Genomic DNA, 115,343 nt, shown 5'->3' on the forward strand with positions numbered 1-115,343 from the left:
AACATCTTCTTTGAGTGTATATGCCTTGGTGATGCTCGTTTCTGTAGTGCTTATTTTGATTGGGCGATCGTTGCGGAACAGTAAAAGCTCGCGCGGTATTTCTGCGTCCAGTAATGATACCTCTACAGGCACTGCTTTTATGGTGGTAGGTGCGCTGCTATTTCTGAGCTATTTATACAAATTTGTCCAAGGGTTATTGTAAACGCCAGCGAAAAACCACTAAGCCTTTGCTTACACAAAGGCTTAGGTTAATTGTTACTTAAGCTTGATAACTTGGGTAATCGCTTAAGCCCTGCTCGCCGCCACCAAATAGCGTGTTTGGATCGTGAGCAGCCAGCGGATATCCATGCTGCAAACGCGCAGGTAAATCGGGATTGGCCACAAACGGGCGGCCAAAACCAATCATGTCGGCTAAACCGTCTTTGATCGCTTGTTGAGCATTGTCCCCTTTATAACGGCCAGCATAAATTAATACGCCTTGGTAGGCTTCACGCAAAGCACGTTTAAAGCTTATTGGCGTATCTGGCGCATCATCCCAGTCCACTTCGGCAATGTGCAAATAAACAATATTGTGTTTGTTTAACAACACAGCCGCAGCGGTGTAAGTCTCGATAGGGTTAGCGTCTACGGTACCATTTAAGGTTGTTAGTGGCGCTAAACGCACCCCTACTCGCTCTGCGCCAATGGCATCCACCATGGCTGCAACTACTTCATCTAAAAAGCGTAAACGGTTTTCCAAGCTACCACCGTATTGGTCTTGGCGTTGGTTAGATTCTGAATCGATAAACTGGTTTATTAAATAGCCGTTAGCAGCATGCAGCTCAATACCATCAAAACCGGCTTCTATGGCATTTAAAGCTGCTTGGCGAAACTGTTGAACCACTTCGCTAATGTCATGTTGGCTCATTTCTCGCGGGGTGCTTACGTCAACAAAACCCGGTTCGTCGCTACCGTTATCAATAAATACTTTTACATTTTCGGCGGCAATAGCAGACGATGAAATAGGCTGTTCATCGTTAATGTTATCTGAGTGAGTCACTCGACCTACGTGCCATAACTGAGAAAACATAGTACCGCCCTTGGCATGCACTGCGTCGGTTACTGTCTTCCAACCTGCAATTTGCTCTTGGCTATAAATACCTGGTGTCCACGCATATCCTTTGCCCATTGGCGAGATTTGAGTCCCTTCAGATACAATTAAACCTGCACTCGCTCGCTGAGCGTAATACGTGGCCATCATTTCATTAGCCACATCACCCGGTTGGCTGGCGCGCGAACGTGTCATTGGCGGCATTACAATGCGGTTATTTAGGGTCAATTGGCCCAATTTGATTGAGTCGAACAAAGAAGTTGTCATGCTTGGGTTCCTATTATTTAGCTGTTGCCAGTTTACCAACTCTCTAGCCAGCAATTTAGCTCAAAAATCACAAATGATTTTTGTTATAACTACAACAAACCTCAAGCGGGCTCTCTCGTTCCTGCAAAGTTTGCTAATCACTGGTCGACTAGCGCATACTCATTACACAAAATTAAGAGGGTTTGTTTATGGCTGCTGGTATTTCCTTACGCATCGATATTGTGTCTGATGTGGTGTGTCCTTGGTGCATTGTGGGTTACCTGCGTTTGCAAGAGGCTTTAAGCCAGCTAGATGACAATATTAGGCCACATATTCAATGGCACCCTTTTGAGCTAAACCCGAAAATGCCCGCAGAAGGACAAAACCTTCGCGAACATATTCAAGAAAAGTATGGTAGCACTACAGAGCAAAGCGAGGCCGTGAGAGAGCAGCTAAAAGGCATTGGCAAAGAGCTTGGGTTTAGCTTCAATTTTAATCAAGACTCTAGAATTTATAACACCTTTGAGGCCCACCAATTACTGCATTGGAGCGAGCCGTACGGTAAGCAAACCGAGCTCAAGCTAGCATTGTTTGAGGCTTACTTTAGCCAAGGGAAAAATCCCTCGGACCGCGATACCTTATTAGCAATAGTGGAGCAAGTGGGCTTAAGCAGTGAACTAGCGCAGCGAGTATTAAAAGACCAACTCTACGTTGAAGAAGTGCGCAATAGCCAGCAGACCTGGCAAAATCACGGCATTCAAGCGGTGCCCGCGTTTATCATTAACAATCGTTATTTGTTGTCAGGCGCTCAGCCTAGTAAAAACTTACTGGATGCAATAAACGAGAGTTTAAGTAAGGGCTAGTTTGCCCCGGTTAACGAGCGCTGCTGTTTTGGGAAGCGGCTGTTTTCCGAGAGCCAAATATCTAAAAAGTGCTGACTAAATAGGTTGTCATCTAATGAGCCCAAATGTTCACCATTGAGATAAAAGCGCCCTTGGTTGGCCGAGTCGGCCACTAACTGTAGCTGATCACCTTTTTTTAAATCTGGCCAAATCGATGAGAGCTTGTTGAGCCATTGCTGACACGGCGATTGCTCACACACTCCTAAGCGCTGCCACTCATCTTTAGTGGCATCTACCAATTTACTGCGGTTAATTTTTCGCAGGTAATCAATTGTCAGCACCATTGGGTAGCGATGTTGCTGATACTGCCCGTCTGGACTGTGTAAACTCACATTGTAAATAGACCAAAACAACACCTTTAATCTGGCGTCGCCTACCAGTTTCATATCGCTTGCTTGGCTAAAGCTTGAGAATAATGCAATGGCTATTATTAGGGTTTTAAACATAGCGTTTCTCCAATAACGAATTAGCTAAGTAAGCAAACACACTCCATAACGGTAGCAGTATAAGCAGCCCTAACCAAAGGCCTGGCTCTAGGGTAAATACGTTGGCTAAGCTGGCTAAGTAGTAAGAAACTGGCCCCATTATCGCAACAAAAATTGGCATAAAAGGTTTAGGTAAACTGGCCAAGGTGGGCAGTAAAAGGGCAAAGCTTGCCCACAACAGCATCATAAACACAGGTAAGTTAGGCGAGCTAAAACTCAGCACGCCAAACTCTACTAGCGCGATATCGATGATAACGCCGACGACGCTTAACATGGCACAAGGCAAAAGTACCGCCCACTGATAGTTGCGTACTTGCAATAAGGCTAAGGCCACTAACCCCAGCAACATAAACCACACCGCTTGCTCGCCCCAAAAAAAGGCGGCAAACCAGTTCAGTTTAAATACAAGCAATACAGGCCATTGCATAAGCCAATTACCCTTTCACCATGGTGAGCTGTTCGGTACCAATATTGTGGCTACGGAAACCCGCTTCGCAATAAGCGAAATAGAAGTGCCACAGACGGTAAAACTGCTCATCAAAGCCAAAGCTTTGGCTGTTGTTTTGGTGTTGTTGCTGCACTCTATGATGCCAATGCTGTAGGGTTTCGGCATAATCAATGCCTATTTCTAGGCGCTGTAGAGGCTGCATTCCCTGCTTGGAAAATAGTTGCTTAAGCAGCGAAGGTGAAGGTAAAAAACCGCCTGGAAATACATATTGCTGAATAAAATCAACGCTTTTTCTGTATGCGGTAAAACGACGGTCGTCGATAGTAATCGCCTGCAGTAGCATTAAGCCACCCGCTTTTAAGCGCTTAGAGCATAACTCAGCAAAACCAGGTAAATAACGCTCACCCACTGCTTCAATCATCTCAATCGATACTAGCTTGTCGTATTCGCCTTCTAGTTCGCGATAATCTTGATTAAGCACCGTAATCAAATGGCCTAAATTACGTTGTTCGACTAACTGGCAAACATGGGCATGCTGTTTATCTGAAATAGTAGTGGTAGTGACTTTGCAGCCATAATGACTGGCCGCATACATGGCTAAGCCGCCCCAACCTGTACCAATTTCTAGCAAGTGATCATTTGATTGCAGCTTTAGCTGCTCGCAAATACGTTTGAGTTTATTGTCTTGCGCCTGTGCCAGCGTAATATCTTGGCCGCCGAAAATAGCCGAAGAATATTGCATTTGCGGATCGAGAAACGACTGGTAAAAATCATTACCCAAGTCGTAGTGAGCTAAGATGTTTTTCTTGGCTTGACGCCTGTGGTTGCGACGAAAAAAATGCTGCACTTTAAACCACGCGCTGGTAAACCAATGTAACTTTCTGTCTAAGCTGTCTAGATGATCTTGGTTGTCTGCTAGAAGCTGTAACAAGCGATGTAAATCAGAACAGCGCCACAAACCTTCCATGTAGGTTTCGCCTGCAGCAATGCTACCGCCCTTCAAAATGCGAGAAAAAACCTGAGCATCAAGAATGTGTACTTCTACTACATGAGGATAGTCTTTCTCTCCAAGGTGAACAGACTCGTAGCCCGCTTGGCTCAATAAAATTGCCCCGCCGGTTAAACCGTCAAAGGTTTTCATTACAAGATGGCGAGTAATGTCCAAGCTGCTATTTAACGATGCAGTAGCGAGCGATTTTGCAGTGGTCATAAGTTTTCCTTAACAGCAAATATCAGTGAGTTTTGTCGCTGGCTGGATGACCATAAAATGGAACTTTTTTCATCCATAACTTCAATGCCTGCCAATAAATTCCCCCTACTACTTTAAGAGTGAGCAAAGGATATGACTTAATAACGCGACTAAGGCTAGAAGAGTTTAATGGCTGCTTAATTAAATTTACTCCAGCGCTAAATTCTTTCTGTTGCCGCCAGCAGTTAATCACCACAGTAACCTGTTGTTCTACTAGCTTTACTTGCCAGTTGTAGCGCATATCCATTGGGTTGAACGGAGATACGTGAAAGGCTTTATCATGGTCTTCTAGAGTGTTTAAATCTAACCAATATTGGTGTTTTTCTTTCCATGGGGTATTGGTAACTTCGGCCAGCATGTAATCAAACTTGTCGCCATCACCATAAAGCACAAAATTAACCGGGCTAAAATACCAACCAAGGCAACGAAACTGCCCCATTAGCACTACTTGTTTAGCGCTATAATCTGGCTGAAAACGCTGCTGAGCGGCCAAGGCTTTATCGCGAATGCTGCCCGGTTGCTTGCCTAAATAGTCGCCTTCACGGAGCCGAAACCACGGCAGGAAGCGGCTGAAGTTTTTTAGCTGATTACGAACGGCTTGCTCCTCAGCTAAATCTATCCATGCATAATAGAGCTTGTAGTTAAAGCCATGCTTACGTGGCACAAAACGCTGATGAAAGGTATCGCCAAAGGCAATAGAAGAGTGTTTTACGTCCATCGTTTACTCCTCACAAATCGATGCCAAACTTACGACATACTTCCACCGCTGAACGCACACCATCTTCATGAAAACCGTTATGCCAATAAGCGCCACAAAAGTAACTGTTATGCTGGCCATTAATCAGTTCACGTTGCTGCTGCGCGCCAAACCCTTCAACCGAAAACACCGGGTGCATATAGTTAAAGCGCTTAATCACTTTATCTTCAGCAATCGGCTCCAGTGGATTCAAGGTGACACAAAACTGCGGCGCATCCTCTAAACCCTGCAAACGATTCATATCGTAGGTAACACTGGCCAGTCGGTCATTCCTATCGCCGCTAGGCGGTAGTAGGTAGTTCCAACTAGCACGAGCACGATGAATGCTTGGCAGCAGACGCTCGTCGGTATGTAGGATGACTTCATTACTTTGATATTTGAGTTTACCTAATACCTCTCGCTCATCAGTACTGGCTTCTGCGCCTAATACCGACAATGCTTGGTCACTATGGCAGGCAAACACTACGGCATCGCCCTGCCATGTCCACCCATCGCTGGTTTCAATGCTTACCCCTTCGTCGCCTCGTTGAATACTGGTGACTTGGCTGTTCAAGCGAATGTTATCTTCTAAGCCCGCAAGTAGCGGTTTTATATATTGCTTGGAACCACCTGGAACAACATGCCATTGCGGGCGATTAGCAACATCTAACAAGCCGTGGTTTACAAAAAAACGAGCAAAAAACTGCATTGGAAATTGGTTAATACCGTTTAGTGAAGACGACCAAATCGCCGCCCCCATGGGCAGCAAATAGTTTTCTTGAAACATTCTGGAAAAGCGGTGCTCTTGTAAAAACTGCCCCAAGCTTACCGAGGTATCTATGTCTACCGCTGCTTTAGCTAGCTTGTTAAAACGCAAAATTTCGTTAATGAATTTATAGAAGCTAGGTTTAAGCAAGTTGCTACGTTGGGCAAACATAGTGTTTAGATCGTGCCCATTGTATTGTAAGTTAAGCTCTGGATTAACCACGCTAAAGCTCATTTCAGTAGGCTGAGCGTGAATACCTAACTTGTCCAGCAACTTATTAAACAAGGGGTAGGTACGGTCGTTAAACACAATAAAACCGGTATCTACCGCGTACTCTTTACCTTCTATTTCAATTTGATTGGTCGCGGTATGCCCGCCAAGATAATCATTTTGTTCCAGTAAGGTGACATCGTGTTGTTCTTTTAATAAGTGGGCGCAGGTCATGCCTGATATGCCCGCTCCAATAACTGCTATTTTCATCTATCTATGCTCCTTCCTTGTGAGCTAAACGGCGACAGAGAGATTGTTGCCAAGATACTGGCAAACAATTCAAAAAGTGTAATATTCCGCTGAATACACCAGGGAAATTAATACTTGTTTTACCCTTTGCTAAACCCTTCATAATGTATTGGCTAGCCTGCTCTGAACTAATCATATTGGGCATGGCAAAGGCATTTTTATCGGTGAGAGGGGTTTTAACAAAACCTGGTTGCACACAATGCACACTCACCTGTTTGGCGGCTAAATCGGTACCAAGCGCCTGAGATAAGTAGTGTATTGCCGCTTTGCTGCTACCATAGGCGCCAGCTTGGCTAAACGGCAGTAAATGCGCCAAACTGCCTACCAAGGCTAGTTGGGAGCCAGGTTTTAGCTGCCCCCACACACCATCTAAACAGTTGGCAACGGTAAGCACATTGGCTTGCCATACGCGGCTAAACAATTCAGCGTCAAAGCACTCTGGGTCTAGGTATTCGCAGTTACCGGCACACAAAACAATTAAGTCCATGGCTGGTAACTCACTCAAGCTGGCTCTCACTTTCGCTAAATCAGCTAACTCTAGCGGCAAAGCTGTGATGCCTTTGTCTGTTAATTCTTGCAAGCGCTCTTTATTTCGCCCTTGCCCCCATACTTGGTGACCTTTGGCGGCATAATCTAACGCCAACTGTTTACCAATGCCCGAGCTAGCCCCAGTGATAAGAATATTCATTGGGCTAGACCATTTTTTAACTTTTTAGACAACCAGCCAATCACCGGAATATGGTCATGCAACATGGCGCTCACATCGTAGTAATCGCGATGGTAATAGATTTTTTCATCAAACTTGAGGTGGCTTATTCCGTCTAGCGCAATTAAGCGACCGTTTCCGAGTTTAGGATGAGCAAACTGCATTTGCCAAGTAAGGCTGAATTCGCCATCTGCAATCAAACGCGAGGAAAAAATAAACTCGCATTTATCGGTATTCACTAATAGATGCTCGAAATACTGACTTAAGTCTGCAATGCCGTGTAGATGATGCAGAGGGTCAATAAACTCCACATTGTCGGTGTAAATCTCGGATAAACGCGCCACTTGGGCCATGCCAAGCTCAGAGTAAAACTGTTCTAGCTGCTGGACGATTGGGGGCATCGACGCTGAAGTTTTCATGAAAAATCCTTTTAGCTAAAAAAATCTAAGCATTTGTTTCTATTGTTGTTAATCATAGTACGTGAAAGATAATAAGAAAGATCATTCATCTTTTTTTGCACTCTATACGTAATACAAAACAACTAAGTAGTTTTTAGGAGCTGATCCGCTTATGCCTCAGTTGTACCCATTGATGATTTGCAGTGAACACTACATGCCCGAGCGATACGCAAGAATACGTGGCCAGGGGTCTGTGTTCATTGCCAGTTTACGGGCAGCAGAGAAAGCCGGTGGAATGTGGTTAGCCTTTCAAGACAGCAATGGAAACAGCGCAGTTAAGCAAGGTGATATTGTAAGTTTTGCGCAAATTAGCCATATAGATTGGTTGAGCCAAGCGGAGATTGTGGTTGAATGTAAAGTGCTAAATTGGGGTCAGGTTTGCGCGAATGCTCTAGCGTTTAGTAATGAATGGATGGCCCCTTGTATAAGGGCTGAATCTTTAGAGCTTTGGCCAAATCTCTATAAACAAAGAAATACCCATGCATTACAACTCGCCCTAGAAAAAATCAACTTACAGTATCCAGAACTCAAAGCCTCTGACCTGCAGGAAAATATAAGTAGCGAATGTGTAAAGCAGCTTTGTTGGCGCTGGTTAGAGCTACTTCCCCTGCCTATTAATACCAAGCAGCGCTTGCTTAAGTCCCCTTCTGCATCTTTGTGTATACGTTATTTAGGTTTTATTTTGAGACAAAGTGATCGTTTTAATCATCTACCCCGTTAATCAGTTATCAATCCGACAACGATTTTGGCAATATGGAAATACAACGCTCAGTATCGACAATCGGTGGAACAACAACACGCATGGCTACTCAGGTTTCCCAGCCCAATAAAGACGATGGTATCGCCCTGTTATTGGCAAACATTGCAAGTAAGCAGTGTAAGCGCAGTTACGACACCTTGTTCCGCGAAGTTGCTCCACGCTTACTTAATTTGGCGCGTAAGCAGTTTGTAGATGAATCCTTGGCACTTGAAATGGTGCAAGAAACCATGCTCAAACTATGGCTAAAAGCGGGTTTATACGACGCCTCCAAAGGCAATGCGATGACGTGGATATTTTCGGTGTCGCGGAACGTGAAGTTTGACTTAATGCGCAAAGGCAAGCACCAGCAAAGCTGGGTGCAAGGCGACGACCTTTGGCCAATTCTCACTGAAGAAGAAGACTCAGACAAAATATCTTCTGAGGATCAAGAGTTAGTGAGTAATGAACTCAAAGAGCTAATAGAACGTTTGCCAGAAGAACAAGCTGATATTGTTCGGCGGGTCTACCTACATGGTGAGTCTCAACAACAAGTATCGGAAATATTGAATTTACCGCTTGGCACTGTGAAAAGTCGCCTTAGATTAGCGCTGAAAAAAATGAAGGAGGTTTTAGATGACTAGCATTCAATTTCATCCAGTTGAGGAGACTCTCAACCTATATGCCGCTGGCCAATTAGACCCCGCTATGAGCATTATGGTAAGTGCCCATTTGGAATACTGCACCGAGTGTAGACAACGGGTGCACGCCATTGAACAAAAAATGGCCGCTCAGTTAGAAGATACCCAACCTGCAGCCATGAGCAATGATCTGGATTCGATGCTGCAAATGATTATGCAGCAAAGTGCTGAAACAGTGATTGAGCCTAGCCAGCCAAGGCTGCAAGAAGAAATCAGTTTAGGGGATAAACGTTTTCCATTGCCACGTGCATTGCAGGCTCATCCGCAACACATTGGCCCCTGGGGACGCTTACCGGGTAAAATTCAACGAGCCCGTGTAGATGCTGTTAGTGACAGTAAAATGAACTTTATTTACATGGATCAAGATAGTGCCTTGCCAGAGCATACTCATCAAGGTCAAGAGATAACCTTGGTACTAGCTGGCACCTTTATTGATGATGCAGGTAGCTATGTTCCGGGTGATTTTATTATTCAAAATACTGAGAATAAACACACCCCGCGCACTGCAGCTAACCAAGATTGCCTATGTTTAACCTTGTTAGATGCGCCACTGCATTTTACTTCGGGACTGGCATCTTTACTTAACCCATTTAGCCAGTTGTTTTTTAAGTAAAACTCAAGCCAAGCACTGGCAAACGTAAATCTTTATAAAGGCCCTTATCTAAGGGCCTTTTTTATTGGCTGTTTGCCACTTACCACTCAAACCAAGCATCTTCGTGTATTACAGCAACGGTAAACCACAATGCCGGCGTTCCTCATCGAATGCTGACTTACTCCTCCCCCTCAATTTAGTTGATAGATACGCGTTCGCTTAACTATCTGTATTTTTTAAATAAAAGAATACTAATGTTGAGTTGCTCTCTATTTAGATCCAAATGTGGTTGACTAAATCAACCAATATAAATATAGTAGATAAAATCAACCATATGCAAATAGGTACAAATTGAACAACGAAATGAGCACACCAATAACAGCAGCCGTAACGGCAGACGCTAAATCCAACCCACTGTTCTACAAAATTTTAGTCGTGCTCGCCATGATGTCTGTTATCGCGGGTACCCTGACTGGCGTGATGACTTATATACAGGTGGGATACAGCGACTCCTTTGTAGTGATTTGGTTAGAGGCATTTCTTACTACCGCCGTTATTTTGATGCCGGTTGGTCTAGTAATGATGAGCCTAGTGAGCAAGTTAATCGCCAAGCTACTGCCACATATAGCAGAGTCTGCACGTAACCCGATTGTTGGAGTGATCATGGCAGTCATCATGGAATCGATTATGGCTTTTACTACCACCGCTAAAAATATCGGCTTTGCTAATAGATCAGAATTTGCCAGCGCGTGGCTAGAGGTTTTTTTAGTCGCACTGCCGGTAGGTTTAAGCCTTATGCTGATTATTTCAATGACAGTCAAACCTAAAATTGAAAAATTCTTAAAAAGCTAAACAACCTTAGAGTGAGAAAAGTATGACGACACGTACCAGAAAAGAAAATGGCTACCGTATCACTATTGAAGAACTCGATACTGAAGCGCCTAAAACCATGGTATTCGAATACCAAGACAGAGAAGACTTGTTTACGGTTGTAGAAAAACTAAAGCAAGGCAGTGGCTTAGAAGAAAACATCGCCACCAAAGTGGGTGTAGCCTTGCGTTTATTAGGGCCGGTTATGATGCAAAATCGTAAACACGATTTGTTCATCGATTTTATGCCACACTTCAAAGCATTTATGCATAAACTGAAAGCAACGGTAAAAGCCAGTTAAGTAGGGCTAAAGTAAACTTCGCTGAGCCGCCCTTTAACTAACGCTGGCAAGCATTATTATTTACCTTGCACGCGGTAAGGTAAACAAGCTTATTCGACATGGATAGAGGATATATACTTTATGAAAAACAAGTGTGCACTTGCCTTAGCGATGCTGTTGTCTGTGGTATCGATTCAGACCAATGCAAAAGAGTGTGGCAGCGTAAGCATTGCCGATATGAACTGGAATTCAGCAAGCCTGATGGCGCATATTGACCAGTTTATATTAGAACATGGCTTTGGCTGTGAAGCCGAATTGATACCTGGAGATAGCGTTCCAACAGGGATATCAATGATAGAAAAAGGCTACCCAGATATCGCGCCGGAGCTTTGGACCAATGGTATTAAGGAAGCCTTAGACAAAGGTGTTGCCGATAAGCGTTTACGCTACGCCGGTAACTCCTTAACAGACGGCGGTGAAGAAGGTTTTTGGGTTGCCGACTTCTTGGTAGAGAAGCACCCAGAGCTTGCCACCATTGAGGGGGTGATTAAACACGCAAACTTATTCAAACATCCGGAAGATGATGAAAAATCTGCGTTTTATGGCTGTCCGGCAGGATGGACCTGTCAAATAACCTCAGAGCATTTGTTCAATGCATTAGCGCTTGAGAAGCATGGTTTTGAGATGATAGATCCTGGTTCAGGTGCCGCTTTAGCTGGTGAACTGGCTAAAGCCTATGAACGCAAAAAGCCATGGTTTGGTTATTACTGGTCACCCACCCCAGTGTTGGGTAAATACACCATGGTAAAAGTTGATTTTGGCAGTGGCACAGACCTAGATGAATACCGCAACTGTACTACCCAGCCAGACTGTGAGTCACCTAAAGTCACTATGTACCCGCCCTCGCCAGTGCATTCGGTTACCACGGAATCATTTGCTAAAAGTGAACCTTTAGCCTTTGAATATCTGGGTCAGCGAGGTTTTAGCAACCAACAAATGAGCCTTTTACTGGCTTGGATGGAAGACAACCAGGCTGACGCAGAAGAGGCGATGTATTACTTTTTTGAACATCATCCTGAGCTTTGGCAAGTTTGGCTCTCAGAAGACGTAGCAAACAAAGTAGCAGCGGCTTTATAGCATTAATCAAAAAGGCCGAAGCACATGTAAGCCTTCGGGCCTTTTTCTAGAGTACTTGAGCCTTAAACGCTCTGTTTGAGGCTGCTAATAGGTTTTAAGAAATTAACCAGAAATAAATTCACGCATTCTCTGCTGTACAACATCTACCAGCAAATCCGGTTGAAACTTAGAGATAAAGCGATCACAGCCTACCTTTTCTACCATGGCTTCATTAAAGCTGCCACTTAAAGACGTATTCAAGGCAATGAACAAATCACTCATACGCTCATCCCCCCGCACTTCTGCGGTTAAACGGTAACCATCCATTTCGGGCATTTCGGCATCGGTAATCATTAACAAAATTTCGTCGTACACCGATTTACCTTCATCGGCCCAGCCCTTAAGCATGTTTAGCGCTTGAAGGCCATTTTCGGCTTCAATAATTTCCATGCCCAATTGGCCTAGGGTGGCTTTCACTTGACCACGTGCCGTAGAGGAATCATCAACCACCAACACCCGTTTTCCACTTAATAGATGAGAGACATCTTTATCTAAGGCTTCTTCAGAAATGGCGATGTTGTAAGAAACAATTTCAGCGAGTACTTTCTCAACATCAATAATTTCTACAATGCGACTGGCATCTTCATGATCGATTCGAGTGATGGCCGTGAGGTAATTACTGCGCCCTACCGAGGTAGGCGGCGGTAAAATATCCTTCCACGAGGTATTCACAATATGCATAACCTCGCCCACCATAAAGCCCTGCACCGAGCGGTTATATTCGGTAATAATTAAGTTACAGTCGACCTTGGCTTCTTCTTTAGCCGGTGGCATTTTAACTGCGGCACGTAAATCGATAACCGGAATAGAATGACCGCGTAAGTTAACCACGCCTGAAACATGAGCATGAGATCCTGGTAAGCGGTTCATATTCGGTAGTTTAACTACCTCTTTCACCTTAAAAACATTAATTGCAAACAACTGCATTGAGTTGAGTTTAAAAATTAATAATTCTAAACGGTTTTCGCCCACGAGCTGGGTTCGTTGATCCACTGAGGCTAAAACACTAGACATACTACTCAACCTATTCCATGTTAGTTAATTACTTCATTATAGACCTGTCATGCTATGCAGCAAAAACACAACAGTCCGTAACACTTTGTTTTAGCGGGCTAGCACACAGAACTGTACTTATACATCGTTAAACCACTCCAACAAGCCTACAACAAAAAGCCACATTACTGCTGCAATTAGTAGCATTTTCATTACAATGAGCCTCTTTTAACCATGCTTCGGGATTACGCCCCGGTAGGCACAAGGAAGTTAACATGAGCCAAATTACCATTTGCGCCCTATACAAATTTGTTCGATTAAACAATTACCTAGAGCTACAAACTCCACTGCTAGCCTTGATGAAACAACACCAAGTACGCGGTACCTTACTGCTGGCCGAAGAAGGCATTAACGGCACCATCGCAGGGCCAGACCAATCCATAGAAACTGTATTACAGTGGCTAAAGTCTGATCCTCGTCTGAGCCAAATCGTGGATAAGCGCTCGTTTAGCTCCGAGCAACCCTTTAATCGTTCACGAGTAAAGCTCAAAAAAGAAATTGTTACCATGGGTGTGGAAGGCATTGACCCTAACCATGTAGTGGGCTCTTACGTTAAACCCAGCGATTGGAATCAACTGATTGCCGACCCAGAAGTATTGGTGGTAGATACTCGCAACGACTACGAAGTACAACTGGGCAGTTTTAAGCATGCGGTTAACCCAAATACTGAAACCTTTCGTGAATTTCCGGCTTACGTAGCCGAAGAGATGGATCCACAAAAACACAAAAAAGTAGCGATGTTTTGTACTGGTGGGATCCGTTGTGAAAAATCAACCGCCTACTTAAAAGAACAAGGTTTTGATGAGGTTTATCATTTAGAAGGCGGCATTCTTAAATACTTAGAAGAAGTGCCACAACAAGAGTCGTTATGGGAAGGTGACTGCTTTGTATTTGATGAGCGTGTCACCGTAGACCACCAACTACAACCGGGTGAATACCAATTGTGTAGCGGCTGTCGTATGCCTATATCTCCGGCCGACATGCAAAGCGAAAAATTTGAGCAAGGTGTGAGCTGCCCACATTGTTACGATAGCTTAAGTGACGAGCAAAAAAGCCGCTTTAGAGAGCGAGAAAAACAAGTACAGTTAGCTAAGCAACGTGGGGAACAACATGTTGGAATGGAAGCAGCTCAACATAGTGAGCAGCGTCGCCAGCAAAAGCAGAAGTTACGCGAAGATCAACGCGCGACGAAGAACCCCAAATAATATGATGGGGCGGTTAAACGCCCCCAATCAACTAATTGACTTTTAAGCGGTTATTAACATCGCGGCTTTGACGAATTAACTCATCTCCACTCTTAAACACATCAGATTTAGCAAGGCGGTCGTAGAGCACCACATTCACGGTTGCTGCCAAATTCAAACAACCTTGAGTGGGGACATACACCACGTCATCAGCTTTATCCACCAGATCTTGGCTAATAGAGCCGTCTTCGGGGCCAAAGATATATAAAGCCTGTTCAGGATGAGTGAAGTCTGGCAAGGGTGTTGCCCCTTCGGCCAATTCAATACAGACTATTTTTAGCCCTGCGGCTTGCTCTGCAAGGTCATCAACTCCTCTTAGTGGAATATTCAAACTTTGGTTTTTGGTATCGGTATTAAAACGCGCGGCGCGCGCGTAGCGCTGCCCTGTATAAAACACCTCAGACGTACCAAAACAACCTGCTGCACGCATTACTGAACCAACATTACTGGGGCTTTTGGGGTTAACCAAACCAATTTTAACTGTATCTTGAGACATAACTAGAACCGAAATAAGCACTAAGCGCCTTGCATACCATTAACACTACAAGGCTAACAATTACCGAGAATTGTACTCGATATTTTCTATTTTCCTACTGCTGTTAAGGCAGTTTACTTAGGTGAATCTGCCCAAGGGTTTAGCGGTTTGCCCTCATCTTGAACATCGCTCTCTTGTGGCTTAGGCCATGTTGCTTTGGGTTTGGCCTTAAAACTTCTCTTAGGCTTAGGTTTTGGCTTGTTTTGCACCTGCTTCTCTGCGGTAATATCAATCACTACTGGAGCACGAGGCTTTTGGTCTAAGGGCACTAAGCGGTCACGCGGAGGTAAAGCATATTGCTTGTCATCTGGCCGCGGAAGATGTTTAAAGCGGTACATATAAAACGCTTCAACTTTCTCTCTCGCCCAAGTGGTTTTACGTAAAAACTTAAGGCAAGACTGAGGGGTAGGATTGTTTTTAAAACAGTTCATATTCATGGCATAGGCCAGTGTTTCCCAGCCATAATGTTCAACTATCTCATCCAGCAGCACTTCAAGCTTGAGGCCATGCAAGGGGTTATTTTGCTGTATTTCTTTCATACGTAGATCCTAAAGCCTAAACAGAAACGGTTTGCTGGTTTCGATTATAAAGGCAAATCGTTCAAAAAGGTGCATCAAACTTTAAACTCTCACAAGCTTGTTTTTTGCAGGCGTTCGTTTAACGCTAAGGCCGCAATAATAATTGCGGCGCCAATACTTAATCGCAATACGTCAGCGTCATGATTCCAAATCAGCAAATTTACCGCTATTCCAGCAGGGATAAGTAAGTTGTTCGCCACCGCTAAAGCGCCGATGTTCACCAAGGTAGCGCCTTTGTTCCAAGCAAAATAACCGAAGCCAGAAGCTATAATGCCAAGGTAAACAAGTACCCCCCACTGAATATTAGTCGAGGGTAACTTATTGGTATTACCCAACATAACAAAAGCGATGATGGCCACAATCAAGGCTCCAATAAAGAACCAAGCAAACACGGTTTGTTGCGCAAGCTGCTGAGATTGCCTAGCCATTAAACGTTTGTATGCCACTTGCCCAGATGCAAAACACAGGTTGGCCCCTTGAACCAACAAGAAACCAGTGACAAAACCTTGGTCGATGCCTTCATACCTAATCGCCACCGCGCCTAGGGTGGCAATAAAAGCACTTAATAAGAATTGAGAGTTAAAGCGGCGCTCAAAGGCATCATTGACCAAAGTAACGTAAATCGGCGTCATAACAGTAAATAACAGCACTTCCGGTACCGACAAGTACAAAAATGACTGATAGTAAAACCCGTACATGCAGCCCAATTGGATAGCTCCAATCAGCATCAATTTAATCGCGAGCGAAGGACTTACTTGCGAGGGTTTAAGAAAGGGTATGAAGACCAAGGTCGCCAAGCCCACTCGCATTAGAACTGAAAACCAAGCGTCGACTTGCCCCGCTAAGTACACTCCTATCAAACTAAAAGAAAAGGCCCACAACAAGGTAATAGACAAAAGATATGACATAACAACTCAAGCAGATAATCAAAAACTAGAGTGTAATGTTTATCGTCAGGAAGCCAAGATAATTTAAAGAGGATGAAAGTACCAAAACTTCATATATTAAATGGGCCTATGTAAGTACGCTAAAAAAGTCCTTGTACAAAGCGTACTCAAAAGCTCACGAACTAGAAGCGATAGTCAAAAGATATTGTGTAAGCATTACTATGTGGCAATGAGAAACTGGTTTTTTCGCCGTTCTCCCAATGAATATCATTGGAGTAACTCTTAAACATATGCCTGTACTGAATATCCACCGACAAGTTATCCACTATCTTATATTGCATACCAATTTGTAAACCGTAGGTGAAATCGGTTTGACTCGCTTGATGTGAGTAACTTGAAACACCGCCACCCAGAGGTTTTTCTTCTAACCAAAACTTCCCTTTATTATGAACAGCACCAACGGTGGCGCCTCCAAATACAGAAAACTTATCACTGATTGACTGAATATAATCATAAGACAATAGATACTCGTTTTGGGCCAACTCTAGCTGTGTATCGATTCGACTAGGGTGTTGACCTAAGTGGCTGCGATAAACATTTGCATCGCTCATATAATTGATCGTAGCCGTTAAACGATGGTTTTCGTTTAGATATACACCACCTCTTAGGTGCATTGCTGCACGACCAGCGTTAGCAGAGCGATTACCAAATTCAGAGTCTGATGCTTCCACCTTAACATTTTGGTAGCCCCCACCCGCTCCAACAAAAAATTCAGCAGCAAAAGCGGATGGAATAGATAAGGTAGATAGGCTGAATGCCAATAGTGTTTTTTTCATAGTAATGCTCGAAGTCTCAGTAAATTCGAAGCGCATTATTGTTATTACTGACACCTTGATCTAATAAGTAAAACAAATTTCAATAATAAGCTAAGCTTATCAAGGTAGAATCAACAATAAGAAAACAAGGTGGCAATGGCGCCCAGATGAATAGAGATTTACGATCAATGAGTGTAATGAATAAAAATTCCTATCAACAGCTAGACCTAAACCTACTAAAAACGTTTTTAGTGCTGTTTGATGAACAGAATATGCGTAAAGCTTCGGAACGCTTATTTGTCTCTCAGCCAGCGATCAGTCAAGCCTTGTCTAAGCTACGAAACCACTTTGGCGATGAGCTGTTTGTTAAAGTGCATGGAGGTTTAAAGGCTACCGCGTTTTCTGAAGAGCTAATACAGCTTATTCAGCCCCACATGTCGGGTTTAGAAAATGCCTTAAATCGAAACAATGAGCTAGACCTATCGACACTAGACCAAACTATCAATATTGCTCTATCTCCTGTGGTAATGACTTGCTTATCTGGCGCTTTATATAGAGCCGTTTCAAAACAAGCGCCAAACTCAAGATTAGTACTTACAAGTTGGTCAAGCTCAACCCTAGAGGATATACAAAAAGGTCGAATTTTGGCTGGGGTAAATTATGATGTAAGCCACCCCAAAGAAGTGTATAGCCAACACATGATCGAACTAGAAGGGAGAGTGATAGTTAGGCAGGATCATCCATTGAAAAAATCGCTAGCAACACTTAAAGACATATCGGAATACGAAATTGCTTCCTTGTTTATTCCTGGCTGGAATGATGATTTTAGCTTAGCCGCCGAAGCTATGAAAAGAGAGGGCTTACCTGCGAAGATAGGCTTTCGCTCCGAAGTGGTAATGGCACTTATTGATGTCGTATTACATACCAATATGTTTATGCCTCACTCTAACCTTTTTCCTCAGCATCTATATCCAAGTTTGAGAACCATTAACGTATTGATTAACGGCGAGACATTTAAAGAACCGGTACTAAGCTACAGCCATGTAAAAAACCGAAACAGCCCAATGATGACTTGGCTACAAGGCTTGATAAAAAATGCGCTTGAAGCTCAAGTATCATTAAACACTAGGAAAAATAATTTTTAGTTAAAGCCTAACTTTCATCTTGGGATGGGTTCATATTCTGCTAATTATCTGCCACAGTAACGCTCTAATTTTTGCTGAGGTTAATCACCATGTTTTACAGCCCATCAGAGGCATTTTCGGCCTATCTTGCGATGCCAGAGCGACTGCCTGAAAGTGTTCCTGTTTCACATACCCAACAACTCGATAGCATTACGGATTTAGTCGACGATATTGATGTATTTTTGTTTGATGCTTACGGCGTGCTAAATGTGGGTGGAACCGCCATTGAAGGGGCTAAAGAGCAAATAGCTAAACTGCGAAGGGCTGGCAAGAAAGTGATGGTAGTAACCAATGCTGCCACTCAAAACAAACAGCAATTGTTCGATAAGTTTGTCGGCTTGGGTTTCGACTTTAGTGACCAAGAAATTGTAAATAGCCGTGAAGTACTGTTGCAGTACATGGACTTACAGAGCTCAACAAGCTTAGGTGTTATAACACTGCCTGAGTTTCGTTTAGATACCCAGCGACCTTGTGTTTACCCAGAAGACGATAACTTTTGGCAAGCGGACGAGTTTTTGTTTTTAAGCGGCCAAGCTTGGAATGAGGAGCGTCACCAGCGGTTTATAGCAGAACTACAAAACAAGCCACGTACAGTTTGGGTAGGAAATTCAGACCTGATCGCACCGCTAGAAAATGGGGTATCTCAAGAGCCAGGTAGTTACACCTTAACCCTACCGGATGAGATCTATCCTCAGATACGTTGCTTTGGTAAACCCTACGCGCCGATTTTTGAAGAAGCACTGAGTCGAATTAAACACCAACTTGGAGATGTTGCACCACAGCGCATTGCGATGATTGGTGATACCTTGCACACCGACATACTTGGTGGCAACGCGATGGGATTTAAAAGTGTACTTGTCACTCAGTATGGGTTCTTACGCGGTTTAGATGTGGAACAGCATATCCAGCGCAGCAAAATACGGCCTCATTACCAACTGGCTTCTATCTAATATGTTGCAGGTTTCTCTGGCTTTGATTGCGTAAGAAAAGCCTGCAAATCTTGGCATTTTTGCTGGCGTTGAGAACTATCCATTTGTCCCCACTCTTGCTCGGCAACATGCACTAAATCAGACACAACTGAGTCCATGGTTTTATCCATGGTGGCGGCAAGGTCGGCAACTTCGATACGGCCTTGTTTAATACTATCTTGATAACTTACTCGCCACTTTTGATAATCAGAACTCAAGCTTTTATTCCCCGCCACATTGGCGCAAAACCCACTCAAAGAATGGTAAATAATAGACTGGGCAAATAAATGCTGAGACTCACTCACTTTTGACTTGGGAAATGCCGCAAGTGACGCACTAATAAGCAAGCTAAAACTACATACCGTAGCAATAACAAAATGTTTGTTCATAAAGTTTTCCTTACTTATGCTGAAAAAACACACTTCATCTACACTAGGTGATTCAGAGTAATCTTGCTGCACTATGTGTTGTTAAGATGATGTAAATCAACTCAAACTTTGTTGCAGAGCCGCTAACTTAACGGCAGCCTCTTCAAAGTCATATTCAGCCGCCGCTCGATTAATACTCACTAACTGTTTTTTTATCTGTTCGGGGAACGCTAACTCTACCAATTCATCAATCCGCTCAACCGCATCGGCGTCGCACTCTTCTAACTGAAAACTGAGCTGAGCAAACTCAGATTTAAGTTGTGCGATATTTTTATCGAACAATGAGCTATCGTCAGTGGCTGAAGGGCGGTTTGCATTAGGCAACAATAGAGCTATCTCCCCCAAAGCCAAATGCAGTTGGGTAGCAAGGTTAGCGAGCAATGTTTGAATGCGCTCAACGCTGTTTTCAAAACTATCCCCTAATTCGCCTTGCTTAATCGAGTTAGCTACAGCTTCCAACTCTGCGGCTGCATCTTGTAAGGCTAACGCACCAATATTCCCAGAGTTCCCCTTTAAGGTATGAACAAGTCGAGTGGCGAGCTCCCAATCTAACTCGCCAACGGCGACTTCAAATTCTTCGACAAATTGCTGCTGACTATTGCTAAATTTTGTTAGCAGCTTCAGATATAAGCCGCTATTACCATTACAGGTAGCTAGACCAGCGACTTGATTAATCAGTTCAGGGTTCAGGCTTTGGGCTACCGCCATGTCACTGGTTACAAGCTGATCACCGGAAACACCTGCCCCTTTAATACCAGACGCTTGAATCCACTGAGCCATAGTAGTGATCATGGTTTCTACATCAATCGGTTTACTAATGTAATCATTCATACCAGCGCTAATCACTTTTTCTCGGTCACCACTCATGGCGTTGGCGGTCATGGCAATCACCACTATTTCCAAATCAAATTCGCGGATCTTTTGAGTCGCAGAGTAACCATCCATTACTGGCATTTGAATATCCATCAATACCCCGTCGTAGCGATTAACACGCAGTTTATCTATCGCTATTTGGCCATTTTCAGCTAAGTCACAACTCACATCAATACTGTTAAGTAGCTCTAGGGCTAAGTCTTGATTCAGCTCGTTGTCTTCAACCAGTAACACATGGGCTCCACGCAGTTTACGCTTGGCGTCACTCAACTTATCACTGAGTTTTGCAACCGGTCTATACAACTCGATGTCTCGTCCGCTAATTCGCGCAATGGCGTTAAATACTTCCGAGGCGGTAATCGGTTTGGATAAATAAGCACTGACCCCGGCGTTTTCACTTTGTTGCTTGAACCGAGCGTGGTCATAGGCTGAAACAATAATGAAACCAATAGGATGGCTACCTGCTTCTTGGCGAATTGCTTCGCAAGTTGCGACTCCGTCCATATCAGGCATATTCCAATCAACAATCGCCACATCAAACAGCTCTGGTTGCTTCGCGACCAACTGTTGAGCTTCGGCTCCTGAGTGCACAACGCTGACAATTGGGCCAAAAGAAGAAACAATTGAAGCCATGATATCGGCGGCACTTTCATTATCATCTACCACCAATATTTGCATATCGCCTAATCTGCTAGCACCCAAGGCATTACGTAAACTAGGGCGACTATGGTTGAGCTGAAACCATGCGGTAAACACAAACTCAGTGCCCTCGCCTAACACGCTATTTATCCATATTTCGCCTTCCATTAGCTCAACCAAACGCTTGCAAATGGTTAAACCTAATCCGGTGCCACCATATTCTCGGGTGGTAGACGTATCCGCCTGAGTGAAAGATTGAAACAGCTTTAGTTGCTGCTCGGGTGAAATACCAATACCACTGTCTTTTACTGAAAACTGCAATTTGGCTTGGTCGCTTGCTTGCTCCAGTAATTTCACTGTAAATACAATCTCACCCTGATCAGTGAACTTAATCGCATTGCTGGCCAAGTTAGTAAAAATTTGCCCTAAACGAAGCGGGTCACCCATCAAATTATTAGGCACTTGGGGCTCAACCATAGTGACAACTTCAATGCCCTTTTCTTGCGCTTTAAGCTCAATTAAATTCAGTTGGTTTTGCAGAATATCTTGAATACAAATATCCAAGCTTTCCATGTCTAACTTGCCCGCTTCAATTTTTGAAAAATCGAGAATGTCATTGATAATGCCAAGTAACGAAGCCGCAGCATGTGATACTTTGTTTAAGTAACTGCGCGTTTTTCGGTCCAAGTCAGCATTTAGCGCGAGATGCGTCATGCCAATAATGGCGTTCATCGGCGTACGAATTTCGTGGCTCATATTGGCTAAAAAGTCAGACTTAGCGCGATTAGCATGATCAGCTTGGTCAATGGCGAGGGTTAGCTGAGTATTAAGCTCTTTAAGTTCACTAATGTCGTAACACCAAAATAATACCGCTTTGTGTTCTTTAAATTCGGTATTGAGATAATTGGCTAAGCCGGTAAAACGTGAACCATCGGTACGTTTAAAATCAATCTCCTGATTAACCACCGGTTCGCCTTTACTCAGCTGTTCATAACAAGCCTCTCGCTGAGACTTGTCATTGTAGATATCGCCAACATTAAAATTGTCTAAGTCTTCGGCTTCTACGCCAAACATGTCGCGAGCGGTTTTGTTGGAGAAAAAGGTCTGGTCATTGGCAACAATAGCCACGCCTATCGGTGCGGAGTTGAGCATGTCAAACAACAGTTGCTCGCGAGCTTGTAGTTTTAACTCAGCCTGCTCGCGCGCCTTAATATGGGTTGCTAGTCGGCGGTTCCAAAATAGCGTTAGTACCACCAATACTAACGCTCCTAACCCCACCTGCCACACCAAGCTATAGTCGATTTTCTCAACCACTTTATGCGGCGCCCATTTAGATACAACAGTGTCTTTTTGCTGCTGGGTGACTGCAGCAATGGCTTTACTCACAATGGACTGTAATAAAGGCTGGGTTTTAAGCACATATAAGGTAGAAGAGACATTTTTGTCAAAATCTCCTGCCACCGATAAATTGGCGTACCCACGGTGATGGATAATATAGTTAAGCACCAACACGGTATCTACCATGCCGTCAATTTCACCTTGCTCAACCAACTCAATGCCTTGCTCGGTATTATTGGGAAATATCCAATCTACATCTAAGTGGCGCTCCACAATCTCGTCGGTTTGTGAGGCGCCTTTAATTATGCCAATGGTTTTCCCTTCTAATTGGTTGAAGGAATCAATTAAATTTCCACCTTTACGCCCTACGTAACTCACCTCACTTTTGGTTATAGGTAAGGTAGCGGTGTAATCCAACTCTAAATGGGTATTGCCAAAAGCTGCCGAAGCCAGCAACACCTCGCGTTGATGAATCAAGTCTAACGACTGCTCCCAAGATTCAACCTCCACCGGCTCAAACACAATCCCGGTACTGGCAGAAATAAGCTGTAGGTAATCAGCAACAATACCAATGTACTGGCCGTCACTATCAAATGCTTCGTAAGGCAACGCTGCTGGGTCAACCGCTACTTTTACCAATGGATTTTCAAGTATCCATTGCTGCTCTGCTGCAGTTAAGTTAAGCAGTTGCCCAGATAAACCATGCCGTTCGTAGGCCAACCTCATATCGGCCAACTCCGATTCACTTAACATGGTGAATTGGCTTAAGTCTGGCACGCTGGCAGAGATAATCGCTTCTGGGGTATTGGTTTCGGTATAAAACGTAATATTACCCACTTTATCGGTGCTGCCGTTTTGTACCAAAAAGCTCTCTTTTGACAGGCGGCTAAGATTACTCACCTGCATAAAATCTACGCTTTGTAATTCACCATCTCGCTCTTGAAGCTGCAAGATGACCTGATTCGGTGAATCAGAACTGACGGTCACTCCTTGAATGTTTGAGTTTTTATAAAACACTCTAAGAATGTTTCTTAGCTGTTTGATATCGTTATTAAAAATGTAAGGTGCAACAACATCGGCGATGAGGTTACCCCGCTTTATCTGGTTGATGAAGCTAGACGCCATGTAAAGCTCAACCAGTTGCGCATAACTGTCGCTTTGTTTTAACCCACCAAGCGCTTGATTAAAAAAATCTCGTATACGCTCATCTCTAAACGCTACTTTATAGCCCACTTCAGACTGAACAAAAATATCGTGAAATTGGTAATCAACCACTAAGCCATTGGTAGATTCACCGTAACTAACCGCCCACTTAACCAACGCTTCATCGGCCACCAGAATATCGGCCTCTCCAGCAAAAAACTCAGCTAACGACTGCTCTTGAACCACATGTTCTCGATAACTAGAGGACGGCTTTTCTGAGTTATTGATTTGCGAGGAATACAAACGTTTTGAACCATCAAACCCCGTTACACTATATTCGCTAAGCTGGCTGGGGCGAGTCAGTTCCAAGTCATCGATAGCGCGGCTTACTGCCACATTGTTAAACACCACAATGTCATCGGAATAAAACAGCCCTTCAACTTCTTCAAGCACCCCTGCTGAAAAATCTAATGCTTGGTCTTCATTGAGGATTTCTTCGCCACGAAAGGTAGGCAACTGTTCAATATTACCTAACTGGTAACCCATTGAAGAAAACACCCGCCGAACTATTTCATACTCTAAGCCAGCTTCCGAGCTTTGGTCATACATGTACGGAGCACGCCCATAACCAAAGGCGCCATTCATAATATTTTGCGATGAGCTGTCCTTAAGCCATTGCCCTGAAATGCGATTGCGGGTTTTTATATCGATAGACTTAAGGGTTTTATCAATTACAGACAACAAAATAGGAGATTGCTTTGCTAAGCCTAGAGATATTGGGATGTTTTTACGCCCAGTGACCACGATGTTCTTTTTGATCTTGTTTAAACGCAGTTTATTTTTTAGATATAGCGAAGAACTCAGCTCGCCAATGGTAGCATCAACCTCCCCCTTCTCCACCGCTCGCAAACAATGTGACAACTCGGTATAAGATTTAAGTGTAATGGTGGGGTAACGCTGTTTTAACCAGGCGGTTTGCTCAAAACCTTCTACTACCGCTAAGGTTTTTCCCGATAACTCGTCCAAGGAGCCAAGCACCGGCGTATTGCTTTGGGTAAACAGATACTCGGTATGTAATAGGTAGGGTTCAGAAAAATTTACATAACTGGTTTTTTCTTGGTCAAAAAACATCATTGGAATAATGTCGAACCGCTGCTGCTTAAAGCCTTGCAACATCTCCAACCACGGTAAGCCGATTTGGTAGGTAAAGGTTAAGCCGCTTAGCTTGGCAATTTCGTTTAGGTAGTCACGTGAAATACCCTCATATTCACCCGCATCATTAACAAAGGCATAAGGGTAAAAGTTAACATCGGCCACCACAGAAATAGCCGATTGCTGGTCAATCCATTGCTGCTCTTCTTGACTAAAATTGAGCTCGTTTGCACTTGCCTGACCAAGCGCTAAAACAAACAAGGTAAGTGCAATCCTTAGCACTAAAATGCGGGTCCACATAAATAGCATCGTTCACCAATGTATATGTTTTATCACTAAATTAAACAGCCTAGATATCTGCTAGTAGGCAAAAAGAAAAGACTCATTTGCTATTAATGATAGTAGACCATGAAGTGAAAGCAGGTGATTTATGAGTGAGGGTTTTGACTTAGCTCCAGCTTTAAACACACTGAGGCATTTTGTCGTAAACAACCATAAAACTGTCATTTATGACTAAAGATATCCTCTGCTCTGCTCTGCTCATTATACTAAATCAAACTAATAACACGGCGAGCCAAACCATGAACATGTGCGCAGAGATAACACTTTTAGACGAAATATTAGCGCCCTATAAGACACAAATAGGCGAAGACTATTTGGCTTATAAAAACCATGTATTACGTATGCTTAACATTTGCTTTTACTTAGCCAATCCGGATCAACAACAGACCCAAAAACTGATTATTGCTGCGGCTTTTCACGATATAGGTTTGTGGACCAATAACACGGTGGATTATTTGCCGCCTTCTTTGATTCATGCAGAGCGTTACCTACAACAGCAAAACCTAGGCGAATGGTCGGAAGAGATTGCACTTATCATCGATCAGCACCATAAAGTGAGAGCGTTTACTGATCCTCGTTACCCGTTGGTAGAATACTTTCGACAGGCCGATTTAGTGGATTTTTCTTTAGGTCTTGTCAAACATGGGGTGCCAGTGAATTTTATAAAGCAACTTAAGCAAACATTGCCTAATCACGGCTTTCATAAAATGTTATTAAGACGCACTTGGCAGCGAATTAAACAACAACCATTTAGCCCTGCACCAATGATGAAGTGGTAAAAAAAGCATGGCTATACAGCTGCCATGCTTAACATCTAAAGCCTAAGGTTAAGGCTTAATTCACTGGAGTAAACTTAATCCAATTAAGGTTAAAGTTACCTTGAAGAATATTAATACGCAGAGTTTGGCTGCCACCGCTAATCACAACGTTATTGGTGGTTTGGCTTTGCCAGTTTTGCCACCCTCCCGTTGCGCTTACGCTGGTAATACCAACAATTTGCTGACCAGCCAACTCAAGGTTATAGCTACCGCCACCAGGGCTTGAAGCAACTCGAACATCAACAGTATAAGTGCCAGCGGCTAAATCTACGCTGTACTCTAACCATTCGCCCGCTGCCGTCCAACCTACGTTGTAACCGCCACCTACATCAGAGGTCATTTGCAAATCAACATCGTCACTACGGTAGCTGCCACCCGCATTGCCACTAGTGGTATCGTAGAACTGGGTGTAGTCCTCAGCTTGTACAAGCACTTCGCTTGGCGTGCTAGGATTACCGCCGCCAGTATCACCACCGGTGCTGCTACCGCTGTATAGCTTGTACCAATCAAGCAAGGTATCGTTTTGGCCTACATCGCTTTCCAATACAAACTTCAACGCGCTAGCATTGCTGGCTAAGCTGAAGGTGACTGTTTGCACTGTACGAGTAATACCACTAAAGGTAGCTGTAGCCACTTTTTGCGCGTCAGCATAAATGCTGATACCTGCAGCAGTGTTATTGCTTGAAGAGCCGTTGATCACCAAGCTATAGTCGCCAGCAGATAAATTACTGCTGTTTACCGTTACCGATTCAGAGTTTCCATAAAGGATTACGCCTGCATACGGCGAGGTAATAGGCTGACGATAAGAAGGTGAAATAACACCATCTTCAAATTGCGCCTGTTCAAGCAACTCACCATCAACCGGTGGATTAGTTGGGTTACCGCCACCATCGTTAGCGCTAACCGTAACGGTTACCGTGCCGTTAGCACTAGCTTGACCATCACTAATGGTGTAACCAAAGCTGTCGCTGCCAACAAAACCACCATTAGGCGTGTAACTCAGTGCATTGCCAACTTGGCTAACACTGCCGTTACCCGCTTGGGTATAGCTAGTCAGTGATAATGCATCACCATCGGCATCACTGTCGTTTTGCAATACTGAAATACTTACCGCAGTATCTTGAGTTGTTGAAGCACTATCGTTGTTGGCTGTTGGTGGGTTATTGCCACCAGATGGTGGAGGCGTCACCACGTCACATTCACCCGCAGGACAAATAATTCGGTAGTTACCACTTAACGCTAAGAAACCAAACATGTACAAGGTACCGTCGTAATAGCGGTATTTACCACTTGGTACCGGGGTATCCCAAAGCGCTTGAACAAATTCCCAAGAACGCTGATTGTCTGAGGCCAAACTCGCCACAGCATTCATCGATACTAAACCAGGAGAATGATCAGAGTTGTTTTCGTATGGTGTGCCATTTAGCTCATACAAGCTTGAGTAGGAGTCTATACCTTCACCCTTGAAGAAGCTCTGTAAAGCATTTACATAGGTGGTTTGCCATGGGTCATTCTGCCACCAAGCAAAGTCCATTGCGGCATTACCTACAGTGCGCCAAGCGTCGTATTGGAAAGTATCTTTCCAATGTTGAAAATCGCCATGTGGTGTGCCGTCAAAGTAAGCGTAATCAGGACTTAAGCCATTTGCCGGATTAACGGTAGACTTTAAGAAAGCTCGGCTGGTCACAGCTAAATCAGCCCAAAAACTGTTGTTGTTATCGGCCCAACGTGCCCATAGCTCATAAAAAGCGGGCAGGTGATAAGACGGATCAGTCCAGTTTCTGTCGGTAGGCGTGGCAGGAGAGAATACAATTTGTTTTTCAGCATGGTTAAACAAGCTGAACTCTTCTAACTGGCCTTGGTTGTTATAACGCGTCTCACCATTGCCATACATGTCTTTCAAGATCTGGTTAGCTTGTTCACGATAGTTAAAAATACCACTACCGTCACCCCATAAGTTTGAAGCAAAGAACAGCGCAGTTACAAAGTATTCTTCACCATCTGGCGCAGGGTTAGCATCTTGAATGTTTCCTGAAGTACTCACCTTCCAGGCAAAATAACCTTTGTTATTACCTGATTTATTGAGCGAGTAAGTGTGGGCCCACTTCCATAGTTTATTGAAATCATCTTGGCGACCCATTTGCACCGCCATCATCATCCCGTAAGACATACCTTCACTGCGTACGTCGTTATTACCCACATCCCAGATGTAAGCCATATCGTTACCTACTGGGATGAAAATGGCTTTATCGGCAGTATCACTACTATGGAATAGTTGGTCGTAAACAGCTTGAACTTTGGCATCTACTTCGGCAGCAGAGTATCCTAATTCTTGGAACATATTACGATACACGCCAGTGTCGTAGGCACCGGCACTTGGTAGCGCTGGCGCACCAGGAAGTGCCGCTATGTCACCCACTCGGTGTAACTCGTACCAATCTAAAAAGGTATCGTTACTGCCATTATCGGTTTCAAGCTTAAATTGTAAGGTTGAGTTAGTAGGTTGGCTATCAAGCTTAAAGGTAATGCTGTTAACTGATGCACTGGTTCCTGAAAACTCAGTCGCCCCTAGCTTTTTCCCATCCAAGTAAACACTGATGCCAGCGGCATTATTCGCACTGCTGGCTCCGCGAATATCTAGCCTAAACTGCCCAGGTACATTACTCAGTTGGGCTTGGGCTTCTACTCCATCGTTATTAGCATAAGCCGCAACGCCGTTAAATGGGCTGTCGATAGTTCCGGAGTAACCCGGCAATAAGCTGCCATTTTCTAACTCAAATTTTTGCAATAACTCGGCTGAGCAAAGCGGCGACAATAGCCCTAAGCTCAGCACCGTTAGCACTGTTTTGTTAAAGATCATTCCTTTTATCCTCATATCTTGTGTCTGCATAGTGAGCAAGTGCCAAAATATTATTTGGCTAAACCTGCTATTTAGCTCATCAGTTGGAAGAGCTAGCTGTTATTAGTTTTATATGCCGCACAGACCATAGCAGCGACTAAGAAACCGCCAAGAGAAAATGGCAACTAACGTTAGACACAAAAGAAAGATCGTACAAAAAACATCCGAAAGTGTGACCGACATTAACAAATTGTTAACGCTAACAATTAGCATTCCAAATCTAGAAGTAAGGATTTTAAGGTATTTTAAAGCGGTATTGTGTTAAATAAAAATAACAAGGGAGGCCGCGGCCTCCCTTTGTTTAATAACATAGTTGTTACAGCTTTATGTTAGTTACATACCGTACCATTCACGGTAACTAACTCTGCTGGCGTATTCACTACACCTTTGTTACCTTGCATTCCAAAGCTCACCGTTTGACCCGGTTGAATAGTAGAATTCCAAGATAATGAGCTAGCGGTGTACGCGTCAGTACCAACAAGTTGGGTATTCCAACTGTTGGTCACTGTTGAGCCGTTTGCATAAGCCCAGTTCACTTCCCAGCCATTAATTGCCGCGCTGCCATTGTTAGCAATTGTAATACTGGCAACAAAGCCACTATTCCATTCATTATCAATGCTATAGCTACAACTAGCGCCACTACCTGCACTCGTCACAGTAATGCTAGAGGTGAAACTATCGCTGCCACCATTAGCATCAGTTACCGTTAACTTTGCTTGGTAAGTTCCTGCGCTGGCGTAACTATGGCTAGCAGCTGCACCGGTTGAGCCATTGGTATCGCCAAAGTCCCAGCTAAAACTTAAGCTGTCATTGTCTACATCGTTAGAGCATGCAGCATCAAAACTCACAGTTTGGCCAACAGTTGCTGCTTCACTACTAACACTAAAACATGCGCTTGGCGGATTATTTACGCTAGAATCTTGCACCACAATTGTCACATTAGCGCTGGCGATTTCTTCGCCATCAGTAATAGTGTAACTAAAGCTATCTTCGCCAAAAAATTCACTATTAGGCGTGTAATTTAAGGTATCACCCACTTGGCTTACTGCACCATTATTTGGCTGAGTAAAGCTAGCAATGCTTAGGCTATCGCCGTCTAGGTCTCTATCATTGTTTAGCACCGCTACCGTTACTGGCGTATCCTGCTGGGTGCTTGCGCTATCGTTAACAGCCACTGGTGGGCGGTTACCCACTGGCGGAGGAGTTACCGCATCACACTCTCCTGCTGGGCAGATAATTTGGTAATTACCACTCAGTGCCAACATACCAAACATATACAAAGTGCCATCGTAATAACGCCATTTACCACTTGGTACTGGCGTATCCCATAGCGCTTGTACAAACTCCCAAGAGCGTTGGTTATCTGATGCCAAACTGGCCATCGCATTCATTGCCACCAAACCCGGTGAATGGTCAGAGTTGCCTTGATAAGGTGTGCCATTTAACTCATACAAGCTTGAGTAGGAATCAATACCTTCACCTTTAAAAAAGGTTTGTAAACTATTCACATAAGTGGTTTGCCATGGGTCATTGTTCCACCAAGCAAAGTCCATGGCCGCATTACCCACGGTGCGCCATGCATCGTATTGGAAGGTCACTTTATGCGCTTGAAACTCGCCATGTGGGCGACCATCAAAATAAGCATAATCAGGACTCAAGCCATTCTCTGCATTCACTGTGGTTTTTAGAAACGCGCGGCTAGTAAGCGCTAAGTCAGCCCAAAAGCTGTTGTTGTTATCCGCCCAACGCGCCCATAACTCGTAAAACGCAGGCAAGTGGTAAGAAGGGTCTGTCCAATTTCTATCGCTTGGCGTGGCAGGAGAAAATACAATTTGTTTGTCTTCATGGCTAAACAAACTGAACTCTTCTAACTGGCCTTGGTTGTTGTAGCGAGTTTGGCCGTTACCGTACATATCTTTTAAGATTTGGTTGGCTTGCTCACGGTAGTTGTAAATACCGCTTCCATCGCCCCAGCGATTAGAGGCAAAAAACAGCGCGGTAGCGAAGTATTCTTCACCATCTGGTGCAGGGTTGGCATCTTGCACATTACCCGCAGTACTCACTTTCCAGGCAAAGTAACCTTTGTTATTGCCTGATTTATTGAGTGAATAGGTATGGGCCCACTTCCATAATTTGTTGAAGTCTTCTTGACGGCCCATTTGTACCGCCATCATCATGCCGTAAGACATTCCTTCACTGCGCACATCGTTATTACCGACATCCCAGATATAGGCCATATCATTGCCAACTGGGATGAAAATAGCTTGATTGGTCGTATCGGTGCTGTGGAATAACTGGTCGTAAACCGCTTGTACTTTGGCATCCACTTCGGCTTTAGAATAGCCGAGTTCTTGGAACAAATTTCGGTAAATACCGCTCTCATAAGCGCCAGTATTTGGTAATACAGGAGCAGCAGGAAGCGACGCTATATCTCCAACACGGTGCAATTCAAACCAATCTAAATAGGTGTCATTGCTACCGTTATCGCTTTCTAACTTAAACTGTAAGGTTGATGAGCTGGTTTGTGCATCTAACTTGAAGTTGATACTGCTTACCGATGCGGCCGTACCCGAAAACTCGGTAGAGCCGAGTTTTTTGTCGCCCAAATACACACTAATACCTGCGGCATTATTGGCACTACTCGCCCCGCGAATATCGAGCCTAAACTGCCCTGGAACATTACTTAATTGAGCTTGAACCTCTACGCCATCGTTATTAGCATAAGCAGCAATACCATTAAATGGGCTATCGATGGCACTTGAGTAACCTGGCAGTAAGCTGCCATTTTCTAACTCAAATTTTTGTAAGACTTCAGCTGAGCTTAGTGGCGATATTAATGCAGCGCTCAACACAGCAAGTCCGTAAGGTTTAAAGATCATTCCTTTATCCTCAAAATAGTGGTTAACATGAGCGGTAAAAGCCTGCTAAAACGCGATAAGCGCCCCCACAAATACCCTCTCAAAAATGTAAGTAATTTTGCTGTTGTTAGATTTTTATGCAGCCAGAACCATAGCAGCTGAGCGACAAAGCCCAAGTTAAAATGTAATTTATCATTAGAGAGTGTGGGAAATTGTACACATTTGGATTGAAACTGTGAGCAAGCTTTCAAAAATGTGAGCGCTAACAAACCTCCGTAAACAACACTCCAAAGAGGTTTATGTGCATCGAATTACTATCGTCATGCTAACTAGCGTTAGCAAACTCATTCAGAGTGAGTGTTTATGCACTCGGCAAATCAAACCAAAGCGCTTCTAAAGAATAATTTTCTGTCGTGATAGTTAGCGCTTGCTCTCCTGATACCCCTACTCCATCACCAGGTCGAACCGTGTGGGCAGAACCAGAAAGCTGCTGCAAATTTGCCGCGCCACTTATTACCTGCAAATAACCACAGGCTTTCATCACTTCAAGCTCAAAAGATTGATCTGGTGCTAGCACCAAACGATAAAGGGCTGCGTCTTGCTGCATCACCAATGAGCCATCGCGGCCGTCTGGTGTCACTAACGCGGTAAGCATTGAATCTTGCTGGATAGTAGCCTGCTGATAACGGGGGGCTAATCCATTGTGTTGTGGCTTTATCCAAATTTGTAGAAACTCCAAGGCATCAGAGCTACTGGCATTGTATTCGGAGTGACTGACACCAGTGCCTGCGCTCATCACTTGAATGTCTCCAGCTGGCACCTGGTACTTATTACCCATACTATCGATATGCTCAACCGCACCTTTGGTAACGTAAGAGATAATTTCCATATCGCGATGTTGGTGAGTATCAAATCCTTTACCAGGCGCGACTTGGTCCTGGTTTATCACCCGTAGCACTGAATATCCCATATGCTGAGGATCATGATAATTAGCAAATGAAAAGCTGTGTTGGCTTTTAAGCCATCCCAAGTCTGCAGATCCACGCTCATGCGCAGCTCGAAAATAATGCATAGTTAACGCTACTCCTCTTTTGCCCGCAATATTCGCTAAGGCTTTGCTATTTATACGCATTTACCAACAAAAACGTTTTAAACAGCCTAAGTATTTTTGGTTCCTCTTTGCCTAGACCAGATTTATCTCAATCACTATTCAAGTAATTATGGGTGTAGCACTCATTTTTTGATATTATTTAAGCGATTTTTAGTCAATAGCGAGGATACAAAATGATTGTAATCAACACTCCACGGGCTCAGGAACAAGCGTAATAACTCTCTCCTGCTCAGCCCGGTAATCACCGGGGCGTAATAACGACCCCTATATTATTTTTACATAGCACCAGTGTGCTTGGGGTAATCTCAATGGGTAATTCTTTTTCTCTATCTCAACTTGGATGGAAACCCTTTTTTCAACAACAACTTACTTTAGACGAACTTGATTCGTGTATACCTGCTCGCGTATTTGAGCAACACCGCAGTGAATACGTGGTAGCAACTGAAACTGCCATGCAACGTATTAGCATTACACCTAACATGCCTAAGATGGCAGTGGGTGACTGGCTACTGTTAGATGAAAACAATGGCGAGCCTAGGTTTTGTAAACACTTAGATCCGGCGACCTTATTTAGTCGAAAGGCAGTAGGTACACGCGCTGAATTGCAGCTAATTGCCGCTAACGTAGATACGGTGTTTATTGTTTGTTCCTTAAACAACAACTTTAACCTAAGTCGTATAGAACGCTATTTAGCAATGGCTAACGACGCTAACGTTGACCCAGTAGTAGTGTTAAGTAAAGCCGATACTTGCAACGACGTACCGCACTATGTTCAACAGGTACAACTGTTAGACCCCATGTTACTGGTTGAAGCAGTAAATGCGCTTGATACTCAAGACGTTGCCAAACTAGAGCCCTGGTGTAAACAAGGCCAAACAGTGGCGTTTATGGGATCTTCTGGTGTTGGTAAATCAACCTTAATCAATACCCTGTTAGGTGAGCAAAGCAGTGAAACCGCAGCCATTAGAGAAGCTGATAGTAAAGGTCGTCACACCACTACTGCTCGCGCTATGCATTTAATGACCAAAGGCGGATTATTGCTAGATACACCGGGCATGCGAGAGTTACAACTTAGCGATTGTGAAGAGGGGGTAAACGCCACCTTTAATGACATCACTGAATTAGCTCAACAGTGCAAGTTTGGTGATTGCCAACACAACAGCGAACCTGGCTGCCAAGTTAGGCTGGCGATTAACAAGGGTGAATTAGAAGAGCGCCGACTGATTAATTATCAAAAGCTAATGCGCGAACAGCAGTTTAACGCCGCTAGCATTGCTGAAAGGCGATTTGCCGATAAAGAACTAGGAAAGTTCTACCGACGAGTTCAAAACAGTAGCAAGCAGTTTAAACAGGGCGGTTAACCCAACCAAAGCGATAGCAGCTTGCTATCGCTTTTTCTTGATACAAATATAAATAACCCTATTAAAACTGTGCTTTAACGCTGATTTTTTCTTTTTGCTGTTAGCTAAAATTAGCTAATATTCAATGCGCTAAAGGGGTTAGCCTATGAAACGAGTATTACTCAGTGTCTGTTTGTTGGCGGGAGGAAATGCCCAAGCAGCGAATAACGCCATTCCTTCGCCGCAACGTTGGTTAGACAGTGTTGAAAACGAACTTGCACCCTTTTGGCTTCATCAAGATGCTGCTGGTGAGCCCATGGGCAACTTCCCTACCTTTCGCTGTAACGACGGATCTTTGTATCAAGCTGTAGATCCTTGCAACGATTTAGCCTTTGCACCCGATTGGATGAAACCTCATCTCGCTGAAAGCTACACGCGAATGCAAGCGCGACATACTTTTGTATATGGCGTTATTTTTCACTTAACCGGCGATAAACAAGCCTTAGAGCTGGCTAAAGCAGGCGTAGATTATTTACGCAATCATTTACTCGAAGAGCAAGGCTCGGTGGTTAGCGTAACTGAAAACGGCCAATCTAAATTCTCTGCCAAGCAGCGTACCACCCAAGATTTAGCCTATGCCCAGCTTGGTATGGCCTTTTATTATTACTTAAGTGGCGACACACAGGTGCTTGCCGATTTACTTAAAGTTAAGGATTATATTTTTAAACAATACTGGGATGAGCAAGCTCAACGACTTCGCTGGGTAAACGCGCCGTCTAATAATGGCAGTGGTGAAGAGATAGAGTTAGTGGCTCAATTGGATCAAATCAATGCGTATATGTTGCTGATTGCTCCACTGTTACCAGAGCCACACAAAAGCCAATGGGATGCTGATTTAGGTAAACTGTTAGACACCATAATGAGTCAGTTTTTACGCCCTCAAGATCATCGATTTTGGGGGACTAAACACGGTGCAGATTACCAACTCGACTCCTCTCGCCATAACGATTATGGGCACACCGCTAAATCGTGGTGGATGAGTTGGCTAGCCGCTGAGTATTTAGGTAAACAGCAACTTGCCAAACTAAGCCAACAAGGCTTACAAGACACCTTAGCCGCAGCGTTTATTGAGCAAGGCGACGGCGGTTGGCGGCGGCTCCCTAATGGCGCGCCCGCTATCTGGTGGGAATATGCTGAACTCGACCAATCGGCAGCCAGTTTAGCCTTGGTAGACCCCAATGCTCAGCAGTATTTAGTTAGCACTTATCCGCAATGGTTTGACCGTTTTGTTGCCAAAGATGGTGGCACCTACCCGGTGGCTAATCAAGGGCTGAAAATACATCTTTGGAAAAGTGATTATCACGCGTTGGAGCACGCATTAGTCGCCTACCTCACCAGCGCCCAACTGAGCGGAGAAAGTGCTCGTTTATACTTTGCCATGCCCGCCGACCAAGCTGTATTGCGCCAGCCTTATTTCTATTATGCCAAAGAGAGTAAAGCTGAAGCGTTAAAGAGCTGGCAAGGCTTAGCCATTAGCCAAGTCACGTATAAAAATATAGGAATTAAACAGGCTAAATAGCCAATAAATCAAAAGCCGAGCAAATTCTGCTCGGCGAATACTGTCTGAACTTAGGCATTTAAGTGGCCACTTAGACACTCATGTTTTTTCACTCCCAATTATGCAAAACCTTCATTAAACACATTATTATCACTAAAGTGAAAAATTGTTAATCCATGCGAAATTTTGCACATTATTTTCTCTCTCTATTGCCCTTCACTTTTAATATTGATTAGCTAAAGCCCCGATATGAGCGGTCAATGAATCAAAACTTCATCTTTAAAACATCATAACTCAATAATAGTAATCCTCGCTTTTTCGTGAAGCAGATCGAAGTTTAATCCCGCCCTACCCGCTTTGTTCAAGTTAAAGCTCCACCCATAGGCTTGACCCATTCAAGTCTCAGGGCTTTAATCTGCAAGCGTTTAAAAATCACTCACATCAAGAGTGAGCTTGGACTTTAATTACCTAAACCAAAATATTTGGGCCTAAAATCAAGCAAAAATGTTAGCGCTAACAAAACACATGAAGTGAATAGTGTAAACAATGACTAAATAATGTCTCACCGCAAACGGTGAGCTGGACAGCCACAAGTAGCGTAACTACGAAATAAAGCGGTGTTCGCAGCTGTATTACTTCACCTAAAGGGGGAGGAGGCTCAATCCAATTTAGTTAAACACTAAATCGAAGCGTTGTAGATAAACCAGCGCCTCTAAAAACATGGATGAGCGAAGCCTTGTAGTTCTTCGATTCATTTGGGCAATCCCAAGAGGAATAACAATGAATACAACCATAGCGTCAACCTTGCACCACGCCGCAAAAGAAGTGCTAAGTATAAAAGGCCTAGTAACAACAATTGCTTGCGCCGCCATCATTTCAGTGTCACCGGTTCAAGCACAAACACTAACGAGCAACCAAACCGGTTACCACAATGGTTACTTCTATTCATTTTGGTCAGAAAACAATGGCAGTAATGAAGCCTCGTTCACTCTAGGTAACGGCGGTAATTATTCATCACGCTGGTCGAATGTAAAAAACTGGGTTGGCGGAAAAGGTTGGAAGCCAGGCGGTCGCAAAAATGTGACTTATTCGGGCAGCTACCAAGCCAATGGCACCAGTTACTTAGCATTATATGGCTGGACGCGTAACCCACTAGTTGAATACTACGTAGTGGAAAACTGGATTGGTTATAACCCTAGCACTGGCGCTCAAAATCTAGGCACCGTAACCACCGATGGTGGCACCTACGATTTATATCGCACTCAGCGAGTTAATAAACCCTCTATTGTTGGCAATGCAACCTTCTATCAGTACTGGAGTATTCGCCGTAACAAACGCTCAAGCGGAACCATTACCACCGGCAATCACTTTGATGCCTGGGGTCGTAGTGGCCTCCAGCTAGGCAGCTTTGACTACATGGTAATGGGTACCGAGGGTTACCAAAGCAGCGGTAGTTCAAATATCACCGTTGGCGAAAGCGGCAGCGGTGATAACGGTGGTGGTGACAATGGCGGTGGCAACGGTTCTACTGTTACCCCTCCTAATTACGCAGTTAAGTTACAAGCTAAACACAGTAAAAAATGTTTAGACGTGGCGGGTGTAAGTAACAACAACGGCGCGAATATTCAGCAATATGATTGTGGCGGCGGCAACAACCAAAAATGGCGTTTCTTCAGTCAAGGTGGTGGTTGGTACACTGTTCAAGCCCAGCATAGCAGCAAGTGTTTAGACGTGGCGGGACCTTCTACTAACAATGGAGCCAACATTCATCAATATGCCTGTCATAACGGCGGTAACCAACAATTCAAACTGTACGATCAGGGCGGTGGTTGGTTCACTATGCAAGCTAAACACAGCAGCAAATGCATTGAAGTAGGTAGCTCCAACCAAAACAATGGCGCTAACGTAAACCAGTACAATTGTCACAATGCCAGTAATCAGCAGTTTAAATTCAACTAAACTCGGCGAGTTAGCATGACTCAAAGAAACGGCCTATGGCCGTTTCTTTATTAATGTTTATTAAGCATTTCACAAACAAGCAAAATAATAAGGCGTGCTGAATGCGCTTACTAAAAACAGCAGTATTAATCATCCCTAGCACTGTTCTCACCTTGGTACTTTTTTTAAGTCCCGCAAAACACACCGGCTGTAACAGAGAGGTCGAACAAGACATCAGCGAACTGGAAGATGACCTAAAACAGCTGCGTCAAAAACTACACCTAGCGGAAGTCCAATTACAACAAGTTAGCCATTCACCGCAGCAAGCAGAGCTTTTACTTACCCACTGTGAGCCAACTACTGGCAATATTACCGTCCAGGCAAACCTACCAAGCAATGCCCAACCAAACGCTGCACAAACAGATAAGGCCGCTATTGGTATAAAGACTAATGCCACAAGCAACCAAGCGGCCAGCGATACGGTTGCTGCCTTACGCCAGCTCGCAAGTAATAGCCCGTTTGACGTAGAAGAGCAAATAAACACCTTGCTGCTTAGCGAACATCCCAATGATCAGGCTGCGCTCTCTCGCATCATTTATGAATGGCGCCAAGAGCCACAAAGCTTGCCTGACTATTTAGTTTCTGCCATTTACGACAACGGACATGACGATAATCTTCGTAGAATAAGTGCTCAAGTATTAGCCCAACGTGGTGACTATAGTTTGCTTGAAGACTACGTAGCCGAGCAATCAGAAGCCATTAACAGCAACCAAGATCAACAGCGAAGCCAAGCCTTATATGCCCTTTCACAAACCAATAATTATTTGGCTGTACCGTTAATCCACCCCTTACTTAACGATCCTAACGCATCGATTAGAGCCGATGCCTTAATGGCCTTACGAGCTACGGGTAATGGTTCTCATGTGGCGTTTGCCCAAGAGTTGGTGGGTGATAGTAATCAACAAATAAGCGCGTTAGCCAAAGAAGTGGTGAACCTACTTAATCAGCTACCAGAAGATGCAAGACAACGAGTCAGCCAAGATGATATTAAACAAAACACTCCGGACTTATAGTGCACAAAGCGCACACTTTGCGTCACTTTTAACGGTTAGTTAATTCAACTAGCCAAGATGAGTTCTTTATCTCGTCGGCTACTATATATTGCGCCACCTTTTGCCAACGTGACTACATTTGCCGCCATGAATGCCCCCTTATACCTTGCTCTCTTTGCTTGCTTTACTTTATGGGCCTGCACACTAAATGCTGAAGAGCGCCAAAGCGCTAGCGAAAAACATATTGAAGATCCCACTCAAATTGTAACGCGCGCAGGCGTGGGTTATGACGGAGAGCTTACCGTTAATGCCTCAATAGGTTTAGACGATAGCCGCATGTTACGCGGTAAAGTGAATGCTAGCGGTGACGATTGGTACTTAGGAGGATCGTGGTTATTTGAAAAAGGCATTGTTAATTTATATGTAGACGGCAATACCGATCGCATTAGTTACAATTTGGGCACCTATGTGCCGTTATCAGAGTTTGGTGTGAATACCGGAAAATGGATGGTTTTTCCAACGGGCGGAGTGTCGGTGATTGATCCTAAAAACACCAGTGAGCTCAACTATGGTGGTTATCTTGGTGGTTTTGCCATTCGTCCCTTTAATGAACAATGGTCGCTAGTATCGTGGTTAGGTACAACGGTCGCATCTAATAATTATCAATCAATTTGGGGTGGCATTGGTGCAAGCTATCGCATCAACCGAGAACAAAGTATTCGTGGAAATGTCAATTTATCCAACGACGATTATGGCCATAACACCACTTCAAGCATTTCTTATACTTATCAGTTTTAAGCCACAAAAAAGCCAAGCGAGGTTGCTTGGCTTTTTGTTTCAAAGTGTTGTGTTTAGTCTTACTTGGCCTTCATAGCTCTAGCGATACAAAAAGCCGCCCCACCCCAAGTAAACCCTAAACCAACAACCATCATAATAATTGCACTTAGTTCCATGTTATTACTCCTGTGTTGCTGGTGCAGTAGGTAGTTTTCTTACTATGATAGATAGCACTACCATAATCGCAACGAGCCCCCAACCAAAGGTCATTAAATCAAATTGATTGTAGCCACCATAGCCTTCTGATATCAAAGAGATAAAGTTGGTCACTAAAATAACCAACAAAATGGCCGGGCTAACAAAACGTAAACACACATTAAACCAAGCCCCAATACGGAACTCTGAGCGTTGATTACTGTATTCACGTAAATCGGGTAACCCTTTCAGCATCCAACCCACTATGATGAGCTCAAGGAAACAACTACCAAGAATACCCACGTTATTCATGAAGTAGTCAACCACATCTAATAACAATAAGCCGCCATTGGTAGTAAAGGCTAAAGAAACAAATAGGGCTACGCCGCATACTGCTGTAGCCGCCTTTTTACGGCCACAACCAAACTTGTCAATTACCGACGATGTTACCGCTTCAATAATAGAAATCATTGAGCTTAAACCCGCTACCGTTAGGGCTAAGAAAAATAATGGCCCTAAGATATAAGGAGCAGGCAAGAGATTAATAGCAGTAGGAATAGTAACAAAAGCTAAGCCTACGCCAGCTTTTACCACTTCGGTAATAGCAACACCTTGCTGATCAGCCATGTAACCCAAAATACCGAAAATCATGATGCCAGCCATAATCGAGAAACCGCAGTTAATTAACACGGTCATGAAGGCGTTATTGGCAATATCGGAATCTTTTGGCAGGTAACTAGAGTAAGCCAGCATAATGGCAAACCCGACACTTAGGGTGAAAAAGATTTGCCCGTAAGCGGCAGACCACACCGATGCGTCTAAGATTTTGCTAAAATCAGGTTTAAATAGGTAGTTCAAACCTTCTACCGCTCCAGGTAAAAAGGCCATTCGAACAATTAATCCCAACACCATAACAAATAGCAAAGGCATCATTATTTTGCTGGCGCGCTCAATACCACCTTTAACCCCGGTAAATACCGCTGAATAGGTAATTAGCCAAGCAATCACTACCGGGACTAAAATATGCAGCTGAACACTCCCCAAATTGCTAGGGCTGTTGTCGCCCAACTTTAGGTATTCGCTAAAGAAGAAGGTATTGGGATCTGCACCCCAGCTTTGGGTAAATGAAAATCCAAGATAAGAAATAGACCAACCAATTACGGCAACGTAATACACCGCAATCGCAAACGCGATAAATACTTGAAACCAACCCAACCACTCTAATCTTCGCCCTAGTTTTGCAAACACTTGAGGGGCTGCACCACGCATTTTATGGCCAAGGCTGAACTCCATGATCATAAATGGAATGCCCGCCGATAACATAGCGAACAGATAAGGAATAAAAAATGCCCCACCGCCGTTCTCATACGCCATATAAGGGAAGCGCCAAATGTTGCCTAATCCAATTGCTGAACCCACGGCGGCCATAATAAAGCCAACCCGGGAGCCCCACTGCTCTCTTTGCATAATTATCTCCTCAATACCTTCAGGGGAGAGTAAAACTTAGGCACTCAACATACCGCTCTACTTTCCTTGTACAAAATACTCTTTACATCTAGCTATTCGGAATTTAACAGCACCGATAACTAATAGAGAACAATGCTACAAAACAAAGAACTAACAAAATAGAGCAACCCACAGGCACATTGATTTAAATCATTAATTTTATTTGGTTTTTTCACTAACAAGTCAAACAAAAAACAGCATTTAACTTTGCCAAAAACGAATACAAAAGAGTTAATAACCACGTATAAACCAAAGAGCAAACACTACCTCTACCAAGAAAATAAAATACAAACAAATACTCTACCCGCCCATCCGTATTTAGCTTAATCCTCCAAACTGATTTCACATCCTCATGTAAATCCAAAACAAACAACTTTTAAGCGATACATTCAGCGATGAAGATAATGTTGCTTTGTCTGTAACGCTAACCATAAACAAACCAGCACGGTCTCCTTCCTTAGAAATGCTCTTTACGCCCAACTCTAACTCGCAAAAATGTAGAAAACTGATGAAACAAATCATCCCCTAATTAAGAAGTGTTACCATCGCTAACAAACGACTTGAATGAGAAAATGCTCGCTTATAAGGGCATTTAGTATAGGACATAACGATGAACAGTAACCCCAAGGTAGAATGTATCTGGCCAGCTCAAGCCCGTTTAGGTGAAGGGGTTATCTGGATTGAGCAAGAACAAGCCTTGTATTGGGTCGACATATTAAAAGAAAGCCTACACCGTTTTCATCCAGCCAGCGGCCAACAGCAAACCTGGTCACAAAAACCGATGATTAGCGCTATTTTGCCCACTCAAATACCGGGTGAACAGAGTACTTTTGTCGCCACTTATGCCGACGGCATAAAGCTGCTAAGCAATAACATCAGCTACCCGTTAATCGACCCAGAACCTCAGCTACCTAATAATCGCCTTAATGATGCTTGGGTAGCGCCAAACGGCGACCTTTGGTTAGGTTCAATGGATTGCCAACTCAAACAAGATTCAGGCTCGTTTTACCGCTTAAGTCCAGATCTCAAACTAAGCTCGCTGGCTGGCAAGTATTGGGTGACCAATGGTCCAACGTTTAGCCCTTCTCAAGCTTATGGCTACTTTGTAGACACTGAAAATTTCTGCATCTTACGCAGTAAACTGGCTGAAGATGGTAGTCTCATTAAATTGGAAAACTGGCTAGAAATAGATCGCAGCTTTGGTAACCCCGATGGCATCACCATCGATGCCGAACAGCATATTTGGGTGGCTCACTACAATGGCGCACAAGTAAGCCGTTATACGCCAGAAGGAAAACTCGAACGACAAATAGCGATTCCAGCACTTAATGTGACCAAGTGTGCTTTTGGCGGCCCCGATTTAAGCACACTCTATATAGTAACCGCTAGCGAAGGCATGAGTGAGCAACAACTCCGAGACTACCCGCTAAGTGGCGGTGTATTTGCTGTTGAGCTTGAAGATGTAAGCGGAGTGGCTACGCCGACCTTTGCCATGACAAGTTGGCCTAGCGATCTATAAATTATAAGGCTGAGGCAAAGGCGTCAGCCCATTTAATAAGGTAAAGAATAATTAGATATTTTCGCAATCTTTATAATTTTTTAGTTTACCCACGAAACCGTTTTTCCCTTCGAGATTAACTAACAAGCCAAATCCGTATTTAAGTGCCTCGTTTTCATCTTCACAGACTTCTCTAAGAGCCAATTTTGTAATAGTTGAAGCTGCTTGTGGGCTCCACTCAATACGGTTATTAGTTATATTAAACTCGTAAACTATTACATCGCTCGATAGATAGCAGCCACCCTCTAGATCGTTATCCTTATAACGAACCAAAGAACAGCTATCAACAATCTTCTGACGGATAGTTTCTTTATGTGGAGCATTCAATTCCGTGTGGTAAGTAGCAACAACTTCTTCCACTGTAGGCCCTGTCATTGCACAACCGTTCAAACCAAGTACCGCAACAACACAAAAAATTACATTTTTCATACTTCATCCCTGAAAACCACTAAGCCGGGATTTAAGCATTTAGTATTATAAAAATCAATAAGATGTGAAACTACATATCAAATTAGAAAAAATCGTAAATAAAACAAATATTAGCGCTTAGCTCACAACATCTATCAACAAGAATTGCCAATATCCTCATTAGTTTATCTTGTTTGAGTTGACGATGACCAAGTTGTTTAACGTCCCTTATTTACTGTTATTGCCCTTTATTGTCACTGCTTGCCAAAGCAGTGACACATCTCAATCCGCTGCATTCAAAAACAACGTAGGCCTTAGCACCAATATAAATACATCGACTTACTATAACGAGTTTATCAACGGCGTAGATATCTCCTCATTATTAGAAATTGAAGCTAAAGGTGTGACGTTTTACAACCAACAAGGTCAAGCCGAGGATATTTTCAAGATCCTCAGTAATCATCAAATTAACTGGGTGCGGATCCGGCTGTGGAATAAGCCCACTAACGTTTATTGGTCTGAACAAGTTAGCCCCAACGGCAAAAAGATAGTTGGCGCTATTGGTGGTGGAAACAATGATTTAACCACCGCTATTACTTTGGCTAAGCGGGCCAAAGCCCACAATATGAAAGTACTAGTCAATTTTCATTACAGTGATTTTTGGGCCGATCCGGGTAATCAAAAGATGCCCGGCGAATGGCTACAGCTAACTCCCTTAGAGCGTGAACAAGCCCTTTACACATTTACTCACCAAAGCTTGCTCAACATGCAGCAGCACGCCGTTTTTCCCGACATGGTGCAAATTGGCAACGAAATTGATAACGGTTTAGTGTGGCCACAAGGTAAAAACATCACTAGCCCAGCGGCGATTAGCTTGCTTAAGCAAGGTATTCAAGCAAGCAGAGATGCAGCACTACAAGCCCAAACTTCACTGCCCATCATGCTGCATTTGGCCGACGGCACTAACCTCAATAAATACCTCACTACTGTTGATGCCTTTACGCAAGCCAAGCTCGATTACGATATTATCGGCGTATCTTATTACCCATACTGGCACGGCAGCATTGAGGATTTGCAAGTCAACCTAAATACTATCAGCCAGCGCTACAATAAAAGAGTATTAGTTGCCGAAACAGCTTACGCCTATACCTTAGAAAATTTTGATAGCACCGATAATATTTTTGGTGAGCAGCAACAAATTGATGGCGGCTTCTTAGCCACAGAAAAAGGACAAGCCAACGCATTAAACGCGGTAATAAATAGTGTTGCAAATGTCCCTGAACAAAAAGGCGTAGGCGTATTTTACTGGGAGCCAGCTTGGTTACGGGGGGGGTGGATAAGTGATGCCGGCAATGCGTGGGAAAACCAAGCACTTTTTAACATCAATGGTCAGGTACTCCCATCTATTGACGCTTTTTCTAGCGAGAGCAAACCCCAAGCAGCCCTCGCTAAGCTAGTCAAAACTGAAGATCTTGAGTTGAGCTTCTTCCGCAATCAACACATCCAATTACCGACTACTGTTATGGCTATTTTTAGCGATGATTCTGTTAAACAGGTGAACGTAACTTGGCCATTTGAGCAGCAGCCCAAATCCTTAGCGCCAGGAATACATCAGTTAACAGGCAGCACTCTTAATGGCCAACCCGTTCACGCTCGAGTGCTTGTTTCTGAGAATGAAAATTTCCTGGCTAACCCCAGCTTTGAAAGTGGCAATTTATTGCCTTGGCATACACCTTCCCCCATAGCCATTAAGGTCAGTGACAAGCAGGCTTTTAACGGTGATTATGCGCTTAACTACTGGGCCGAGTCAGACCTTAACACCACAATAGCGCTAAAACTTACCAACCTTCCTCCCGGCCTCTATGAATTAAGTGTTCAAGTTATGGGAAGCCCACTAAAACAAGACACTATTGCTCTACGGGCGGTAACGCCAAAAGCCGAACGCAGCGTACAAATAGAGCCTAAAGGATGGAACAATTGGCAACGCTATAGCACCCAGCCCATCAAAGTAGAAAATGGAGAGTTAAACTTAAATCTAGATCTAGATTTAGCGGCAGACAGCTGGGGCTGGATAGATGATTTCCAGTTAATTAGAGTAATCGACTAGTTAACATAAACCCCTTTAATTATTAACTTTATTAGTAATTGAAGTGCCGGGTTATCAATGATTTAATAAGCGCCATTTACCTCTTCCTAAAGTTGAAGCATGAGCGTTTCAGCTACAGGTAATCAACGATTAATACATGGAGTTTTAGATGAAGAACGTTCTTATCGCCGGTGGTTTACTGGCTATTGGTGCTGGAGCCGGCGGATATTGGTATTCACAACAGGCAGACCAAACAACAGCCGACAGCGGCGTATTGGCTTATGTGCCTGCCGATACGGCTATATTCTCAGCCAGCCTTAAGCCGTTTCCGGTGAAAAACTACATCAACTCTTTATCTGGATCTTACCAAAGCTTGCCAGTAGACGCCTTTGACGATGCTGACATTAGCGATCCTCGTGGTAAGTTCTTTGTCGCGTTATTCAAAAGCTACAGCGAGGCACTTAAAGACGGCCAAGCCTTTGTAGATACCTTTGGTTTAGCCGATGAAATACGCAGCTACATGTATACCCTTGGCGCCGTGCCAGTGATTAAAGTTGAAGTGGCTAAGCCAGACGCCATTTGGGCGTGGTTAGACAATGCCGAGCAACAAAGTGGCTTCAGCCATAAAGCTGCAAACTTAAAAGGGCTAGATTACCGCACTTACCCATTAAGTGATGAAGGTGACCAAGACAGCGCTGAGCTAGTGGTAGCGGTAAATAATGGCTTGTTAACCATTACCCTTAATACTTCACTTAACGATAGTGAACTGTTAGAAATGGCCTTAGGAATGACTCCGGCTAGCCAATCAATTGCCGATACGACACTGATTCAAGACAGCTTAACTAAACACAACTTTATCGACGACGGCATTGGTTTTATAAACCACCAAGTAATTGCTAAAGCGTTAACCACCAGCGACGGCAATTTATTGGCCAAACACCTGACTAAAATTACCCAAGCCAGCGGTGATGAGAATGCCTTAGCAGATTTACGCACTCCTGCCTGTGACCAAGAATTTAGTGCCATTGTTAGCAACTGGCCTAAAACCGTTATGGGTTTTGACAACTTGAGCATTACCGAGCAAGAAAGCAGTTTTGGCGCGCGCATGGTTGTTGAGAGTAATAACAACGTATTGCTTAAGGCTTATCAATCGATGAGTGGTTTTATTCCTTCTTACGCTTCAAACACCGAAGATGCTGTTTTCAGTATGGCCTACGGGATTGATGTAAACCAACTAGTCCCCTCGCTACTGTCGGTATGGGAAGAAATGCTCCAGCCAAGTTACCAATGTGCGCCTCTACAAGAGATGCAAATGGCCATGGAACAGCAAAACCCTGGCATGGTGGGCATGATGACGGGCATGGCAAACGGCTTAAAAGGCGTTGGCATGGCAGTATTTAGTTACAAACTAGCCGATATAAGCCGCCCAGAAGATCTGGAAAGCCTAGACGCGATTTTAAGTGTATCGGCAGATAACCCAGCAGTGTTGTTTGAAATGGCTAAGCAATTCTCACCACAATTGGCCAGCATCACCTTACCTGCAGACGGAACCCCGGTTGATCTAACAGGCCTATTACCCATTCCGCCAAGCATGAACATTCAGCCTCAACTCGCCCTTAAAGGTAACCACCTTGTATTGTTTAACGGCGAACGTGCAGCCGAAGTTAGTGAACAACTTGCAGCAGAGCCGGTGGCTAACAATGGCTTAATCAGCATGTACATTGATTACCAGCAAATGTTTGAACCGATCATAAGCGGCATTGAAATGAGCGGTGAAGAAGTACCAGAAGAGTTATTAGACTTAAAGGACTACCGCATTAAAGCGCAAATGAATATGGCTGTGAATGACCAAGGTATTATCTTTGGCTCAAGCATGACTAGCCAAGCAGATAGCGCAACTAACTAATTAAAAAAGAAACTAAAAAGGCTCGCCACGGCGAGCCTTTCCGAACAAAAATATACAAATAAAAACAATTAATTGTGTAACCACCCCAACAAATTGATAATACCCTCATTAGAGTAATAGCACTAATAAATGGACTTAGTATGATAACAAATCTACTTTTCTCTGTTCTTTCTGGGCAGTTTGAACTTTTTGCTGGGTATGAGCTGCGCCGTGGTGATAACGATAAGAAAAAAATATGGGGAGGTTCTTCACACCCTGATACTTATAGTCACGTTGAAGAGCTACAACTTATACTTAAGAAAGTAGGTACATATGTAGCCAAAGTTGATGGTGATTTTGGGGGCAAAACGGATCTTGCTCTTAAGCTATTTCAAAGCAATGCGAAAACTATTCCTTACCGCATTAAAAACGGCTCTACCGTTACAGTTAAACCAACATTTCATGAAGCTGTATCGGGTAAAACAACGAAAGCTACTAGGCGAGAATTAGCTATTTGGAGTAGCAATACTTATCAAGCTACGGGTGATTTGATTCGCCTAAAAGCGACTACTTACTCAAATATTGAGCTAAACCCTAGTTTTAAATTATTAAGAAATCAACATGTTACAAAAGGTGAGTTTGTTGTATCTGTTTCATTACTGCCTTATATAAAGACTATGAACATCGAAGCTAAAAAGTTAGGGTTAAAGATCGTCATAAACCAATCATTAAGACAGTTAGGAATTCCACCTAAAGGTGCTGTTGTTACACCCGCAAAGCGTAGCCAACATTACATTGGTCACGCTGTAGATGTTAACATTGTGGATGGCAGCAATTGGAACACTAGTGCCACTTTTAAAGCCCAAAAAGCTACTAATTCAGCGAAGCTTTTTATTGCAGCCATGAAAAAAGCAGGCTTACGTTGGGGAGGAGATTTCTCAAAAATGGACTCTCCACATTTTGACAGAAAACTTGATGCCTCAACATTTGAGTACGAAGCAAAGCACTTTTTTAACCAAACCTCTAACTCAAACAATCATATATTACCGTTAGTGATATAAATTAAGGATGACTAAATGAATAAGGCAACGTTGATTGGGTTAATTCTGGCATGTGTGGCGTGCAGTGGACAAGCCGTAACCACTATCAAAACAACAGAACAAAACCTATGTGATGACTATAGGCAAGGATTTGCAATTGCAATCATAGGTAACTCCACAGCAGATGGTTCAGAATGGTATGCAGATTGGTCAGCGTACCTAAATGACTTCATCACAAATAATAAAGAGACCTTTAAAGTTTATCGAGAAAGCCAATTAGATAACATTGAGTTACCCATCTACAGTGTGGCATTCAGTAAACAATCGAGAACCAGTTATTTACTTCATGAAACTATCGAACCCCAGTATTATGAGTATGTCGCAGCAGACTACCTAAGAGCCTCTATCGCTGATCATGTGGCACCTTTTAAGCCATTAACGCATGAAATTGATTTAGTTAAACAGTTATGTGATTCGTTAAAATAGACAGCACAAAATAGCTAAGTCACTTTAGCCGATGATACACCCGCTCTGGTCTGCCTACTGCACCGTAAGCCACTTCTGGGCTTAACTCATTACAACTCACTAAGTATTCCAAATATCGCCTTGCCGTAGTTCGACTACTGCCAATTTCTTTACCCGCTAGCTCAGCGGTTAACGCCGGATGCTCGGTAAATAAGCCGCGTACTTTATCTAAGGTGACCGCGTCTACCCCCTTAGGTAAACGCTTCTTACTTTCTGCCGTGGCGCCTTCGCTCATCGGCATTAACTTATCTACGTCTTGCTGCTCAAAAGAGCTATTTTGGTCAAGCCTACGCAGATAGTTTTTGTAGTTATTCAGTGATTCCTGCAGCCGCGGAAAAACCACCGGTTTAAGAATGTAATCAAACACGCCATTGCGCAGGGCTTCTTGCAAAGTGGATGCTTCTTTGGCGGCGGTAAGTAGCATGACATCAATCGCCAAATCTTGGCTGCGAATATATTTAAGTAACTCTAAACCAGTACCATCTGGCATGTAGACATCCAGTAACAATAATTGTGGAGGCTTGGCATTAATGTGAATCATTGCGTCAGCAATACTCAAGGCGATACCCGAGACGTCAAAGTCACTAACTCGCTGCAAATACTGGCGATGAATTTCAGCAATACCCGCGTCGTCTTCAACAATAAGAACCTGAATCAAATTGCTACTCCTGCTTTAACTGCTTGGGAATATATACGGTAAAACGTGTTCCCGATTGATCACTACTAAACTCTACATTTCCCCGTAAAATCTGCACCGTTTCTTTCACCAAATATAATCCAATACCGTGGTCGCCTTGGGTTTTGGTGGTAACGCCCTGCTTGTAAATATTGGGCTGTAAAGCATCTTGAATACCACCGGCAAAATCTTCCACTTCAATGATGATATCGTTACCTAAATCAGTCATTGATAATGTTACGGCTTGTTGATTCTCACTATGCCGAGTGGCCTCAAAGGCGTTATCCAGCAAATTAGCTACTATGGTAACGATTTGCTCTGAACCACAATGTTCGGGTAAATCTCGTAAACTGCTATCAGGGTCAATGCTTAAGGCTAGCCCCAGCTCTCTCGCCCGATGAAACTTACCTAAAATACAACCCGCAATCACCGAATCATCTACCGCTTCAATTAAAAAGTGAATCAATTCTTGGAATTGATCATTGGCTTGGCCAATAAACGCTAGGGCTTTGTCACCTTCTCCCAACTGGATTAAACCCGCAATGGTATTGAGCTGATTAGCATGCTCGTGGTTTTGCACCCGCAAGGCTTCGGAATGGGCTTTAATTTGCGAGAGTTGTTTGGTCAGCAGGGTAATTTCATCCTTACGACGAAAACTCGATACCATGCCAATAAAGCGTTGATTGTGATCATTCATTGGCACCCGGTTAGCAATCACCAAGTGGCCATTGAGTAGCAGCTCTACATCGCTTTGCGCCTGTGGTTGATCAAGCAACTCCACCATATCGCTATCGGGCAACCAATCACGCAAGGCCATGCCTACGGGGTTGGTTGGCTGGCCGAGTTCATCTTTACCCAATAAGCGCATCGCATTGGCATTTACGTTAGTAATAATGCCTTCACGGTTAATCGCTATAACGCCTTCGCGAATGGTATTCAAGGTCGCTTGCAACTCGGCATATAGGCGGGTCATTTGTTCAGGTTCAAAACCTAACAATGTATCTTTAATCCGTTGAGCCAGCCACCAGCCAATTAACATATTTAGCGATAATACCCCCATCACTAACAGCGCCATAAAGTGTAAATAAGGTTGTAGCTGCACATCTATTTTTTCTAGCAAGTAACCCACAGAGACAATGCCAATAATCTCATTTTGGCTATTGCGCACCGGTACTTTTCCGCGCACCGATACCCCTAAAGATCCTTTGGCTTGAGACACATATTCTTGGCCAAGTACCAAAGCAGCGTGGTTGTCTCCCCCAACCATGGGTTTGCCTATCCGTTCACTTTTAGGGTGGGCTAAGCGAATACCCTTGGCGTCTCCCACCACAATAAAGCTGGCGCCCATGGTGCGGCGCAATTCTTCGGCTAAGGTTTGCAGGCTAGCGCTATCTTTGCGTGCAACCGCGCTCACTACATCGGGCAGTTTAGCCACCACTCTAGCAACATCTAGCGCTCGCTCACCCTTGTCTTGGTATTCAGAATCACTGACATACCAATAGCTAGTCACCACCACAATGCTCAGCTGAATCAAGCTGTAGATCAGCATTATCAACAGTAATCTTGCGCGGTAGCTGGGTAAGCGAGCTTGTTGATACATCGAAACATTTCCTTGTTAACTCAATCCAGCTTAGCACGAGCACACTCGCCTATTCCCGTGAACAATATGAACTTAATCACCAATATGGACTTTAAAGCCATTACTTGGCTTTCATTCCCAAATGGCAGCGATTGATTAACATTAATTCAACATTATTTGCCAGCAAGCCGTTTTCAGTTTTGGCAACTATCACTTCCAGCAACGCTGGAAACCCTATGCAACAAGGAGAGCAAGCATGTTAGCCAAGATTAAGTTGGTAAAAACATTAATAGGGGCCGCTGTATTGGCCACCGGCCTAAGTGGTGCCGTACAAGCAGATGAAGTTCACTTTCTTATTCCCGGCGGTGCCGGTGGTGGCTGGGATGGCACAGCACGTGGTACCGGTGAAGCTTTAATGAAATCTGGCATTATCGATAAAGTGTCTTATCAAAACATGAGCGGCGGCGGTGGCGGCAAAGCGATTGCCCATTTAATCGAAACCGCTAAAACCCAAGAACATACCTTAATGGTGAATTCCACGCCGATCGTGGTGCGCTCACTAACCGGGGTATTCCCACAATCATTTCGCGATTTAACCCCCATTGCTGCCACCATTGCAGATTACGGTGCGCTGATTGTTCGCAAAGATTCAAAATATACTCACTGGGACCAAATTGTTGCCGACTTCAAAGAGAACCCCAACAAAGTAAAAGTAGCAGGTGGTAGCGCCCGAGGTAGCTTAGACCACCTAATAGCAGCTGCAGCCATTAAAAACGAAGGCTTAGATCCCATGAAGCTTCGCTACGTTGCTTACGACGCTGGCGGTAAAGCTATGGCAGGTTTGCTCTCTGGTGAAACGGCGCTGTTATCAACCGGTTTGGGCGAAGCGCTTGATATGGCCAAAAATGACCAAGTACGCATTCTAGCCATTACCGCTGAGAAACGGGTAAAAGACGCGCCAGAAGTGCCTACCCTAAAAGAAATGGGCAACGATACGGTATTTGCTAACTGGCGTGGCTTCTTTGCCGCTCCTGGCACCAGTGAAGCGCAAGCTGAAAAGTTTTCCGACATGCTAAAAGAGATGTACGCCACTGGCGAATGGGAAACCGTGCGCTCACGTAATGGTTGGGTAAACAACTTTGTGCCTTACGGCCAGTTCTTCGGTTTCTTAGAACAACAAGAGAAAACCGTAGGCAGCCTGATGAAAGAACTTGGTTTCTTATAATTTCATAAGCCAGCAACTCCCTTGCTGCTTTCTTTGCTTACCGCAGTAATAGGCTAAGCACCGGTGTCGAGTTCGGCACCGGTATTTTTCAAACTTGGAGCTAACAATGCAAATTAGCAATCAACGAATTGGCGGCCTCATTTTTCTGCTGTTCTCTTTGTTTTATGGCTACTTTAGCTACGACATAGCGCTATTCCCCGGCGCTGAGTATGAGCCCTTCACCCCGCGTACTTTGCCTCAGTTTTTAGCGCTGAGCGGGGTGATATGTTCGGTAATTTTGGTAATCACTGGTGGGGCAGATTTTCGAGCCAGTATTAAGCATTTAGTTTGGCAACCTGTGGCTAAGCTGCTGGCGGCCATGTTCGCTTATGGACTACTGGTGAATTGGTTGGGTTTTGTATTAGCCACCATTATTTTTCTGGTGGTCAGCTTTCGCATTATGGGCGAAACCAAACACAAGAAGGCTGCCGCAATAGCCGTGATCTTCACCCTAGTGTTTTGGGCGCTATTAACCCAAATATTAGATATTTATTTAGAACCTGGGCAGCTATGGCACTGGTTTAATGGCTGAGCGTAAGCGAATCAAGGAGTAAACGATGTTAGACGGAATTTTAGCAGGGCTTGGCACCGCAGTAATGCCAATGAATCTGATGATGGTAGTGGTGGGTTGCTTAGTCGGCACCTTTATTGGCATGTTGCCAGGCCTCGGCCCCATTACAGCTATTGCCTTGATGATCCCGCTCACTTATAGCTTAGAGCCTTCTTCGGGTTTAATTTTGATGGCGGGTGTCTACTACGGGGCCATTTTTGGCGCTTCTTCGTCTTCCATTTTAATCAATGCGCCGGGTTGTAGCGCAACTGTGGTCACCGCTTTTGATGGCAACCCATTGGCTAAAAAAGGCCAAGCAGGTAAAGCGCTAGCGGTGGCGGCTTACGCTTCGTTCACGGGCGGTACTCTAGGCGCAATAATGCTGCTGATTGCCGCGCCTGCGTTAGCCTCAGTATCTTTAAGTTTTCAAAGCGCAGACTACTTCGCACTCATGGTATTGGGCTTGTCGGCGGTGGCTGCATTCTCGGGCAAAGGCCAAGTGCTTAAAGCGATTATGATGACGATTCTCGGTTTAATGCTCGCTACAGTAGGTACCGATAGAAGTGAGGGCGTAGAGCGCTTCACCTTTGGTCAGCTAGATCTCATCGACGGTTTCAGCTTCTTGCTACTGGCCATGGCAACTTTTGCCTTAGCCGAAACGTTAATGTCGGTGCTTAAACCTGAAAACCCAAACAACAGTGCCACTGAGCAAAAAATGATGTCGGAGCTGGGTAGCCTTAAGCTCACTAAAGAAGAAGTAAAAAGCGTGGCCGCGCCTACTTTACGCTCCTCTTTCTTAGGCTTTTTTGTGGGCGTATTGCCCGGTGCTGGCGCAACTATCGCGTCGTTTCTAGCCTATGGTGTAGAGCGTAACTTAGCCAAACCAGAAGATAAAAAACAATTTGGCGAAGGTTCACTCAAAGGGCTCGCCGCGCCAGAGTCGGCTAATAACGCAGCCTCAACGGGCTCGTTTGTGCCACTGTTAACACTGGGTATTCCAGGTTCGGGCACAACTGCAGTATTACTCGGTGCGCTGATTGCTTACGGGATTCAGCCAGGGCCTAGAATGTACATTGAGCACCCAGATTTATTCTGGTCAATCATCATCTCTATGTACTTTGGTAACGTGATACTGCTTATTCTTAACTTGCCACTCATCCCCTACTTAGCCAAGTTATTGAATATACCGAGACCTTACCTCATACCGATGATTTTGCTGTTTTCTATCACCGGCGTGTACTTAGTATCTTTCAACAGCATGGACATCATGATAATGGTGGCGGTGTGTATGGCGGCCTTGGGTTTGCGCTTACTTAGCTTCCCTATGGCGCCCATGTTGCTGGGCTTTATTCTTGGCGGAATGTTAGAAGACAACCTGCGCCGAGCACTGCTGATTGGCGATGGCGAACTGAGCTTTTTGTGGGAACGACCGCTCACTCTAACCTTTATTAGCATCGCCGCGCTTGTATTATTTAGTCCTTTACTACGACCAATTTGGGAGCGCAGTAAAGCAAGAGCCGAATACGAACAAGCGAAACGTAAAGCGGCAACAAAAATATAGCTCAATGATGTTAAGTAATATTGGGATGCCCACTCCCCTCGATATCAGGGCATCCCAATTCCCTGATTAATTCCAGCATATTCAGCAAATAAAAAAGGATGGCCTAAGCCATCCTTTTTACTAAACAATTAACTGACGATGTTAGCCTTTACGCATAAATAGCGCTTAAGCTTTTTCCTCTGCAGCCTTACAGCATGCAGCAGTAAACAATACATCGGTAGAGCTGTTTAATGCCGTTTCGGCAGAGTCTTGCAATACGCCGATAATAAAGCCTACAGCAACCACTTGCATGGCCACATCGTTAGATACTCCAAATAAGCTACACGCTAATGGAATAAGCAATAACGACCCACCAGCAACACCCGAGGCACCACAAGCAGACACCGCCGCTACTACGCTCAGTAACAATGCCGTAGCAAAATCGACTTGAATACCTAAGGTATGCACAGCCGCTAGCGATAACACGGTAATGGTAATTGCAGCACCAGCCATGTTAATAGTGGCACCAAGTGGGATAGACACCGAGTAAGTATCTTCATCCAATTTTAAGCGTCGAGCTAGATCCATGTTTACAGGAATATTAGCCGCTGAGCTGCGAGTGAAGAAGGCGGTAACGCCACTTTCACGTAAACACTTAAATACCAACGGGTAAGGGTTACGACGGATTTTGTAGAACACCAAAATTGGGTTCATCACCAAGGCAATTAATAACATAGAGCCAATGAGTACCAACAATAGTTGGCTGTAGCCTAGCAATACCGAGAAGCCGGTTTGCGCAATAGTGTTTGCCACCAAGCCAAAAATACCAATTGGGGCTAAACGAATAACAAAACGCACAATGCTTGATACGCCCGCAGCCACGTCATTAAACAAGGTTTTGGTGGTGTCAGATGCGCTATGCATGGCAATACCTAAACCAATTGCCCACGCTAAAATGCCAATGTAGTTGCCATTCATAATGGCGCTAATCGGGTTATCTACCACTTTAAACAACAGAGTATGTAATACCTCGCCAATGCCTTGCGGAGGATTAGCCGAGGTTTCGGTGCTCACTAGCACTAACTCAGTAGGGAACATAAAGCTCATGGCTACCGCCGTTAACGACGCGGCAAAAGTACCAAATAAATATAAATAGATAATCGGACGAAGCTGAGTATTTTGGCCACGTTTATGGCTAGCTACCGAAGCCGCCACCAACACAAAAACCAATACCGGTGCTACGGCTTTTAAAGCGCCAACAAAAAGGCTACCTAACATGCCAATAGACGTAGCCGCACTAGGTGCTAAAACGGCCAAAATGCTACCGGCGATAATACCGATAAGGATCTGCAGCACTAAACTGCCTTGGGTAATAAATTGTAATATGCTGTTGTTTGATTGTTGTTTCATGCTTCTTATGGTCCTTTAGTGAAGCTATATAATTGGCGAAGGCGTAACCTTATAGGATGAAACACCATAATCACAGACAATAACCACATTAAATTGACACATCGCAAAAACTTTTCACTCACCTAGGTTGTACAAGCAATATACAAGTAAGGTTTACACCTAAAAGCCCAACATTTTTAGCTATTGCTCAACTGACTTAGTGTTGCAACTTGTCCTTAAGCTCAGTATTTACTTACACTTTGATCAGCTGTTCAGGTTTTTGTGGCAATTTTGCAAGCCGTCATTGGCTAAACAAACAGGCGCTTAAGCTAAATTAAGCACCAAAAGAGAAATATCAAATACAAATAAAACTTGAACAATTTTTTATCAAGGCGTATAACTTGACGAATCGTCACATTGTGACGAAGTGTCAATAACGAGAACAAATGAATACCAAAACCAGAAAAGCCCAAGAAATTGCTAACCGTGAAGAGTTGTTGCTCGATATTGCCTTAGAGCTGATGGCTGAAACCGGCTTTGCTGGCCTAACAATGGATAAAATCACCCAGCGTTCGCAGTATTCAAAAGGCACCGTGTATAACCACTTTGCCTGTAAAGAAGATGTATTGTGTGCTTTATGCTGTCGCTCTATGCGTTTACAAATAGAGCTATACCAACGGATTAATGATTTTGCTGGTAGCACTCGAGAGAAGATGATTGCAATGGCCTATGGCTACCGTTTGTTTAATCGTCTTTACCCCACTCTGTCGATGGTAGTGTTAAGTATGAAAACACCTAACATCATGGAGAAAACCTCGAGTATTCGCAGTACCAGCGTAAGTGAACACGAAAACAAAATTGTCGGTATTGCGGTTAAGTTGATTGAAGAAGCTGTTGCTTTAGGTGACATACCAGCCAGCCAAAATGTAGATGCCAATGCCGCTACATTTGCCGCTTGGTCGATGGCCTTTGGCACCAATGCGCTAAGCAGCGCAGTGGTACATAAATCCAGCAAGTTTTGCTCTGCTGGCTTCGACAGCCAATACGCATTGCTATACAACGTAAATTTGTTGTGTGACGGGTTAAATTGGAAACCCTTGTCTAATCAACAAGATTACTTAGCCACTTGGCAGCGAATAGGCCAAGAGCTATATGCCAAAGAGTTGGCCATGCTGGAGCAAAACGAAACGCTGTATTAAGCGCTTTACGCAAACCAGCAATTAGCGAATAAAGATTTGTAAGTTCTAAGAGTAAAAGTGCCAAGTTGTTCTACTGTTGTTAAGTGGAATAATAAACGCACGCATTTAGATTCAATTAAAGCCGCCGATTACTGCGGTTTTTTTAAGCAAAGGAAGTGACGATTCGTCAATTTTAGACAAATCGTCATAATTCACTCTAACCAATTGAATGGTGCAATTGGTAAAGGACAGGGCTATGGAAAAGAAATTTTTTAATCAAGTGATTGCCAGACCTTGGCTAACACTCATGTTATTAATGTTAGCCGTTGTAGCAATGAGCTCTGGCGGACGCTTTCTTACCTTTGTAGGCGATTACCGCATTTTCTTTGGTGAGGACAACCCTCAGCTGCAAGAATTTGAAAGCATGCAAAAGGTGTTTAATAAAACCGATTCGGTCACCTTTGTTATCTCTCCCAACGAAGGCGATGTATTCAACCCGCAATCTCTCACTCTCATTAAAGAGCTTACCGACGACTCTTGGCTTATTCCCAACTCTACACGGGTCGACTCCATCACCAACTTTCAACATACCGAAGCCGTAGAAGATGACCTTTGGGTAGAAGACTTATTGCTAGAGCTAGATATGTTAGATGCTGAAAAAGTATCTAAAATTGAGCAAGTTAGCCTAAGTGAACAACTACTAGAAAACCGTTTAATTAGCCTAGATGGTCGCGTAGCAGTAGTGGCTGCAACCATCACCATCTCTGAAGATGATATGCAGGCCGAGGTACCTAAAACCTCGCAATTTGTACGTGAGCTACAAGCCAAGTATCAGCAAGCCTACCCAGAACATAAAATCTTGCTCTCTGGCATGATCATGATGAACAACAGCTTCATTGAGCAAAGCCAAAAAGACATGTCCACTTTAGTGCCGCTAATGTTCTTGCTAATTTTAGTAATGCTAGCCATTTTGCTGCGCTCGGTATTAGGCATGCTAGCTACCCTAGTGGTGATTGTAGTGACTATTGCCAGCACCATGGGCATGGCCGGTTGGATGGGTTTTGCACTCAATACCGTTACGGTAAATGTGCCCACCATGGTGATGACCTTAGCAGTGGCCGATTGTGTGCACGTTATCGCCTCAATGCTCTACGAGATGCGCCAAGGTAAATCTAAAAAAGAAGCCCTCGCCTTTAGTTTAAAAATAAACAACCGCGCTATCTTCCTTACTAGTGCCACCACCGCGATTGGTTTCTTAACCTTAAACTTCTCAGATTCACCGCCGTTTCAAGCCTTAGGCACCATTGTGGCGGTGGGTGTAATGCTGGCCTATGTGTATGCACTTACCATATTGCCTGCTCTGCTTAACATTCTGCCCATTAAACAAACGCCGAGCATTAGCAGCCGCTCAAACTACGACCGCTTAGCAAACTTCGTGATTGATTCTCGCAAGTGGTTAATGCCGGTTACGGTAGTTATGATTATTGGCTTCTTGGCCATGATCCCGCGCAACCAGCTAAACGACGTGGCTACGGAGTACTTCAGCAAGCAGGTGGACTTTCGTCAATCCACAGACTTTATGGAGGAAAATATATCCGGGATTACCACCATTTCTTATGAAATAAGAAGTGGCGAAAGCAGCGGCATTAACCAGCCTCACTACATGCAAAAAGTGGCTGACTTTAGCGCTTGGTTACGCCAACAACCAGAGATCGACAACGTAAATAGCATCTCCGACATTATGCGTCGTTTAAACAAAAACATGCATGGCGACGACCCAAGCTATTACCTAGTGCCCGAAGAGCGCGAACTCTCTGCCCAGTATTTATTAATGTATGAAATGAGTTTGCCCTACGGCTTAGATTTAAATAACCAAATCAATGTAGATAAATCGGCAACACGCTTAACCATTACCACCAAAAATATGGGCTCTATCGGCATGATAGCGCTAGAGCAACGCTCCTTAGATTGGTGGCAACAAAATGCGCCCGAGTACCGAGTAATCGCCGCCAGCCCTAACTTAATGTTTGCTCACATTGGCGAGCGCAATATGCCGCAAGCCCTCAAAGGTGCATTTTGGGCACTGGTGCTTATCTCGGTGTTAATTGGTATTTCGCTACGTTCACTGCGGCTCACCTTTATTAGCTTGCTACCTAACCTAGTACCAGCAGGCATTGGCTTTGGTATTTGGGCACTAATCGATGGCAACATAAACCTTGGTTTGTCGATTGTTATTAGCGTTACCTTAGGCATTGTGGTCGACGACACCGTACACTTCCTTACCAAGTACCAATATGCCCGCAAGCAAGGTAAATCTGCCGAAGACGCAGTGCGCTACGCCTTTGTAACCGTAGGCAAAGCACTGGCTATTACCACCGCGGTATTGGTAGTTGGCTTCTCAGTATTAATTGGTTCAACCTTTACTATTAACTCCAATATGGGGCTACTTACTTCTATTATTATTGCCGTAGCCTTAATCATCGATTTCTTACTACTACCATTACTCTTGATTAGTTTTGACCGTGCAAAGGGAGCAGAAAATGCAGCAGCACTTCAACAAAAAACCGCTTAGTATGTGGCTTAATCGTGCCGCAGTTATCTGTATTAGCCTGTTGTTTAGCCAACAAGCATTAGCAGAAACCGCAGAAGAAAAAGGCTTACGCATCGCTCAAGAGCGCAAAGCCTTTGATTTAGGTTGGGTAGACTCTAAAGCCGATACAGAAATGGTGCTGTACAACGCGCAAGGCGATAAAAGCACCCGCTCTATTCGCATTCAATCTTTAGAAGTGGAAGGCGACGGCGACAAAGCCTTAAGTGTGTTTGACCACCCAGCCGACGTAAAAGGCACCGCCTTTTTAAGCTTTTCTCACGCCCTAGAGCCAGACGAGCAATGGTTATACCTACCTGCGTTAAAACGGGTAAAACGCATTGGTTCACGCAACAAATCGGGCCCTTACATGGGCAGTGAGTTTGCCTTTGAAGATCTAAGCTCATTTGAAGTAGAAAAATATACCTACACCTACCTGCGCGACGAAACCATTGCCGGCTTCGACAGCTATGTAGTGCAAAACGTTCCGGTAGATAAGTACTCAGGTTATACCAAGCAAATTACTTGGATGGACAAAGAAGCCTACCGCGTACACAAAGTAGAGTTTTACGACCGTAAAGGTCAGCTACTTAAAAGTCTCACCATGAGTGATTACCAAGTGTATGCCGACAAACATTGGCGTCCTTCTAAAATGCTGATGGTGAACCACCAAACCGATAAAAAGACCGAGATGTTTTGGAATAATTATCAGTTTAAAACCGGCGTAAAAGAATCAGACTTCAACAAGAACAAGCTTAAGCGAGCCCGCTAATGAGAGCGACTAACTCTGCGCTTGCAACAGCGCTAAGCCTAGCCTTATTAAGCACAAACAGCGCAGCTATGGAGCTGCGCGGCAATGTGGCTGTGCAATATCGTGGCTTTTTCGAGCAAGGTGCTTTTCCGGGCCAAGACCAGCAACACCAAGGCTCGATAAGTGCCGAGCCCGAGCTTTACTGGGAGTGGAACGATGGCATCGACAGCATCACCTTTACGCCCTTTGCACGGGCCGATTCCATGGACTCTGAGCGCACTCACGCCGACATTCGCGAGCTTAAATGGCTACACCTAGCCGACGAATACGAGCTCGAAATTGGCATCGCCAAAGTGTTTTGGGGCGTAACCGAAACCCAACACTTGGTAGATGTGATAAACCAAACCGACTTTATCGAATCGCCCGATGGTGACGAAAAGCTTGGCCAACCCATGCTGCACTTTAATACCTATCAAGACTCCGGCATTTGGGATGTATTCATTTTACCGGGCTTTAGAGAGCGAACCTTTGCCGGCGTAGATGGCCGCTTTCGCCCGCCATTACCGGTAGACCAAGATAACGCTCAGTATGAATCGGGCGCTAAAGACAAACATGTTGATCTAGCCCTGCGCTGGGCGCAAACCTTTGGCGACTGGGACGTAGGCACCGCCTACTTTCGTGGCACCAACCGCGACCCACTGCTTATTGCTAGCGCCGACGGCACTAAACTTACCCCTTACTATGAGCAAATGGACCAACTTGGCGTAGATCTACAAGCCACCATTGGCGATTGGTTATGGAAGTTTGAAGGCTTATATCGCAATACCAGCAGTAACAGTTACACCGCAGCCGTAGGTGGTTACGAATATACCCTAGTAGGTTTATTCGACAGCATTGCCGATTTAGGGCTACTTACCGAATACAACTGGAATAGTGACGGCAAAGAGGCCACCTCAACCTTTCAAAACGATCTCTACCTAGGCGCTCGCTTAGTATTAAACGACGCACAAAGTACCGAGTTTTTGTTAGGTGGCGCGATAGACCTCGACTACAACACCAACGTAGTCACCCTAGAAGCCAGCCGCCGCTTTGGCGAAAACTGGAAAGGCGAGCTAGATCTTTGGTACATCGACGCTGATGACCTTGAAGACCCAACCTACGCCTTTAGCAAAGACAGCTTTGTACAAGTAAACATGGCCTACTTTTTCTAAAAGCTAAACAAGAAAGGGATTGCAAAAAGCCCTCATTGTTGAGGGCTTTTTGTTCGTGTTAGCAAACAAGTTAGTCGAAAAGTAGCGCAGCCTTAAGCGGACAAAAATTGTTGGCTAGAATTTGTGAGGAACGAATAAAAGCCAACGTTTTTCGTTCCGCTTAAAGGCCTTAATAGCTTTCTTGTGCAACAACCTCTACAAATCCGTACTGTTCCATCTCTTGATGAACATCTAGCAGTTCACCATTTAATTGCTCAAGATATTCTTTTGCCACATGATAAAACAGATCTTTGTCAGTATCTTTTAAACTGATTGAAAACACTCCTTTTTTCAATCGTTCGATTAAACAGTTAAATGCAGATTTGACAGCATTAGGATCATCACTTGATATAGGGATAGATATTTTAGGTTCTTCTAGAATATCAATGGAGTACTCATCTTCATTCTTAACCAGTTCTGCTTCAATTATTTCCATAAATCTTCCCTCTTTCACCAAATGCATCCTGCCCACCTTCAAGAGTTTTCATGCTAATTTTTTTCCAATCTAAAGTTTTTTCGGTATTTTCTAAACATATCAAACTATTTGAAAATGGATTTCCAGTATACGTAGCGTATCCATCTTTATCATGACATCTATAGATAGAGTTGTAAGGCAATGTCCTGACTGCGACGTTAGCATCATGAGTCGATATAAAAACCATTTTCCCTTGTATTGCCTTGTCATTTATTAATGGGATGATGACATCATTAATATACTCATTACCAAGACTTCTCTCAGGTTCATCTAGTAGATAGATTTCTTTATCCTCTGCTAATTCACTATGTAAATTAAGCATCGAACATTCACCATTTGAAGGCGAGTAATCTTCGCCCGATAAGGTGAACCGCCTCCAAAATAGTAACAAATCAGAAAGACTTGATATTTTATCAATATCTACAATTGCATTTAACTCAGTAACCGAGTCAAATAAATCATCTGATGTAGCTTTATCATTTATGGAACGCATAACTCGAACAAATTCTTTTTGGTCTTGTTTTCGCATGCTTCTCATTGATAAGTATTTAGACTCATGTATGTTACCATTCTGAAACTGAAAGCTAGTTGCACATTTTAGCAGGCCTTTGTCAGGGCCAAGAACACCAACGTTTTCTACCTTGTCCTGAATGCTTTTATTGATATTTTCAATAATTTTTTCCGCATCCCGACCGATGTTCAATCTATTAGTAGCAAATGTTTTAAAACCTGTATCACTTGGCTTACTTCTTTCCCCTGTTTTACGTGTAACTTCGTTTCGAAAACATTGCGATGCGCTATCAGTTAGTTTTGCACTCTTCCATTCAGAAAATAGCTCCCAAGAGCCGCTTTTTAATTTTGATGAAAGTGAATTCAAATTAGATATTAGGCTTTTGCGCTCTTCATCTGTCGTCACTTCATCTACTGGAGAATTAGTTTTTAAAAAGCTCACCATATCTTGCACTTGACTATGTGCTTTTATGTACTCATTAAACTTGCTGTCGGAATTTTCTGAAAGAAGCTTGGGAAGATCTTTAATCTTCATTTTTTTCGCGTTTTTGTTTTTGTTTTCTGAATTAAAAAATTCACGGTATTTATAAAGGCTTGTAATGTCTGACTCTTTAGCTTTTCTAATGCGGATAATTTCATCGAGACAGGTATCTATAACTTGTAAATTTACAGATTCCTCAATGTTCTTTCCTTTAATATCGAATCTGTCAGCTAACTTGTCCGGTGCAGATTCGAATACAGAAGCCTTTATTCCACGATTAGAATATTGTTTAGCGATAGCTTCAAGAATTTTGGTTTTGCCAGTTCCTTTAGGGCCAAAGATAATATTAATATCATTAAAGGCTCGAATTTTAACCTTTGTTTCATCTTCGAAAGGTTGAAGCGTTAAAACCTCAGAATGCTTACGTTCTATAGCTGTATCTATAGCCGGTACATCTTTTTCGAGGAGCAAGCAAAAATGTTCAAAACTATCTACCGATAATCTCAATTCAGGTAGTTTGACTACTTCTTCAGTGTACTTATCCCAATCTTGAATATCAGAGCCATAAATAGATGTGTGCCCGTGGGATATAAATATTCCTGCTGATATACTATTTGTAGCTTCTTTAATCACTCGTTTAGTGTTTACCCCCAAGGATAAGAGTTTCTCAATACTTTCTTCACTCATGTCTGGCTTTTTGCCCAAATAATGCGCCACATATAATGGCTCAAGATTTTCAAAAAACTCTACTGTTTGCTCAAGAGAAATCGTAAATTCATCCGCGGACTTCCCTTTTGTAAGGTCATTTATTATTCCTGAAAATTCAACTTTCTTTTTAGGTGAAACAATCACAATAAGGTGGGATCTTTTCTCTTCATCAACAACGTCTAACTCGATACCGGGCCAAATTTGAACAGCACCATCAAGACCTTCTTCCATTTGATTGAACTGTTCTAAATCAAAAACATTGTGATTCGTGATAGCTATGATCTTCACATCTGTTGATTGAACGATCTTAGAAAACTTTTCAGCGGATACCTCTCTAGTTGGTGCATCTCCCTGTTTAGTTTTTCTAGTATGAACGTGTATATCTATCTTCACGAAATTCCTTACTATGATTGAAAGCTAACAACTTATTAAAAGGAAAACTTCCTTGTTCAAACAAGGAACCTTTCCTCTTTCACGTATTTATAATACAAAGGCTATCACCTTTCTTAAGTTACATCAGTTGCCTAGCTCCGAAATTAACAAAAATATCAACATGAAAGAATATAATCCTTTGGGGAAAGAGGGAATCACCTTGCTTTTTTTGGCTTTAGCTAACTGCTCTTTCTACCGTAGTACTCGCGCCAAATGTAGATGTAAGGCTTAAACTCAGCAGCGCTAAACACTACTGAACTTAAGCCATACTCATCACTAAAAATACATACTGGCTTGCAACCACGTTACGGTATCTTTTTTAGACACTTTACTGTCTGCGGTATGCTCTACTTTAAACCCTACCGATACGTTGTCTAACACCATGTAACCGCCACCCACTTCAATTTGCGGAACATAGTCTTTAGCACGAGTAATGTACGTAGCTTTAGGGTTTGCATATAACCAGTGGCCGTCGTCAAACGCATACATTGCATACAAACCTGCTTGTACCAAGGTAGAGTCTTTAAACTTTTCTTTACCGTCGTCGGTTTGCATTTCTACTTTGCTGCTCATATAACCACCGTACAGCATAGGAAATAGCGAAATGTTGTTAGTAACATCAAACTTGTACATTCCCCCTGCCATGGCGGTAGTGGTGTTTCTGTCACCCATTACATCTACCGAGTACCCTAAACCGTCGTTCACTTTGAAGTAACGAAGACGGTAGTCATAATCGATTTTACCTTCAGCATCTTTTTTGTCGCCCGCTCCAAGGTCAGCAAAAATCATGTTGCCAGCCCCCCAACCAAAGGTGCTGTTTAACTGGGTACGGTCGCTAGAGCGAGACACACCTACCGAACTAAACGTGGCTGTTGGGTCTCCGTAGTTAACATCGCCATTGGCTACGTTGTCTTCGGCCATAGCCACCGTTGAAAGGCTTACAATGCTTAGGGCTAACAGTGTTTTTTTCATAATATGTCCTGTAGATGTCTTTAAGTTGATGGACACACTTTAAACAGCCTTTAGAAAAACCTTAAACTCGCAGCTTAAAGCCTAGCTAATAGGTGAATAGCTAAACAGCCTCTTATTAGACGCTTAAATACCTAGAAATAACTCAAGCTTACTTTGCAGCTAACACTTGAATTGGTGAGAAATGTTGTTAGGCTGCAGCTAGTTTGTATCTAATTTGGAGACAATGAGATTATGCGTGTTGAAGACTTGTCGTTATTTATCAAAGTGGTTGAATCAGGTAGTTTTAGCGCCGCTGCTCACTCATTAGACTTGCCTCGCGCCAACGTAAGCCGACGCATCAACGAATTAGAACAAGGCCTTAATACCCGCTTATTTGTTCGGACTACGCGTAAGTTAAATTTAACCAACCAAGGCCAGCAATACTACGAAAGTGTGCAAGATATAATGCGCCGCTTAATCGACGCAAACAGCGCCTTGCAAAGCCATACGTCTACACCTACAGGTCAGGTTAAAGTAGGGGTAAACGTGGGGAGCGATTATTATCTTATCGACATTACAAAGTCGTTTAAAAAACGCTACCCCGATATTGATATTGAAGTACGTTACTCTAACGAAAGTTACCAAGGGTTATTTGAACACGGCCTTGATATGGCGATGTACATTGGAGATTTAACCGACTCAAGTTTTGTGGCAAGAAAGCTTGGTGGTTTTACTAAAATAGTGGTGGCTAGCCCTGCTTACTTAAAAGCCCACAATACCCCCAAAACACCGCAAGACTTATTACAGCACAGTTGTATTGTGTATCGCCGTCACGATCAAAAATTGGAAAACCGCTGGCAATTTTCTAACCAAGACATAGAAGTAAACCATCATCACATTAGTAATAACTATACCCATATTGCTCAAGCGGTAGAAGCCGATTTAGGAGTTGCCTTACTGCCCTATATTTTGGCTTACCCGATGCTCGAAAATGGTAGCGTATGTCACTTAATGCCAGAGTACTTATCACCCGCCGAAGACGCTTGGATGGTTTATCCAAGCCGTAATGGTTTAACGCATGCTGCGCGTTTACTTCTAGAGCATATTATTTCGCGGATCCCAACCTACATCTAATTGTCACGAAATTCGTGACACACATGTTCTCTATTGCTAGCAGATAGCCACAATTAAAGTGTTTACTATGCACGCTCTAAATTTATCTTTCGGGGCAAGCTATGAAACACTCCTATATCGCTATAGCGTTAAGCGCAACATTACTTAGCGCTTGTAGTAACGAACAACCAGCAGAAACCATTCACACCAAGTTGCGTCCGGTTAAAGTTATTAACCTTAGCGCAGCTACCCTGCTGGAAAATCAACACTACAGTGGAGTGTTAAGCTCTAGCACCAGTTCAAAACTGGCCTTTCGTGTGCCGGGCACAATAGAAGAAGTGCTGGTTTCTAGCGGCGAATCGGTAACTAAAGGCCAGCTACTCGCCCGCCTAGACCCACATGACTATCAAGTAAGCTTACTGGAGCTACAGGCAAAACTCGCCGAAGCGACTGCCGCGCAAACCTTGGCACACAATGAGTACCAGCGTGTAGAACGAGCCACCAGAGACAACGCCATTGCTCCGGTAAACTTAAACCGAGCTTTAAGCGGTAAGCAACGTGCCGACGCCATGGTAGAAGTGGTAAATCAAAATATTCAACGCGCTAAAGATGCCCTGCGTTATACCGAGCTTCGCGCCCCGTTTGATGGTGTAATTGCTCAACGTTTTGTAGAAAACTTTGAACAAGCGGTACCGGCGCTACGTGTATTTACCTTACATAAACCTGAGCAGTTAGAAGCGGTTATTGATGTACCAGAGAATCAAATTGCCAACTTTAAACTTGGTCAGAATGCCCAAATCACTTGGCATAACCAAGATCAAAGCTTGCCAGCTGAGTTAACAGAAATTGCCACGGTGCCAGATTTAGTCAAGCAAACCTACACCGTAACCTTCACACTTAATCAAGCCACTAAAGACATCTACCCAGGTAAGTCTATTCAGTTGGCGCTGGCTCAAGATGCCTCTCAGCAAACTCGCTTCTGCCTGCCTCATTCAGCTTTATTGCTAGATGGTTCTAGAGCCAAAATTTACCGTGTCGAGCAGCAGCAAGTTAAAAGTGTTGCCATCGACATTGTTAACCAAACTCAACAGCAAGTGTGTGTATCGGGCGACTTACGCCAACAAGACAAAATTATTGTGGCTGGAAGCCATTACCTTAAAGAAGGACAACAGGTAGGTGAATTGCTAGAAGTGAAGGGAGGTTAATATGAACTTAGCTGAATTTGCTATTAGGCAGCGCACCTTTGTGTGCTTTTTTACCGTGCTATGCATAATCGCCGGTATTGGTTCATACATTGGTTTAGGCAAACTAGAAGACCCGTCGTTCACCGTAAAAAGTGCGGTTGTGGTAACGCTATACCCTGGTGCCTCGGCGCAAGAGGTAGAGCAACAAGTTACCGACAAAATTGAAACCCGTTTACAAGAAATGGGCGCAGTGTGGAAGCTTCGCAGCTTATCTCGCCCTGGTAGCTCGATGATTTTTGTTGATCTAAAAGAAAACACCGCATCAGAAGAGCTGCCCCAGCAATGGGACTTACTGCGCCGTAAAGTAAACGACGTAAAATTAGATCTCCCTGCCACTGCGCAAATTAGCATAGTGCAAGACGAGTTCTCAGAAGTGTACGGTATGTTGTTTGCGGTATATGGCGAAGGGGTAGAACCCGCCGAACTCAAACAACAAGCGAAAGAACTACAACGCCGACTAAAAGCTGTCGACGGCATTAAAAAAGTTGAGCTACACGGTCTGCCACAACAAATCGTTACTATCGACTTACCTAATGAACGTTTAGCTGAAAACAACCTTTCTAGCCTACAGGTGTTTAACCAGCTTACTACCCAAAATATGGTGCTTGATTCAGGCAGTTTTAAAGTGGGTGAAGAACGCATTCGAGTGAGCCAAAACGGTACATTCAGCAATGTTAATGACATTAAAAACTTACTGATTAAATCTGGTGTTGCCAATGTAGGTAGCGGCTTAATCCGCTTGGGCGACATCGCCGACATTTACTTGGACTACCAAACACCCGCGCTATCGCAAAGCCGCTTTAACGGACAACCAGCGGTTACCATTGCAGTAAGCCCAGTGGACGGTATTAACGTAGTGGCCTTAGGCGATACCTTAAAACAAGTATTAAGTGACTACACCAGTGATCTGCCCGTTGGCAGCGAAATAGGCACGATTGCTTTTCAGCCTGATGAAGTACAAAAATCTATCAATAACTTTGTAAGCAACCTAGTTGAGAGCATTGTTATTGTGGTTGCAGTATTGTGGATCTTTATGGGTTTACGTAGCGCGGCCATTGTAGGCTCTAGCTTGCTGGTTACGCTGCTTATTACTCTTATTTACATGCTCTTGGCTGGGATTGATTTACAACGCGTATCGGTAGGCTCATTTATTTTAGCCTTAGGCATGCTGGTAGACAACGCCATCGTCATTACCGATATGTTTAAAGCTAAACTTGCTCAAGGTATCGACCGTTTTGAAGCCGCCACCAGCAGCGTAAAAGAAACTGCTGTTCCTTTATTGGCTGCTACCGTCATCGCTATTGCGGGCGCAACGCCGGTATTACTATCACAAACTGACGCCGCAGAATTTGCGGGGTCGGTATTCCAAATATTGTGTAGCTCACTATTACTTTCGTGGCTAATTGCCATGACCTTAACGCCGCTCATGTGCTGGACATTTATTAAAGTAGACCCAACACAAACTGAACAAGCAGAGTCGAAGTTAGTAAAAATGTCTCGCCGAGTATTAACGTGGGTAGTGGCAAAACCGTTTAGCGCTATTGCCCTAGTGATTCCAGCGCTGTTAGTTACCGCGTTAATAGTGCCAAAAATTGCCATTAACTTTATGCCAGGCTCTGACCGCCCGATTGTATTTCTCGATTATTGGCTACCCAATGGCGGGCAAACTGAAATTGTTTCTCGCGATATGCTAGCAATTGAAAAGTGGTTACTAGAACAGCCAGAAGTAACCAGCATCTCTAGTTACATTGGTGCCAGTGCCCCGCGCTTCTCGGTTACTGTTGAGCCAGAACCTTATGATAGTAGCTATGGGCAAATACTCATTAATACTCGTGACTTTGAGTCTATTGACACCTTAGTAGAACGTGGTGATCGTTGGTTAATGCAACAATACCCCAATGCAGAGCCACGCTTTAGAAATCTAAAACTAGCGACCAAAGATAAGTTTGCCCTTGAAGCCCGCTTTAGCGGCCCAGATCCAAAGGTATTACAGCAGCTGTCTGAGCAAGCGCAAGCCATTTACAACGCTCATCCAAACACTAAGTATGTTCGTGACGATTGGCGCCAAACTAGCAAACAGTTAGTGCCGTTAATGAATCAAGACAAAATGCGCCGTGCGGGTATTAACCGTAGCGATGTTGCATTGGCTATTCAACGAGCCTCTAGTGGTGTGGTTGTGGGTGCGCTGCGCCAAGGTGATGAAACTTTGCCAATTAAATTACAAAGCACTAACACCGATATTGCGCATTTAAACAATTTGCCAGTGCGCTCACTACTTGGTTTGCATAGCGTCCCCCTTAGCCAAGTGATTGACGGCTTTGAAACCCGCGAAGAACAAAGCCTAATTTGGCGCAGAAACCGCGTGCCTATTATCACCGCACAAGCCGCAGTATTTGGTGCCACGCCATCGGATGTACGTAAAGAGATAGCGGAGCAAATTTTAGCCATAGAATTACCTCACGGCTACAGCTTTGAATGGGGCGGCGAATACTACGACGAGAAACGCGCGCTAGACGATACCATTAGCCAAATTCCGAAAGCAGTCATCATTATGGTGATTATTATGGTGGCTTTGTTTAATGGTCTTAAACAGCCCGCTATTATTCTCGTCACGCTGCCTTTAGCCTCTATTGGTTGTGCCTGGACCCTGTTCTTATTTGATAAGCCCTTTGGTTTTATGGGCTTAACCGGCGCAGTGGCTTTATCGGGAATGATTATTAAAAACGGTATTGTACTCATAGACCAAATTGAACTGGAGCGTAAGCAAGGTCGTAGTATTAACGATGCCATTATCGAATCTACGCTTAACCGTACTATGGCTATCTCTATGGGCGCGCTAACCACCGTATTAGGTATGGTGCCGCTACTTACCGACCGCTTATTCGACCAAATGGCAGCCATTATTATTGGTGGGTTAGTCGTCGCCACCTTCCTGTCGCTAATTATTATGCCTGCTTGGTATCGGATCTTTTACCGTAACGAAGAACAAAGCCAACCTGAGCCTGAAGCTGAACCATCTGTGGAGCTTAGCCATGAAAACAACTAAATCTTTTATTCTTAAGCCCAGCAAGGCATCAATACTACTGTTGTCGGTATTTGCCACTGGCTGTTCTATGGGGCCAGATTACCAAGCGCCGAATCCAGATATGGACGCCGCATACTCAGCGCAAACTGAGCAGCTAAGCACGCAACAAACGGTAACCAGTGGTTGGTGGTTACAATTTAACGACAACACATTGAATAGCTTGGTTGAGCAAGCCCAGCAGCAAAACCTAAACATAAAAATGGCAGCTAATAGAGTACAGGCGGCTCAATCTTACCGAAATGCCGTTGCCTCGTTTAAAGTGCCAACGGTAAGTTTAGGGGGCGGCTACACGAGCTACCAATTAAGTAAAAATGATCCGCTAACTGGCCCAGCCTTTGGCATCGACAACCCATTGGGAGGTGGTCAGCTTGATTTACTGGAACGGCAAAATGGCGGCTTCTTTGCTGGCGCTAACGTTAGCTGGGAAATGGACTTATTTGGTCGTATAAACAAGCAAGTAAGCGCCGCTGAAATTCGTGGTGAGCAAGCTGAAATATACCACCAAGGTATGCACACTTTGGTCACTGCAGAGATAGTTAATAATTACCTGCAGTACCGCGGTGCTCAGCAACGTATTGTTATTGCCCAACGTAATATTAACGAGCAAAAAACCGTACTTAAGTTAGTTAAATCGTTAAGTGCTAGCGGTTATGGTTCTGAACTAGATGTTGCCAAAGCGCAAAGTGCTTTGGCCCTTAGCCAAGCAGCCTTACCGCAGTTAAACAGTGCCGAAAATGTGCACTTACATCGCATGGCATTAGTACTTGGGCAAAGCCCTTCGCAGCTAACCCAACAGCTTAGTGCCAACAGCGAACTGCCTAACTTTAATGGTCTAATTCCAGTGGGTTTGCCGTCGGATTTACTGACTCAACGTCCCGATATCAGCATTGCTGAGCGCGAGATGGCTGCAGTAAATCAAGAGCTAGCGGCAACGGTAGTGTCAGACTACCCTCGGTTTTTCTTAACCGGTGGACCGGGTTTAAGCGCAGAAAACTTTGATGATTTATTCAAGGCTGATTCTGGTGCTTGGTTAGCTTCGGTTGGCGTGCAATGGACATTGTTTGATGGCGGTCGTCATGACGCAATGGTAGAAATACAGCAACAGCGCTTTGATAATAGCGCCCTGCATTACCAGCAAGCAGTAAACGCCGCATTTATTGAAGTTGAAACCATGCTAATGGCTTACGGCAATAGCCAAGAATTTGCCGTCAATATTGACCAAGCTAGCCAGCAAGCAAACATTGCACTAAGTAAAGCTAACTCGCTATACCGTGCCGGTTTGATTGATCACTTAGCAGTGCTCGATGCCCAGCGCCAGCAAAACCTATTAGAAGATGCGCAAGTGTTAGCCAAGCTACAAACTGCCAACATCATTGTGGGTTTACATAAAAGCTTAGGGGGCGATTGGTCACTTAACTAAATAAAGCTGTTTTGACGCCTTGGTATCACTCCTGGAGTAGCTGTTCTCGATTTACTGTCTCTTCCCAAGGCGTCCTTTTTCAAGGGTTGTTAAAGCCGTTGACCAAGAAGGTTCCAATTCTTAGTCAAAACGCCAAGCCGGTTAATCCGTAGAAAAAAGATCAACTTCCCGAGAAAGATAAAAGCCATTATTTAGTTGGGTAAGTTGGCCTTCAGAAAAGTTAGCTGGCGTATATTCATTAGAGGGTTTGTCCCCACCTAACAAGCCCATACATTGGTAGGCGGCTGCCACTAATTCACTACAAAACAACGACGATAAATCTTCTTGGTTTTCACCAAAAGGCCCCTGCCAGCCAGCGCGCGCTAACTCCCAAAAGCTTTGTTCGTAATGCCGACCTTTTAAGCGCTCTAGTAAGCTCATGAGTTCAGCAATTGCAACATCTGCTAACTCGCCCCCCATTAATTGGCGAACTGAAATACTACCAAAGTGTTTTTTCACTCTTTCATGTAAAGCTACCACTTGCACACCATTGCTGAGTTGCTGGCTATAGAGACATTGCTCGCCAGTGCCGGGAACCGCTTCCCACATGGTCGTAAAGTCGTATTGGTCTAACTGCAATACCATACCCACGTGGCTCCACTTACTAAACGTGCCGTAACGAATAATGTCACTGCTTAAGCCTTTACCCGAAAAAAAGACTAAATCCCCAGTTTTTAACCGCTTAGCTAATTGCTGCCGCTCCAGCATATTCCATGCTCTCCAAATCATCCTTAATGCAGATTTATATGATAAAAATAAAAAGCCTGCAATGATGCAGGCTTAAATCAATAAATCTAAAGGTGGAGCTAACTAAATACTCATTAAGTGCGGCGACGCAACGCCAAACCCAATAAACCACACAACATAATTGCTAGGCTTGCTGGTTCACTTACTTGTGCCGCTAAAGGGATATTGTTAAAACGAACCAATAAGGTTTCTTGATAACCACCGTTAGGTTGGCGTGAGATTGGGTCGTCAAAATCACAATGGCTGTGGCGATTATCGAAGTATTGCGCTGCACATATCTCCGTATCCTTAAACAAACTTTTGGCTGGAATATTGGCAAATTCCTCTACACTGGCAAAACGCCAAATGCTTACACCTAAAGCTGCATTTAAGGCATCATCGTAAAGCCCGCCTGCATATTCCCAGTTATCGACTAACTGGCTACAGCCACCTGAACAAGGTGAAGCCCATACCCAATCAAAAATGTCGCTGGTTACAATCACATCTTCCAGAGGATCTAGTGCGATCACCGTGGCTGCTGATTGTTGAGAAAACACCATGCTTAATAAAAGCATGCTCGATATTGTTATTTTTTGTAATAATTTCACTTTCCGCTTTCCTTGCTATTTTGGTCATTGCCCGCGCAGGGATGCAAAAAATATTCCTATATATCAACACCTTTAATTACAAAGACTTAAACCTAAGAGTGATAATTCAATTTTGATATATGTAAAAATAGCTGACACTAAAATGTGAATCTAACTAAACAAAATGCTTATTAATCAACAATTAATAGTTCAACTGTTGAAAAAATACCGCTTAAGGTGAACGGGCACCTAAATGTGACTTAAGTCACTCTTTGTTCAACTTGCTTAGTTATCGTTCGCTGTTAAGCCCTGCTGCATAATTTGTGACACTAACTTAAAGCGACTAGCCAGTTGCTGATAACGACGCTGCACTAGGTAAATGGTTTCATCTACTGGCTTAGCTAAGTGATGAATGGCTATTTTACTGGGCTCAGAAAAAGCCGCCACGGCATGAGCTGGTAATACTGTGAAACCTAAGCTTCGAGACACAGGTTCTAAGATCAGGGAAATTTGGTTTGAGAAGCCTTGAAGTCTAAATTGCTCAAGCTGTTCAAACTCGGGATAGTTAGCCGACAACAACAAATTTGCATGGTGAGCACCATCTGGATGATCAATGTAACCTAAGTTTTGTAAGGCTTGCCAGTTAGGCTTATTGCAACTGGCGGGGGTCACCAGTAGTAAGGCTTCTTTGGCAAAAACTTGTGCGCTTAACTCACTCAACTGCGAAGGGCGGGTAATAAAGCCTAAGTCTAACTGGCGTTCTGCCAATAGCTGCTCAATTCGTGCGTTAGGCGCAAACTGATAGTCAAATACTAACTTAGGATACTGCTGTTGTAAGTCCAATAAACTGGGATATAGCTTTAAACCCAAGCTGCCGGGGCTGGCAATTCTACATAAGCCAGTATGTGGATCATCTTGCTTTAGGCTCACCTCTAATCCACTCAGTTGGGCCAGAGTAATCTGCGCTTGCTGATAAACCTTGTGGCCCGCTTCCGTTAAGTTGAAGCTTTTGCCTTCTCTTTGCAACAAAGGCGTTTGAAAATGATCTTCCAGTTTACGTATTTGTTGGCTAACTCCTGGCTGTGTCATCGCCAGCTTCTCGGCCGTTCGAGTAAAATGCCCTGTCTCAACCAAGGTACAATAGGTTTGCAACCAGTCTAAATTAATCATAATAAAATCTTATCAATTTAATAATTAAAGATAATTTAATGTTTTTATTATGCCGCACTAAACTTAAACCATCAAATCACTGGTGGAGCTAGACATGCAGTTAACTAACAACCCTTACCCACGGACTTTTTCGCACATTGGTATTTCAGTGCCAGACTTAGAAGCCGCTGTAAAATTTTATACCGAAGTATTGGGTTGGTACCTAATTATGGAACCGACCGAAATTACGGAAGATGATAGTGCGATTGGTGAAATGTGTACCGACGTATTTGGCAGTGGATGGGAAAGATTCCGTATTGCCCACCTATCTACGGGTGATCGTATCGGTGTTGAGCTGTTTGAATTCAACAATCAAGAAAATCCTGAAGACAACTTTGAATACTGGAAAACCGGCATCTTTCACTTCTGTGTACAAGATCCAAATGTAGAAGAATTGGCCGAGAAAATTGTTGCTGCGGGCGGTAAAAAACGCATGAAAGCACCACGTTTCTATTACCCAGGTGAAAAGCCTTACCGCATGATTTATATGGAAGACCCGTTTGGTAACATCTTAGAAATTTATAGCCATAGCTATGAGTTAAATTATGCGGCAGGCGCTTACAAATAAGCGAACTTGAATCGACTAAGGCCTTATCTTCTTGATTAAGGCCTTTTTTATAGCGCGAAGATAAACAGCAGCATCGCCATCGCTGACGCCACAGTTCGAATATGATTCCAGGCAGTCCACGACTGCAGGTAAGTTCGCCAATATTGCGCATCTTCGCTACTCAAAGCTGTCTGACGAGAAATAAGCGCTAGAGCATTATTACGAGGTACGTTAGCCAAAGCAGTAACAGCAAAGCAGCCTATTAAGTAACTTAAGCTCGCCGCAACTGCGTAATAATTAATGCTTACGGCAAGCGTAAATTGCCAAGTAAGGCTTGCTAGGCTTAACAGCGCACTCCCTATAAACACCATAAAAAAGCCAGGGTTTAGCACGGTAACATTTATACTTTGCATTGCCGCTAAACCTTGCTCATTGGTTAGCCTTGCTAAAGCGGGCATCACAAAGTTGGAGAAAGCAAAAAAGATCCCAGCTACTACGCCGCTAGTTATGGCTGCTAACAACAGCAAAAAGTATTCTACGTTTGTCATGTTCTCCCCTTAGCGGTTTGCTTTAAACTGCCACGCTAGGCCACCAACTTTAAGCCAATCACACTCAAGCACACGAGGCTCATCATCAGCCATTGTTTAGTGCTTGGTTTCTCGCCCAATAGCCATAAACCCAACACCATACTAAATACCATCATCGTGCTTAATATTGCCGCAGCAATGGCCAACGGGCCGAGAGTCATCGCTAATGCGTAACACCCCGTACCGATCACTGTAGGTGATGCATAGATAAGAATCTGTTTAAAATGGGTAAAACTAATGCCTTGAAAACCGTTGTTTACGGTAAACAAACCGCGGCCAAATGCCATCAACATGGCCATGACCCCAATCATCACCTCCCAAGCATAACCCACTAAAAAAGGATGACTAGAACGCGACATACTGGCCACCAATACCAAGGCGCAAGACATTAACGCGCCGTAACCAGCACTCGCTAATATTCCCACTAGCGGTTTGTAGTGAAGGGAAGCTTGCAGCGCTACGTGTTTAGCTCGCCGAGCTTGGCTAGCGCCCAGTAGCAACACCGCCACCAAGGTAAACCCGCCCATTAACCATTGCTGCGCACTCAAGCGTTCATCAAGAAAAACTTGCCCCAGCAAGGCCACAAATAACGCGGTGAATGCCATGGATAAGGCGCTAGCAATACCAACCGGTAAACGCACAAAGGCAATGGCATTAGCCCAATTACCTAAGGCAGCCAAACTCGCCGCCAAGACTAAGTATCCCGTTTGATCAGCAAAGTCTGCATAAGCCGAGCGCGGTACTAATAACAATAAAGGCGACATGCTAATCAGTAAACTTAGCCCGCGATAGGCAACTGCGCTAAGTGGGTCGGATTGACGATATACTTTGGCCATTAATACGCCTTGCAAGGCGTAAGCGAGGGTGGCGCTTAAGGCAATAATAAAAAACACTATGGCACTCAGTTGTTAATGTTAGCTAAAGCCTACGCAACTGAGTTTGCAGCAACAAGCCAATAAACAAGCATCAACATGGCGCAACTAAAAAACGTAAAAAAACGCGCAAACAAAAATTTTAGCGCGTTTTTAGAACAAACTGGAAACCATACTTTAGTGGTATTGTTCAAGCTGCTTTAAGTTTATTACCTATTACTAATCCAATTAGCCCTAAAGCGACAAAAAAGAAACTTTTTGGTTCAGGAACAGGGTTTGATATAGAAACTCTAGTTGTTCCGACCAAATCTGTACCGATTATTCCCGTCTCACCAATTTCATCATTTAAAAAACTAAATGACATCCCGCGATTAACGTCAAAAACATCATTATCTATGTTTGAAAAAATGCTTCCAAGAGTATTTGATCCTACTTGAAAATGGGAAAGCAACAACCCAAATCCACTAAAATGAGTCCGAGCAAACTGGTAGTCATAGTTTTCAATAAACGAACCGCTAGATTGACCTCTCCAAGAAAACACATCTTCAAAATCCGGTGATTTATCATGGACAAAATTTAGATCTAAATAACCATTTAGAGATGAATAATCGAAATTGCCAATATTCCCCAACCTACTCGTTAGTTCAACCATTGCTCCTTGGTAAAACGAACAAATAATCATCGAACCACTGTCTAAACAATCAGCTGATTGCGAGGAATCAAATGTGTAGGTCGCGGTATAAATATCACCAATACCAAAGTCATTATAGACTCCACCTAATTTATTTACCGCTGACCCGTCATTCAGCAATGTATAATTTGACACTATTTCGAAGTCCATTTCGACTTTAATCACTGACGCCTCAGCATAACTTAGTGAAAGAAAAAAGCTTAGGAGTACAACAGCCGATTTTCTACCGTAATTCATTTTTTAAATAATTCCCTTTATTAATCAATTCCTTTTTATATGATGGCTTTTTCTAGATAAAATTGCACGAGCAATTGATATAAAAGCTATTTAATCGTTCATTTAAATCGCCAGCAAGCTCAGGCAATTAGATATAGTTGCTCCTGCTTGGCTAAATACTGCTTCAAATAATCAATCAGTAAACGCAGCTTTTTAGAGCTAGTGGCCCCTTTAGGAAACACGCAGTAAACGTCAATATCTTGCAACTGATAATCACTCATCAATACTTCTAAATTGCCCGTTTTAATCTTTGGCAATGCATCATATAAGGGGACTCGCCCTAAACCATGCCCACCCTCAATAAAAGCCGTTCTTGCTGCTGCGTTATTGGTGCTAATGCCCCCCTTGGTTTTGATACTAAAAGACCGAGACCCCTTAGTTAGCTGCAAAGTATTAGAGCCTGCGGTATAAATGACCCATTGATGGGCGTCTAAATCTGCCGGCTGCTGGGGGCGTCCTTGTTTGTTCAAATAATCGGGCGAGCCACATAAACAGGTCTTTAAGGTCGTGAGTTTGGACGCCTGTAAACCAGAGTCTTCTAGTTCGGCGCCGCGAATGGCTAAATCAAAACCATCTTGAATGACGTTTACCACCTCATCACTTAATACCAGTTCAATGTTGATTTTGGGGTACAAAGCTCGAAACAGATTAAGTGCAGGCACAATGGTTTGCAGGCCCGCATTGACCGGGCAAGAAATTTTAAGCGAACCTTCAGGCTCTTGTTTAATATTTTCCATTTGCTGGTTAGCAGCTTTAGCTTGCTCAGCAATATTGTGGCATCGCTGATAATACTGCTCACCCGCTTCGGTTAAATGCAAACTGCGGGTAGAGCGGTTAAGCAAACTCACACCTAAATGCTGCTCCAGCTTTTTAACGTGGTAACTCACCACTGCTCGAGTAATGCCTATTTGCTTAGCCGCAGCACTAAAGCTGCCCTGCTCCACCACTTGGGCAAACACCACCATGCTTTTCAATTGCTCAAAAGAAACGCTCACATCAAACCCTCACCAACTACATCAGCAGTATTGTATCAATTATTCTACCAATCATGTCTATTTAATCTGCATTGTCGCATTCAAACTTGGGGTCTACACTGCTCTCATCGCTACCGTATTTGGCGGTAGCCAATCAGCTAAAAGCAAATTAAGGAATAAACAGATGAGCGCAGCAAAAAAGATTTTGATGGTACTAACCTCTCACGATCAACTGGGTAATACCGAACACAAGACAGGCTTTTGGGTAGAAGAATTTGCCGCCCCTTACTACGTGTTTTTAGATGCTGGTTCAGAAATTACTTTAGCTTCTCCCAATGGTGGCCAACCACCTATTGACCCAAGCAGCGAACTTGCAGATTTTCAAACCGACGCAACACGCCGTTTCGACAACGACGATGCTGCCAAGCAACAGCTTGCAACCACCCTAAAGTTAGCAGACCTTGATGCGAGCGATTACGACGCAGTATTCTACCCTGGCGGTCATGGCCCATTATGGGACTTAACCGACAACCCACAATCTATCGCTTTGCTTGAAAGCTTTATCCAGCAAAACAAGCCGGTTTCTGCAGTATGTCACGCTACCGCGGCACTGCTTAACGTTAAACAAGCTGACGGCCAATTGCTGGTTAAAGGCAAGGCTGTAACGGGTTTTACTAACAGCGAAGAAGCCGCCGTACAACTCACCGAGGTAGTACCATTTTTACTTGAAGACGAATTAAAGGCACGAGGGGCTGATTACCAATCCGTTGCCGACTGGAGCCCATTTGCAGTACAAGATGGTTTAATGATTACCGGACAAAACCCGGCCTCGTCGGAAATGGCAGCAGAAAAATTACTGCAACAGTTCGCCTAATTTCCCTCTCACCTTTTTAAGGAATTATGATGTTGAACTTTTCGTTTCAAAACACCACTCAGATTCATTTTGGTGAAGGACAAATAGCCTCTCTAAGCCAAGAGGTTCCCGCTAACGCTAAGGTGCTAGTCACCTACGGCGGTGGCTCAATCAAAAGTAACAGGGTTTATGACCAAGTTGCTAAAGCCTTAGAGAATCATCAATGGTCTGAGTTTTCTGGCATTGAACCTAATCCAAGTTACGACACCTTAATGCGCGCTGTTGAGCAAATAAAGGCTGAAGGCTTAGATTACATTTTGGCAGTAGGCGGTGGCTCGGTGATTGATGGCAGTAAGTTTATTGCCGCAGCTGCTGAGTATAAAGGTGACGACCCATGGGACATTATTGCCAAACAACACCCCGTTGAGTCAGCGCTGCCTTTGGGTGCGGTGTTAACTCTGCCAGCAACAGGCTCAGAGACTAACCCTGCCGCGGTAGTAACACGCGATGGTACTAAGTTACCTTTTTACGCCTTAGCGGTGCGTCCAAAGTTTGCGGTATTGGACCCAAGTGTGACTTTAAGTTTATCACCTCGCCAAGTAAGCAATGGTGTGGTTGATGCTTTTGTCCACGTGATGGAGCAATACCTTACCTACCCAGTAAACGCAAAAATTCAAGACCGTTTTGCTGAAGGGATTTTGCTAACGTTGATTGAAGAAGGGCCAAAAGCACTCGCCGCTGAAACCTCTCAAGATCTAGAAGTACGCGCTAACATTATGTGGGCAGCCACCATGGCTTTAAATGGCCTAATTGGCGCAGGCGTGCCGCAAGACTGGTCTAGCCATATGCTAGGTCATGAGCTTACCGCCGCCTACGGCGTAGACCACGCGCGCAGTTTATCTATCACCTTACCAGCAGTGATGAAGATTCGTCGTGAAGCCAAAGCCGACAAATTACTGCAATATGCCGAGCGTATTTGGGGCATAAACGAAGGCGACAGCGAACAACGCATCAACGACGCAATTGCCGCTACCGAAGCGTTCTTCCGCAGCATGCAAGTGCCAGTGAGATTAAGCGACATTGATTTAGGCACTAGCGACGTAGAAGTATTGTTGAGCAAGTTGGAACAACACCAAATGGTAGCCTTGGGCGAAGACAAGCAAACGACCCTAGAGGTAAGCCGCAACATTCTTAACGCGGCTTTATAAAAACAATCCTCATCACTTAAAAACAGGGCGCTAGCGCCCTGTTTTTTTTTGCCTTTATTAATCGCTTTAAAGCGTTTTAAGATACTCAATCATCGCGTCACATTGCTCTGCAGTAAACGCCGTCCCTATCGCACCAGTCACCTGATTCAGATAATGTTTTTTCGGATCGTATTGGTCGGAAAAGTGGTGGCCACTATTGTGATTACCCGGTATCGACGTATCCAACACAAAGTAACCGTCTTGCGTGTATTTCTGCCCGCGCTTAAGGGTAAGCTTTGCCTCTTCTGCAAAACCTTTCGGCTGCAACAAACCCACATTTACCGAGTCAAAAGCAATATTGCCCATTTGTAAGTACTTAGGCCGCTGACCACCTTCTGGGCAGAGTAAATCTCGCAATGTAGCCACTGACCCATTGTGTAAAAAAGGCGCGGTGGCCCATACCCCATTTAGTGGGCGAGCTTTATATCCTGAAGTTGCGCGAATACAGTTTGGTCGGCCACCTTCAAACTTGGCTTGTAACGCAGGATCACTCAACCCATTTTGCTTAAACCAAGCATCAATGGTTTGCTGCACAATTGCCCCCAACGCAAAGCCAAACAGTATATTGCCGCCGTCTTTAACAGGCAGATCCACCAGCGTTGTTGGCGAGGGCTCTTGCCCTAAAGGCCCGCGGTATGCCCCCTGTTCGCCATAGGCAAATTGCTTAGTTTGTTGCGCCGCATAGAGCTGATTAGGATCTTCACCACAGATCACTTGATCAATACCTAAACCGGGAATAACCTGACCAGCGGGTACATTTGCTACGCCAGCAGTGCCCAAGGTTCGCCGCGCTAATACATTTGCCTGCGCAGAATCAGTCCCCACTTGCGACAGTTGAATCAAATTAAGTTTTAGTACTTTTTCTTTGGTTTCTCGCGGCACACCTTGATGCTGATAAACAATGGGAGAAAAATACTGCTCCTGCCATATCTGCTCCGTATTTAAGGCAGGAAGATGGCAACCCTGACACTTTGATTGATACAAAGAAGCACCAAGCTCAGCCTTTGTCTTATCTATAGCGCCAAACTCCCACTTGGGCCCTTGCAAGCCAGAGAATCCATCAATTGGGTTAGGTTGGTTCCCCCCTAAAAAATCTTCTAACCACACTAAGTTTTGCATAGGAATCGATGAGGAAAAACGCTGGTCATCAAGCGAACTTTGCATATCCACATAGGCGTTAACGCCCATGGCTTCACCCGCATTCCTAATCAACGGCCCCATGATGGAGGCATCGTATTGCACCCAATCAAACCAAGACGCAGTCCATAAATGGGGATAGTTAACCGGCGCATTGATAGCGTGGTAATTATCGCGACGATTCACATTTTCGGAGAACACTTGGTTGCCAATGCGATTCAGCGCATCCAATCGCATAAAGCCTTCATCAACATCAATAATATCGGTATTCCCAGCACTGGCACTAACGATACTCGCCAACTCATCGGCTAAATTGAGTTTAGTTGCAGGGCTGTATGCGGGGCCTAATACGCGACGGGCGAAGCGATCAAAACGTCCATCAAAAAAGGGAATTTTACTCGACAGCGCGGTTTGGCCAAGCGCCGCGGCAAGGGTGCTGGTTAACAAGGTTAAATCGGTAGTCGCTGGCGCCCCATCAATCACGTACTCAACCTTATGCTCACCTTCGCCGTGGATAAAATGCCCGGTGTGGCAAGCTGCGCAGGTAAAGCCGACTCCTGCAGTTCGAGTGGGGTAACCCGGCAAAGTAATTGAGTCAGAGCGCGCAAAGCCAATAGGTAAACCATCGGGGTTATATTTGTCTGCTTCAGAGCGAATAAAACCAAAACGAAGTAAAAACTCATTGGCGGTAAATAAGCCCTTGTCGGAGAAACTGTTGAGAAGCAAAAAAGACCAGATAGAGCTACTGGGTTGCTCTAATTCAACAAACCAGTGATAAGGAATAGGAATGGTGCGTGTGCCTTGAGAGATATGATGATATTTCTTGGCATCTTCACTCACATACTGCCCTTTGCTTCCCCAGTTTTGATCAGGCCAATATTGCTCAAGCCAAGAGCCGTCACGATGAGTAACTTGTAATTCGGGTAAATGAGGAGGGGTTAAGGTATCTACAATGCTTCTCACTTTGTCGCTGCTTAACACTGCCAGAACAAAGATAAACACAACAATAATAGCGGCAACAATAAAACGAATAATCCACTGACGAGTAATAGCAGGGGCAACAACACTCATGACCTGATTCCTTTCTTCCTTGAAGGGCTCTAGTCCATAAACCATAGAAGATTTAACTTAATATTGTAAGCTTAATGCGCGCAGTGTCAGTATTTGCTAGTTTCGTTGTGTAACGCTGCTTGCACAGCGCTACAGCAACGTGAGCATTTCAACAACTCAGATAAGGCTTGGCTCGCCAGCTCCAGAGTCACGCGTTAACGAATAATGCGTTTTTTGAGCGCGAAAACAGATTGAACTTTGCTGTACTTCTCACTGCTCCGCTTGGCCTGAGTACCACTTTGCCAAAATGCTTTATTTCCCTCGGCATACGCTTGAGCGCGGGTAATCCCTATGTCGCGTAACAGCTCATCACTTAAGCCTAATAGTGCTTGGCGACTGCGACGGCGTGCGCGATACAGAGCGAGACATTTAACTAAACGACGGATACTCAAATTTACTTTGTTTAACACCAACATTGGCTTGCTCCTTATTCCGTTAACGGCCTAAACAGCTTAAATTTTGTGCAAGCAAGCGTACAGATTCAGAATAACAATGTTTTAGCATGACAGACGCGCCAAAAGTGCATCTGTCATGCTTGGTCTAGGTTGATCTGTACTGCTTAATTTGGTTTTTTTCCAATCTGTATTTTGATGTGTTATTACTGAGGGATATTGCGGCTAAGGATGCGCCCATGACACTGTATGAACAGTTTGCCCAAGAACTGAAAGATCAAATCAATCAAGCTTATTACCCTGTGGGACAAAAGCTGCCTTCAATTCGTGAAATGAGCAAAACGCGGGGGGTAAGTATTTCAACGGTACAAGAAAGCTACCGACTGTTGGAAGATGCAGGCTTCGTGCGCAGCAAGCTAAAATCTGGTTATTATGTTCAGCAACCGCCTAATACCTCACTACTGCTAGAAACCAGCCAACCAGAACAACGGCCAGTCCCCATTGATAATTGGCAAGCAGTGTTAGACCTAACCATGAACGAAAGCAACAGCCATTTTTTAGCCTTGGGCCGTGGTTCGCCAGACACCGAGTTTGCCAGCTTAAAACCCTTACAAAAACTGCTAATCGACAGTGTTAAGTATCAAAGCAAGCAGGTATTTAGTTGTTCCAAAGGGAATGGGTTGTTTGCCTTAAGAGTACAAATTGCCCGCTTAATGCAACACTCTGGCTGTCATATTCACCCCGATAATATTCAAATAACAGCAGGCTGCCAAGAAGCCCTATCATTGAGTTTAAAAGCGCTCACCCAGCCTGGCGACATTGTTGCGATAGACTCACCCAATTTTTATGGCTGCATGCAAGCGATTCAGTCTAATCAGCTTAAAGTACTAGAAATACCCACTCACCCGGAAACAGGCATTAGCCTACCAGCACTAGAGCTAGCGTTAGAGCAATGGCCAATTAAAGTGCTACAGCTTATTCCTACTTCTAATAACCCTTTGGGTTATGTGATGCCAGAAAAGAACAAACTCAAACTTTTGAAAATGGCAGAACAATACGATTTTGCCATCATCGAAGATGACATACTCGGTGATGGTTTTTACCAAACGCCGCGGCCGCGTAGCTTAAAATCTTACGATACCCAAGAGCGCGTGTTGTTTTGTTCATCCTTTTCTAAAACCATTGCGCCAGGCCTTCGAGTTGGCTGGGTGGTACCAGGGCGTTACGGGCAGTTACTTACTCACTTAAAATTTATCACCTCGCTAGGGGCGAATAGTTTGCCTCTGCTAGCGGTGGCCGACTTTATTGAGCAAGGTTATTACGAGAAACACTTAAGGTTGTCTAAGCAGCAATATCAGGCGCGGCGAGATCTTATGTTGCACTGGGTACAACGCTATTTTCCTAACGGCAGTAAAATGAGCTTCCCTAAAGGTGGGTTCTTTTTATGGGTAGAGCTACCTGAGCAAATAAACTGTTTAGAGCTAAACGATAACTTAAAGCCGTTTCATATTGGTATTGCGGCGGGCAGTTTGTTTTCGGCGGCGGGGAAATATAAAAACTGTTTGCGATTAAGTTATGCCAACCCTCCTAGCGAACGGATTGAGCAAGCCATTAAGCTTATTGGCGAGCAAGCCAAAATATTGCTTAAGCAGGCAACAACGCGAGGTTAAAGGGCTTAACCTCGCTGCGCATAGCTTACAGTTTTTTCCACTGTAACTTAGTGCATTTGCCGTTTTCGTCGTGTACACGACAAGCGAAACGGTAACCATCTTTTACTAAGCTTTTGTGGTAAAACTCGGCGTTTTTGTCGAATTCACTTAAGGCTGGTTTACTACTAGGTTGCTCTGCCGCAACTAGCGGTAAACTTACACTTAACGCCATTACTACTGCTGATGCACTCACTAAAACACTGCGCATGATTTTCCTCTTACAATTATTGATAAATCCAATTTCTGCGGTTTTATACCATCTAATTGAATCAGTTCAATCTACGAAAAATCATCCTAAGGCCTCATAAAGACTAGCAAAAACAAAAAGAATGACGTTATCACTTTATTCTTTGCCTGTTTAAATTAACTATTTAGCGATATATATAAATGACATCGATTTCAACAGCGGCAAATTTTTTATTAAAAAACAGGTTTAAGTGACTACTATTTAATCAAAAAAGCTTGATCTCAAAAAAATCGAACAAAAAACAATTAAATCATATAAAACAAAAGCTTAGATAAATTTAAACAAGTAAACGTTTTCAGAGGGGTAGTCATAAATAAATACTTAGCAATATTTGTACAGTAATCACTATAAGCATTAACAAAAATACAGAAATTATAAATCTAAGTAATCACTTATTAATTAATCCTGCCTATTTAGGGCTTCTCAATTTGACAAGATCTTAGTCTTAATATAATTTTTCAAGCACTTAAAATGGAATTGAATGTTATTTAGTGGCTTACGCGACTAAATACCTAAGGTAATAATGAATTTAAAGCATATTATAAGTGCCACACTGGTATTGCTAAGCGCAAACACCAGCCTCGCGGCAGACACCTTCGATGAATCAGAGTTACCCGCCCTTAAAAACTATGCCTTTGCTGCGTGCATGTACCATATTCAAGCCAAAATTGAGCCTACGCCAAGCGCTACGCTCAACGGCTTAAGGGAAGAAATGGACGTGTTTTACCAATACAGCGTATTACCCACTAATTTTTTTGAAACCGTATATGCCCAAGTAGAACTAGGCACCCAAAACATTCCGCCCTCAGGCTCAATTCGTTACTGTATTAGCTGGTTACAAGAAGACAAAGTTGAAGGTGTGGTTGCCTCTTTAGCGAAATAAAGAAGCCCACCATAATTTTCTGGCAGTTGCGCTGCACACATCGCATAATCGATTTAACTTACCGAATGGGAAACAGTGCAATGCAACGCGCCTTAGTAACAGGTTTACACGGTCGACTCGCCCCTTACTTAAAAAAAGCCTTACTGGCTAAGGGCGTTGAAGTATTCGGTTTTGATCGCCAACAGCTCGACATTAATAACCGTGACCAGCAAATCGCCTATATTCGGGCTAACCGAATAGACACTATCTTCCATCTAGCCACCGGCTCAGAAGATTGGCTAGCCATGCTGGCAGGCATTGCTTTAGAGCTAAAGATAAACATACTGTTTACCAGCACCGAAAGTGTATTTAACCCCGACAGCATTGGCCCTTTTTCGCCAGATCACCCAGCAGATGCCGACAACGAATACGGCCGTTACAAAATAGTGTGCGAGCAAGCCGCGCTGCAAGCCAACCCACATACCATTATTGCCCGCTTAGGTTGGCAAATGTTCGACACCTTTGAACAAGACAACCTACTCACCCATGTTAGAGATATGCATAATCAGAAAGGTTACTTGGAAGCCAGCACTGAATGGCTGCCCGCAGTTGCCTATGTTGAGCACAGCATGGCATGTTTGCTTCAGTTAGCTGAACAAGGCCAAGCTGGGGTTTACCATGTAGGTGGTAATGAGCAGGGCCTGTCGTTTTATCAATTGGTGCAGTTAGTTAATCAAAAGTACCAACTAAATTGGGATATTCGGCCAGGGAATACACCTTCGCGTGACGGCAGAATTATTGACTCACGAGTTCCTTGTAGCAGTATTACTGATCAACTAAACAGTTAATCTCGCAGACTATTTTGCTTTATTTGCTAGCACATTTAAGCTTCCAAATATGCTAGCATCAGCTGCCTAATTGTCGTTATTTATAGAGTTGTTATGTCTCAACGTTCACTCAAAGTCATTGTGGGTTCTCGCAACCCCGTTAAAGTACGCGCGGTAGCTAAGGCACTAGCCTTGTATTACCCAGATGCCGAGATTGATTGCCAAGGTATTGATGCGCCTTCTTTGGTGCCCGAGCAACCCATGACCACTCAGCAAACACGTGACGGTGCAGTAAATCGTTTACGCTACTGCCAACAGCAACAACATGCAGACATTTACGCAGCGATTGAGGGCGGCGTTGATATGTTTGAAGATGGCCCCGCCACCTTTGCTTTTGTTGCCATAGCCAACAGCCAACAAACTGCGGTAGGTCGAGGAGCTAACATGCCCTTGCCTGCCAGTGTTTACCAAGCACTTGAGCAAGGCGAAGAACTTGGCCCACTTATGGATAAGTTGTTTAATACACATAACATTAAGCAAAAAGGCGGCGCCATTGGCCTACTCACCAACGGCTTAGCCACCCGCGAAGACAACTACGTACACGCCTTAACCCTGGCCTTAGTAAAGTTTGCGCATGCTGATTTATTTGCGAGGTAAGGCAAAAGAACGCAGTATGCGGCGCTTACTTCGCTGCCAACAACATCCCAATAAACCGCTCGCCAACAACACGCCCGATAACGGCTCCGATACGTCTACCGGTTTATTGATTGAAGCAGGTTTAAAATCGACTAAATACATCAAATCGTCGTAATCATCATCCCCCAACATATCAGGTTCAAAAAAGCCAAAGGGAAGATCTTCCCAACCAATTAAATACGCGTTGGAGAAGGTGTGTTCCACAATACCGTCGCCGAGATCTAAATAGCGTGATTGTCCGTTAAGCTCAGGAATAGCAAACGTCATAGTATGATCCCAGCCTCCGTTTAACTGATTTTCTGAATAAAAAGTAGAATATGTTACCGGGCCGCTTTGTTCTAAATACCAACCAAACTCACCCATTATACCAACCAAACTCACCCATTATGTCTAGGCTTACCCCTGCAAAAGGCTGGTTAGCTGAACCGTCGCCCATAAACCCATAGTGTGGATTAGAAGGCAAAATGGCCGTTTTCTCTTCGCCAACGCCTACATCGGTATAGATACCAAGCGTATTATGGTTGCCTGCCGTTAACCCCACTAACGCAACACTTTGCGAGCCTTCGCCCACAAATAATTGATCGTTAGCCACGAAGCGATTGTCTAACTCAGCATTACTTTGATAACGAGTACCAAGCAACATATTCATCGCATCAAAAAGATCAGGGACACCATCATTGTGATCCCTAGCAGTCGGTATTCCATTCACATCATGGTGATAATAGTCATTTTCTACATTGCTACTGTATGGGGTAGCTTGCCCACTAAAGTGCAGCAGTGCTAGCGCCGCGATTGTGATTCTCATATTGATTCCCGCATGTTTATATTTATGTTGTTTTTATTTTCTTTAAGCGAGCGAATAGTAACCACACAAAATAAAAGGACAAACACAAGATGAACAAAATGTGAGCTAGATATTGAATAACTCAATTAAAAGAAAAGGAGGGGAAACGGAGAAGGTTTAGCCCCTTTGCAGCTCTGCTCGGCTATATAAGTTGACAATCGTTCACAATTCTATAAAGTGGCGGCCATTAGAAAATCAGTCTATTTTTTGAACTCCGCATTAGCTTGCCTTCAATTAAGCTTCGTTCCGTCGTTTTAAATTCCAGCTTGTTTTTCCAATCTTGCCCTCAGGCAATTATTACTTTGCTTGTCATAGTGCTGTCATAAAACCAGCTTATAAGTCAGGCAAACACCGTGATGAGTGAACCCCAGATTGTAGCGTTCATCATCACACCTTATTTTAGCGACTCGATAAACGAGCGCATTGGCCTAAAAACCTTGAGAGTTATATCTGAACTGCATTAAAAGAACATTTCATGATTTCCCTAGAGCAAGGTTATTGGCCCGATTAACAGAGAACAATAACTATGAGTAAACACTCACGCTCTAATGAGCAACAATATGCCAACCCCATTCCTGATCGCGACGCCATCATTGCGCTACTCGATCAACAAGGAAAACCGCTTAATCGCGAACAACTTGCCGCAGCCCTAAACCTAAGCTCAGAAGAAGACTTAGAAGCATTGCGCCGCCGCTTAATTGCCATGAGCCGCGACGGCCAATTGCACAGCGATCGCAAACGTAATTACTGGCCAGTAGACGACAGCGAATATTTAGTAGGCCGCGTGATTGGTCACCGCGAAGGGTTTGGCTTTTTAAAATGCGAAGGCTACGACACCGACTTTGTATTGCATAGCTCGCAAATGAGCAAAGTATTTGATGGCGACATCATTCAAGCTTTGCCAAATGGTTTTAACAACCGTGGCCGTGAAGAAGCCCGCGTGGTTAAAATTATTGAGAAGAATACTCAACACATTATTGGCCGTTTTGTAGAACAAGATGGCCGCTACAGTGTTCAACCCGACAACCAACGCATTACCCAAACCATTGATGTACCCGCGGCGCAAACCCTAGGTGCCAGCAATGGCCAATACGTAAGTGCCGAGCTCATCAGCTACCCGCACAAGCGTGATAACGCCATTGCCCACATTAGTGAAGTCATTGGTGATCCCAATGCACCGGGTATGGAAATCAATGTTGCGATTCGCACCCATCAAATTCCCTTTGAATGGCCTGAAGAAGCACTAGCCCAAGCCAAACAATTAGCCCCAGAAGTGGCCGAACAAGACAAACTGCACCGTGTAGATTTACGCGATACACCTTTTGTCACCATTGATGGCGAAGACGCCAAAGACTTTGATGATGCGGTTTACTGCGAAGCAAACACAAACGGTGGCTGGCGTTTATCGGTAGCCATTGCCGATGTCTCTCATTACATTCAGCCAGAAACCGCCTTAGATATTGAAGCGCAGAAACGCGGCACCTCGGTGTACTTTCCTGGCCACGTAGTGCCAATGCTACCCGAAGCCATTTCAAACGGTTTATGTTCGCTTAACCCTCAGGTTGACCGTTTAGTAATGGTTTGCGAAATGAACATTGATGCCCAAGGTCAGCTGGCCAGTTACCAGTTTTGCGAAGCGGTGATTCACTCACATGCCCGCCTCACTTACACCCAAGTGGGCGCAATGTTAGAACAAGCCAACTCGGCGCAAGGCCAACAGCTGTGTAAAGAGTTTGCCAAGGTACTGCCACACCTACAAGACTTACACCGTTTGTATGGCGTATTGAAACAGGCGCGTGAACTGCGCGGTGCCATTGATTTTGAGACCCAAGAAACCCGCTTTGAATTTAATAGCGAACGAAAGATTGAGCAGATTGTTCCGCTAGTACGCAATGACGCCCACAAGCTGATTGAAGAATGTATGTTGTGCGCCAACGTTGCCACGGCGCGTTTCTTAGAACAGCTAAAAATTCCGGCGTTATACCGGGTACACCAAGGCCCTAAAGAGAAAAAACTCAAAGGCTTGCGTAGCTTTTTAGCCGAACTAGGTTTGAACTTAGGCGGTGGAGACAAACCTACGCCAGCAGACTACAACAAGCTACTTAGCAGTATTGGTGAGCGAGAAGACGCCAGCATTATTCAAACGGTGATGCTGCGCTCTATGAGCCAAGCTATTTACACCCCAGAAAACGAAGGCCACTTTGGTTTGTCTTTTGATGCTTACGCACACTTTACCTCGCCAATTCGCCGCTACCCCGATTTACTGGTACACCGCGCCATTCGCTCGATTATTCGCAGTAAAGAAAGCGGCAGCATTTTTAAACGCACCTTTAAATCTTTAAGCGGCAAAGGCCTAGATCCGGTTCGCCGCGTAAACGGCGCAGCGCCTCTTAAGCTAGCAAACAGCTACCCATACGGCCCAGAGCAAATGTTAATGCTGGCCGACCACTGTTCTTTAGTGGCTCGCCGCGCCGACACCGCCAGTTGGGACGTAGACGCTTGGCTTAAATGTGAATACATGCAAGACCAAGTGGGCGAGAGCTTCCAAGGTATTGTAAGCGGCGTAAACAACTTTGGTTTGTATGTAGAGCTAAAAGATATGGCAGTAGAAGGCGTGGTGCATATCTCGTCACTGGCTGGCGACTTTTATAACTTCGACGCAAACAAACAACGCTTAATTGGCGAAAACAGCCGCAAGAGCTTTGGCATTGGCCATGTGATTGAGGTGAAAGTCGCCCGCGTAGATATGGAACAACGCAAAATTGAGTTAGTGCCAAGTGATATCGCCAGCGCGAGCAACTTCAGCAAACCCAAGAAAAAAGCCAAAGCTAAAAGCAAAGCCAAAAAAGTCGCTTAAAGGCTTTATCTCACTAAGGCTAGTATTGGCCTTAGTGAGGGATTTCTTGATATACCAAATCATAGGCAATATATACTCGCTGTTGAGGTGTGAGCAACGCTCACCACTAAACCGAAACCATTGCACCGCAAACAAAAAACTCAATTAGAATTGAGAGTACCACGCGTTGCGAACCTGTCTTAAACTCGTTGTTATGAATGGTTTTTTAGTACGATATTTTTACACTCATGAAAAAGCTTATTCAACGGTTCTGGGCGGCTTTCTACATAGGTAAACGCACTATCCATTGTACCTAATGGATTATGTTGTTGCCCCACGACGAAGTCCATTTCCATGGCAAGAAGGTAAAGTGCTTTCAAAGAGTTCCTGAAGTCTTGAGTAAATTTCTCGCTCGCAGATTCTAATTGTTCAATCAACTTTGGACTAGTCGGTTCAAGCTTTCGTGACTTACTATGTACTAGTTGATTTCTTGCTCGTATTAAAGCTTTTAACGCTCCAAATGCTGCTGATGATTTGTCTATTTCATTACCACAAACTAATTTCGGGATAACAATCCACTTTGAAACAACATCCAAACTCGATAAGTGGCTTTCAAAATACTTGTCGCCTAAATGCGTTCCCGCATAGTTATTGATTGCAGCCTCAATGCTCATTGCTGAAAAGACGATTGTTTGAATTGCGTGCTTTGTGGTTTGACTAGAACGACTATGCATTTCTTCTTCATCTTCAGTGTCAGGCAACTCCTCAATAAGCATACAGCTTGTATACTCCACTTCGGCAATATCTCGATACGTTCGAGTCATTACTTGCGTTCTAGCAAAGAAATTACGAGGATGCTCGACCTCTATTAACTCACCTTTCACATGTCACCTCGACAAACATTCATAACGCTTAGTTAAGTGGCAATAAAATAGCAGACTAAAATTAGCGGGAAACGAACAAAAGCCAACTGCTATTTGTCCTGCTTTAACGACTTGTTATACATACTTACACCGTCACTATTTCTAATGAATAACTGTCAGCTATAAGCCGTGCTTCTTTAAAAGTGACATTAGAATGAGCGGATTTAACCGTATCTGATAACAATTTTCTTTGCTCTAGAGGCATTTTTTCACCAATAACAACCTCTTTAAGCGAACCCTCGGAATAATGGTGAAATTGACTTTTAGATAATGAAAGGATTCTAAATTCATTTTCATAACTCCACTCTTTGGATTTTGTCGCGACCGTTTTAGTTACAGCATCTACAAAATTGAAATTATTATCACTCCCCAATACACTTTCTGATTCTATGAAGTCCAATAACTTTAAAGTGTTAGGGATGTTTTGATATTGAATTTTTATCGGCCTCATAGATTTATTAGATGAATTATATATATCCTGTTGTAATAGTTCACCGTCGAAAACCAAGCAAAAACCTCGTAAGCCATCAGCATAATGTGACCACATCAAATTGTTGTAAATTGGATCATTGTCTTGCTCAGATAAAGACAAACATACAATCTTTGAGCCGTGAACAATATCAACAATTACTTGAAGATCATGTTCTGCAATTTTTTTGAATAATTGAGCATTTGTGAACCGTCCTTCTTGTAAGCCCATCTCATTTAGCATTTTAGTGAACCGTTCTTCATCAACCTCTTGTTTCGGCTTGCATACAAAGGTATCTAAGATATCTTGAGGTACTTGATTATCTTTAATATGCGCACCTTCGAAAGGATCATTAAAATCGTATTGGTCAGAAAACCATAACTGCTTGTTTGCAAGAGCAGTTAAATTGTTTGTATTCATGCATCTAAATTTATAAAGTTTCATTTAAACCTGAATTTAACTCTGAAAAAGCCGGGTATGTATAAAAGATTGTTAAAAGGAATATTCCCTTTTATCACACATTTAATGAAAATCAGACTATCATCTTTTCTAAACTACATCAGCCACCTAGCCTAAAAAATGACAAAAGAGTCAGCACGAAAGAATGCAGGTGATCGGGGAAAGAAGGTAACGTGGTTTACATGTAGGTATAAGCAGTATTGCCAGCAAAAATTTAGTGTCAACACCTGCTAATTTTCTGTGAAAAATAAGCTGTTAATACAAGTTTAGTCAGCTTAAGCAATTACGTAACTTGAAGTGTTTTTTCATCATTGATCTGGCTCTTAGTCTGCAGGTTTTTTACTACCTTATAGGCCAAGCCCTTGGCAAACTGATGCTGGAGATGATTAGCAACGCTTGGAGCACTTAATGCTAAACCGCAGCCATCAGATTGGATTACTAGCTTTACTCAGCAGCGGCTTATTGGCTTGTGGCGGCGGAGGCGGCGTTAGCCCTCAATCGGAGCTGCCTAGCCAGCCAGACCCCATTACTTGGCAACTCTCGTGGAGTGATGAATTTAACGACAGCCAGCTAGATCTGAACAAGTGGACCTTTGACATGGGCAACGGCTTTATGCTCAACGACCAGTATATTTCAGGTTGGGGAAACAACGAGCTGCAAGCCTATACCAACAAGGCCGCTAATGTGCGACTCAACGGCAATGGCCAACTGATTATTCAAGCCTTAGTTGAAGGCAGTAGCGACCAATACGGCAATTACAATTACAGCTCTGCCCGTTTAAAAACCCAAGGTTTATTTGCCCAAGCCTATGGCCGATTTGAAGCCCGTATTAAATTGCCGGTTGGCCAAGGGTTATGGCCGGCTTTTTGGTTAATGCCGCAAGACAATGTATACGGCACGTGGGCGGCCTCGGGCGAAATAGACATTATGGAGGCGCGTGGTAGCAACCCTTCGCAAGTAAATGGCACGCTTCACTATGGCGCACAATGGCCAAATAATACCTACTCGGAACGCCACTACCTATTTACCGACAGTGATATTAACGAGTTTCATGTTTACCGAATCGACTGGACGCTACAAGGCATATATTGGTACGTAGACGACCAGTTATACGCTAGCCAAAGTGCTTGGTATACCCAAGACCAAGCCTTCCCTGCTCCTTTCGACCAGGATTTTTATATCATTATGAATTTGGCGGTAGGCGGCAATTACGATGGCAATCCACAATCTAACCAGATATTTCCCGCCCAAATGGAAGTAGATTATGTACGGGTATACGAAGCGCTTAACTAGAGTTAGCGCTCCGCATTAGCTTATTGATAACACTCTGCAGCAGATTGTTTATGGATGGAAGAAGGCTGATATTTGGCTGAGGAATTGTGCTGAAATGCCATTCCAATAACGCCAAGTGTGGCCGCCTTCTGCTGTGGTGTAAGTAAATTCAGCCTTATGGTTTTCTAGTTGCTCCACCAAGCGCTGATTGCTTTGAAAACTGGTGTGGTCATCTTCACCGCAATATAAGTACAAGGCTGACTGCATAGTAAAGTTCTGCCAAGTAAAATCGCGGTAAATGCTCATATCAAAGTAGCCGCTCAAAGGCACCGATAAACCAAACTGCTCTGGGTATTTATGTGCTAAATAAAATGCCCCTGCCCCACCCATAGACACACCGCTAATCGCACTATTTTGCGCGCCTGGTTTAATTCTGTATTGCTCACGAATACTCGGTAGCAGCTCTTGCATAATAAGCTGCTCGTATTCGCCAGTGTAATAGCTCTGCTCGCCAGACGGCATTAACAATATGAAAGGTTTAATCGCTTGTTTGGCGATTAAGTTATCCATAAGGTGCTGGACTTTGCCGTCCACCAGCCACTGCTGGTAATTACTGCCATAGCCATGCAACAGCACCACTAAGGGGTAGCGTTGCTCGCTAGCGTGGTAATTGGGCGGCAGGTAAACCGCATAAGGGCTGGCTTTATTAAGCGCGCTGCTGGCGAACCTTGCATCAACTACCTCACCATGAGCAATCTCTGGGTTAGCACTAAGCAGCGGCGACTCTTCGCCAATCACCAATACTGAGTTAAATCCGCCTCTGCTGTCATCTACCGCGCGCTCATTGTTTTCATCGGCTATCCAATTGCCGTCAATCACAAACTTGTACTGCCAAGCACCTGGCGCTAAATATAAGGTAATTGACCAGCTACCATCGCCATTCGCCTTCATTTGAAATACATCGGGACGCCAGTCGCTCATTTCGCCGGCTAAATACACTTGCTCAGCCTGTTTAGCCATTACCGTAAAGGTATGTGCGGTGGTGTTTTCTGCCGGAGAAAGCAGTGGATGTGGTGGCGTTAAATCAAACTCGCCAAGCTCGGCACTGGCGGCTTCTTGCTCCGGCAATATTCGCCCTTTTACAGTGGTTGAGCCCGAACAATAATAAGCGCTGTTGCTCCACTCCCACAGGTAGGAGCCAGTAATCTTCCCATCGAGTATTTCAGCTGTAGCCGAAGCGTAACTTAATTCCCCACCATCAATCCGAACACTAGGTACAGACCAAGTGATTTGCTGGCCATTAATATCACCTGTTACGCCACTATCAATACTCAGTTCGCATTGCTGTTGTTCCACTACAAATACTTGCTTTAGCTGTTTGCCAAAGCCATTGCAATCACTGTCATCAACCTCTAAAAAAAGCTCCCAAGTGCCAGCGTAATTAGCGCAAGCTAACCCATTCTGTTCAGAGGCATCGTTGCTAGAAGAAGGAGCGCTGCAAGCCCCCACCAATAACACACTAACAAGAGGCAAGGTTAAGGCTACTAAGCTATGTCGTTTCATCTCAATCCCTAAGTATCACTGCTCGGTGATCACTAATAAGCGTTGTAAATTTAATCACATACAAACACAGCACTATTGACAATAAAAGTAATTGCGACAAGTGCTGTGATAATAGGCACAAATCGCTAATAGGGCCGATGAATAAACATTAACGGGTGATTGAGTCATCACTTTTGATCTCATCAAGGCTTAGGCAACAAACTACTTATATGATCTTGCAAGTAAGCCATGAAACGCTGCAAGCGTGAAGAGTGTTCAATTTTGGGCGGGTATAACATCCACACTTGTCGGGGTTCAACTTGAAAATCGGCCAGTAACCTCTGCAATCGGCCTGCCTGCACATGCTCCCAAACTAAATGCTCAGGTACTCGAATCACGCCCTGCGCATTTAAAGCCGCTTTAATGAGAATGTTATTGTCGTTCACCGCAAACCGCCCTTGGGCTTCAAACTCTTGCACTTTATTGGCTTGTTTAAATGTCCAGGTTCGCCAAGTAGGAAAGGCTAAGCACTGCAACTGGTTTAAATCGCTAGGCTGTGTTGGCACAAAGTGCTCTGCTAAGTATGCAGGGGAAGCACACACCCAATGGCAATAAGGCATTAGCGTTCGCGCCACCATATTTTGTGGCGGTTGCTCGGTAACTCGAATAGCTAAATCAAAATTACGCTCATGTAAGTCTTCCAAGTGATGGCCAACATCAATTTCAAAACTTACTTCGGGGTAGCGTTGATTAAATCCATTACATACCTCAACCAAAAACGACTCTGCAAAAGCGGCTGGCGCGGTAATGCGCAAAATACCCGCGACATCTTCGCCGCTGTGTTCTAGCTCTCGCTCTAGATCTAACAAGTTATGATGCATGGCTTGCGCCTGCAGAAACACCTTGTGACCTTCGGTGGTCAATCGCACACTGCGAGTGGTTCTAATCAACAGTTGAGTATGTAAATCTTGTTCTAAGCTGCGAATTTGCTGCGATAAGTAGCTACGAGAAATATCAAGGTGTTCAGCGGCCTTAGAAAAGCTCAAGTACTGGGCCACTTCATAAAACAACAACAAGCGTTCTAACTTTTTATGATTCTTCGACATCTGCTTACCTACTTCGCTGCATCAACTTGTCCATAATAATACGCAAAGTAAGATTTTTTGTTTGATATAACAAACAGTATTTTTGCTTTCACCCTCTTTTTTCAGTGGCTTTATTAACTCTATACTTGAGCCAACAACTTTGATTAAGTGGGTATAAAATGGAATATCGTCGATTAGGCCAAAGTGGCCTGCAGGTAAGTGAATTTGGCTTAGGCTCTTGGGTTACTTTTGGCAAACAAGTGGACTTATCGGCCGCCAAGCAAATTATGACACGCGCCTATGATGCTGGAATAAACTTTTACGATAACGCCGAAGGTTATGAAAGCGGCGAAAGCGAACGCTTAATGGGACAAGCCATAGAGCAACTGGGTTGGACACGCGATAGCTTTGTGGTTTCAAGCAAAGTATTTTGGGGCGGCGATAAACCTACCCAACGTGGACTAAGCCGCAAGCATGTATTTGATGCCTGTCATGCAGCACTTAAACGCCTGCGAGTAGATTACCTGGACTTGTTTTACTGCCACCGTCCAGACATTGATACGCCGATTTACGAAACGGTTCGTGCCATGCACGACTTGGTTAGCCAAGGCAAAGTAATGTACTGGGGCACCTCTGAATGGAGCGCCCAGCAAATTACCGAAGCATGGGCAGTAGCCAAAGCAGAAAACTTACATGCCCCAGTGATGGAGCAACCGCAATACAACATGATGGTACGCGACAAAGTAGAAGCAGAGTACTTACCGCTGTATCAACTGACCGGTTTAGGCACCACTATTTTCTCGCCACTGGCCAGTGGGTTGCTCACCGGTAAATACCTAAATGGTGTGCCTAATAACAGCCGCTTAAGCTTGCCTGGCTATGAATGGCTGCGCGATATGTTAATGGGCGAGAACAACAAGCTAGAGCAGATAGCGCAACTTAACCAATTGGCAGAAAGCCTTAACATGCCGTTACATCACCTAGCCTTAAATTGGTGTTTGCGTACGCCACATGTGAGCAGCGTAATACTAGGAGTGTCTAAGTTAGAGCAGTTAGAAGATAACCTTAAAGCGCTAGAGCTAAAACAGCAGTTAAACAACGACGTATGGCAGCAGGTTGATAACATTTTAGCTAATAAACCCGCAGCGCCAGAGCGCTTTTAATCTATCGATAAGGGGATTTACCTTTTATCACATTAGAGCAAAAGCTCTATCACAAGCGTGTTGCTCATGAATATTACCGTGATCACAGCCTTGTGAAAAAACAGCTGAAACATTGAAAAAATATAAGAACTTTTTGTGACGCTAGGGCTATACTGATGAAAAGGTGATTACACCTACAAAACAACAATAGTACTAAACGCATAATCTGATCAGGGGCCTTAATGGCCCCTTTTATTTTGCCTAAACAAACGCTTAACTAGCTCGCTTTACTGATCAGCGCTTTTCGATATTCCACGATATCTTCAATGCTTAATACTGGCATGGCATGTTGCTTAGCAAAGGCGACAATCTCGGGCAAACGCGCCATGGTGCCATTTGGCATAGTCACTTCGCACAACACGCCAGCAGGCGTTAATCCTGCCAAGGTCACTAAATCCACAGTACCTTCGGTATGGCCGCGGCGTGTTAACACTCCACCGGGCTGGGCACCCAGCGGATAAACATGACCTGGTCTGGCTAAATCGCTGGGTTTAGCGCCTTCGGCAATCGCGGTTTTAATGGTAGTTACGCGATCAGCAGCCGACACTCCAGTGGTTACGCCTTGTTTGGCTTCAATGCTTACGGTAAAGGCCGTACCAAATTGGCTAGAGTTATCACTGACCATTGGCGGTAAATCAAGCTGTTTGATTTTGTCATCGTTTAAGCACAAGCAAACAATGCCGCTACATTCGCGAATCAGCATGGCCATTTGAGCATTGGTGAGAGTTTCGGCGGCAAAAATTAAATCGCCTTCGTTTTCGCGGTCTTCGTCGTCAACAACCAATACCCCTTGGCCTTGGCGTAAGGCTGCAAGCGCGGCGTCAACTCGTTGGATAGGATTGCCATATTCGGCAAGTAGAGACTGATTCATGGTTTAAATCCTTAAATTACTACATTAAGTTTTCCAGAATCAGGGCGTGCAGGAATAGCACCTCACCGTAAAGTGAAGTTTTTTATCGGCATTAAACCACACTCAGCCACAGGCTAAGTGTTCTGTTCTAACCAGGTTAAAACAAAATGATAATGCTTGATTCTCTTCCATCCGGACTCATTACAGCCAAGCTGTAAATTACCGTCGGCTCTGGACTAATCGCAATAAAAGTATTGCTACGTCACCAGATCTGCTGACCCCAACTACCGTTGGGCGCTCGCGGGCTTTTAGCCATAAACACAACTAACTACCGCCGGTGGGGAGTTACACCCCGCCCTGAGAATTTGGCTGTTTCTGGTATAGAAACAGCCACGCTATGGTGCCTTTAATTTGCGAGGAACACAATGCAGAAAAGTACTCGTGATAAGTAGCTCTCATCAGTCCCAGCCATAGCCTTGCGGCGCTAGGGCTAAAACCACCCTATTGCCTGGCAATTCACTTATCCAAAAAAACGAGAAGGTTTTTCTAAATATTCTGCATCCTTTTCGGTATTCATCCGTGTTAGTCATATACCCTCGAATTGGATACTGAAAGATGGAGATTTTTACTTGGTTGGCTGACAGGCTAAGTTATTCCGTATTTGGGCTAACACCCGGCACTAGAGTGGCCAACGGCCTGCATTTTTTTATTGAAGACACCAGCAAGATTTTGGTGTTATTAGTGCTGTTGATCTACGTTATCTCTTACTTACGCGCCAGCCTTAGCGTAGATAAAGTACGTAACTACTTGTTAGGTAAACATAGAGCTTTAGGTTACTTATTAGGGTCTACTTTTGGCGCTATCACACCGTTTTGCTCATGTAGCTCTATCCCTCTGTTTATGGGATTTGTTTCTGCCAGAATTCCCATTGGGGTGACAATCGCATTTTTGATCACCTCGCCGCTGGTAAATGAAGTAGTGGTGATTATGTTAGGCAGCATTCTCGGTTTGAAATTCACCCTTATGTACGTGGCCATTGGTATGTTGCTAGGCATGCTGGCTGGGGTAATGATGGATATGCTTAAGGCTCAACGATGGTTACAGCCCTTTCTTGCAGAGGCCTACCAACAAGCTGTAAACAGCAATATTCAAATCGCAGACGACACACCCGCTCCCTCGGTGACGCATAAAGATCGCCATTACTTTGCCGTAAACGAAACCAAAACCATCTTAAGCCGCATATGGAAGTGGGTGATTATTGGCGTGGGTTTGGGAGCCGCTATTCATGGCTTTGTGCCTGCTCAATGGTTTGAGCAAAACTTGGCTAACGGCCAATGGTGGACCGTGCCACTTGCCACGCTTAGCGCAATTCCCATTTATACCAATGCATCCGGCGTTGTGCCTATCATGGCCTCACTAATTAATAAAGGAATGCCAATAGGCTCCACTTTGGCGTTTTGCATGGGAGCAGTGGCGGTAAGCATTCCCGAATTCATCATGCTCAAGCAAGTGATGCAAATACGCTTTTTAGGCGCAATTGCCGGCTATTTACTGGTGGCCATATCCATTACCGGTTGGCTATTTAACTATTACTACTAAACAACTTCCAACAACCACAACAAGGAACACATTATGACAACGATTCAGGTATATGGCTCAGGCTGTAAAAACTGCGCAACAACAGCAGAACGCATTTTAGAGGTAGCCAACGAACTCAGTTTAAACGTTGATCTTGAAAAAGTTACCGATTTACAAAAAATTATGGCCGCTGGGGTATTAACTACGCCAGCCCTTGCCATTGAAGGGCAAATAAAACATAGCGGCTCAGTACCGTCTGTTGATCTAGTGCGTGAGTTATTAAGCAAGAATGCTGTAGCGTAAAACTAGCAACAACTTACTAAGCCGCTGGTACAAAAACTTAGGCGGCTTAACCCTATTGCGACAGAGAGCAACATGAAATGTTTAATGAAGGCCTGGAGCGAGGCTGAGCCCTTGCTCTATGGCTGGTTAATAAAGCAAACCAACAACCAGCATGAGGCTGAAGATATCATGCAAGAAGTATTTTTAAAGGCTATGAGCAATAGTGAACGTTTTTGCAAACTAGATGATGGTAAAGCATGGTTATTTAAAATCACTAAAAACCATTTCATTGATAAGCTACGCCAAAAGCTGCACGCCACCGACATTAGCGACTTATCCGCTTCAGACAGTGTTGCGCCAGTAATGACTCAACTGCAGCAATGCTTGCCCAAAGTGCTGCCGAAATTGTCTGACAGCGACCGTGACATTATTGAGCAATGTGCTCTTAATGGTCTCACTCAGCTTGAATATGCTAAGCAGCAACAACTTAGCCTACCGGCCACCAAAGCCCGCCTGCGCAGAGCTAGAATGCAACTAGAGTTCGTATTAACCACCGAATGCAAAGTGAAGCGAGATGAAGCGGGAGTTTGCTGCTTTAAAAATCTTAACGATGGAGCGGGAGAGTAAAATAGGCTTTGAAGCAATCGCTTGCCGAAATGTTGTTTCAAGTAGTCGACCAGCAAACTTGGACAAAGGAATAAAAACAGGGCCCGAATAGAGCCCTGCTACTGTAGTTACTTAGGCATCAACACCGTATCAATTACATGAATTACACCGTTACTTGCTTTAACATCGGCCGCCACTACTTTGGCATCATTTATCATTACCATTTCGCCATTAGTGCTAACGGCTAACATTCCTCCCTGAACGGTTGCTGCACTATCAATGGTTACTACGTCGGCTGCCATCACTTTTCCCGCTACAACGTGGTAAGTAAGAATAGCGACTAGCTTGTCTTTGTTTTCAGGTTTCAACAGCATTTCTACTGTACCTTCGGGTAATTTAGCAAAAGCCTCATCAGTGGGAGCAAATACGGTAAATGGGCCTTCCCCTTTGAGGGTATCCACCAATCCACCAGCTTTAACAGCAGCAACGAGTGTGGTGAAGGAGCCATTTTCAACTGCTACATCTACAATATCTTTTTTCATTCCATGGTGGTTAGCATGGGCGATTGTTGAGAATGTCACTGCAGCGATAATAAAAGTAAACACTTTTGCAATTCGTTTTAACATGGTTTCTTTCCTTTCAGCTTTGCGTGCGTTGGGTTCGAGATTTGTACGGCCAAGCTATTCGCTTGGATCACATTTCGCAGTAAAGCCCACTCCGCTTACTCATGCAGTAAACACTCATCACTCAACAAAAAAGCTATTAAATTTAATAACCTAACATAAACACCTCCTCAGAAACGTAGGTTTAAAACTGTCACCCTCCCTCAATCGAATGTTTAATAACTGTCACAATTTGGTCATCACACAGTCACATTAGGTACACAAAATGCCCTGCAAGATTAATCAGCGAATATAGGGATATATGATGATGCTCAAGAAGAGCTTAGTTTCACTTGCAGTAGTTTCTTGCCTGTCATTAGTAGGTTGTAACGGCGATGATGGTCAAGCAGGCCAAGCAGGCGCCGATGCAGTAACAGGTATTTCACTTAGCCCTGTGGGCCGTATTGTGCTAAATGCTAACGGCGCGGCAGAAATTGTGCAGTATCATGCTGCTAGCCAAACCATTTATGCCATCAATAGTTCTGACGATAGTGTTGAGATGATTGATGCTTCTGGACTATCTTCTGAGGCTCTTACTGCGCCACTTAGTGATAGCAACTTAAACGCCACCGCGCTTACGCTACCAACCGAAGCCAACAACGTTGTCCTTGGTGGCGCAAATAGCATTGCAGTTAGCGGCGACTTAATGGCTGTTGCTATTGAAGCCGATGACCAAGCCAACAATGGCTACATTGTGTTTTACAAAGGCTTGAATGCTGGCACTCCGGTATTTTTAAACGCTGTAGAAGTGGGCAACCTTCCAGACATGGTGACCTTTACACCCGATGGCAGCAAAGTACTTGTGGCAAACGAAGGTGAGCCGAGTAAAGATTACAGTAATGACCCAGAAGGTTCGATTGCTGTGATTAACGTAACCGACGGCACCCCTGCCGACACTGCTACGCTTATCGACTTTACCGCGTTTAATGGTATGCAAAACGAGTTGGAAGCCAAGGGCATGCATTTCCCTAACCCAGCTGGCCGAACCTTAAACGGTCAAGTCATCACGACCACCGTTGCTCAAGACTTAGAGCCTGAATACATCACTACCACTAATCAAATGGCCTATGTAACGCTTCAAGAAAACAACGGCTTAGCCATTGTTGATTTAAGCGATAACAGCGTAAAAATAATCGGTTTAGGCTTTAAAGATTGGGCCGGCTTGAACTTTGATGGCAACGAAGACGGCAGCGTAAGCTTTGGCCAATACGACGGCCTTTACGGCGTATACATGCCCGATACCATTACTTCATTCACTTGGAGTGACGCGCCATTTTTAATCACCGCTAATGAAGGTGATGCACGCGAGTATTTCTTTGATGTTGCCGACGAAGCTGCATGTATTGCTGCTGGCGGCCAAGACTACGATGAAGACGACGGCTGTTTATCGTTCTCTGAAGAACTTAAGCTTAAAAAGTTAACAGCGGCGGCAGGGTCTAAATTAGAGGCTCTGCAAGCGGGTGGCGAGATTGATGGGCTGCGCGTAACCAACATGCTAGGTGACGACAACGGTGATGGCGAGTACGAAACTGCGTTTGCTTACGGTGCGCGTTCATTCACTATTTGGGATCAAAACGGCACGGTGGTATTTGATTCAGCCGATGACATTGGCCGCATTACCGCTGCCATTCACGGCAGTGCGTTTAACAATGGTGATGATGAAAACGAAGGTGACTCTCGCTCAGAAAACAAAGGCGCAGAACCAGAAGCGTTAACCGTAGGCATGGTAGGCGACAAAACCTACGCGTTTATTGGTTTAGAGCGTATGGGCGGGATTATGGTTTACGACGTAAGCAACCCGTATAACAGTGCATTTGAAAGCTATGTAATAAACCGAGATTTAACCGAGGGCCTAGAAGCCGGAGATGGCATTGGCGATTTAGCACCAGAGAGTTTGGTATTTGTTGCGGCTGCCGACAGCCCAACCAATAAGCCCTTGTTGCTAGTAGGTAATGAGGTGAGTGGCTCTCTGACAGTATGGGAAATTACTGCTCAATAACGGGCGGCTAAATCTACACGTTGCACTTGATCTTATAAATAGAAAAAGGAGCCTTTCGGCTCCTTTTTTATCAACAATGTTGAGCTCTATACTCTGCGATACGGCAGGTAAATAGGCTCCCACATATGCTGGGCAATTTCTTGATCGATGTCTTTACCACTCAAGCAACCCTGTGGATCGGTTTCTTGAATTTGCTTCAAAATGGCCTTGGCCACAAAACCGGAAACATCTTTTAACTCGCGCATTCTTGGGAATACACAGCCGCTGTCTAGATCTTCTTGCGAAACATATTCGGCTAAAGCAAAAGACGCAGTAGTGAACATTTCCATGGTGATTTTACTCACACCCGCCACAATCGTAGCCAAACCCACCGCAGGGAAAATGAATACGTTATTACCTTGGCCAATACGGTATTGCTTACCGTTGTAGTCTACGTCGTCAAACGGGCTGCCGGTGGCAACAATGGCTTGGCCATTAGTCCACTGGTAAACATCTTCAGGCAAGGCTTCACAGTTGTCGGTAGGGTTAGATAGTGGGAACACCATTGGGCGCTCGGTATATTCCAACATCTTTTTCACATGGCTTTCTTTAAATGCGCCACCTACACCACTACAACCTAACAGTACAGTAACGGGCGTATTGTCGATAAGCTCGCTTAAGCTGGCTTTACCCTCTTCGGCAAGTGACCAGTTTTGGGCTAACTCAAACGGTTTTGCGTAACGTTTTTTGTATTCGTCTAAGTCTGGGCGATTATCAAATACCACACCCCGTGAATCGAGAATAAAGATCCGGTCGCGTGCTTCTTGATGATTAATGCCTTCTTTTAGCAAGCCAGCAAAGATTTGATCGGCTACGCCAACGCCACCAGCGCCAGCGCCGTATACTGCGTACACTTGCTCGCCTAGGGTTTCGCCTTTAATTTTAGTGGCACCAATTACACCGGCTAATACGACCGAGCCTGTACCTTGAATATCATCATTAAACGACGGTAACTCGTCTTCATACTTAGATAAATTGTCGAAGGCGTTAGATTTACTAAAGTCTTCCCACTGTAATACCGCTTCTGGGAAGTGCAGTTTAGTTTGTGCCACAAACTTCTCAATAAACTCTTGGTACTCTTGTCCACGCATGCGCTTTTTAGGCAGGCCAAGATACATTGGGTCATCAAGCAAATCTTGGTTATCAGTACCTACATCTAATGCAATCGGCAAGCAACGCGCTGGGTGGATCCCTGCACCCAAGGTGTATAGCGACAATTTACCAATCGGAATGCCCATACCACCAATGCCTAAATCACCTAAGCCCAAAATGCCTTGGCTGTCGGTAACTACAATAATTTTAATGTCTTTACCCGCAAAATGACGCGCCATATCGCCCATTTGATCGACGTTTTCTGCGGTAATATAAAGACCACGGTCTTTTTGGTAGCGGTGGCTAAATTCCTGACAGGCTTTACCTACTGTAGGCGTGTAAATAATTGGCGCCATTTCTTCAATGTGACGAGATACCAATGCGTAAAACAAGGTCTCGTTGCGGTCTTGTAAAGCGCGCAAGTATTGGTATTGCTCAATATCACTACAAGCACTAAGAAAACCTTGGTACACGCGCTTTAGCTGATCTTCGAAGGTTTGTGGTTTTGGTGGTAACAAGCCAGCCAAATTAAAGGCTTCACGCTCTTCATATGTAAATGCAGAACTTTTGTTTAACGTGCGATCGTTAAGCAATGCGTTACCAGAAATAGAAACCGGACGAAACTCGTTGCCGTTTTCATCTTTCCAACGTAAATATTTGCCAATAGCCATGGCGTCCTCCGAGACAGCGCGTAATAAATTTAATCTAATCCTAAATGATAAATGATCACGCCGAATCTGTACGCTATTTCATTAAAAAATCAGGTAAATTTCTCTGTCAGTAGCTAAACCCATTGGTTCTAAGTTATTACAGTGGCTTTTTATCTGCTGGCCACTACACCAAAACTCTCTCTGTGGGATACAATTAAGCATCTACCACATTGAATAACGTCCCACATTGAAACAATCATCCTTTGAAGTAAAACGCGATTTCATTATCAAACTTGGCAAAGCCTTACATAAATACGGCACGCCAGCTTTTCGTATGGAGTCTCACTTGCGCAACGTTGCCGAAACCATGGGCTTAGATGGCTATTTTTTAGTCACCCCTACTTCACTTACCTTTGTTCTATGGGCACCCGATGATACTCAAGAATACAACTATGTAATGCGCGTAAAACCAGGTGAAATTGACTTAGGCATGCTAGCGCGCACCAACCAACTCGTGGAGAAAGTGACCGCTCAAGAAGTGAGTTTAAGTGAGGCTATAAGCCAACTAAACACACTCGCCAACCAAGCGCCAATGCATACACCTTGGACCATGTTGTTAGCCTTTGCGATAACCGGTGGTGCGTTTGCCATGTTAATGGCGGCCACTTGGAATACCATTATCTGGTCTAGTTTACTGAGTGGGATCTCTTTTTATCTAGCCCATCGCGCCGAGCACTCGCGCGGCGTACACGAAGCTTTAGAACCCGTGGCAGCATTATTGTGTGCCTTTATGGCGGTAGCCATAAGCCAAATAGTGCCCGATATAAATATCCCCATTTTAATCCTTTCTTCTATCATCATTTTTGTGCCTGGCTTGTCCCTCACCTTGGGCTTAAGTGAACTGGCTGCGCGTGAGTTAATTGCCGGCACAGCGCGAGTAATGGACGGTGTAATGGTGCTGTTTAAGCTCTATTTTGGCGCAGTATTAGGCATGGCCTTTGGCGCGTTAATTTGGGGGCAGGTTGACCTACATGTCATAGAAGTGAGCACCTGGTGGATTAAGTGGCTTGGCGTATTTTTGCTATCTTTGGGCTTAAGCGTGGTGTTTAAGGTAAGACCAAAGGATATTCCATGGGGAATATTATCAGGGATTATTGCTTATTCTGCCGCCTTTGTGGGTAGTGCTTATTTAGGCGAAGCCTTAGGGCCGTTTATTGGTGCGTTTGTGGTGGGAGTGTACGCCAACTTATTCGCTAAATTCACCAAATCTCCTGCCTCGGTGGTATTGCTTCAAGGCATTGTATTATTGGTACCGGGCAGCAAAGCCTACATTAGTTTGAATTCAATGGTGCTGGGGGAATCAATGGTAAGCATTCCCAATATTGGTTCACAAACATTTTTGATTTTCATGTCAATTGTTGCGGGTATTTTGTTTGCAAATGTAGCGGTGCCACAGCGTAGTTCTTTATAACAGGCAAAAAAAAGCGCTTAAGCTAGCACAGACTTAAGCGCTGGAAAAACATCGAGGATTTAGAACTGCTGTAAACTAGACCAAAAGGCAGAAATATCGGATCTCGACTGCATCCTAAAATTGGATCGGTTCACGAAAACTAAGGATTAGCTACTCAGCCACCTCACTGTTCTCTAGGTCTTCTGGTTGAACCGAGATTTCGAGATTGATGAACTCAGCTTGACTAAGTACACCGTCTTGATCGGTATCTAACTCTGTCCATACTTGGCTAAGAATTGGCAACTCGGCCGCTTCTTCTTGGCTTACAACCATATCTTGGTTAGTATCCAAGTCTTTGAACACTTCACTATTTGCAGAAGCAAAGCTGGCTACAAATAAGGCTAACATTGGAAAGCTATACTTTAAGTTCATAAGAAACTCCTTGTTAAACATCAATTTCACAAAAAGACCGCGATTAAACTAGCGGTTGAGCACTAGGGTATAAGCAAACCCTAAGCCAACTCTTAAAAATCCATTAAAAACAAATAGTTAATCAAAAAATAAGCAGATCTCCCGATCATGACTGTCGTCAACGCCCGACAGTAATACCAAGAGATATTCCACAAGTGGCTAATAGCGCCACTCAAGCCTGTCTCAAATACCCACCACCTTTCTTTTGAAATCATTAAATAATCAGTAAAAATCACAAATTATCAATAAGATAGGCGAGATATGGCGAGAAGTTTTTCAGCTGCTACACTGGCTAGATAAACCTAATAGAAAGGAAGCCAACATGTTTGCTCGTAGCCTATTAAGCGTGGCATTAGTGATTAGCGCTAACAGCCTTGCCCAAAGCCAAACCGCCGACAGCTTTGCCCCAGAACAAGCCAGTAACATTACCCACAAAAAACAAGTAGTAGCTACTAAGTTTATGGTGTCTGCTGCGAATCCCTTAGCGGTTGAAGCCGGTTACGAAGTGCTAAAAGCAGGCGGCAATGCGGTAGACGCAATGATTGCGGTGCAAAGCGTGTTAGGTTTAGTTGAACCGCAGTCATCTGGCATAGGAGGCGGCGCATTTGTGGTGTACTTTGATGCAGAAAAAAGCCAACTTACCAGCTTTGACGCCCGTGAAACAGCCCCCTTAGCTGCAGACTCTTCATTATTTCTAGATGATTCAGGCAAGCCCTTACAGTTTTATGATGCAGTGGTGGGTGGCCGTTCGGTGGGTACCCCTGGCGTGATAGCGCTGTTCGAAACATTACATAAGCGCTATGGAAAAACCACTTGGGGAGATCTATTTCAACCCGCTATCGGCCTAGCCAATGAAGGCTTTCGCGTTAGCCCGCGTTTAGCCAAGCTTATTGCAGGTGACCAGCAACGCCTTGGCCGGTTTTCGGGAAGCCGCCGCTACTTTTTTGATGACTCAGCCACTCCCCTTCCAGAAGGCCACTTACTGAAAAATCCTGATTACGCTAAGACCTTAACACTAGTCGCTAAACAAGGTGCCGCTGGCTTTTATCAAGGTACAACTGCCGAGGCAATGATTGCTGCGGTGACTCAACTCAATGATAAGAATGGCCGTTTAAGCCTGGCCGATTTAAGCGCTTATGAGGTGAAAGAGCGCCCTGCCCTATGCGCTCCTTATCACCAGTATTCGGTGTGTGGTATGGGGCCACCAAGCTCCGGCGCTAGTACTGTTGGGCAAATATTAGGTATCGCTGCCCACTACCCTTTAGACAAGTGGGGGCCAAACAATATTCATAGCTGGCGAATATTGGGAGATGCCTCTCGCCTCGCCTTTGCTGACCGCGGCAAATATTTGGCCGATGGAGACTTTGTAGATGTCCCCCTTAAAAGCTTACTCAGCAGCGATTATATTAAGTCTCGCGCTGATCTCCTTAAGCGCGAAAAAGCCCTTAAAAGTGTTAGTGCCGGCCAAGTAGCAACCACTACTGCCCGTGCTAAGGATCACAGCATCGAACTACCTTCTACCACTCACATTAGTATTGTTGATGCCCAAGGCAACGTGCTGTCGATGACCAGTAGCGTTGAGAATGCATTTGGATCACGGATAATGGTAAATGGCTTTTTGCTGAATAATCAGCTTACCGACTTCTCTTTTGTTGGCGAAAAAGACGGGCAAATGGTCGCCAATCGCGTTGAATCAGGCAAACGCCCTCGCTCATCAATGGCGCCTACTATTGTAATGGAAAATAAGCAGCCAATTATTGCCATAGGTTCACCTGGCGGCAGCAGCATAATAGGTTACGTAGCAAAAGCCTTAGTAGGCCATTTAAGCTGGGGCATGAGCTTACAACAAGCTATTGAACAGCCTCATTTAAATAACCGTTTCGGTACTTATGATCTCGAAGCAAATACCAGTGCTGCCTTGCAACAGCAAGCCCTTGAAGATTTGGGGTACAAAACCAAAATAAAAGACATGACTTCGGGTTTACAAGGCATAAGAATTTACCCAGACAAGCTAGTAGGCGCAGCAGATCCGCGCAGAGAAGGTATTGCCAAAGGGGATTGATAAAAATATGTTAATAAGCTAACAATCTCGCTACACTGATTATCTTCTATACTGGAAGGGTTAAAGTTGTTCGCCAGTATGGTATTAGCTAATAAGGAAGGTTGATGTTAAAAAAGAAAGTCTTCGGCGTGCTTGTTTTACTTTTTTCATCACTCTTATTAAGTGCCTGTGGTAGCGACGATTCGAACGCAAAAATTGCGGTAGATGCAGGCCAAAACCTAATGGTTAACGAAAACCAAGCGGTAGAAATTAGCGGAACCTTAAAAGATCCAGATATGCAGCTCTCAGAGGCCGTCTGGGAACAGCGTTCAGGCATAGCGGTTGATTTAATTAACTCAAATGGTTTGCTGTTAAGCTTTATTGCCCCTTCTGTTAACCAAACTGAAATACTACGTTTTGAATTCAGCGCTAGCACTGAAGCGGGCAAGGTATATTCCGACACTCTTGACGTTACGGTACTTAACTTCAACCAAGCGCCACAAATTATTTTGGCTGCATCACGCCAAGTTGCTGAGTTGCAAACTATAGCGCTACAAGCCCAAGTGAGTGATGCCGACAGCCAACTAATTAGCTATCAGTGGCGGCAAATACTGAGCGACAATCAAACTCCACTAAACACCACAGAGACCGATAAAGCAGATTTAAGTGTAGATATTCCCGCACTTAGTTCAGTGCAGAGCTATCAATTTGAACTGAGTGCTACGGATGAACAACAAGCCACTAGCAGCAAAGAAATCACTGTTAATGCTTACCCTGCATTACAAGGTAGGGCTGTAGATGACCCAATTAGCCAATCTACTGTTAGTTTAAAAGATTGGAATAGCGGTGCGCTAATAGCACAAACGCAAACTGATGAGTTGGGATACTTTGAGTTTTTGCTAGATACTGACAGTCGTGATTTTTTGGTTGAAATTGATGGCGGTCAGATAAACGGCGAAGCCTTTGTTGGCCGTATGAACAGCGCATGCGAGTTCAATGATCGCCGCCAATGTAACGTCACCCCCATATCTAGCTTAATACTTAGCTACGCTGCTAGAAACGACTTACAAGACCTTAGTCAACAGGGACAGTGGATCAGTGATATAGAAGCCTTAATGGGTAATATAAGCCCTGACCCATTCTTAAGTACCGACAACACTAATGTTGATGTAGAGAGTCTTCGCGCAGCAATAGGAAACCAAGGCGAAAACCTTCAAACATGGCTTTCACTAGTAATAGATTACCTCAATGAGCCCAATAATATGCAGCTCAAAGAACAAATTGAGCAGGGGTTTAACAACCTTAATTTCCCACCAAGCGTGGAAGCAGGAAGTGACCAAACCGTTAATGAACAAAGCACGGTAGTCGTTAGCGCTAGCGCCAGCGATAGCAATGGCCCTATTGCTAGCTACGTCTGGACGCAACTTAGTGGCACCGAGGTGACCCTGAACAACGCGAATAGCGCGATAGCCAGTTTCACCTCCCCTACTCTCTTGTTACCTGAGACCTTAGTGTTTCAAATAACGGTTACCGATAATAAAAGCGATAGCGCTACCGATACACTCTCAGTTAGCGTAAACCCAATAAACACTGGGCCAATAGTGACTACTGGTGCAGCTCAAAGTGTTAATGAGCAAACTAGCGTGATGTTAACCGTGAACGCTAGCGATGCCGATGGCAATATTGCTAGCTATACGTGGACACAGCTTAGTGGCACCAATGTAAGCCTGAGCGACGCAAACACCGCAATCGCTAGCTTTATCTCCCCCACTATAGTGACCTCAGAAAATTTGGTCTTTCAAGTACTCGTTACTGATAACGAAGGTGTGAGCCAAATTGGACTAACACAAGTCACCGTAAACCCGGTGAATACCGCCCCAACTGTTTCAGCGGGTAACGACCAAACTATTGATGAACAAAACAATGTATCGCTGAATGCAACAGCCAACGATACCGATGGCAGCATTGCCACTTATCAGTGGCAGCAAACCGCTGGAGTGACAGTTAGCCTACAAGATGCCAATACAGCAAATGCCAGCTTTATAGCCCCTGAAGTGAGCGGCGATAGCGTTGTACAACTTGAAGTAACCGTAACAGACAACGAAGGGATTAGCGCAAGTGACAACGTAAGTATTACCATTGCTAATAACTTCTCCCCCACGGCTGACATTATCGCTCCCGTTCTGGTAAGGGAAACAGAATTAGTCGTTTTAGACGGTAGCGGATCGAGTGACACTGAAACAGCAAGTTTGCAGTACCAATGGCAACAAACCGACAATAGCGGTATTAGCATTGCTTTTGCAGATAGTAGCCTTGAACAACTTCAATTTACTGCTCCAAATGTTACCACTTCGATAGTAGTAGCTATTTCCTTAACAGTCAGCGATGAAGGTGGCAAAACCGCGACTAACGAAGTAAGCATTGCGCTAACGCCAAGTAATACCAACTTAGCGCCAATTAACGATACTGGGATTAGTACCTGTGCAGATTATGCCTTCGGCGCCAGTGAGTCTCATCAAAATTCAGTTGATTGTAATCTGACCACCGATGCCGATGGTGACTCGGTCCCTCAAGATCAAGACGGTCACGTTGGTAGAGACATTAACGCCTCAAATAACGATGATGGAAAACTCGGCTTTAGCTTTATTAAATTAGATAGCCAAGGGCAAGCTCTAAATGCAGATGCTACCTCTTGGTCCTGTGTATTAGATACTGTGACTGAGCTAATATGGGAGGTCAAAACCACCGACAGTGGCTTACAAGACATTCACCATAACTATAGCTGGTTAGACAATAACAATAGCCAAAATGGCGGCGATAATGGTTCCGCTGATGCAGGTAGTTGCGTAGGTACATGTGATACCGAAAGTTATGTGAATAGCGTAAACGCCCTAAGTTTGTGTGGTTTAACTAACTGGCGAGTGCCGGCATATCCAGAGCTACAATCCTTAGTTGACTATAGCCAAACTAATTTCGCCATAGAAAACGATTACTTTCCAAACACAGATAACGATGGGTACTGGACATCAAGCACGCTATCCCAATTCAACAGTGCAGCATGGAGAGTGAATTTCAATTTAACTATTGATAGACTTCCATTTGCGCTTAAGTCTGAAACTTTACCTGTGAGGCTAGTTCATGACCTTCCTTAAACTGAAATTGAACACCGCGAATTCCGATACGCAATTATCAATAAATTACTCTCTTGGATGCTTAGTCATTGTTACCGCTTGTTTGTTAACACCTCTACCCGCTCTCAGTGCTAGCATTTGCTTGGCATCATCACCATTAACTACGCCAGATAGCCGCTTTGTTGATAACAACGACCAAACTATTTCAGACCAAGAAACCAATTTGATGTGGGCACGCTGTAGCGTAGGAAGAACTTGGGATGGCAGCACCTGCACTGGTGCAGCGCTAAGCCTAACCTGGAAACAAGCCGTTGAAGAGGGCCCCAACTCAACACTCGCTGGATACAACGATTGGCGCCTACCTAATGTAAAAGAACTCAGCCACCTAATAGAATACAGCTGTTATGACCCAGCGATTAACGAGAACATCTTTCCCTCTGCTTTAGGGGTTTCGATACCTTATTGGACAGCAACCCCTGATAGCCTTACTACAACCAAAGCTTGGTTTATCAAATTTATTAGTGGCGAAATAGACTTAGATAAAAAAGACGATGATTATGCAGTGCGCTTAGTAAGAGGCGGATTGTAAATCACAAGATATAAAAAAAGCGCCGTGAGGCGCTTTTTATTTAGATGATTCGATGTTCATCTAACATCGCTTGGCGAGCCTTTTTCTTTTGCTCTACCAAGGCCATTTTAGCTTTACGTTTATCGCAAGGTTCGGGGCAGTCGCAGACTTTCTCAATACCTAAAGCAGCAATACCACCACAGCTTCCGCTAATGGTTTTCTTTTGAAAAATGTAACCCACCGCCATAGCAGTGATAACCACTAAAAAGAATACAAAGGTCACTAAAAAATACGCCATTATGACTCCTAACTGCTATTGAACAACAAAGGGCACAAACGCCGAGCTGATATGCTCCACAAATTCATCCCCTTGTTTCTCGATAATATACACTGCTAACTGCTTATTTTCAGCAAAACGCATTGCCTGCTCAACCCCCATCACTGTAAACGCCGTAGCATAAGCATCGGCCATCATACTGGTAGGCGTAATCACACTCACCGATACAATATGGTTAGCGATAGGCATTCCGGTATTCGGATTAATAGTATGTGAATATCTGACCCCGTCTTGCTCAAAATAATTTCGGTAATCACCCGAGGTAGCCAAACCGTTGTCACCTGGCTCAATAATTTTTTGCACAGCGCGCTGCTCTGCCGAGGGTTTTTCAACCGCTATACGCCAGCCCGCACCTTTGTCGTTGTGGCCTTTTAGACGCAGTTCACCACCAATATCGACCATGTAGTTATGCAGCCCTTCGGCTTCCAGTAGATCGGCAACGCGGTCTACCCCATGGCCTTTAGCAATGGCTGATAAATCAACATATAGATCTGGCAAGTCTTTAGACAATTTACCACTGCTTAAGCTTAGATGCTGATAACCAATTTTTGCTTTAGTTAGCGCTAACTCTCGTTCAGTAGGTCGTTGCTCTGGTCGTCCCTCAGGACCAAAACCCCACAAATTAACTAATGGGCCAACAGTGACATCAAACGCGCCCTTAGAGTCTTCTGAGAGCTGTAATGAGGCCTCAAGAACCAATGCTAGATTATCAGAAATGCTGATTGCATTATTCGCGCTATGTTGATTAAACCGCGACAACTCCGAATCAGAGATATACGTAGACATCTCTTGATTCACTTGCTGCAGCACAGCGTCAATCTTGGTTTGTAATGCCTCACCATTTGGCAAGTTTGCTTTAGGCTCGGCCAATTTTATTTGGTAATAGGTACCCATAGTGCGCCCTTCAATTTGCAGAGTATACAAACTGTTTTGCTCACTACAGCCGCTAATAAAAAAGGCTAGTCCTACTAGGACTAGCCAATAATGCTTCACTAAACTCACTGTTTAGCCACCAAAATCATCAAGTAGAATGTTTTCGTCTTCCACACCTAAATCTTTAAGCATGTTAATAACGGCTGCATTCATTACTGGAGGACCACACATGTAGTATTCACAGTCTTCTGGTGCATCATGGTCACGTAGATAGTTTTCAAACAATACGTTATGAATGAATCCTGTTTTGCCGTCCCAATCATCACCAGGTTGTGGATCAGATAAGGCAACGTGCCACTCAAAGTTTTCATTTTCGCGCGCCAGCATATCAAAATCTTCTTCGTAGAAAATCTCTCGGCGTGAGCGTGCGCCATACCAGAAGCTAATTTTACGCTTCGAGCTTAAACGCTTAAGTTGATCGAAGATATGTGAACGCATTGGGGCCATACCAGCACCACCACCAATGAATACCATTTCTGATTCTGTCTCTTTAGCGAAGAACTCACCAAATGGACCAGAAATAGTGACCTTGTCACCCGCTTTTAGGTTAAAGATGTA

Annotated in this window: 100 protein-coding genes and 1 riboswitch (1 of these 101 only partly in view); of the genes, 50 read left to right on the plus strand and 50 right to left on the minus strand. The window is 44.1% G+C overall.

The window, feature by feature from the left end; genetic code table 11:
* Window positions 1-259 precede the first annotated feature (259 nt).
* The gene (locus FFR00_RS03570; RefSeq protein ID WP_137672003.1) at window positions 260-1,357 is read right to left on the minus strand and encodes an alkene reductase; all 1,098 of its coding nucleotides are present in this window, start codon (window positions 1,355-1,357) and stop codon (window positions 260-262) included.
* Window positions 1,358-1,545: 188 nt separating this feature from the next.
* On the opposite strand from FFR00_RS03570, the gene FFR00_RS03575 reads away from it, so the two are divergent.
* The gene (locus tag FFR00_RS03575; protein ID WP_137672004.1) at window positions 1,546-2,199 is read left to right on the plus strand and encodes a DsbA family oxidoreductase; all 654 of its coding nucleotides are present in this window, start codon (window positions 1,546-1,548) and stop codon (window positions 2,197-2,199) included.
* Here FFR00_RS03575 and FFR00_RS03580 read toward each other — a convergent pair.
* Genes FFR00_RS03580 through FFR00_RS03610 form a run of 7 tightly spaced genes read right to left on the minus strand, consistent with a single transcriptional unit; the run spans window position 2,196 to window position 7,566 of the window.
* The gene (locus FFR00_RS03580) at window positions 2,196-2,684 is read right to left on the minus strand and encodes a chalcone isomerase family protein (protein ID WP_137672005.1); all 489 of its coding nucleotides are present in this window, start codon (window positions 2,682-2,684) and stop codon (window positions 2,196-2,198) included. The genes FFR00_RS03575 and FFR00_RS03580 overlap by 4 nt on opposite strands.
* Complete coding sequence (locus FFR00_RS03585; protein WP_137672006.1) at window positions 2,677-3,150, minus strand: DUF2878 family protein; 474 nt, start codon at window positions 3,148-3,150, stop codon at window positions 2,677-2,679. Before FFR00_RS03585 ends, FFR00_RS03580 begins: the two co-directional genes overlap by 8 nt.
* Before the next feature lie 7 nt (window positions 3,151-3,157).
* Window positions 3,158-4,381 carry a cyclopropane-fatty-acyl-phospholipid synthase family protein gene (locus FFR00_RS03590; RefSeq protein ID WP_137672007.1) on the minus strand — a complete coding sequence of 408 codons (1,224 nt, stop codon included), beginning with the start codon at window positions 4,379-4,381 and terminating at the stop codon, window positions 3,158-3,160.
* Between the two features lie 22 nt (window positions 4,382-4,403).
* The gene (locus FFR00_RS03595) at window positions 4,404-5,138 is read right to left on the minus strand and encodes a DUF1365 domain-containing protein (RefSeq protein ID WP_137672008.1); all 735 of its coding nucleotides are present in this window, start codon (window positions 5,136-5,138) and stop codon (window positions 4,404-4,406) included.
* 10 nt (window positions 5,139-5,148) lie between these two features.
* Window positions 5,149-6,402 (minus strand): NAD(P)/FAD-dependent oxidoreductase, encoded by a 1,254-nt coding sequence (locus FFR00_RS03600; RefSeq protein ID WP_137672009.1) that lies wholly within the window; start codon window positions 6,400-6,402, stop codon window positions 5,149-5,151.
* Window positions 6,403-6,406: 4 nt separating this feature from the next.
* Complete coding sequence (locus tag FFR00_RS03605; protein WP_137672010.1) at window positions 6,407-7,129, minus strand: SDR family NAD(P)-dependent oxidoreductase; 723 nt, start codon at window positions 7,127-7,129, stop codon at window positions 6,407-6,409.
* Window positions 7,126-7,566: a nuclear transport factor 2 family protein gene (locus tag FFR00_RS03610; protein WP_137672011.1), complete on the minus strand. Its 441-nt coding sequence runs from the start codon at window positions 7,564-7,566 to the stop codon at window positions 7,126-7,128. Before FFR00_RS03610 ends, FFR00_RS03605 begins: the two co-directional genes overlap by 4 nt.
* Before the next feature lie 151 nt (window positions 7,567-7,717).
* Here FFR00_RS03610 and FFR00_RS03615 point away from each other — a divergent pair, with 151 nt between their 5' ends.
* The 6 genes from FFR00_RS03615 to FFR00_RS03640 all read left to right on the plus strand — a co-directional run bounded on the left by FFR00_RS03615 (window position 7,718) and on the right by FFR00_RS03640 (window position 11,921).
* Window positions 7,718-8,326 carry a hypothetical protein gene (locus tag FFR00_RS03615; protein WP_137672012.1) on the plus strand — a complete coding sequence of 203 codons (609 nt, stop codon included), beginning with the start codon at window positions 7,718-7,720 and terminating at the stop codon, window positions 8,324-8,326.
* A 32-nt stretch (window positions 8,327-8,358) separates the two neighbouring features.
* Window positions 8,359-8,985, plus strand: coding sequence for a sigma-70 family RNA polymerase sigma factor (locus tag FFR00_RS03620; RefSeq protein WP_235836152.1), 627 nt, complete (start codon window positions 8,359-8,361; stop codon window positions 8,983-8,985).
* Window positions 8,978-9,655: a ChrR family anti-sigma-E factor gene (locus FFR00_RS03625; RefSeq protein WP_137672013.1), complete on the plus strand. Its 678-nt coding sequence runs from the start codon at window positions 8,978-8,980 to the stop codon at window positions 9,653-9,655. Before FFR00_RS03620 ends, FFR00_RS03625 begins: the two co-directional genes overlap by 8 nt.
* A gap of 342 nt (window positions 9,656-9,997) precedes the next feature.
* Window positions 9,998-10,486 (plus strand): DUF2798 domain-containing protein, encoded by a 489-nt coding sequence (locus tag FFR00_RS03630; RefSeq protein WP_137672014.1) that lies wholly within the window; start codon window positions 9,998-10,000, stop codon window positions 10,484-10,486.
* A 22-nt stretch (window positions 10,487-10,508) separates the two neighbouring features.
* Window positions 10,509-10,805: a DUF3861 domain-containing protein gene (locus FFR00_RS03635; RefSeq protein ID WP_137672015.1), complete on the plus strand. Its 297-nt coding sequence runs from the start codon at window positions 10,509-10,511 to the stop codon at window positions 10,803-10,805.
* A 120-nt stretch (window positions 10,806-10,925) separates the two neighbouring features.
* Window positions 10,926-11,921, plus strand: coding sequence for an ABC transporter substrate-binding protein (locus FFR00_RS03640; RefSeq protein ID WP_201798687.1), 996 nt, complete (start codon window positions 10,926-10,928; stop codon window positions 11,919-11,921).
* Between the two features lie 102 nt (window positions 11,922-12,023).
* On the opposite strand, the gene FFR00_RS03645 is transcribed toward FFR00_RS03640, so the two are convergent.
* A complete protein-coding gene (locus tag FFR00_RS03645; RefSeq protein ID WP_137672016.1) occupies window positions 12,024-12,974 on the minus strand; it encodes a chemotaxis protein CheV in 951 nt (316 codons plus the stop codon).
* Between the two features lie 254 nt (window positions 12,975-13,228).
* On the opposite strand from FFR00_RS03645, the gene FFR00_RS03650 reads away from it, so the two are divergent.
* Window positions 13,229-14,218 carry a rhodanese-related sulfurtransferase gene (locus FFR00_RS03650; RefSeq protein ID WP_137672017.1) on the plus strand — a complete coding sequence of 330 codons (990 nt, stop codon included), beginning with the start codon at window positions 13,229-13,231 and terminating at the stop codon, window positions 14,216-14,218.
* Between the two features lie 31 nt (window positions 14,219-14,249).
* Here FFR00_RS03650 and FFR00_RS03655 read toward each other — a convergent pair whose 3' ends face one another.
* From FFR00_RS03655 to FFR00_RS03670, 4 genes are all read right to left on the minus strand, one after another.
* A complete protein-coding gene (locus FFR00_RS03655; protein WP_137672018.1) occupies window positions 14,250-14,753 on the minus strand; it encodes an RNA methyltransferase in 504 nt (167 codons plus the stop codon).
* A gap of 113 nt (window positions 14,754-14,866) precedes the next feature.
* Window positions 14,867-15,331, minus strand: a complete 465-nt coding sequence (locus tag FFR00_RS03660; protein WP_137672019.1) for a VF530 family DNA-binding protein — start codon at window positions 15,329-15,331, stop codon at window positions 14,867-14,869.
* Window positions 15,332-15,420: 89 nt separating this feature from the next.
* Complete coding sequence (locus FFR00_RS03665) at window positions 15,421-16,278, minus strand: carboxylate/amino acid/amine transporter (RefSeq protein WP_137672020.1); 858 nt, start codon at window positions 16,276-16,278, stop codon at window positions 15,421-15,423.
* 161 nt (window positions 16,279-16,439) lie between these two features.
* Entirely contained in the window at window positions 16,440-17,093 is a 654-nt protein-coding gene (locus tag FFR00_RS03670; protein WP_137672021.1) for an outer membrane beta-barrel protein, read from the minus strand.
* 176 nt (window positions 17,094-17,269) lie between these two features.
* On the opposite strand from FFR00_RS03670, the gene FFR00_RS03675 reads away from it, so the two are divergent.
* A complete protein-coding gene (locus tag FFR00_RS03675) occupies window positions 17,270-18,217 on the plus strand; it encodes a LysR family transcriptional regulator (RefSeq protein ID WP_137672022.1) in 948 nt (315 codons plus the stop codon).
* 89 nt (window positions 18,218-18,306) lie between these two features.
* Window positions 18,307-19,206: an HAD-IIA family hydrolase gene (locus FFR00_RS03680; RefSeq protein ID WP_137672023.1), complete on the plus strand. Its 900-nt coding sequence runs from the start codon at window positions 18,307-18,309 to the stop codon at window positions 19,204-19,206.
* Here the strand turns inward: FFR00_RS03680 and FFR00_RS03685 are convergent.
* Complete coding sequence (locus FFR00_RS03685) at window positions 19,203-19,613, minus strand: hypothetical protein (protein WP_137672024.1); 411 nt, start codon at window positions 19,611-19,613, stop codon at window positions 19,203-19,205. The genes FFR00_RS03680 and FFR00_RS03685 overlap by 4 nt on opposite strands.
* A 96-nt stretch (window positions 19,614-19,709) precedes the next feature.
* Window positions 19,710-25,097, minus strand: a complete 5,388-nt coding sequence (locus FFR00_RS03690; protein ID WP_161985082.1) for a response regulator — start codon at window positions 25,095-25,097, stop codon at window positions 19,710-19,712.
* Between the two features lie 281 nt (window positions 25,098-25,378).
* Between FFR00_RS03690 and FFR00_RS03695 the strand changes: the two genes are divergently transcribed.
* The gene (locus tag FFR00_RS03695) at window positions 25,379-25,918 is read left to right on the plus strand and encodes an HD domain-containing protein (protein ID WP_137672026.1); all 540 of its coding nucleotides are present in this window, start codon (window positions 25,379-25,381) and stop codon (window positions 25,916-25,918) included.
* A gap of 55 nt (window positions 25,919-25,973) precedes the next feature.
* Here FFR00_RS03695 and FFR00_RS03700 read toward each other — a convergent pair whose 3' ends face one another.
* From FFR00_RS03700 to FFR00_RS03710, 3 genes are all read right to left on the minus strand, one after another.
* Window positions 25,974-28,817, minus strand: coding sequence for a glycosyl hydrolase family 8 (locus tag FFR00_RS03700; protein ID WP_137672027.1), 2,844 nt, complete (start codon window positions 28,815-28,817; stop codon window positions 25,974-25,976).
* A gap of 368 nt (window positions 28,818-29,185) precedes the next feature.
* Window positions 29,186-31,735 (minus strand): glycosyl hydrolase family 8, encoded by a 2,550-nt coding sequence (locus FFR00_RS03705; protein WP_137672028.1) that lies wholly within the window; start codon window positions 31,733-31,735, stop codon window positions 29,186-29,188.
* 340 nt (window positions 31,736-32,075) lie between these two features.
* A complete protein-coding gene (locus FFR00_RS03710) occupies window positions 32,076-32,786 on the minus strand; it encodes a pirin family protein (protein ID WP_137672029.1) in 711 nt (236 codons plus the stop codon).
* A gap of 347 nt (window positions 32,787-33,133) precedes the next feature.
* On the opposite strand from FFR00_RS03710, the gene rsgA reads away from it, so the two are divergent.
* The 5 genes from rsgA (at window position 33,134) to FFR00_RS03735 (ending at window position 39,511) form a co-directional block, all read left to right on the plus strand.
* Window positions 33,134-34,186 carry a ribosome small subunit-dependent GTPase A gene (gene rsgA, locus FFR00_RS03715; protein WP_137672030.1) on the plus strand — a complete coding sequence of 351 codons (1,053 nt, stop codon included), beginning with the start codon at window positions 33,134-33,136 and terminating at the stop codon, window positions 34,184-34,186.
* A gap of 145 nt (window positions 34,187-34,331) precedes the next feature.
* A complete protein-coding gene (locus FFR00_RS03720; protein WP_137672031.1) occupies window positions 34,332-35,744 on the plus strand; it encodes a hypothetical protein in 1,413 nt (470 codons plus the stop codon).
* A 759-nt stretch (window positions 35,745-36,503) separates the two neighbouring features.
* Window positions 36,504-37,682 (plus strand): glycoside hydrolase family 11 protein, encoded by a 1,179-nt coding sequence (locus tag FFR00_RS21700; RefSeq protein ID WP_161985083.1) that lies wholly within the window; start codon window positions 36,504-36,506, stop codon window positions 37,680-37,682.
* A gap of 101 nt (window positions 37,683-37,783) precedes the next feature.
* The gene (locus tag FFR00_RS03730; protein ID WP_137672032.1) at window positions 37,784-38,734 is read left to right on the plus strand and encodes a HEAT repeat domain-containing protein; all 951 of its coding nucleotides are present in this window, start codon (window positions 37,784-37,786) and stop codon (window positions 38,732-38,734) included.
* Window positions 38,735-38,791: 57 nt separating this feature from the next.
* Window positions 38,792-39,511: a hypothetical protein gene (locus tag FFR00_RS03735; RefSeq protein ID WP_137672033.1), complete on the plus strand. Its 720-nt coding sequence runs from the start codon at window positions 38,792-38,794 to the stop codon at window positions 39,509-39,511.
* A gap of 59 nt (window positions 39,512-39,570) precedes the next feature.
* On the opposite strand, the gene FFR00_RS03740 is transcribed toward FFR00_RS03735, so the two are convergent.
* Complete coding sequence (locus FFR00_RS03740; RefSeq protein WP_137672034.1) at window positions 39,571-39,666, minus strand: MetS family NSS transporter small subunit; 96 nt, start codon at window positions 39,664-39,666, stop codon at window positions 39,571-39,573.
* A 4-nt stretch (window positions 39,667-39,670) separates the two neighbouring features.
* Entirely contained in the window at window positions 39,671-41,152 is a 1,482-nt protein-coding gene (locus tag FFR00_RS03745; RefSeq protein WP_137672035.1) for a sodium-dependent transporter, read from the minus strand.
* A 649-nt stretch (window positions 41,153-41,801) separates the two neighbouring features.
* On the opposite strand from FFR00_RS03745, the gene FFR00_RS03750 reads away from it, so the two are divergent.
* The gene (locus FFR00_RS03750) at window positions 41,802-42,710 is read left to right on the plus strand and encodes an SMP-30/gluconolactonase/LRE family protein (protein WP_137672036.1); all 909 of its coding nucleotides are present in this window, start codon (window positions 41,802-41,804) and stop codon (window positions 42,708-42,710) included.
* A gap of 51 nt (window positions 42,711-42,761) precedes the next feature.
* On the opposite strand, the gene FFR00_RS03755 is transcribed toward FFR00_RS03750, so the two are convergent.
* Complete coding sequence (locus tag FFR00_RS03755) at window positions 42,762-43,178, minus strand: hypothetical protein (RefSeq protein ID WP_137672037.1); 417 nt, start codon at window positions 43,176-43,178, stop codon at window positions 42,762-42,764.
* 184 nt (window positions 43,179-43,362) lie between these two features.
* Between FFR00_RS03755 and FFR00_RS03760 the strand changes: the two genes are divergently transcribed.
* The 4 genes from FFR00_RS03760 to FFR00_RS03775 all read left to right on the plus strand — a co-directional run bounded on the left by FFR00_RS03760 (window position 43,363) and on the right by FFR00_RS03775 (window position 48,654).
* Window positions 43,363-45,264 carry a glycosyl hydrolase 53 family protein gene (locus tag FFR00_RS03760; protein WP_137672038.1) on the plus strand — a complete coding sequence of 634 codons (1,902 nt, stop codon included), beginning with the start codon at window positions 43,363-43,365 and terminating at the stop codon, window positions 45,262-45,264.
* A gap of 148 nt (window positions 45,265-45,412) precedes the next feature.
* Window positions 45,413-47,149: a hypothetical protein gene (locus tag FFR00_RS03765; protein WP_137672039.1), complete on the plus strand. Its 1,737-nt coding sequence runs from the start codon at window positions 45,413-45,415 to the stop codon at window positions 47,147-47,149.
* Between the two features lie 140 nt (window positions 47,150-47,289).
* Window positions 47,290-48,189, plus strand: coding sequence for a M15 family metallopeptidase (locus FFR00_RS03770; protein ID WP_137672040.1), 900 nt, complete (start codon window positions 47,290-47,292; stop codon window positions 48,187-48,189).
* A 15-nt stretch (window positions 48,190-48,204) separates the two neighbouring features.
* The gene (locus tag FFR00_RS03775) at window positions 48,205-48,654 is read left to right on the plus strand and encodes a hypothetical protein (RefSeq protein WP_137672041.1); all 450 of its coding nucleotides are present in this window, start codon (window positions 48,205-48,207) and stop codon (window positions 48,652-48,654) included.
* A 19-nt stretch (window positions 48,655-48,673) separates the two neighbouring features.
* Here the strand turns inward: FFR00_RS03775 and FFR00_RS03780 are convergent, their stop codons facing one another.
* Both FFR00_RS03780 and FFR00_RS03785 read right to left on the minus strand, forming a co-directional pair.
* Window positions 48,674-49,351 (minus strand): response regulator, encoded by a 678-nt coding sequence (locus FFR00_RS03780; protein WP_137672042.1) that lies wholly within the window; start codon window positions 49,349-49,351, stop codon window positions 48,674-48,676.
* A gap of 4 nt (window positions 49,352-49,355) precedes the next feature.
* On the minus strand, window positions 49,356-50,969 hold the full coding sequence (locus FFR00_RS03785; protein WP_137672043.1) for a sensor histidine kinase: 1,614 nt from the start codon (window positions 50,967-50,969) through the stop codon (window positions 49,356-49,358).
* A 235-nt stretch (window positions 50,970-51,204) separates the two neighbouring features.
* Here FFR00_RS03785 and FFR00_RS03790 point away from each other — a divergent pair, with 235 nt between their 5' ends.
* The 3 genes from FFR00_RS03790 to FFR00_RS03800 all read left to right on the plus strand — a co-directional run bounded on the left by FFR00_RS03790 (window position 51,205) and on the right by FFR00_RS03800 (window position 54,323).
* Window positions 51,205-52,173 (plus strand): tripartite tricarboxylate transporter substrate binding protein, encoded by a 969-nt coding sequence (locus FFR00_RS03790; RefSeq protein ID WP_137672044.1) that lies wholly within the window; start codon window positions 51,205-51,207, stop codon window positions 52,171-52,173.
* Between the two features lie 106 nt (window positions 52,174-52,279).
* Window positions 52,280-52,744 carry a tripartite tricarboxylate transporter TctB family protein gene (locus FFR00_RS03795; RefSeq protein ID WP_137672045.1) on the plus strand — a complete coding sequence of 155 codons (465 nt, stop codon included), beginning with the start codon at window positions 52,280-52,282 and terminating at the stop codon, window positions 52,742-52,744.
* 25 nt (window positions 52,745-52,769) lie between these two features.
* A complete protein-coding gene (locus FFR00_RS03800) occupies window positions 52,770-54,323 on the plus strand; it encodes a tripartite tricarboxylate transporter permease (protein ID WP_137672046.1) in 1,554 nt (517 codons plus the stop codon).
* Window positions 54,324-54,488: 165 nt separating this feature from the next.
* On the opposite strand, the gene sstT is transcribed toward FFR00_RS03800, so the two are convergent.
* Window positions 54,489-55,712 (minus strand): serine/threonine transporter SstT, encoded by a 1,224-nt coding sequence (gene sstT, locus FFR00_RS03805; protein WP_137672047.1) that lies wholly within the window; start codon window positions 55,710-55,712, stop codon window positions 54,489-54,491.
* A 425-nt stretch (window positions 55,713-56,137) separates the two neighbouring features.
* Between sstT and FFR00_RS03810 the strand changes: the two genes are divergently transcribed.
* The 4 genes from FFR00_RS03810 (at window position 56,138) to FFR00_RS03825 (ending at window position 61,418) form a co-directional block, all read left to right on the plus strand.
* Entirely contained in the window at window positions 56,138-56,890 is a 753-nt protein-coding gene (locus tag FFR00_RS03810; RefSeq protein WP_137672048.1) for a TetR/AcrR family transcriptional regulator, read from the plus strand.
* Between the two features lie 235 nt (window positions 56,891-57,125).
* Window positions 57,126-59,441, plus strand: a complete 2,316-nt coding sequence (locus FFR00_RS03815; protein ID WP_137672049.1) for an RND family transporter — start codon at window positions 57,126-57,128, stop codon at window positions 59,439-59,441.
* The gene (locus FFR00_RS03820; RefSeq protein WP_137672050.1) at window positions 59,410-60,228 is read left to right on the plus strand and encodes an outer membrane lipoprotein-sorting protein; all 819 of its coding nucleotides are present in this window, start codon (window positions 59,410-59,412) and stop codon (window positions 60,226-60,228) included. The genes FFR00_RS03815 and FFR00_RS03820 overlap by 32 nt, the downstream gene beginning before the upstream one ends.
* Entirely contained in the window at window positions 60,228-61,418 is a 1,191-nt protein-coding gene (locus tag FFR00_RS03825; protein WP_235836153.1) for a hypothetical protein, read from the plus strand. The genes FFR00_RS03820 and FFR00_RS03825 overlap by 1 nt, the downstream gene beginning before the upstream one ends.
* A 169-nt stretch (window positions 61,419-61,587) precedes the next feature.
* On the opposite strand, the gene FFR00_RS03830 is transcribed toward FFR00_RS03825, so the two are convergent.
* The 3 genes from FFR00_RS03830 to FFR00_RS03840 all read right to left on the minus strand — a co-directional run bounded on the left by FFR00_RS03830 (window position 61,588) and on the right by FFR00_RS03840 (window position 65,035).
* Window positions 61,588-61,893 (minus strand): hypothetical protein, encoded by a 306-nt coding sequence (locus tag FFR00_RS03830; RefSeq protein WP_201798688.1) that lies wholly within the window; start codon window positions 61,891-61,893, stop codon window positions 61,588-61,590.
* Window positions 61,880-64,024, minus strand: coding sequence for a hypothetical protein (locus FFR00_RS03835; RefSeq protein ID WP_137672051.1), 2,145 nt, complete (start codon window positions 64,022-64,024; stop codon window positions 61,880-61,882). The genes FFR00_RS03830 and FFR00_RS03835 overlap by 14 nt, the downstream gene beginning before the upstream one ends.
* A gap of 315 nt (window positions 64,025-64,339) precedes the next feature.
* Entirely contained in the window at window positions 64,340-65,035 is a 696-nt protein-coding gene (locus FFR00_RS03840) for a hypothetical protein (RefSeq protein WP_137672052.1), read from the minus strand.
* A 231-nt stretch (window positions 65,036-65,266) separates the two neighbouring features.
* Between FFR00_RS03840 and FFR00_RS03845 the strand changes: the two genes are divergently transcribed.
* The 4 genes from FFR00_RS03845 (at window position 65,267) to FFR00_RS03860 (ending at window position 71,876) form a co-directional block, all read left to right on the plus strand.
* Window positions 65,267-66,148 (plus strand): LysR family transcriptional regulator, encoded by an 882-nt coding sequence (locus FFR00_RS03845; protein ID WP_137672053.1) that lies wholly within the window; start codon window positions 65,267-65,269, stop codon window positions 66,146-66,148.
* Between the two features lie 101 nt (window positions 66,149-66,249).
* Window positions 66,250-67,332, plus strand: coding sequence for an efflux RND transporter periplasmic adaptor subunit (locus FFR00_RS03850; protein ID WP_137672054.1), 1,083 nt, complete (start codon window positions 66,250-66,252; stop codon window positions 67,330-67,332).
* 1 nt (window position 67,333) lies between these two features.
* Window positions 67,334-70,417 carry an efflux RND transporter permease subunit gene (locus tag FFR00_RS03855; protein WP_137672055.1) on the plus strand — a complete coding sequence of 1,028 codons (3,084 nt, stop codon included), beginning with the start codon at window positions 67,334-67,336 and terminating at the stop codon, window positions 70,415-70,417.
* Window positions 70,404-71,876: an efflux transporter outer membrane subunit gene (locus FFR00_RS03860; RefSeq protein WP_137672056.1), complete on the plus strand. Its 1,473-nt coding sequence runs from the start codon at window positions 70,404-70,406 to the stop codon at window positions 71,874-71,876. The genes FFR00_RS03855 and FFR00_RS03860 overlap by 14 nt, the downstream gene beginning before the upstream one ends.
* Window positions 71,877-72,017: 141 nt before the next feature.
* Here the strand turns inward: FFR00_RS03860 and FFR00_RS03865 are convergent, their stop codons facing one another.
* From FFR00_RS03865 to FFR00_RS03875, 3 genes are all read right to left on the minus strand, one after another.
* Window positions 72,018-72,644, minus strand: a complete 627-nt coding sequence (locus FFR00_RS03865) for a YiiX/YebB-like N1pC/P60 family cysteine hydrolase (protein WP_137672057.1) — start codon at window positions 72,642-72,644, stop codon at window positions 72,018-72,020.
* A gap of 92 nt (window positions 72,645-72,736) precedes the next feature.
* Window positions 72,737-73,249, minus strand: coding sequence for a PEP-CTERM sorting domain-containing protein (locus tag FFR00_RS03870; protein ID WP_137672058.1), 513 nt, complete (start codon window positions 73,247-73,249; stop codon window positions 72,737-72,739).
* 264 nt (window positions 73,250-73,513) lie between these two features.
* Window positions 73,514-74,398: a LysR family transcriptional regulator gene (locus tag FFR00_RS03875; RefSeq protein ID WP_137672059.1), complete on the minus strand. Its 885-nt coding sequence runs from the start codon at window positions 74,396-74,398 to the stop codon at window positions 73,514-73,516.
* 94 nt (window positions 74,399-74,492) lie between these two features.
* On the opposite strand from FFR00_RS03875, the gene FFR00_RS03880 reads away from it, so the two are divergent.
* Complete coding sequence (locus tag FFR00_RS03880; protein ID WP_137672060.1) at window positions 74,493-75,005, plus strand: lactoylglutathione lyase family protein; 513 nt, start codon at window positions 74,493-74,495, stop codon at window positions 75,003-75,005.
* A 47-nt stretch (window positions 75,006-75,052) separates the two neighbouring features.
* Here FFR00_RS03880 and FFR00_RS03885 read toward each other — a convergent pair whose 3' ends face one another.
* The 4 genes from FFR00_RS03885 to FFR00_RS03900 all read right to left on the minus strand — a co-directional run bounded on the left by FFR00_RS03885 (window position 75,053) and on the right by FFR00_RS03900 (window position 78,405).
* Complete coding sequence (locus FFR00_RS03885; protein WP_137672061.1) at window positions 75,053-75,532, minus strand: DUF1772 domain-containing protein; 480 nt, start codon at window positions 75,530-75,532, stop codon at window positions 75,053-75,055.
* Between the two features lie 35 nt (window positions 75,533-75,567).
* Complete coding sequence (locus tag FFR00_RS03890; RefSeq protein WP_137672062.1) at window positions 75,568-76,464, minus strand: DMT family transporter; 897 nt, start codon at window positions 76,462-76,464, stop codon at window positions 75,568-75,570.
* A gap of 169 nt (window positions 76,465-76,633) precedes the next feature.
* Entirely contained in the window at window positions 76,634-77,371 is a 738-nt protein-coding gene (locus FFR00_RS03895) for a hypothetical protein (RefSeq protein ID WP_137672063.1), read from the minus strand.
* A gap of 119 nt (window positions 77,372-77,490) precedes the next feature.
* The gene (locus FFR00_RS03900) at window positions 77,491-78,405 is read right to left on the minus strand and encodes a LysR family transcriptional regulator (protein WP_137672064.1); all 915 of its coding nucleotides are present in this window, start codon (window positions 78,403-78,405) and stop codon (window positions 77,491-77,493) included.
* 163 nt (window positions 78,406-78,568) lie between these two features.
* Here FFR00_RS03900 and FFR00_RS03905 point away from each other — a divergent pair, with 163 nt between their 5' ends.
* Together FFR00_RS03905 and FFR00_RS03910 are read left to right on the plus strand one after the other, a co-directional pair.
* Complete coding sequence (locus FFR00_RS03905) at window positions 78,569-79,258, plus strand: type 1 glutamine amidotransferase domain-containing protein (RefSeq protein ID WP_137672065.1); 690 nt, start codon at window positions 78,569-78,571, stop codon at window positions 79,256-79,258.
* A 29-nt stretch (window positions 79,259-79,287) separates the two neighbouring features.
* On the plus strand, window positions 79,288-80,445 hold the full coding sequence (locus tag FFR00_RS03910) for an iron-containing alcohol dehydrogenase (RefSeq protein WP_137672332.1): 1,158 nt from the start codon (window positions 79,288-79,290) through the stop codon (window positions 80,443-80,445).
* Between the two features lie 66 nt (window positions 80,446-80,511).
* Here the strand turns inward: FFR00_RS03910 and FFR00_RS03915 are convergent, their stop codons facing one another.
* Complete coding sequence (locus tag FFR00_RS03915) at window positions 80,512-82,692, minus strand: di-heme-cytochrome C peroxidase (RefSeq protein ID WP_137672066.1); 2,181 nt, start codon at window positions 82,690-82,692, stop codon at window positions 80,512-80,514.
* Window positions 82,693-82,886: 194 nt separating this feature from the next.
* Window positions 82,887-83,147 carry a DUF1127 domain-containing protein gene (locus FFR00_RS03920; protein WP_137672067.1) on the minus strand — a complete coding sequence of 87 codons (261 nt, stop codon included), beginning with the start codon at window positions 83,145-83,147 and terminating at the stop codon, window positions 82,887-82,889.
* A 215-nt stretch (window positions 83,148-83,362) separates the two neighbouring features.
* Here FFR00_RS03920 and FFR00_RS03925 point away from each other — a divergent pair, with 215 nt between their 5' ends.
* On the plus strand, window positions 83,363-84,793 hold the full coding sequence (locus FFR00_RS03925; RefSeq protein ID WP_137672068.1) for a PLP-dependent aminotransferase family protein: 1,431 nt from the start codon (window positions 83,363-83,365) through the stop codon (window positions 84,791-84,793).
* A 25-nt stretch (window positions 84,794-84,818) separates the two neighbouring features.
* Here the strand turns inward: FFR00_RS03925 and FFR00_RS03930 are convergent, their stop codons facing one another.
* A complete protein-coding gene (locus tag FFR00_RS03930) occupies window positions 84,819-85,040 on the minus strand; it encodes a hypothetical protein (RefSeq protein ID WP_137672069.1) in 222 nt (73 codons plus the stop codon).
* 562 nt (window positions 85,041-85,602) lie between these two features.
* Between FFR00_RS03930 and FFR00_RS03935 the strand changes: the two genes are divergently transcribed.
* The 3 genes from FFR00_RS03935 to yjjX all read left to right on the plus strand — a co-directional run bounded on the left by FFR00_RS03935 (window position 85,603) and on the right by yjjX (window position 87,425).
* Window positions 85,603-85,962, plus strand: a complete 360-nt coding sequence (locus FFR00_RS03935; RefSeq protein ID WP_137672070.1) for a hypothetical protein — start codon at window positions 85,603-85,605, stop codon at window positions 85,960-85,962.
* An 80-nt stretch (window positions 85,963-86,042) separates the two neighbouring features.
* A complete protein-coding gene (locus FFR00_RS03940; protein ID WP_161985084.1) occupies window positions 86,043-86,789 on the plus strand; it encodes a sugar nucleotide-binding protein in 747 nt (248 codons plus the stop codon).
* Between the two features lie 93 nt (window positions 86,790-86,882).
* Entirely contained in the window at window positions 86,883-87,425 is a 543-nt protein-coding gene (yjjX, locus tag FFR00_RS03945; RefSeq protein WP_137672072.1) for an inosine/xanthosine triphosphatase, read from the plus strand.
* Here yjjX and FFR00_RS03950 read toward each other — a convergent pair.
* Both FFR00_RS03950 and FFR00_RS03955 read right to left on the minus strand, forming a co-directional pair.
* On the minus strand, window positions 87,411-87,827 hold the full coding sequence (locus FFR00_RS03950) for a hypothetical protein (protein ID WP_137672073.1): 417 nt from the start codon (window positions 87,825-87,827) through the stop codon (window positions 87,411-87,413). The two genes, yjjX and FFR00_RS03950, sit on opposite strands and share 15 nt — an antisense overlap.
* The gene (locus FFR00_RS03955) at window positions 87,820-88,269 is read right to left on the minus strand and encodes a hypothetical protein (RefSeq protein ID WP_137672074.1); all 450 of its coding nucleotides are present in this window, start codon (window positions 88,267-88,269) and stop codon (window positions 87,820-87,822) included. The genes FFR00_RS03950 and FFR00_RS03955 overlap by 8 nt, the downstream gene beginning before the upstream one ends.
* Window positions 88,270-88,834: 565 nt before the next feature.
* Here FFR00_RS03955 and rnr point away from each other — a divergent pair.
* A complete protein-coding gene (rnr, locus tag FFR00_RS03960) occupies window positions 88,835-91,165 on the plus strand; it encodes a ribonuclease R (RefSeq protein ID WP_137672075.1) in 2,331 nt (776 codons plus the stop codon).
* A gap of 191 nt (window positions 91,166-91,356) precedes the next feature.
* Here the strand turns inward: rnr and FFR00_RS03965 are convergent, their stop codons facing one another.
* Both FFR00_RS03965 and FFR00_RS03970 read right to left on the minus strand, forming a co-directional pair.
* Window positions 91,357-92,028 carry a hypothetical protein gene (locus FFR00_RS03965; RefSeq protein WP_137672076.1) on the minus strand — a complete coding sequence of 224 codons (672 nt, stop codon included), beginning with the start codon at window positions 92,026-92,028 and terminating at the stop codon, window positions 91,357-91,359.
* Window positions 92,029-92,152: 124 nt separating this feature from the next.
* On the minus strand, window positions 92,153-92,956 hold the full coding sequence (locus tag FFR00_RS03970) for a DUF2971 domain-containing protein (protein ID WP_161985085.1): 804 nt from the start codon (window positions 92,954-92,956) through the stop codon (window positions 92,153-92,155).
* Between the two features lie 447 nt (window positions 92,957-93,403).
* On the opposite strand from FFR00_RS03970, the gene FFR00_RS03975 reads away from it, so the two are divergent.
* The gene (locus FFR00_RS03975) at window positions 93,404-94,288 is read left to right on the plus strand and encodes a family 16 glycosylhydrolase (protein WP_137672078.1); all 885 of its coding nucleotides are present in this window, start codon (window positions 93,404-93,406) and stop codon (window positions 94,286-94,288) included.
* A gap of 48 nt (window positions 94,289-94,336) precedes the next feature.
* On the opposite strand, the gene FFR00_RS03980 is transcribed toward FFR00_RS03975, so the two are convergent.
* Window positions 94,337-95,830 (minus strand): alpha/beta hydrolase-fold protein, encoded by a 1,494-nt coding sequence (locus tag FFR00_RS03980; protein WP_137672079.1) that lies wholly within the window; start codon window positions 95,828-95,830, stop codon window positions 94,337-94,339.
* Window positions 95,831-96,012: 182 nt separating this feature from the next.
* On the minus strand, window positions 96,013-96,915 hold the full coding sequence (locus FFR00_RS03985) for a LysR family transcriptional regulator (RefSeq protein ID WP_137672080.1): 903 nt from the start codon (window positions 96,913-96,915) through the stop codon (window positions 96,013-96,015).
* 158 nt (window positions 96,916-97,073) lie between these two features.
* Here FFR00_RS03985 and FFR00_RS03990 point away from each other — a divergent pair, with 158 nt between their 5' ends.
* Entirely contained in the window at window positions 97,074-98,057 is a 984-nt protein-coding gene (locus tag FFR00_RS03990; RefSeq protein ID WP_137672081.1) for an aldo/keto reductase, read from the plus strand.
* Window positions 98,058-98,313: 256 nt separating this feature from the next.
* Here FFR00_RS03990 and ribB read toward each other — a convergent pair whose 3' ends face one another.
* Complete coding sequence (gene ribB / locus FFR00_RS03995) at window positions 98,314-98,967, minus strand: 3,4-dihydroxy-2-butanone-4-phosphate synthase (protein WP_137672082.1); 654 nt, start codon at window positions 98,965-98,967, stop codon at window positions 98,314-98,316.
* Window positions 98,968-99,122: 155 nt separating this feature from the next.
* Window positions 99,123-99,315: riboswitch (FMN riboswitch) on the minus strand.
* 246 nt (window positions 99,316-99,561) lie between these two features.
* Here ribB and FFR00_RS04000 point away from each other — a divergent pair.
* The 3 genes from FFR00_RS04000 (at window position 99,562) to FFR00_RS04010 (ending at window position 101,433) form a co-directional block, all read left to right on the plus strand.
* On the plus strand, window positions 99,562-100,545 hold the full coding sequence (locus tag FFR00_RS04000; RefSeq protein ID WP_137672083.1) for a permease: 984 nt from the start codon (window positions 99,562-99,564) through the stop codon (window positions 100,543-100,545).
* A gap of 33 nt (window positions 100,546-100,578) precedes the next feature.
* Window positions 100,579-100,827, plus strand: coding sequence for a thioredoxin family protein (locus FFR00_RS04005; RefSeq protein ID WP_137672084.1), 249 nt, complete (start codon window positions 100,579-100,581; stop codon window positions 100,825-100,827).
* A 72-nt stretch (window positions 100,828-100,899) separates the two neighbouring features.
* A complete protein-coding gene (locus FFR00_RS04010; protein ID WP_137672085.1) occupies window positions 100,900-101,433 on the plus strand; it encodes a sigma-70 family RNA polymerase sigma factor in 534 nt (177 codons plus the stop codon).
* 107 nt (window positions 101,434-101,540) lie between these two features.
* Here FFR00_RS04010 and FFR00_RS04015 read toward each other — a convergent pair whose 3' ends face one another.
* Window positions 101,541-102,038 (minus strand): fasciclin domain-containing protein, encoded by a 498-nt coding sequence (locus FFR00_RS04015; RefSeq protein ID WP_137672086.1) that lies wholly within the window; start codon window positions 102,036-102,038, stop codon window positions 101,541-101,543.
* 298 nt (window positions 102,039-102,336) lie between these two features.
* Here FFR00_RS04015 and FFR00_RS04020 point away from each other — a divergent pair, with 298 nt between their 5' ends.
* Window positions 102,337-104,073, plus strand: a complete 1,737-nt coding sequence (locus tag FFR00_RS04020; RefSeq protein ID WP_137672087.1) for a choice-of-anchor I family protein — start codon at window positions 102,337-102,339, stop codon at window positions 104,071-104,073.
* 86 nt (window positions 104,074-104,159) lie between these two features.
* On the opposite strand, the gene FFR00_RS04025 is transcribed toward FFR00_RS04020, so the two are convergent.
* Complete coding sequence (locus tag FFR00_RS04025) at window positions 104,160-105,875, minus strand: NAD-dependent malic enzyme (RefSeq protein WP_137672088.1); 1,716 nt, start codon at window positions 105,873-105,875, stop codon at window positions 104,160-104,162.
* Window positions 105,876-106,101: 226 nt separating this feature from the next.
* Between FFR00_RS04025 and FFR00_RS04030 the strand changes: the two genes are divergently transcribed.
* Window positions 106,102-107,325 (plus strand): threonine/serine exporter ThrE family protein, encoded by a 1,224-nt coding sequence (locus tag FFR00_RS04030; protein ID WP_235836154.1) that lies wholly within the window; start codon window positions 106,102-106,104, stop codon window positions 107,323-107,325.
* A gap of 150 nt (window positions 107,326-107,475) precedes the next feature.
* Here FFR00_RS04030 and FFR00_RS04035 read toward each other — a convergent pair whose 3' ends face one another.
* Entirely contained in the window at window positions 107,476-107,736 is a 261-nt protein-coding gene (locus tag FFR00_RS04035) for a hypothetical protein (RefSeq protein WP_137672089.1), read from the minus strand.
* A 361-nt stretch (window positions 107,737-108,097) separates the two neighbouring features.
* Here FFR00_RS04035 and ggt point away from each other — a divergent pair, with 361 nt between their 5' ends.
* The 3 genes from ggt to FFR00_RS04050 all read left to right on the plus strand — a co-directional run bounded on the left by ggt (window position 108,098) and on the right by FFR00_RS04050 (window position 113,536).
* Entirely contained in the window at window positions 108,098-109,837 is a 1,740-nt protein-coding gene (gene ggt, locus FFR00_RS04040) for a gamma-glutamyltransferase (protein WP_137672090.1), read from the plus strand.
* A gap of 104 nt (window positions 109,838-109,941) precedes the next feature.
* Entirely contained in the window at window positions 109,942-112,968 is a 3,027-nt protein-coding gene (locus FFR00_RS04045; RefSeq protein ID WP_137672091.1) for a DUF1566 domain-containing protein, read from the plus strand.
* The gene (locus FFR00_RS04050; RefSeq protein WP_137672092.1) at window positions 112,955-113,536 is read left to right on the plus strand and encodes a DUF1566 domain-containing protein; all 582 of its coding nucleotides are present in this window, start codon (window positions 112,955-112,957) and stop codon (window positions 113,534-113,536) included. Before FFR00_RS04045 ends, FFR00_RS04050 begins: the two co-directional genes overlap by 14 nt.
* A gap of 40 nt (window positions 113,537-113,576) precedes the next feature.
* Here FFR00_RS04050 and nqrM read toward each other — a convergent pair whose 3' ends face one another.
* The 3 genes in view from nqrM to nqrF are tightly spaced (at most 15 nt apart) and all read right to left on the minus strand, a layout consistent with a single transcriptional unit that may run on beyond the window.
* Window positions 113,577-113,813, minus strand: a complete 237-nt coding sequence (gene nqrM / locus FFR00_RS04055) for a (Na+)-NQR maturation NqrM (protein ID WP_137672093.1) — start codon at window positions 113,811-113,813, stop codon at window positions 113,577-113,579.
* A 15-nt stretch (window positions 113,814-113,828) separates the two neighbouring features.
* Window positions 113,829-114,854 carry an FAD:protein FMN transferase gene (locus FFR00_RS04060; RefSeq protein WP_137672094.1) on the minus strand — a complete coding sequence of 342 codons (1,026 nt, stop codon included), beginning with the start codon at window positions 114,852-114,854 and terminating at the stop codon, window positions 113,829-113,831.
* Between the two features lie 3 nt (window positions 114,855-114,857).
* Window positions 114,858-115,343 carry the 3' portion of an NADH:ubiquinone reductase (Na(+)-transporting) subunit F gene (gene nqrF, locus FFR00_RS04065; protein ID WP_137672095.1) on the minus strand. It continues 738 nt past the right edge of the window, so the window shows 486 of its 1,224 coding nt (coding positions 739-1,224); its start codon lies beyond the right edge, outside the window; the stop codon is at window positions 114,858-114,860.

It is taken from the genome of Agarivorans sp. Toyoura001 (genome assembly GCF_005405585.1).
In the GTDB taxonomy this organism is placed as follows: Bacteria; Pseudomonadota; Gammaproteobacteria; order Enterobacterales; family Celerinatantimonadaceae; genus Agarivorans.

Coding starts and splice junctions, on each gene's coding strand:
- FFR00_RS03640 (WP_201798687.1), top strand. CDS start 10,926: ATGAAAAACAAGTGTGCACTTGCCTTAGCGATGCTGTTGTCTGTGGTA.
- FFR00_RS03785 (WP_137672043.1), bottom strand. CDS start 50,969: ATGTATCAACAAGCTCGCTTACCCAGCTACCGCGCAAGATTACTGTTG.
- FFR00_RS03880 (WP_137672060.1), top strand. CDS start 74,493: ATGCAGTTAACTAACAACCCTTACCCACGGACTTTTTCGCACATTGGT.
- FFR00_RS03980 (WP_137672079.1), bottom strand. CDS start 95,830: ATGAAACGACATAGCTTAGTAGCCTTAACCTTGCCTCTTGTTAGTGTG.
- FFR00_RS03755 (WP_137672037.1), bottom strand. CDS start 43,178: ATGAAAAATGTAATTTTTTGTGTTGTTGCGGTACTTGGTTTGAACGGT.
- FFR00_RS03605 (WP_137672010.1), bottom strand. CDS start 7,129: ATGAATATTCTTATCACTGGGGCTAGCTCGGGCATTGGTAAACAGTTG.
- FFR00_RS04045 (WP_137672091.1), top strand. CDS start 109,942: ATGTTAAAAAAGAAAGTCTTCGGCGTGCTTGTTTTACTTTTTTCATCA.
- FFR00_RS03585 (WP_137672006.1), bottom strand. CDS start 3,150: ATGCAATGGCCTGTATTGCTTGTATTTAAACTGAACTGGTTTGCCGCC.
- FFR00_RS03705 (WP_137672028.1), bottom strand. CDS start 31,735: ATGATCTTTAAACCTTACGGACTTGCTGTGTTGAGCGCTGCATTAATA.
- FFR00_RS03810 (WP_137672048.1), top strand. CDS start 56,138: ATGAATACCAAAACCAGAAAAGCCCAAGAAATTGCTAACCGTGAAGAG.
- FFR00_RS03710 (WP_137672029.1), bottom strand. CDS start 32,786: ATGCATTATTTTCGAGCTGCGCATGAGCGTGGATCTGCAGACTTGGGA.
- FFR00_RS03920 (WP_137672067.1), bottom strand. CDS start 83,147: ATGTTGGTGTTAAACAAAGTAAATTTGAGTATCCGTCGTTTAGTTAAA.
- FFR00_RS03660 (WP_137672019.1), bottom strand. CDS start 15,331: ATGAAAGAAATACAGCAAAATAACCCCTTGCATGGCCTCAAGCTTGAA.
- FFR00_RS03680 (WP_137672023.1), top strand. CDS start 18,307: ATGTTTTACAGCCCATCAGAGGCATTTTCGGCCTATCTTGCGATGCCA.
- FFR00_RS03825 (WP_235836153.1), top strand. CDS start 60,228: ATGAGAGCGACTAACTCTGCGCTTGCAACAGCGCTAAGCCTAGCCTTA.
- FFR00_RS03665 (WP_137672020.1), bottom strand. CDS start 16,278: ATGTCATATCTTTTGTCTATTACCTTGTTGTGGGCCTTTTCTTTTAGT.
- FFR00_RS03750 (WP_137672036.1), top strand. CDS start 41,802: ATGAACAGTAACCCCAAGGTAGAATGTATCTGGCCAGCTCAAGCCCGT.
- FFR00_RS03655 (WP_137672018.1), bottom strand. CDS start 14,753: ATGTCTCAAGATACAGTTAAAATTGGTTTGGTTAACCCCAAAAGCCCC.
- FFR00_RS04020 (WP_137672087.1), top strand. CDS start 102,337: ATGATGATGCTCAAGAAGAGCTTAGTTTCACTTGCAGTAGTTTCTTGC.
- FFR00_RS03860 (WP_137672056.1), top strand. CDS start 70,404: ATGAAAACAACTAAATCTTTTATTCTTAAGCCCAGCAAGGCATCAATA.
- rnr (WP_137672075.1), top strand. CDS start 88,835: ATGAGTAAACACTCACGCTCTAATGAGCAACAATATGCCAACCCCATT.
- FFR00_RS03790 (WP_137672044.1), top strand. CDS start 51,205: ATGTTAGCCAAGATTAAGTTGGTAAAAACATTAATAGGGGCCGCTGTA.
- FFR00_RS03630 (WP_137672014.1), top strand. CDS start 9,998: ATGAGCACACCAATAACAGCAGCCGTAACGGCAGACGCTAAATCCAAC.
- FFR00_RS21700 (WP_161985083.1), top strand. CDS start 36,504: ATGAATACAACCATAGCGTCAACCTTGCACCACGCCGCAAAAGAAGTG.
- FFR00_RS03930 (WP_137672069.1), bottom strand. CDS start 85,040: ATGCGCAGTGTTTTAGTGAGTGCATCAGCAGTAGTAATGGCGTTAAGT.
- FFR00_RS03845 (WP_137672053.1), top strand. CDS start 65,267: ATGCGTGTTGAAGACTTGTCGTTATTTATCAAAGTGGTTGAATCAGGT.
- FFR00_RS03615 (WP_137672012.1), top strand. CDS start 7,718: ATGCCTCAGTTGTACCCATTGATGATTTGCAGTGAACACTACATGCCC.
- FFR00_RS03840 (WP_137672052.1), bottom strand. CDS start 65,035: ATGAAAAAAACACTGTTAGCCCTAAGCATTGTAAGCCTTTCAACGGTG.
- ribB (WP_137672082.1), bottom strand. CDS start 98,967: ATGAATCAGTCTCTACTTGCCGAATATGGCAATCCTATCCAACGAGTT.
- FFR00_RS03800 (WP_137672046.1), top strand. CDS start 52,770: ATGTTAGACGGAATTTTAGCAGGGCTTGGCACCGCAGTAATGCCAATG.
- FFR00_RS04050 (WP_137672092.1), top strand. CDS start 112,955: ATGACCTTCCTTAAACTGAAATTGAACACCGCGAATTCCGATACGCAA.
- FFR00_RS03915 (WP_137672066.1), bottom strand. CDS start 82,692: ATGAGTGTTGTTGCCCCTGCTATTACTCGTCAGTGGATTATTCGTTTT.
- FFR00_RS03855 (WP_137672055.1), top strand. CDS start 67,334: ATGAACTTAGCTGAATTTGCTATTAGGCAGCGCACCTTTGTGTGCTTT.
- FFR00_RS03815 (WP_137672049.1), top strand. CDS start 57,126: ATGGAAAAGAAATTTTTTAATCAAGTGATTGCCAGACCTTGGCTAACA.
- FFR00_RS03730 (WP_137672032.1), top strand. CDS start 37,784: ATGCGCTTACTAAAAACAGCAGTATTAATCATCCCTAGCACTGTTCTC.
- FFR00_RS03820 (WP_137672050.1), top strand. CDS start 59,410: ATGCAGCAGCACTTCAACAAAAAACCGCTTAGTATGTGGCTTAATCGT.
- FFR00_RS03695 (WP_137672026.1), top strand. CDS start 25,379: ATGAACATGTGCGCAGAGATAACACTTTTAGACGAAATATTAGCGCCC.
- FFR00_RS03830 (WP_201798688.1), bottom strand. CDS start 61,893: ATGGAAATAATTGAAGCAGAACTGGTTAAGAATGAAGATGAGTACTCC.
- FFR00_RS03885 (WP_137672061.1), bottom strand. CDS start 75,532: ATGACAAACGTAGAATACTTTTTGCTGTTGTTAGCAGCCATAACTAGC.
- FFR00_RS03865 (WP_137672057.1), bottom strand. CDS start 72,644: ATGATTTGGAGAGCATGGAATATGCTGGAGCGGCAGCAATTAGCTAAG.
- FFR00_RS03985 (WP_137672080.1), bottom strand. CDS start 96,915: ATGTCGAAGAATCATAAAAAGTTAGAACGCTTGTTGTTGTTTTATGAA.
- yjjX (WP_137672072.1), top strand. CDS start 86,883: ATGTCTCAACGTTCACTCAAAGTCATTGTGGGTTCTCGCAACCCCGTT.
- FFR00_RS03940 (WP_161985084.1), top strand. CDS start 86,043: ATGCAACGCGCCTTAGTAACAGGTTTACACGGTCGACTCGCCCCTTAC.
- FFR00_RS03770 (WP_137672040.1), top strand. CDS start 47,290: ATGATAACAAATCTACTTTTCTCTGTTCTTTCTGGGCAGTTTGAACTT.
- FFR00_RS04010 (WP_137672085.1), top strand. CDS start 100,900: ATGAAATGTTTAATGAAGGCCTGGAGCGAGGCTGAGCCCTTGCTCTAT.
- FFR00_RS03990 (WP_137672081.1), top strand. CDS start 97,074: ATGGAATATCGTCGATTAGGCCAAAGTGGCCTGCAGGTAAGTGAATTT.
- FFR00_RS03950 (WP_137672073.1), bottom strand. CDS start 87,827: ATGGGTGAGTTTGGTTGGTATTTAGAACAAAGCGGCCCGGTAACATAT.
- FFR00_RS04035 (WP_137672089.1), bottom strand. CDS start 107,736: ATGAACTTAAAGTATAGCTTTCCAATGTTAGCCTTATTTGTAGCCAGC.
- FFR00_RS03620 (WP_235836152.1), top strand. CDS start 8,359: ATGGAAATACAACGCTCAGTATCGACAATCGGTGGAACAACAACACGC.
- FFR00_RS03975 (WP_137672078.1), top strand. CDS start 93,404: ATGCTAAACCGCAGCCATCAGATTGGATTACTAGCTTTACTCAGCAGC.
- FFR00_RS03570 (WP_137672003.1), bottom strand. CDS start 1,357: ATGACAACTTCTTTGTTCGACTCAATCAAATTGGGCCAATTGACCCTA.
- FFR00_RS04005 (WP_137672084.1), top strand. CDS start 100,579: ATGACAACGATTCAGGTATATGGCTCAGGCTGTAAAAACTGCGCAACA.
- FFR00_RS03905 (WP_137672065.1), top strand. CDS start 78,569: ATGAGCGCAGCAAAAAAGATTTTGATGGTACTAACCTCTCACGATCAA.
- FFR00_RS04015 (WP_137672086.1), bottom strand. CDS start 102,038: ATGTTAAAACGAATTGCAAAAGTGTTTACTTTTATTATCGCTGCAGTG.
- FFR00_RS03610 (WP_137672011.1), bottom strand. CDS start 7,566: ATGAAAACTTCAGCGTCGATGCCCCCAATCGTCCAGCAGCTAGAACAG.
- FFR00_RS04000 (WP_137672083.1), top strand. CDS start 99,562: ATGGAGATTTTTACTTGGTTGGCTGACAGGCTAAGTTATTCCGTATTT.
- FFR00_RS04025 (WP_137672088.1), bottom strand. CDS start 105,875: ATGGCTATTGGCAAATATTTACGTTGGAAAGATGAAAACGGCAACGAG.
- FFR00_RS03720 (WP_137672031.1), top strand. CDS start 34,332: ATGAAACGAGTATTACTCAGTGTCTGTTTGTTGGCGGGAGGAAATGCC.
- FFR00_RS03690 (WP_161985082.1), bottom strand. CDS start 25,097: ATGTGGACCCGCATTTTAGTGCTAAGGATTGCACTTACCTTGTTTGTT.
- nqrM (WP_137672093.1), bottom strand. CDS start 113,813: ATGGCGTATTTTTTAGTGACCTTTGTATTCTTTTTAGTGGTTATCACT.
- FFR00_RS03765 (WP_137672039.1), top strand. CDS start 45,413: ATGAAGAACGTTCTTATCGCCGGTGGTTTACTGGCTATTGGTGCTGGA.
- FFR00_RS03935 (WP_137672070.1), top strand. CDS start 85,603: ATGAATTTAAAGCATATTATAAGTGCCACACTGGTATTGCTAAGCGCA.
- FFR00_RS03685 (WP_137672024.1), bottom strand. CDS start 19,613: ATGAACAAACATTTTGTTATTGCTACGGTATGTAGTTTTAGCTTGCTT.
- FFR00_RS03875 (WP_137672059.1), bottom strand. CDS start 74,398: ATGATTAATTTAGACTGGTTGCAAACCTATTGTACCTTGGTTGAGACA.
- FFR00_RS03760 (WP_137672038.1), top strand. CDS start 43,363: ATGACCAAGTTGTTTAACGTCCCTTATTTACTGTTATTGCCCTTTATT.
- FFR00_RS03625 (WP_137672013.1), top strand. CDS start 8,978: ATGACTAGCATTCAATTTCATCCAGTTGAGGAGACTCTCAACCTATAT.
- FFR00_RS03645 (WP_137672016.1), bottom strand. CDS start 12,974: ATGTCTAGTGTTTTAGCCTCAGTGGATCAACGAACCCAGCTCGTGGGC.
- FFR00_RS03580 (WP_137672005.1), bottom strand. CDS start 2,684: ATGTTTAAAACCCTAATAATAGCCATTGCATTATTCTCAAGCTTTAGC.
- FFR00_RS03635 (WP_137672015.1), top strand. CDS start 10,509: ATGACGACACGTACCAGAAAAGAAAATGGCTACCGTATCACTATTGAA.
- FFR00_RS03700 (WP_137672027.1), bottom strand. CDS start 28,817: ATGATCTTTAACAAAACAGTGCTAACGGTGCTGAGCTTAGGGCTATTG.
- FFR00_RS03925 (WP_137672068.1), top strand. CDS start 83,363: ATGACACTGTATGAACAGTTTGCCCAAGAACTGAAAGATCAAATCAAT.
- FFR00_RS03575 (WP_137672004.1), top strand. CDS start 1,546: ATGGCTGCTGGTATTTCCTTACGCATCGATATTGTGTCTGATGTGGTG.
- FFR00_RS03600 (WP_137672009.1), bottom strand. CDS start 6,402: ATGAAAATAGCAGTTATTGGAGCGGGCATATCAGGCATGACCTGCGCC.
- sstT (WP_137672047.1), bottom strand. CDS start 55,712: ATGAAACAACAATCAAACAACAGCATATTACAATTTATTACCCAAGGC.
- FFR00_RS03590 (WP_137672007.1), bottom strand. CDS start 4,381: ATGACCACTGCAAAATCGCTCGCTACTGCATCGTTAAATAGCAGCTTG.
- FFR00_RS03670 (WP_137672021.1), bottom strand. CDS start 17,093: ATGAAAAAAACACTATTGGCATTCAGCCTATCTACCTTATCTATTCCA.
- FFR00_RS03775 (WP_137672041.1), top strand. CDS start 48,205: ATGAATAAGGCAACGTTGATTGGGTTAATTCTGGCATGTGTGGCGTGC.
- FFR00_RS03650 (WP_137672017.1), top strand. CDS start 13,229: ATGAGCCAAATTACCATTTGCGCCCTATACAAATTTGTTCGATTAAAC.
- FFR00_RS03735 (WP_137672033.1), top strand. CDS start 38,792: ATGAGTTCTTTATCTCGTCGGCTACTATATATTGCGCCACCTTTTGCC.
- FFR00_RS03740 (WP_137672034.1), bottom strand. CDS start 39,666: ATGGAACTAAGTGCAATTATTATGATGGTTGTTGGTTTAGGGTTTACT.
- FFR00_RS03910 (WP_137672332.1), top strand. CDS start 79,288: ATGTTGAACTTTTCGTTTCAAAACACCACTCAGATTCATTTTGGTGAA.
- FFR00_RS03595 (WP_137672008.1), bottom strand. CDS start 5,138: ATGGACGTAAAACACTCTTCTATTGCCTTTGGCGATACCTTTCATCAG.
- FFR00_RS03795 (WP_137672045.1), top strand. CDS start 52,280: ATGCAAATTAGCAATCAACGAATTGGCGGCCTCATTTTTCTGCTGTTC.
- FFR00_RS03955 (WP_137672074.1), bottom strand. CDS start 88,269: ATGAGAATCACAATCGCGGCGCTAGCACTGCTGCACTTTAGTGGGCAA.
- ggt (WP_137672090.1), top strand. CDS start 108,098: ATGTTTGCTCGTAGCCTATTAAGCGTGGCATTAGTGATTAGCGCTAAC.
- FFR00_RS03675 (WP_137672022.1), top strand. CDS start 17,270: ATGAATAAAAATTCCTATCAACAGCTAGACCTAAACCTACTAAAAACG.
- rsgA (WP_137672030.1), top strand. CDS start 33,134: ATGGGTAATTCTTTTTCTCTATCTCAACTTGGATGGAAACCCTTTTTT.
- FFR00_RS03850 (WP_137672054.1), top strand. CDS start 66,250: ATGAAACACTCCTATATCGCTATAGCGTTAAGCGCAACATTACTTAGC.
- FFR00_RS03895 (WP_137672063.1), bottom strand. CDS start 77,371: ATGAATTACGGTAGAAAATCGGCTGTTGTACTCCTAAGCTTTTTTCTT.
- FFR00_RS03970 (WP_161985085.1), bottom strand. CDS start 92,956: ATGAATACAAACAATTTAACTGCTCTTGCAAACAAGCAGTTATGGTTT.
- FFR00_RS03745 (WP_137672035.1), bottom strand. CDS start 41,152: ATGCAAAGAGAGCAGTGGGGCTCCCGGGTTGGCTTTATTATGGCCGCC.